Origin of the sequence: Acinetobacter sp. YH01011 (genome assembly GCF_013420785.1) — a bacterium.
GTDB lineage: Bacteria > Pseudomonadota > Gammaproteobacteria > Pseudomonadales > Moraxellaceae > Acinetobacter > Acinetobacter towneri.
The window spans coordinates 1-108,618 of the sequence record NZ_VOYG01000012.1; the positions used below are offsets into that span (position 1 = coordinate 1).

Sequence of the window (108,618 nt, forward strand, 5' to 3'; positions counted from 1 at the left end):
GTTCCATTTTAGAGATTTGTTTAAGATAAGATATAACTCATTGAGATGTGTCATAGTATTCGTCGTTAGAAAACAATTATTGTGACATTATTTCAATGAGTTATCTATTTTTGTCGTGTACAGAGAATATTTTTATAAATAATTTTTTTCTTTCAGCCATACCATTATTTCCACCGTTTATTCTCCTACTAACAGATTCAACAACTTTTAAATGATAGTTATCACTATAAGTGCCATTTAAATCTTTATATCCTTTGTGAATTAAACTATCAGCATTTTTAAATACATTAAAAGCCCAGACTGAGCTATCTACAGCATGAAATAAATCATCACAGAGTAATTCCGGATTATTAACCACGTCAATTCCAGAATAGCTTTTATATTTTTTATACGCACTTTTCCAAGTTAGCTGAATTAAGCCTCGCCCTTTGTATTTAGGGCCATCTCCTAAAGATGTGTTTCCTTCAGCCAAAATTTGTTTTCTTCTTCTACATGCTCGGCTTTTTTTTATATCACAAACAGATGGTGGAAAATTTGAAATATCATAATCCTTACCGCTCGCATACTCAATCAATGTATTAAAATGATCACACTCATGATAAATTTGTGCTAAAAAATGACATAACATTAATTTGTCTTTAAGATTATGCTTAATTAGGCTTTTGTTTAACTCTATAACAAATTTTTCAGGTGGAGTATTATGTGTCGATCGCCCTTTCATTACACGATGAGAAAATAGTTTATTAGAGCCATAAACAGCTTTAAAAAAACTTAATGAAACTATCTCCTCTAAATTATACTTGATACTTTTCTCAATACTCGGCCTACCCTCTGCCGTGATACCTTTAACAACCTCCACATCCAAACGCAATTCAACCGCATCTGCACGCATTCTTTTTGCACTATAAGTCACAGGGCTTAAAGCATCCCCATTCGGCTTTAATACTCTAAATTGCAAACGCTGCCCCACCATACTGAACAATGGAGTACTGCCATTTAAAATGGTAATTATCTGTTTTTTACCCGTATCCAACATCAACATTTCAATATCAGTTGGAGTTTCAATTAACTGCTCACCTGTTCTATCTTTTAGTTTTAATTCAGATCGGCTTTTGAAATTACTATATGGTTCATCGAGTTGTATTAAAATCGGCTGCTGTGAGCCATTTTTAGAATTTACCTCACATTTCACGACAAATTGATCATTTGAAGTTAACACCAAAATTTCAATATCACGCTGTGGTGATGACAATACCTCCACGATCCCATTTTCATTGGTATATCGTTCATAAGCATTTTTCCGCCCTCTAGGTCTTGATTGAATAGGAAAATTTGAAACCACTTTCCCAGCACAATCTACCACTTTAAAAGTAGTTGTAACAATTCTAGCTTTGGTTTCACCTAATTCTTTTTGTTTATATTCTTCAATTGTTTTAGGTAACTGAATTTTTATTGGATCTTGTGATGATGAACCAATAGATGTATGAATGACCTTAAAAACAGTAAAATCTTTTTGATTGGGTGGTTTTGCCAGTATTTCTACTGTTCTTTGTGGAGATGCCTGAAATACAAACTGCCCATGAAGATCAGTTTTCTGAAGATTTTCACGTTTTGAACCTTGGTATCTAGACATAACATTTAAGTTGATCACCCGACGCCCTGAACGATCATAAAATTTTGATGTAATTGTGACTAAATTACTCATTAGCCTAAATCCTCTTCTGCATAAACTTCATCTTCTTCTAATTCTGTTTCTTCTTCTATTTCAGCCCATAATTCATCAATATTATTATCTTGTACAGCCGACTGAGTTAAATAGACATAGGATGAATTAAACCCTAACGCAACGAATTCAGTTTTTTCTGACGTATAAAATCTTAATGAACTGACACTCTGATTTGCATCTTGTATATTTTTATTCGTGTTAATGAGCCTTCCATCTTGCTTTCCGACAACAAAAATCTCTTTCTCATCTTCAGTTGCAACATCCCACTGATAATCAATTTGATGACTATATTCAGTCTCAGCTTGAGGCAAACTGTATTGGACGCTTGCCACCCGTTCCCCACCCTCAAAACAATGCTGCCCCGCCTTACATTCAAATTTCCCACCTGTTGTATTCAACACACCTTTTGAATTTATTTTGATTTGTGAACCGCCTGCCGTTAGCACAATTTCTTTCGGACTGCTGATTTCAATGCGCCCCTCAGTTGAAATAATTTGAATCCCTTCCCGTGCAAAAAAATCTACACCATCATCTTGTGCCTGAATTTCGACTTTACCCTTGGCTGCAAAAGCACGTATACCTTGCTCCGCTGCAAATAAACTGATTTTATCGCGTGCATGGGTAATCACAGATTTTTGGGTAGAAACATTAATACTGCCTGCGGCACTTTGATGAATATGTTGATCTGCAGAAAGGTGTAAATCTTGCTGAGTTGAAACTGCAATTGAGTTGGGCGCACAAAGAATCATAACCGCCTGCTTAAAACTTGCCGCTTTAGTTTGATCTTCTAGTTCAATTTGATTTAAAAATTCTTTGAGATGCTCCAGTGTTTCCAAAGGATCTGTTTGCTGATTTTGTGCCAACTCACTTAAGCCTTTGCTTGCCGCTAAACTGGACTCCAATTGCCTTTTGGCAGGACTCGCATCTAAATGATACGCTTGTGCCTGTGCTTGTGGATGAGTTGAAAGCAGTAAGCCTGCACCTGCACGCACAGCTCCCCACCGATCAGTTCTTAATTCAAAGCCTTCGCCGCGCCCAATTGAATCCTCCTGCCGCATTGGATGGCTCAAATATCCTAAATTCAACTGACTCGCAGCATGACTACTCTGCAATTGCGCACTGAATTGTTTGGTGGTGTCATTGAAGCGAAGTTGGTTAAACCCTGCACCACGTATTTCTTGTGAACGAATCCCGCTCAAGTATTTGGTATCGGGTAGAGTTCCAACTGTATCGAATTGTGTCTGTTGTCGTTCTGCCTCATGTAAACGTCCAACCACAAAAGGACGATCAATATTGCCATCAAAGAAATCCACCACCACAATTTCACCAATACGTGGGTGAAATCTTGCACCATAACCCTCACCTGCCCACGGTGTGAGTACATCCACCCACGCCGAATCGCTCTCATTGTCGTTGGCACCCGCACCACCATCATGCAAGTGGTCATCACTTCGGGTAAATAAAAACCGAACTTTAATACGCCCCCACGCATCTACATGCACGGTTTCATCCTCAGGTCCAACCACTTTAGCGCGCTGTGGATAAGCCACGGGACGATGCAGTAATGGATTAAACTCTGGAACGAGCGCAATATGTCGTCGAATCAAATTCAATTGACAAAATTGTTGAGGATCACCCTCCAACGGTAACTGAAATGTCCACTGACTTTGTTGCAGCAGACTCAAAAAATGCTGTTGTAATTCAGGTGCTAAATTGTTTTGGTTATAAAACTGTTTGGACAGTATTAAAAACTCTCGTTCAGTTTGGGGATGTTGATCAATTTCAGCATGCCCGTGTAATTCAAACCAATACCCCACTTGCGCATCACGTAAATTACTTTGCGCGGAAAAATATTTTGCCTGCAAATCATAATACTGAGCCAATTGTTGTCCCAATTGTTCTAATTGTTCGGTACTTGCAGCTGTCACCTGATCTTGCCCAGTTAAGTCTTGCATCCACGCAGGACTCACGCACCACGCCTGTTCTAAACTTAAAGCTTCACTATTTTGTGTGCTACTTTGTAAGGGCGATGTGAACTGTACTGAATTTTGGTCCTGTGCCAAAAGATCGGGTTGCCAGCGTTGTAACTGTACTTCAGTGGGTTGCAGGTTACGCTGTGCCATCCAAGTGTAAATGCTATCCCGCTGCTCGATTGCACTTGTACGCTGAAATGCCACTCGTCTACGTTTTAAGGGCTGATAATGACTATTCTGCTCAATCAGTCTTAATTTTTGTGTATCCATAGGCGTTAAAAAATGCTCAACCCAAGGTTGTTTTTCATCCACCAACCAATTGATGCCTTCGCTACGCCACAAACGGGTTAAAAACTCATAATCGCTTTCGTTGGATTGTATGATGAGAGGTCGAACTGCATAACGCTGACTGAGACCACTTAAATCTAAACTTAAACTTGCAGCAAATAATGCACTGCGGTCTTGCCATTCTTTAAACAGAATTTCACTCACCTCCACCACAGTTTTATTCATAAATACCCGACTGTTGCGGCGTTTATGCCACAAAGCCGTTGCATCCTGAATCTGCAATTTATAGAGACTGAGCGTGCCATCACTTTGCCCTTGCGCTGCTGCAGTAATAATGCCGCTATGTCGAAATAATTCGCCTTGATCGGTGAGTTGATCTACAGCCACCCGACTGCCAATAAATTGTTTCAACGGCAAATTTGCATGCGGTGAGAGGCATAAGACATCCATCTGCAAACCTTGGTTGATGGCATGCTGACCATAAACGCACTGCAAAAAAACCTGATGATTTAAGGCTGAATTAGAAAACTGGATATGAATTGTGCGGTGTTGAGGGCTTAAGCCAAATTTTTCTAATACAGCAAAGAGTGAACTTTGCATTGTTATTATCGTTGCTATTTTTATAGTGGCGCTATTCTAATCAGCAACTTGGCAATTATCTAGAGCGTAAAATGGATAAAGCGATAAACGGAATTTGCAGTTAAGACCATCTCCATCGCCAATTTTGATAATCCTCAATCCCTCTATTGATGAAAAATCAACAAACATGACACATTGCGTTACTCTGCAGTCAAGACAATCTTCAATCGCTATGCTACAACTGAGTTATGCCGTCAAAAAAGGAGAGGTGAAGAAATTTATTGTTTTTTATCAAAACCTTTTTTTATTTTTATTTCGTCATCTCAGCTTTCTACATAAAAGGGTCATCATTAAGCTTTAGCATAATAAAAGCATGCAAATGCCTTACATATATAACTGCTATTCGGGAGCGAACATGAATAACAGCCAAAATTATGTCAAACAAATTAAAAATGCTAAACGTGGAGGATATACGCCTACCATCGCCAAAGACATCAACAAACATAAGATTCAAAAAGCCATTCGCCTAATTGAACAATGGAGAACGCTCGCAAATGAACTCAAACCACAAATGCAACTTGATATGGCCTTTACCTTAGAAGAATGTGCACAGGATTTAGATCGCATCTTAAGAAATAAATAATCGCTTTTCACACTTCATTTCAAGTTATTTTCTTCAATGAGCCCACCCGCTGGGCTCATTTCATACAAAACCTTCTATGTGATTTCCTCGTTTGTAACGCGCCAAAATACTGTGTACAAAATCTTCAAAAACTCTATGCCCTGCATTAAACGGTTACTTTTTGGCTTGCGCACACGTAAAAATTCTGTAAAATTCTCTACACAACGCCGGCATAGCTCAGTTGGTAGAGCAACTGACTTGTAATCAGTAGGTCCACAGTTCGAATCCGTGTGCCGGCACCATATTAAACCTCATAAGTTTTTAATTTATGAGGTTTTTTGTTTCTATAAACGTATATTTTTATCTTCCTCATGCTGCTCGAATCTCCAATTTATTTAGGGCTTCGATGTATCTGCAAAACTTCAATTGCAATACAAGATTGTGACTTTTCACTTGTTAAATGTATTTTATGATTTAGAATGCTGTACACATATTTCAGATCGTATTTTTATATTGATGGTCTATTTTGTTGATGTTTCATCCATATAAACTGACATTTAAAAATATTTTTGTGAATTAAAATAAAAATTTAAAATTATAAGTCTTAGAAAATTGAGTATTAAAACAATGCTTCTCTAAAATTTTCCAGTTTAAGGAAGACCTCATGGCTCAAAGCTTTGCAACGCATCATTCCATGACCAATCATGGTGGAATCATCCTTGCCAACCAAATGCGTGTTTCTCAAATGGGAAATTTATTTTTAGTGGCGGGTGATGGACATTTCTGCCCTCAGTGCCAACGTTGGTCCACGATTATAAAAAGTCACGATCATATTCTTTTTGATGATAAAGCCGTGGCTTATGTCGGAGATCAATTGACGTGTGGCGCAAAAATTTTACCGAAGCAGTTTCATGTGGTGGGTAGGATTTAAAGCTAAGCATGGACAACTAAACACCGAAAAATCCCATCATCTAACAGCTCATTACAATAGATTAAGCTTTTTCCGCACTCACCTGCACATATTTAATCCAGCCATCTGCATAGAGCTTGGCACATAAACGTGCTGTCATGGCAATTTTAAACCAGTCTGCATCTCGCGTTTGAATTTGATGCTTGAGATGCTGATACACATAATCAGCAAAACCCGCCAAAACCTGTGCCGACAAATCTTCCACCTGAATCTGTTTAAATTCAAACTGTGCCAAGACCGCTCGAAGCTGACTTTCGGACATTAGATCTTTAAAATTGACATCGGCAGATTTTAATAAGGCACGATATTGCAGCTGTTTGAATGCATGCGTTGGCGCTTGTTCTGCCCAAATTAAATAATGAAAGCCCAAACGTCCGTTTGAATTCAAAACTGCATTGACCTGACTTAAAAATGAATTCAAATGACTGTGATATGCCGCATCAATACAGAACACCACATCAAAACGTGGTTGTGGAAAAAGTGCTTTTAAATTTAAAAATGAAGCAGCGTGAATTTTAATATTTGAATTTAAATGTTCTCGAATCGACTGCACATGATGATCTTGTAGCTCAACAGCTTCAAGTCGTTGTATTTGATAGTGTTCCAACCAATATTTAAGACTGGCACCTTGCCCACAGCCTAAATCCAGTACAACATCTTTTGAATTTAAATGCACTGCTGCGGCCAAATGCGCTGCTAAATTTTGACATGCAGCGGGATAATCAGATCCCACTGCATCTGACCAATAACCTAAATTGCTCCACGGCAGTGCGGAAGTATCTCCCAAATATGCCGCTTGAATGGCATATTTATGTTTTGGAAAATGCTGTCGTATCGCCTGTTGCCATTTCATACTGACTCAGTCTAATTCAAAAAAGAGGGGCTGTTGATAATTCATCTATGTTTGCGACAACGCATATTTTTTAGCTGATATAAGGCATGAGGCAGGAAATTTAGTCATTCTAAATGACTGACTCATAACGCAATAGCAGCAAAAAATATGCTTGTCCTGAAAGGCTGTGGCTAAAACTTTCTCAGATTGCGTTATGAAACTTGGCAATAGTCTCGCTATTCCCTGCGTTTCATGCCTGATCTGCTCAGTTTTAGCCTACAGCACAAACCATTTATGAAATATCAACAGACCCTAAACTTAATAACCTAATTGCGGCGCAACCTCAACTTGTGGTTTTAAATCAATAAACGGTAATGGTGCACCAAAAATTTCTGCAATATGCATAGCGGAAGTCACTGCAGATTCTAAAATTGGTAAACCATCGCACGACCATGAACCGCAGAAGAACACTTTACGATTGTCTTGGTGATGGCGCTGCTGCAACTCTTTGTTTAATGCCACTGTCTTTGAATCCACCACAGCGCGGGTTAAAGTTACCGTTGAAATGATCTTTTTCGGATCAATTGGTGTAACTGGACGCCATGTTTGGAACACTGGCGATTTACCGACCAAAGTTGGTTCGATCGAGTTAAGCCATACCGTAAATTGCTGACGAGTAAATTTACGATCCATCATATAACTTAAAACAGACCAATCTTTACGTTTTGGCGGCATCACCGTTTGATCAGTGTGAATCACCAAATCACCCTGCTCGAATTTGAACTGTTTAAGCAATTCAATATCTTCTGCAAATTGTTGATTGTCCAAGAAGTCTTGGACTTTAGTGGTTGGCGTTGCAATCACCACACGGTCAAATGTTTGCGACTGACCCTCAGAATTTTCAACAATTACACCATCTTCTTGTTGATGAACACGAGTAATCGCTGCACCACTTTGAATATTAATACCTTCAATCAACTTATCAACCAATGCAGGCGTGCCACCTTGTAAACGCAATAATGCATCACCATCAGTCAATTGGCGTAAAAATACCAACAATGGTTTTGCTGGCCATTCACCAATGGTTTTAGGGTCACAAGTACAAATGGTGTAAAGCACTGGCATCACTGCACCATGCCAAAACACTTCTTCAATTTCGTTACGGTTGATAAATTCCGCAAGGGTAATGTCTTGGTTTTTAGATTTGAAAAATTTAGCGATGGCTGTTTTTAACTGCAACATGCCTTTTACCAAACGCCAGCCGTATTGTTGTATGCCTTTACGGTTGTTAATGATTGGGAAATTACCAATACGGGTACGGCTTGTGGTCAGCCAAGTTTCGGTACGATCTTCAAATAACCAACTGCACGCCATATAAGTACGCACAGGATAAGTTTTAATGCCTAAATGTGTGGCCAAGCTGAGGGTGTTTTTCCACAAATGTGGGTTCATGACCCGTAACGGCGCATCAATTAAACCATCCTCAAATTCGATGCTATGACTGTCCATTCCACGACCAGGCAGCGCCTCAAAAATTGTAATGTTATGCCCTGCATCTTTAAGAATTCTTGCGGTAGCCAGTCCAGCCATACCACTACCGATCACTGCGATATCCAAACCGATCATCCATCTTTTTACATACTTTATGAAATTATGAACCATGCCTAAGGAAAATGAGCTATTAAAAACTACCAGATTGTGTACTTTTCACAGAGAAACAACACAAAGTACATTGGCAATATGATTACATTTTCTAACAATCAGCAGCTGCTTAAATAAGCCTTAGAATTTATTCGTATTATTTCTTTAATTCCATAAATAGTGTTCTAAACCATATAGATAAATTAACCATTTTTATAATTTTCGTTTTACAAATAAATCTCTAAACGCTATGATACCAAGCACAAAAATGATAACTACATCACATATAATTATCATAAGGAATATGATCAATCCGCTAAAACTAGAAATTTGACAGCGCCAGAACAACAAAAGCCTCGGTCGGGACATCGACATGAGGCTTTTTTCTTGGCTAAGATTTTTTAAAGCTTAACCCGCTTGATGTTGAATCGGAATTTCACCAAACTTGCCTTGATTAAAATCTTCAAAAGCTTGAATGATTTCCTGCTTGGTATTCATGACAAATGGACCATAGCCTTGAATAGGTTCATTTAATGGCTTGCCTGTCAGCACTAAAAATTGCGTATCTTGCAGTGCTTCAAGCTGAATTAACGCTTCGCCATCTTGAGCAAATAACACCACTGAGTGATCTTGCACAAGTTGACTGCCATTGACCCGCACTTCACCTGCCAACACCACCAATAAAGTATTGTGATCTACCGGCACATGCAGCGCTTGGGTCTGTGCAGCTTTCAATTGTCCATCCCAAACATTGACAGGGCTAAAGGTGCTGGCAGGCCCAGATTGCTCTGCGTACTGACCTGCAATAATGCGTAAATGCCCCGCCTGATTTTCAAACTCAATTTTCGGAATATTTTGAGATTCAATGGCTTGATAACGTGGCGATGTCATTTTGTCTGCGGCAGGCAAATTCACCCAAAGCTGCACCATTTCAAACAATCCGCCTTGTGCTGCATAGTCTTTGGAGTGAAATTCCTCATGCACCACACCCGCACCTGCTGTCATCCACTGCACATCGCCTGTTTTGATGGTGCCACCACCACCTGCCGAATCTTTATGCGTCACTTCGCCCCGATAGGCAAGCGTCACCGTTTCAAAACCGCGATGTGGATGCGAACCAACACCATGTTGTGCGGTAGTCGCATCAAAATGATACGGCGCTGCATAATCCAAGAGTAAAAATGGACTGATCGCCTGCCCTAAACGGTCATAAGAAAATAGATTTTTGACTGGAAAACCATCGCCCACCCAATGCATGTTTTGGTTGCGATATAAACCGATTATTTTTTTCATGTGTTACACCTATTGCTAGGAGAATAGATGTTTTGATCTTAATCGCTCATCGCACCACAACCTAGTGCAAATTTAGCATACAGCATTGCAAGAATGGAATAATCTTGCTGAAACTTATACATGGTTAAACAAATCATGAGCATAAAAAATCCAGAAGCGAGGTTCTGGATTTTTAAAATTGAGTGCGATGATTCGATTAGATTTTACCCACCAAATCAATAGATGGTGCTAGGGTTGCATCGCCTTCTTTCCACTTGGCAGGGCAAACTTCGCTAGGGTGTGCATGCACATATTGCGCTGCTTTTACTTTACGCAACAACTCTTGCGCGTCACGACCAATACCGCCTGCATTGATTTCTACAATTTGGATTTTACCTTCAGGGTCAATCACGAAAGTACCACGATCTGCCAAACCTTCTGCTTCAATCAGCACCTCAAAGTTTTTAGACAATGTCCAAGTTGGGTCGCCAATCATTGGATATTGAATCTTTTTAATTTCTTCTGAGGTGTCGTGCCATGCTTTATGGGTAAAGTGTGTGTCTGTAGATACTGAGTAAATTTCCACACCCATTTTTTGGAATTCAGCATATTGATCGGCTAAATCGGCAAGTTCAGTTGGGCAAACAAAGGTGAAATCTGCAGGGTAGAAAAACACCACTGACCATTTACCAATAAAGTCTTGCTCAGATACGTCAATAAATTGACCATTGTGGTAAGCGGTTGCGTTAAATGCTTTGACTTGGGTATTGATTAAACTCATGGATGACTCCTCAATTCGTTTCGGGGATTGCTTATCTTGTGTAGCTAGAATACGAAAATCGAAAGAATCGGTAAAACAGTGTTTTTTTATAAAAATAATCGGATTTATGAATTATAAATCCTATCATAGTTTGAAATTTAATCGAGAAAATAGATATTTGCTAAATATCTGCATAAAAAACCCTTTGTCGAAACAAAGGGTTTGGATGATGATTTTCCATTTTGAATCAAATGGCTATCTCTAGTATGTCTCAAAACGGCAAATCATCATCTAAATCTGCAGGTGCGGTTGCAGGCGCAGCTTGTGGCTTCGGTGCAAAACCACTTGGGTTATTGTTGGCATAGCCACCACCCTGATTTTGGTTAAAACCGCCTTGATTTTGATTCGCATAACCTGTGGCTGGAGCTTGGTTCTGATTGCCATAACCGCCTTGGTTATTGTTAAAACGTGGTTGAGCAAAGCCACCATCTTGCTGGTCAGATTGTCCACGGTTAGCAGAGTCGAGCATTTGCATTTGATCGCCACGAATTTCAGTGGTGTAACGCTCTTGACCATTTTGGTCTGTCCACTGACGCGTACGCAATGAACCTTCAATATATACTTTAGAACCTTTGCGTAAATATTGCTGTGCAATCTCGCCTAAACGGTTATGTAAAACAATGCGATGCCACTCTGTTTGCTCTTTACGCTCACCTGTGTTTTTGTCTGTCCAGACATCACTGGTTGCGATAGAAAATTGAGTGAGAGAACCACCATTTGGGAAAGTTTTTGTTTCAGGATCACGACCTAAAGTACCCACTAAAATGACTTTATTTACACCACGCATTAGACGTTTTCTTCCTATTTGTTTCTATTATTTACTTTATAAGAGTTATGCTTAAATGGCTACCTCTTTCCCAAACAAGTGCGTTAATTGTTGTCGCGCAGCATCATCAATTTGCTGTTTATCCACTTTCACATAAGCCACTTGCTGATCAGACATCACCACGACCTCTTCAATACCACGAATTGCCAAAAGTTGAGAAGTCCATTCATCTGTTTCTCGGTTCTCAGGCAAACGCAACACCAAAGACGAAAGATAGCGCGGCTGCGCCAATCCAAAACTAACGAATAGCCAAATTATAGCAATCGCGGTCAAAATACTCCAACCCATTGCGGTGTGGTTGAGCATCAATAATTGTCCGCCAATCATCCCACCAAAGAATGCACCCAAAAACTGACTGCTGGCATTTACACCCATCGCGGTGGCTTTAGATTGAATTGGTGCAGCCTTTGACAACCACGAAGGTAATAAGGCTTCCATAACGTTAAAGGCAATAAAGAATAAACCCAAACCCAATAAAAGGATGTATTTCGATTCAAACCCGAAAATCAGCACCAACAGCCCTAAAATAATACCTGCAATCGCGGTCAGGAAAATGCCACGCATTTTGCGATATTTTTCTGCCAAAACAATGCTTGGAAATGCCACGAACAGACTGACCAACAACAATGGCAAATACACCCAACCATGATGCTGCAAAGGAATATCGGCAAATTGGATTAATTGCGAAGGCACATAAATAAACATGGCAGTCAGCAATAAATGTAGGGTAAATACCGATACATGCAGACGGTTTAAATCGCCCATTTTCAGGACTTGCTTTAACTGAGTGATATAGCCTTGCTGAAAATTACGATGATGACGCGTGACTTTAGGCACCAATAACAACATGAGAATCGCTGCTAGTCCCATCACTGTGGTGACCCAAAATAACCCTGAAATACCAACCCAGCCCGTAAGCCATGGCCCTAAACTAAAGGCCACCACAAAGGACATACCGATACTCATCCCCATCACCGCCATGGCTTTCATGCGGTTTTCTTCGCGGGTCACATCGGCCAGTAATGCCATCACCACGGCAGATACTGCGCCACCACCTGCAATGGCACGACCAATAATCACGCCATAAATGGTGTCAGACATGGCTGCAATTGCACCACCCAAAGCAAACAGTAATAACCCAAAAACCACCAATGGCTTACGGCTATAACGGTCTGCAATTAAGCTAAACGGAATTTGTAAAATGGCTTGGGTGAGTCCATAAACACCAACGGCAAGACCAATCAGTGCAGGAGTTGAGTATTGATATGACTGCCCTGCTACTGAAAATACAGGAATAATCATGAACAGACCCAACATGCGCAATGCAAAAATACTGCTTAAAGCAAAGGTCGAGCGGCGTTCTAAGGCATTCATCATATCAATCGACTAAAACTAAATAATTTTGAATTTGCAGATATCCTACAACATTCAGCTTAAGGATGCTGATTTTTCCCGATGTTTATTCAACAGACCCTACTTTTTCAATAAAAAAGGGCGCAACGTTGTGCACCCAAATTTATATTTTATACAGTCTTCATCACCGTATTGCTCTGTGATTTCGCGGCAATACAGCAACGGGCATCACCATAGCATTAACCCGCTTTTGCCTGACGTTTTTTAAATTGAATAGATGCAATCACCGCCCAAACAATAAAGGCAACACCAATTAAACCTGTCACCACTTCTGGCACATGCAAGCCTGTACCGCTGGCAATCATAATAAAGGCCAACGCACCAATCGCATAGTGCGCACCGTGTTCAAGGTAAATATAGGCATCCAACGTGCCTTTTTCGACTAAATAAATCGTCATCGAACGCACGAAAATTGCACCAATCGCCAAGCCTAACATGATGATCACCACATCAGAGGTGATTGCAAATGCACCAATGACACCATCAAAACTGAACGAGGCATCTAGCACTTCCAGATATAAAAAGCCCCCAATACCCGCTTTCACCACGCCTGTCGGTACGCCATTTTCGTCATGACGGACAGCATTGCCCTGTTCATCGACCTCTGGTTCACCGCCCAACATGTGACTCAGCACTTGTACGCCAATATAAATCACGATGCCCCAAATACCCGCCATCGTCACCACAAGGCGCTTATCTTCCACCACATTGGCCGCCATGATTAACAAAGTCACTAAGGCCAAAAATACCGACATGGCAGGCACGCTTGCCAGATTGCTCAAACGACGCTCAAACCATCTAAACCAGTGCGTGTCTTTTTCATCATCCAAGAAAAAGTTTAGGAAAACCATCAACAAGAATGCGCCACCAAAAGCAGCAATTTCAGGGTGATGTGCCATCAGTTTAGCCGAATATTGCTTCGGATCATTCAATGCCAGTTGCACCACTTCCATCATGCCCATATCGGCAGTGACCGCCACAATGACCACAGGGAAAATTAAACGCATACCAAAAACTGCAATGATAATCCCCACGGTTAAAAACAGCATTTTCCAGAAATGATCCCAACCGCGCAGCACTGACGCATTCACCACCGCGTTATCAAACGACAACGACACTTCCATAATCGCCAAAATTGCGGTAATGGTTAGTGCGGTAAGCATGGTTTGCACACCTGCTTCTGGGCCATGGGTATAGCCCCAGTATGCAGATAGCGCAAGACACACAATCGAAAATACGATTGAGAAACCAAAATGTTTCATCATGAGAAACGACCTATCACTATATTTTGATCTGAACTTTTCATCTGCCGAATCTGTACCATCAACGCAAAGTACAGTTTTGATTAAGCTTTAACAGATACAAAAATTCTGAAAATTGAATTGCCCGAATTTTAAATCGGACAAAAACTGAGAATGTAAAATTTTATGCTGCAATTATGACGCTTTTTCCTCAACTTCGGCAAAATTCTTCGTATGATTTTTGGTTTCCCGATCAGATACCGTGAAAACCGTGTTTTTCATTCCCAAACTGCTATAGTGAAATGCAACGACATATTAGGAATTTAGGATGCGCTTTTCTCAAGACGCTTGGCAACGTAACCTTGCCCTTTATCACAATACGCTCGCTTTACCATTTAATCAGGAGTTGGCACAAGGCACCTTAAGTAAAGCTGCTTTTGCACATTATGTGATTCAAGATTCACATTACTTAATTGCCTACGGGCGTGCACTGGCAGTCTGTGCGGCTAAAGCTTTTGATGCAGATGATATTATTCAGTTCGCAGATGCCGCCAAAATCGCAATTGTGGTGGAACGTACCTTACATGACAGCTTTATGCAGGAGTTTGATATTTCCAAACAGGAATTTGAAAGTACTCCACTGACCCTTGCCTGTCATCACTACACTTCTTATTTAGTCGCAACCGCATGGTCAGAAAGCTATCCTGTGGTATTGGCATCACTACTGCCATGTTTCTGGATTTATGCCGAAGTTGGTAAAGATATCGTCAATAATTCTGCACCGAATAATCCGTATCAGGCATGGGTCGATACCTATTCGGGCGAGGAATTCCACACCGCAGTCAATAATGTGATTCAAACCATAGACCGTGTTGCTGCGCGCTGTGATGCCGATACCCTTGAAAAAATGCACCACGCCTACACCAAAGCTGCAGAATTGGAATGGTTATTCTGGGATAGCGCCTATCATCAACGTCAGTGGCCGGGTTTAGATCAAGCTTAACGGCCGCCCTCACGCACCGTATGGGGATCACTCCATACAGTGCGACAAGCCATGACCGATAAAGCATAAAAAATAACACTTGAACAATTTTCATGCGCTATCATATATAGGTTTTTCATTTGCAAAATATCGAGAAGTTTTTATGAGCCAAAGTCATATCCGTATTCGAGGTGCACGTACCCATAACCTAAAAAACGTGAACCTTGATATTCCACGCGATAAATTTGTGGTAATTACGGGTTTATCTGGTTCAGGAAAATCTTCACTGGCGTTTGATACCCTTTATGCCGAAGGACAGCGTCGTTATGTCGAATCGCTTTCTGCATACGCACGCCAGTTTTTATCGCAAATGGAAAAACCTGAAGTCGACTCGATTGAAGGTCTAAGTCCCGCAATTGCTATTGAACAGAAATCGACCAGCCATAACCCGCGTTCAACCGTGGGTACCATTACCGAAATTTACGACTATTTGCGTTTACTGTATGCACGTGTCGGCACACCTTACTGTCCTGAACATGATTTACCAATGGTGGCGCAAACTGTTTCAGAAATGGTCGATGCTGTAAAAGCACTGGAAGAAGGCACTGCCTTAATGCTACTCGCGCCTGTGATTCGTGAGCGTAAAGGCGAATATGTGCATCTGTTTGAACAGCTACAAAGTCAGGGTTTTGTACGCGCCCGAGTTGATGGCGAAGTCATGGACATTGACCCACCACCAGAACTCGATAAAAAGAAAAAACATACCATTGAAGTGGTGGTAGACCGTTTTAAAGTCCGAGATGATTTGGGCAACCGTATTGCCGAAAGCTTTGAAACTGCACTGCGTTTAGGTGGCGATTTAGCCATTTTATCGTGGATGAATGCGGAACAACCTGATCGTATTTTTTCGGCCAAGCACTCTTGCCCGCAATGTGACCGTGCCGTGGCAGAACTTGAACCGCGCCTGTTCTCATTTAACAACCCTTTTGGCGCTTGTCCAACTTGTGATGGTTTGGGGACACGTAGCCATTTCAGTGCGGAAAAATTGATTCCAAACCCTGAACTGTCGATTAGTCAGGGCGCAATTCGCGGCTGGGACAGACAGCGTCCGTATTATTACAGCATGCTGGAAAAAGTCGCGGCACATTATGAACTCTCACTCGATACGGCATGGAATCAGCTGGACAGCGTGACACAAAAGAAATTCCTGTATGGCACAGGTAAAGACAAAATTGACCTGAGCTATACTGATGAACGTGGACGCCACCATAAACGTGTGATTGCGTTTGAAGGCGTGTTACCGCATTTAGAACGTCGTTACCGTGAAACCGAAAGTAATTATGTACGTGATGATTTGGCGCAGTATTTATCTAATGCTGCCTGTGATGCCTGCGGTGGTTCACGTTTAAATGAAATCTCTCGTAATGTCCGCGTGAAAGACAAAACCATTGCTCAAATTACCCAAATGTCGATTGGCGATGCCGAAGACTACTATCAAGGCTTAAATCTTGAAGGGGCCAAAGGTGAAGTCGCAGATAAAATCTTTAAAGAAATTCGTGAACGTCTGCACTTTTTAGTGTCGGTGGGTTTGAATTATTTAAGTCTGTCACGCTCCGCCGAAACTCTTTCAGGCGGTGAAGCACAACGTATCCGCTTGGCATCTCAAATTGGTGCGGGGCTTATGGGCGTGATGTATGTGCTAGATGAACCTTCAATTGGCTTGCACCAGCGTGACAATGATCGCCTGTTGGAAACCCTGATTCGTTTACGTGACTTGGGTAACACGGTGTTAGTGGTAGAACACGATGAAGATGCGATTCGCGCTGCCGACCATATTATTGATATTGGCCCAGGTGCAGGTGTGCATGGTGGACATATTATTGCCGAAGGCACCTATGCAGAACTGGCCGAACATGCAGACTCCCTAACAGGGCAGTATTTATCGGGCAAATTAAAAATTGAAGTGCCGAAAACGCGCACCCAACCGCCACATCCCGAACAACAAATTAAACTCATGGGCGCAGCAGGACATAACCTGAAAAAAGTGGATCTCACTTTGCCTTTAGGGGTAATGACTTGTGTCACAGGCGTGTCGGGTTCAGGAAAATCCACCCTAATTAACCGTACTTTGTTGCCTTTGGCTGCAACACAATTAAATGGCGCAACTACATTAACCGCAGAAAAATTCGACTCGATTGATGGTTTGCAATATTTAGATAAAGTGGTGGATATTGACCAAAGCCCGATTGGGCGAACGCCACGCTCGAACCCCGCGACCTATACAGGCTTGTTCACTCCAATTCGTGAGCTGTTTGCGCAAACCCCTGAAGCTAAAGCACGTGGCTATGCAGCAGGACGCTTCTCCTTTAACGTTAAAGGTGGACGCTGCGAAGCTTGTGAGGGTGATGGCATGATTAAAGTTGCCATGCACTTCTTGCCAGATATGTACGTGCCTTGCGATGCCTGTCATGGTAAACGCTATAACCGCGAAACTTTGGAAGTCAGTTATAAAGGTCGCAATATTTCTGATGTTTTGGAAATGACCGTTGAAGATGCCATGCATTTCTTTGATGCCATTCCTGTGATTCATCGTCGGTTGGAAACGTTAAATCAGGTTGGCTTGGGTTATATCCACCTTGGTCAATCAGCTACAACTTTATCTGGCGGTGAAGCACAGCGCGTAAAACTGGCGCGTGAACTGGCCAAACGAGATACAGGCAAAACCCTGTATGTACTGGATGAACCGACCACTGGTTTGCACTTCCATGACATTGCCAAATTGCTCGACATCCTGCATGAGCTACGCAACAAGGGTAATACCATTGTGGTGATTGAACACAACCTAGATGTGATTAAAACTGCAGACTGGATTGTCGATTTAGGCCCTGAAGGTGGTGCAGGCGGTGGACAAATCATTGCCGAAGGCACACCTGAAACTGTCGCAAAATCTAAAATTTCACATACCGCAAAATTCTTAAAACCGATGTTAAAAGGCTAAAATAGATTATTTCAGTTTTTAAGCCCATTCAAGTTTAAATACAGATTCAGCACAAACTTGTGCTGAATCTTTCACTCTAGGCTTTTTATCACTTCGGAAATGCTCGTGGATCAATTACTGTGACTTAGTCACCAGCAACGGCATTGCGCCCACGTGCTTTGGCTCTAAATAAGTGTTTATCGGCTTTTTCCAACAATCTGCTCCATGACGCAGCACCCACCGCCACGCCAGCACTGACCGACACTTGAATATAATCATTCAGTTCTGGAATAAAAATTTCTTGATTCACAATATGGCAGCGCAATTTATCTGCCAAATACAGCGCCTCAGTAAATTCTATTTGCTCAATCAAAACCAAAAACTCATCGCCACCATAACGCACCACCAAGTCTGAGGCACGGACATGCGCTTTGAGAGTATCGGCAATACATTTTAAAGCTTGGTCACCTACCACATGCCCGAAGGTATCGTTAATGTGTTTGAATTTATCCACATCCATAATAATCAGACCAGTTTTGCTCAATTTTTCAGGTCGATGTTCTAAATATTTGATGTATTCCTCAAGCGCCAAACGGTTGGAAACACCAGTTAAGGCATCGGTATTGGCAATATTACGCAGCTGAAATTCTAAAATATCGCGTTGCTCTAGGCGTTGTTTTAGTTTTTGAATAGCCTCAAAGAGCGTTACCTTGTCTGGATTTTGCGTACCTTGAGCTTCATCTTCATAAGCTGCCAAACGTAAAATTTGACTGCGCGCCTGAATTAAGGGAATAAAGACCTTCGAACGCGCATAGACCATAGTGAAAATCGCAGCCAATAACGAAATAATTGACACCACTAGCGTTAAAATAAAAGTACGCTGAGCCTGATGATAATCTTTGTGTGCAACCTGCAAACTGTGCGCTAATATAAATGACTGCAAACTGACCACAGTGTTGAATTTATCCACAATTTTTTGGGTGAGTTCAGTACCTGTCAATGAATAAGGTTGTCCATGAATACTTTGCTGAATCAATTGATTAACGATAGGAATTCCCTCATCCAAAAACTCCTTTTTTAATTGATTATGCAAAATATTATATTCAGGAATTTTATGTGCTTCAGGCAAAATGGTATGGATTAAATCCCACAAATAATAAGCTTGGCGTTGGGTTTGCAAAGAGCTCGCCAAATTGGTTTCAGGAATTTTTTCAGCAAACGTTACCGCGGCAATAATATTGGATGCCACCCTTCCCGCTTGATCACGCAAATCTGAAAGAACAAAAATCACACTATAATAGGTCGATACCGATGAGTCTTTTGCCACTGAATCGAGCATGACGTGTTTCAGCACATGCTGAGAACTGTCCCATGCCGCAAACATTTTTTGAATCGCATGATCCATCTGTTGAGAGCTACGCAAATGCTGTGGAGTTGCTGCATATTCATCGACCGCCTGACGCCCTTGTTCTAAAGCAGTCTTTAACTGATGCGATAAATGATGCGCATGGATAATAAAACCTTCTTTTCTTAAAATATTGATGGTCTGTTCTACTTGTTGATCCACGCCAGCACGGTACGCTTTCAATTCTTGTAAATTTTGCTGAAATTCAGCTGCTGAACTCGACATGACTTTGTTTGCAGGTGCTCGTTCACGCGAAATACTATTGGTCAGTTCAGCCACTTTGCCTAATACGGAAATTTCAATTAAAGCACGTTTTGTTTTTTGATAACTCTGATAACTATTCACCATCAGAGGAACGCAAATAAAAAGCAATGACACGATAATAATGATCATCGAGATCAACAGTCGCTGACTGATATGCTCTGTGCGCAATTTCATCATCATGCTAAGTTTCACCTACGTCATTATAACTGTGCAAAATCGTGGACTTGATCACTTAATCGGCGACTATATTACATGAGCAATCTTTAAATTACTTACAAAAAAGATAATTAATTCACTTATATTTTAAAGCCGTCTAACTAAGTCATCTCATTCAAGAAAACTTCTAAAAGCATGCCCTGTGCCGATTTTCTTAAAACAACAAATACAAAAAAATAATGTTTCAGCATGCAGAAAATATTTTACAGATGCAACATTTGGGTGCATAATGCACCTCATTAGGGCGAGTTTAGTTTTTCCTCAGCAGTAAACTAAATTTACCCGCAAATTTTGGCGAAAAATCCCAGTTTTTGAAAGAAAACTGGGATTTTTTTATGGGTTTTGATCATATCACACCCTCAAACTGCACCATATCGGTGCAATTTTCGCAAAACCATTTGCGTTTTCACATGCAAAAAAAAACCCAACCTTGGGGAAAGTTGGGCAGATAAAAAGCAAACAATTATGGAGAATCAGATCGCACTACTGGATGAACCAAGCTTAGGATTTGATGGTTAAATTATGAGATAAGTCACATAATTTACAAACCCGACTTAAGTAGTAGGACTTCATGGTGGAATTATGAAATAAATCACAGTTTATGTAAAGCCTAGTCAACCAGTCTGATTTATTTTTATACAAATATTAAAATTTAATGTGACTAAACTCACATTAATTCAAATATTCCACTCAAATTCAGTCTAAACAAGCCTTCTTTATTGCTTGTTTTTTACCCAAATATCATGATTTCACCCTAAAACAGGTGAATTTTTCCGTTATTCTTCACATTCCAAGAATTATTATTAAAGATAATTTCAATAAAAATGATCGATTAATCCAATTAATGCTTTGCTTATTATTTCTACTTTTGTTGCAAAAACGAACATATCGACTTGTTATCCATACAGTTTTTAGGTTGACAGCAAAAATTTTATTTGAATATTTTTTAAACAACAAAGTCAATTGGACTTAATTCTTAAATAAAGTCCTTTTAGTTCATTGACTTAATAATTTGTTACACTAAAATGATCAATGTTTCATCCATTTTTAACAAAACTGGTAACTATCATGAAAAAACTCGGTTTAGCCACTGCATTATTATTAGCCATGACCGGTGCTCAAGCGTACCAATTCGAAGTTCAAGGTCAATCTGAATACATCGACAATACAGTAAATGATAAGAATTTCACTGGTGCTGTTCAAGGTACTTACTACTTCAAAAATGTTGATGCGACTAAAGGTCCATTGGCTGAAGCTGCGTTCTTAAACCAAGCGTCTAACTTCTCTTTAGCATACAACTATGGTGAATACGATGTAGATGCTGACGAAGCAGATTTCGTATCTCATGTTTATGGTGCTAAAGCTGAAGCGTATATTCCAACTCAATTGGTTCCTGTTTATGCAAGTGCAGCATATAGCCACACCATCACAGATGGTAAAGGCGGTCAAGATAATGACAATGGCGACCGTTATGCCTTAGAACTTGGTGCAGTAGTAGCGCCTAACTTCTTAGTTGCTGTAGGTTATACAAGCGTTGCAGACCAAACTTCTTATGATGCTTTCAACATCCTTTCTAATGGTGTTGCTAAAGCAGCACTTGAGTCAGGCACAATCAATCAAGATCAAGATGCAATCACTGCACGTACAAAATACGTAGGTGCAATTGACGGCACCAATATGGCTGTTGGTTTTGAAGCAGGTCTAGTTTACGGTGAAAGCACTGCTTATAACTTAAAAACTGATCTTTATTTAACACCAGCACTTAGCGTTGGTGCGTCATACATGGAGTCAAGCTACAACGATTCTCCAAATAAAGCTTGGGGCGCGAACGTAAACTACTTCATCACTCCTGCGGTTTCAGTAGGTGCAAGCTATGTAAATGCAAACTTCGAAGCAGCTAAAGCAGCAGAAGAAGACGCTGATGTACTTGACACTCAAACTGTTGGTGTAAACGCTAAATTCCGTTTCTAATTTCACATTAGATACCGAAGTTAAAAAAGACGCTCATCTGAGCGTCTTTTTTTATGCCTGAAATATGTCATGAAAAATTTGCACGCTGTTTTACTCAGCCGAATCATCATGGTGATGATGTGGTAAGTGGCGAATGTACTGCAATGCGATTAAACGTGACACGATCAATGCCAAATACATCACGCCACAGAACATTTGCAACATGGCAATCACCCGTGCTTCTGGGCTGATCGGTATAAGATCAGATAAGCCTGTCGCAGACTGCAAACTAAAACTTAAAAATAGTAAATCTAGCCAACTTTGCAAACCTACAGCATTTGGGTTCTGAAAACTTTGCGGAATCAGAATCTGGCAAATGCTATATAAAAAGGCAAAACCCCAAGCGATTAAGGTAAACACCGCTGCAGCAGCAAACAGCTCATCTTTAGTTAAATAACGATCATGGAACATATAACGCAATAAGCCATAGGCTGCACTAAAATAGGCTGCAGCTTCACAAGCATGACTCATCACCAGAATAAGAGGATGCCGCACACCTAGTAAAATAAAGAATGAAAAGAACAAAGCCGCATAAACAAAACTGAGCCCCAAAACACTCAACATTGGCGCTTGTCGAATCACTTTAGCAATGAGCAGCAACACCAATACCCCCACCATCCACGTGATGACTTTATAGGGCATGTTGTGATGTGCAAAAAGTGAGAGCAGCAAAATCAAAAACTGCAAAAACAACAGCCATGCCGAAGGCAAGACCCGAAACTTTTTCCAGATATTGTCTAATATGTGCATATATCTGCTGCCTATTCTTTTTATATTGCATCCAACATAGCAGCTTATTTACGCATGCAATGCTATCTCTCTGTATCAAAATTGCATATCACAATAACCGTATCCATAAATGCTCAAGATATTGATCGGTATGCTTGCCAAGCCAAAACATACAGGCATAAAAAAGTCCCATGACTGGGACTTTTTTGAGGTGTTTCAGACCTTAGTGGTCAGATGCACCAGAGATACCAATACCAGTTTGTGAGCGTACGAACTGTGCATCAAATGCTTTACGTTCAGCTTGTGCTTGCGCAGAGTTGTCAGTGATAGAGAACAACCAGCAGCAGAAGAATGAAAGTGGCATTGCAAAGATCGCAGGACCGTTAAATGGGTTGATTGGTGTGTCAGAAATTTGAAGCGTATCTACCCAAACTGCTTTAGACAATACAATCAAGGTTACTGCTGAAGCTAAGCCTGCTACACCACCAATCACTGCACCGCGAGTCGTTAAGCCTCTCCAGAACATAGACAATACAAGTACTGGGAAGTTTGCACATGCTGCTACAGAGAATGCTAAACCTACCATGAACGCAACGTTTTGTTTCTCGAAAAGAATACCCAAGATCATTGCGAAGATTGCTAAGCCTAAAGTTGCAATTTTAGACATGCGAAGTTCAGATTCAGGTGTCGTTTGACCTTTCTTGAATACGTTAGCATACAAGTCGTGAGAGATTGCTGAAGCGCCAGACAATGTCAAACCAGCAACTACCGCAAGAATTGTTGCGAATGCTACTGCTGAAATGAAGCCCATGAACAAGTCACCGCCAACCGCATCAGCCAAGTGCACCGCAGCCATGTTGTTACCACCAACAAGTTCTAACTTGCCAGTAACTGCCATTTTCGCAACATCAAGGAATTGTGGGTTGTTTGATACATAAAGGATCGCACCAAAACCAATGATGAAGGTTAATAGGTAGAAGTAACCAATGAAACCGGTTGCTACAACTACTGATTTACGTGCTTCTTTCGCGTCTTTTACTGTGAAGAAACGCATCAAGATGTGTGGTAAACCTGCAGTACCGAACATTAACGCAAGACCAAGTGAGATTGCATCAATTGGGTTAGATGCTAATTTACCAGGACCCATAATGTTTGCAGCATCTGCCAAGCTCAAGTCATGTACTTTAGAGAAAACTTGGATCGATTGCTCAAACATGTTAGTGAAGCTGAAGCCCACACCTTTCATTACCATGAAGGCCATGAAAGTTGCACCTGAAAGTAACATCACCGCTTTGATGATCTGTACCCAAGTTGTTGCCAACATACCACCGAACATTACGTAAGCCATCATGAGTAGACCCACGATCACTACAGCAAGGTTGTAGTTCAAACCGAAGAGAAGTTTGATTAACTGACCCGCACCTACCATTTGTGCAATCAGGTAGAATGCAACTACGACAAGCGAACTGAATGCTGCAAGGGTACGTACTGGCTTTTCAGATAAACGGAACGAGACCACGTCAGAAAGGTTATATTTCCCTAAGTTACGTAAACGTTCAGCAATCAAGAACAATACGATTGGCCAGCCCACCATGAAGCCCAGTGAGTATAGCAAGCCGTCAAAGCCTGACATAAACACCATTGCGGAAATACCCAGGAACGACGCTGCTGACATATAGTCACCTGCAATCGCGAGACCATTTTGGAAACCTGAAATACCACCACCTGCGGTATAGAAGTCCTTAGTGCTTGTGGTTTGCTTCGCTGCCCATTTAGTAATGAACAAAGTTGCGCCCACGAAAATCAAGAACATAATAATTGCAGGCCAGTTGGTTGGCTGCTGTTCTGCTGCACCTAAATCTGGTCCTGCAAATGCCATACCTGACATTAATACAGTAGACGCAGCCAGTGCTTTCAATGAATTCCATTTCATCTTAGTGCGTTCCTTTCTCATGTGTAATTGCTTCAACTTCACGCATCGCTTCTTCGTTCAATTGGTCAAGTTTGCCATTCGCAATTGATGAATAAACAGCACACAAAATGAAAGATAAAACGATAATGCTCAGACCTAATGGAATACCCCAAGTCGTCACACCGCCAGAAATTGAACTCAATAAGAATTCTTTGTTATAGCCCACTAAAAGCATGAAACCTACGTACACAAACAACATGATTGCTGTTAATGTCCAACTTAGGTTACTTTTTCTGCGAACCATTTCTTTGAATTTTGGGTTTTGTAGAATGCGTTCTACTTGTACCTCATCCATAACCTGCTCCTTCAAGCGCCCTGCCTTAGGCGCAAATTTTTAATTCGAATTATTTCGAACTTAAAATTAACAATGTTGGAGCCGATTTGCAATTTAGACTTTGGTCGCTAAAAAAATGATCAACCTCAGCGCAAAGGCAATGGAATAGGCTATCATAGCCCTATTGTCGATACTTTTAAGGCATCATGAACAGCTGGCTCATTATGGGGGTTTTAGCCCTCTATATCGCATTACTTTTTATCTGTGCTTTCTATGGGGAAAAACACGCCAGTCGTTTAAGCACGCGTGGGCGCATGCTCATGTTCAGCTTAACTTTAGGGGTGTACTGTTCATCATGGACTTTTTATGGTGCAACGGGCGCAGCCGTTCGTGAAGGGATCATTTTTTTACCCATTTATTTAGGGCCATTGCTGTTTGTCGCTGTTGGTTATGATATTTGGCGACGTTTAGGTCGAGTGCGACAACACCACGCCATTTCATCGATTGCTGACTTTGTTGCTGCACGTTACGGTAAAAGCGGGCCATTGGCATCACTGGTCACAATTTTGGCGGTGATTGCAATTATTCCCTATTTGGCTTTGCAATTACGCGCAATTGCGCTGAGTGCCGCAGTGATTTTGGATCAAAGCACCAATGTTGAAAGTACCACCAATGCGGTGTTATTCCTGACAGGTTTATTGGCTATTTTGGCGATGCTGTTTGGTACCCGACAAATTGCCAATACGGAGCAGCACGGCGGTTTAATGCTGGCAGTGGCCTTTGAATCGTTTGTGAAACTGTTTGCATTACTCGCAGTAGCATTCTTTTTTGTTTTTGAAGCACCCGGCAATATTCATCAAATTGCCAATGATGTTTCAATTACCTTCCATGAAGTACAGCTGTTTGGTGTGCCTGAAACCTTTTGGGTGCAAACCTTATTGGCGGCATTAGCGATTATTTGTTTGCCGCGTCAGTTTCACGTTGCTGTGGTCGAACTGCGCGATGAAAAACATATTCGGGGTGCGCGTCGCTGGTTTGCCGTTTATCTGATTTTAACCACCATCGCGATTGTTCCAATTGCCAGTTGGGCTTTGCACGCAGCTCCGCAATATTTAGCCATCCCAGATGTAGCGGTTTTGTCTTTGCCACTCAGTTATAACCAAGACTGGTTGACGCTGTTGGCGTTCTTGGGAGGATTCTCCGCCTCAACAGGTATGCTATTGGTATCTTCAGTAGCACTGTCGATCATGCTGAGTAATGACCTGATCATGCCTGCCTTGTGGCGCATGGGCATTTTCTCACGCCATGACAAGCGCTTGCCTTTGGTACTGAAATTCACCCGACGCATTTGTATTTTAGCGGTAATGCTACTCGGCTTCCTGTTCTTCAACTTCTTTAACGATATTGATCAACTTTCTGTGTTTGGCTTGTTGGCCTTTAGTGCAGTGGCGCAGTTCTCCCCTGCCCTGATTGGTGGTTTGTATTGGCGCGGTGGCAGTAAACAGGGCGTTTATGCAGGTTTAATTGTTGGTTTTGCGATGTGGGCCTATACCCTGCTGCTTCCGACCATTTTACGCAGCCTGCCAAGTCAGTTCAGCGACTTTACCCGTGAGTTTTTACTGCTTGGGCCTTTGGGCATCAACTGGTTACGCCCTGAAGCCTTGCTTGGCTTTGAATCTTTTGCCCCGCTCACACATGGGGTGGTTTGGGCGCTCGGTTTAAATATTTTGTTATATGTTTGGGTGTCACGTATTTTCCGCCCAAGTGTGGCAGAACAGATTCAGGCCGAAAGTTTCTTTTATTATGAAACCAAGCCTTTGCCAACTCAGAACATGAGCAACGAGGTCAGCTATTCACATCAGGATGTAGCGCGTTTAAAAGTAGGCGATTTAATCACACTGGCAAAACGCATTACAGGCGAATCTCCAACCCGACAAGCCTTTGAGCAGTTTAGTCAGCAAAATAATGTGGTGCTGAATGAAAATGCCAATGCCAACGGCATGTGGTGGCGTTTTACCGAACAATATTTGGCAGGCACCATTGGTGCAGCATCTGCGCGTACTTTGCTCACCACTGCCATGGTCAATAACGGACTCGCTTTAGGGCAAGTTGCGAATATTCTTGACCAAGCCTCACAATGGCAACGCTTTAACCAAAACCTAATCATGACCATGATTGACCACATGACCCAAGGCGTGAGTGTGGTAGATGAAAATATGTGTTTGGTAGCATGGAATAATCAATATCTCAAACTATTTGATTATCCTAAAGATATTGTCTATGTCGGGTGCCCAATTGCCGATTTGATTCGCTATAACGCAGAACGTGGTGAATGTGGTCCGGGCTCAATTGAAGAACACGTGCGTAAACGTATTCACTGGATGAAAATGGGCAGTGCACACGAGTTTGAACGCATCCGTAAAGATGGTCGTGTAATTCAAATGCGTGGTAATCCAATTGAAGGCGGTGGTTTCGTGACCACCTTTGCCGATATTACCGCTTTCCGTGAAAACGAAGCCGTACTTGAAGCACGGGTACAAGATCGCACACAACAATTGGCCGATGCTTTGGCAGAACAGCAATTGGCACGTGAACAAGCCGACAAAGCCAATATGTCCAAAAGCCGCTTTATTGCCGCTGCCAGTCATGACTTATTACAGCCAATGCATGCAGCGCGCTTATTCAGTACGGCTTTAGAGCAAAGTATTCAGTCCGATGAAGACCGTAAAACCCTGCAACAACTGGATCGTGCCCTGCATGGTGCAGAAAGTATGCTCTCGGCCTTGTTGGATATTGCCCGTTTGGAAGGCGGTACGATTCAGCCGAAACGTCAGGCTTATCCACTGCATGACTTACTCAGCGATTTAAGCCTGCAATTTAAATCCATTGCGGCACAACGTGACATTGAATTCCGTGTGCATGACGTACAGTTCTGGATTGATACCGACCCACAATGGATTCGTCGTATTATTCAAAACTTTGTCAGCAATGCGCTGCGCTATACCGCCAAAGGGCGTGTAGTCGTGGGCGTATTGCGTTCCGCAGAACATCCACAACATATTCGAATTGGGGTGTGGGATACCGGTCCGGGTATTGCCGAAGAACAGCGTATTAAACTGTTTCAGGAGTTTGAGCGTTGCGGACATACGTCGCCTTGGGGTGAGCAAGGTCTAGGTCTTGGGTTAGCGATTGTGCAGCGTATGACCAGTTTGCTGAACTACCCTGTGCATGTCTATTCGGAATTGGGCAAAGGCTCGTGCTTTATGATTGAAGTACCGATTGTCGAAGCTCCAAAAGTAGTGGCTGCACCTGTGCAAGTGGTGCCGTTGAAAACCAAAGCCTATAAAATTTTGTGTTTAGACAATGATGAAACCATTTTGGAAGGCATGGCGACCCTGCTGAGTAAATGGGGCTATCACGTATTTAAAGCCACCGAACCTGAACAAGCAATTGAGTTGATTCAACGTGAGCACATTCAAGTTTGGTTGGTCGATCAGCACTTAAATGACGATAAAATCGGTTTAGATTTTATTCTGGAACATCGTCAAGCCGATGTACCTGTGGCGTTAATTACTGCTGACTCTGATCCAGAACTACCGCAACGCTTAAAAGAACTCAACATCGTCTTGCTGAAAAAACCATTAAAACCAGCATCGCTACGTTCTTGGTTATCGGGTCTGAAAATTTCGGGGACTTGATTCACATACCTAACTTTGGCTAATTTGGGGCGCTCATCCCACAGAGATAAAGCTGAGATGAACGCACCGACCTTGTTACATTTTCTGGTTTGGTTACATTTGTTAGTCTGATGACCAAGCTTCACTTTACATAGCGAAATATGGCTACAATGAAAATCCAACACATTTGCTGTCAATATTGACAGCGATTGACCTGATGCAGCACACCAATTGACCAAACTTTTCAAAAACACTGCCTTTTGATGCGCTACAATTCACATTAAATATCATGGTCAGATTCGCTATGGCAAAGTCTGACAAGATCGTAAGCAAATACACCCAAACTTGCTTACAATTTCTTTAATTGCCGAGTTTGTAAAGGCTTTTCTGAGCACATTGCAATACATTAGACTTTAGTCTTATACATCTATTGACTATCTGCGCGCATAACTAAGTACAAGAAATGATCAGCGCATTCATCTTCAAGCCACATCCAAACAAATTTCCTGCCCTATTAAGCGTTGATCGACCTGTTTCCACGTTTTAGGAAGAATCTCATGAATACCGTGAACCATGAACAGCAGCTCGCAGAACAAACACAGCAGCTACAGCGTCAATATGGCGTAAATGCGCTATTGCCCGAAATTCACTGGGATCGTCTGTTTCAAAACAGCAAACTCAAAGCTCCTCATCTACAAGCGCTGAATACCCTGTATCAAACCGCAGTACCCTTAGCCCTACAAGTCTTTGAAGAACTCAATTTTGATGTGTTTCGCCCTGCGGCGTATCAACCACAAGGTTTAGGTCTGTTCAACAAACTTTCAGCACAGGAGGAGCAATTACTGGATGTTTTGGAACAAGAAGCGCAAGGCTTAGATCAAAGCACCCGCCAGCATATTTGGAGTATGTTATTACGTGGTGGTGCGGTACTGGTGTTTAAAGCATGGTTAGGCAAAGTCAAAACAGATGAGGCACAACTCGATACAGCTCAATTTGATGAATTGTCCGATTTGCTGTTCATTAAAACCTCACCTTTTGAGCTGGCAGAACGCTTAAAAGTCGATGCGCATGCACCCACTGAACATATTTTTCTACTGTATGGCAATGACGTGTATTTAGACCGTTTTAACAGTCTTGAAACGGCAGCCTTATTTGTCGATTTAGGCGTGTACGATGCTGCGTTTATAAGCCTGAGAGATGACCACGTTGCAAAATACCTGATTGGACAAGGCTATGTCAGTGAGCAGCAAATTGATGAATTGCAATGTGCCTTAAATCCTTTGAATTGTGCCGATTTAAATCCAAAACAGAACTATATTGCTTAGTGTGAGTTGAAGACTTAAATTCCAAGTAATCACATCACAAACCCCATCCTATTCCAAATAAAAACAAGGCGTGCAATAGCACGCCTTGTGGCTTATTTCATTAACAATACACGAATGAATTTTGCTTAAAACGTCACACGTTTATAATCACGATATTCAGGCTTCCAGAAATTAGCCTCAATTGCCTCTCGTAATGCCTCATCACTCATGACAGCTGCAACGCCTGCATCCATTGCTGCTTTTGCGACTCTAAATGCAATAAATTTAGACACCTGCTGAATTTCATTTAAATCAGGCAATAAATCTGCATTTGGATCCTGCAACAATGGTGAGCAGTCCGCCAGCGCATTACTGGATGCAATTAACATACTGTCTGTCACACGTGTTGCCCCTGCAGCGATTACCCCTAAGCCAATACCTGGGAAAATATACGAGTTATTGCATTGGGAAATATTATAAAGTTTGCCCTGATAGTTCACTGGCTCAAATGGGCTACCTGTTGCAATTAAGGCCTTGCCTTCAGTCCACTCCAAAATATCGGCAGGAAATGCTTCAACTTGTGAGGTTGGGTTTGACAATGGCAACACAATTGGACGCTCGCAATTGGCAGCCAAGGTTTTAATCACCTCTTCAGTAAATAAACCCGGTTGCCCCGAAACCCCAATCAATACCGTTGGCTTGGCGTTTTGAATGACGTCCAACAGAGAAATCACACCTTCAGGATTGCCCCAATGTGCAACACGGTCAGGACTTTGTGCCAATTTACGTTGGAAATCGAGCAAGTTTGGCTGATTGCTGGTGAATAAGCCAAAACGATCCACCATATACACACGAGCACGTGCTTCAGCATCGCTTAAGCCTTCCACCACCATTTGCGCCACAATTTGCTCGGCAATACCACAACCTGCCGAACCTGCGCCCAAGAAGGCAATGGTTTGATCTTTCAGTTGTTTGCCTGCAGCCCGTGATGCTGCAATTAAGCTGCCCACAGAAACGGCTGCCGTGCCTTGAATATCATCATTAAAACAGCAAATCTGATCACGATATTTATTCAGCAAGGGCATGGCATTTTTCTGAGCAAAATCTTCAAACTGAATCAATGCCTTTGGCCAACGGCGTTTCACCGCATCAATCACCTGATCGACAAATTGATAGTATTCCTCACCACTAATACGTGGCTGATTCCAGCCCATATAGATCGGATCATTCAGTAATTGTGGGTTATTGGTGCCTACATCTAAGGTAATGGGTAAGGTATAGGCAGGACTAATACCGCCACATGCTGTATATAAAGACAGTTTTCCAATTGGAATACCCATGCCGCCAATGCCCTGATCACCCAAGCCTAAAATACGCTCACCATCGGTAATCACAATGACTTTGACATTCTTTTTATTGATGTTTTGTACAATATCATCAATATGGGCACGGTCTGGATAGGAAATAAAAATACCCCGATGACGGCGGTAAATATCGGAAAAACGCTGACATGCCTCGCCTACAGTTGGGGTGTAAATAATAGGCATCATTTCACTCAAATGCTGTTCAATCAGGTGATAAAACAGGGTTTCATTGGTGTCCTGAATGTTGCGCAAATAAATATGCTTGTTGATGGCATCGCTAAAAGCAGAATATTGCTGATACGAACGCTGGCTTTGTTCTTCAATATTTTCAATTGCATGTGGAATTAAGCCATGCAAGTTAAAACGGGTGCGTTCTTCTTCTGAAAATGCAGAACCTTTATTTAATAAAGGCAATTCTAAAAGGCCGTTGCCCGCATAGGGAATATATAAAGGACGTTTCTGCTGCAAATTTGCGGTTGTCATTGTTCATCTCATTCTAATCGGTTGCTGATGGCGCATGGATTGAGATGCACCATCTGACATCTGACTAGCTTAGCCCCTTTTGCAGCAAAGGGGGCATTTAGAAGTTTGATAGCCAAATCTGAATGATTTTTATTTCTGATAACCGTATATTTTTGAGTGCTACGCTCTTTGAATCAACCTAAACAGAGAACAATACAATCACGATTATTTCGGTGGCTGTAAAGCTGACATATCTACAATCAGGCTGGTGAACTTACGCACCATCGGCAAAACAAACAGCACCACTGGAAAAGCAAAGGCCCAAGAAATCATCCAGTTATTGAACCAGAGTGCAAAAAAACCATCAATCCAGCCTAAATTACGAATCATATTGATAAAGGAAATAATGCCACTCATCAAACATGATAAAAAGAAAGGCATTACCACCGTGGCCCATTTCATGGGTAATTTGGGTACATTGCCAAAAATCATTGCACGTTGTTTCATGCTCTAGCCTTTTCGCCTCACTGAATGCCGCATACTATGCCATGAATTGCTTGCTTAAAGGATGATTTTTCAGGCAATTTGTTCATGCTTAGCTACAATCTCTGAAATTCGATAAAGCATACAATTGCACTCCCCTAAAGCCCCTGAAATTTGCTATATTTAGCGTTTTTCTGCACATCTATTTTTCGACTAAATATGAATACGGCAATACAAGCAGCGCTCGATCATGCAGTGCAATCCCTTCAAGCTGAAGGTGTACTCCCATCTGACTGGAACAATACGAGTAATTTAACCCGTACCAAAGACCGCAGCCACGGTGATTTCGCATCAAATATTGCCATGATTGCCTCTAAAGCCGCAGGCATGAAGCCACGCGATTTAGCCGAAAAAATTCTTGCTGCTCTGCCTGAAGTTGCAGACATCAGCAAAGCAGAGATTGCAGGCCCTGGTTTTATTAACTTCTTTTTAAATGCCGACCAGCGTTTTAGTGTTTTAGATCAAATTCAAGCACAAAAACAACAATTTGGACGCAGCCAAATCAATGCAGAAAAACGCATTCAGGTCGAGTTCGTTTCTGCTAACCCAACCTCAAGCCTACACGTGGGTCATGGTCGTGGTGCTGCTTATGGTATGACAGTTGCCAATTTACTTGAAGCCACAGGTGCTAAAGTTGACCGTGAATACTATGTCAATGATGCTGGCCGTCAAATGGATATTTTGGCGACTTCAACTTACTTGCGTTATTTGGAACTGGCAGGTCAAACGCTGGTGTTCCCCAAAAATGCGTATCAGGGTGACTACGTTAAAGACATCGCACAAAGCATTTTAAAACAGGATGGTGAACGCCATGTACGCCCTGTTGCAGATGTATATAACAATGTGCCTGAAGATGTGCAATATGCGGCAGAACTCGATGCCGATGGCAACAAAGTGGTCTTGTCGGGCGACAAAGAAAAACACATTGATGGTTTGATTTTCAATTCACAAACGCTCTTGGGTGATGATTACCGCGTGTTCCATCAGGCTGCGCTGAATGCTATTTTGGCCGACATTAAAGATGACTTGGGCGAGTTTGGTGTCACCTTTAACCAATGGTTTAGCGAAGCGTCATTGACTGAAAAAATTGATGAAGCTCTGCAAACACTAGATCAACGTGGTTATCTATACGAACAAGACGGCAATATCTGGTTTAAATCGACCGCATTTGGCGATGAAAAAGACCGTGTGGTGAAACGCCGCAATGGTCAAACCACTTACTTTGCTTCAGACATTGCTTATCACCTGAATAAATTACAACGTGGCTACACAGACCTAATTGATATTTGGGGTTCAGATCACCACGGTTATATTTCACGTGTGAAAGCGGCCATTGATGCACTAGGCTACGACTCGAAAAAATTAACGGTACTGTTAGTGCAGTTCGTGAGCTTATGGCGTGGTGGTGAAATGGTACAAATGTCATCCCGTTCAGGTCAGTACGTAACCTTGCGTGATTTGCGTAAAGAAGTCGGCAACGATGCTGCGCGTTTCTATTATGTCATGCGCAAATCTGAACAGCACATTGACTTTGACCTAGATTTGGCCGTTTCACAAAGTAAAGACAATGCAGTCTACTATATTCAATATGCACATGCACGTATTTGTCGTATGCTCGAAAAAGCTGCTGCTACGCAATTGAATTTTAATGCGACAACTGCACGTCAGTTTGCCGCTAAACTTGAGCTAGATGCTGAAACTGAAATTTTAGCCAAACTGGCTGCGTATCCTGAAATTTTAGTACGTGCTGCCAACAGCCACGAACCGCATCAGGTAGGTAACTATTTGAAAGAATTAGCAGCATTGTTCCACGGTTGGTACAATGAGCATAAAGTTCTGAATGATGATGCAGCCTTGACTCAAGCACGCTTATTGCTTTCAGTAAACGTACAACAAGTCTTGCGTAATGGTTTAGAATTATTAGGTGTCTCTGCACCAGAAACAATGTAAAAGCCAAATAAAAGCATAACAAGAGGAAGTCCACGTGTTTGGAAAAACGCAACGCGGTGTATCTGAACGACCGAATAAGCCCAAAAAACCACTAATTCCAACGTGGTTAGGCACACTCGTGGTGATTTTAATCGTGTTGTGTTTTGCTGTAGCCTTAATGCTATGGAAACCGTGGGCACCTGTACAGCCTAAAGGGCAAATCAATTCTGAGCATTATCAGGAAGATACCAACAAAGACTATCGTTTTTATGATTTGCTGCCACAGCAACAGGTTACCCCAATTCCTGAGCAAGCGGTGCCTGAAACACAGCAACAGAATACCGTAGTCATTGTTGAAGCGCCTGCTGCTGTAGAGGCGCCAGCGGCCAGCGAAGCCAATGTTGGTCTGACAGAAATGCCTGCCCCTGTGGTACAAGCCAGCTATATTCTACAAGTGCGTAGCTATACCGACCCAGATGCTGCAGATGCACGTCGTGCCGAAATTATTTTGAATGGTTTATCGGCAGATGTAGTGAAAAGTGTAGAAGGTGGTGAAACTTGGTATCGGGTGATTTCAGGCCCTTATGATTCAGCCGATGCTGCAGTGATTGCTCAGCAAACTTTGCAGCATAGTGGAATTGATTCAATTGTCGTGAAACGCTAAGCCTCATTGTTATCAATCGACCAAAATCAATTAAAAAAAGATGCCTCGGCATCTTTTTTTAGGTCTATAGAACGATGTACTCACAAAAATCATCGCTAGATTTGCATTAACTGCTGCTCACGTTCGCGTGCACGCTGAAATGCAGGACGCTGTTCCACGCGTGCCAAATAAGCCGCAATCTGTGGATAATGATGCCCGGTACGGCTTTGCAATGCTTGGAGCGGGAAACCCATTTGAATATCGGCAAAAGAAAAATCCCCTGCAAAATAATCATGTTTGCCCAAATAATCTTCTAAATAAGCAATATGATCTTTTAAACGAGGCTGAATAAACCCTGCTTTAACACCTGCAGTAATTTTTTGTGCCATTGGTCGAACTAACCATGGCACATGCTGCGGCACATTGGTCATCACCAATTGCATCACTAACAATGGCATTAGCGAGCCTTCGGCATAATGCATCCAGTATTGATATGCTTGCTGTGCTGAAGCCTGCTGCGGTTTAAACTGCCTTTGCGTATCATAATGCTGCTGCAAGTACTCCAAAATGACTGCAGATTCTGCAATGGTCTGCTCTGCATCCGTCAAAATTGGTGCTTTACCCAATGGGTGAATCAGCTTCAATTGATTGGGCGCACTTAAATTGGGCTGACGGTGGTAAAACTTGATTTCATAGTCCAAACCCAGCTCTTCGAGCGCCCACAAAATGCGGAAAGAGCGGGATTGATCAAGGTGGTGTAAAGTAATCATAAACGTCCTATTTTGTTTTTATTACATCTGTTTTAAGTGATTGTTATATCTTCTGTTTCACGCAACATTATAAAAAGGCATGTCCTGCATGCCTTTTTATAAGAGACGGATTCAACTCTAGGTTTAACCCAATTCAGTACGAATTTCCACACTGCGTAACAAGGTTTTCGTCACAGGTGTTTTTTGACAGATATTCAGTACTTTTTGCTGTAATTCTGCATCTAACGCTGCTTCAGTTTGCACACGGCGTTCAATCCACTCCTGCCCTTCCTGATTGGTAAAGAAGTCCGCCTCGACCTGAATTTTGCCAAAATCCAAACCCTTATGCTGTGCATACATACGCAAGGTAATCATGGTGCAAGCGACCAAACTGCTACATAACAGATCATAAGGTGCAGGACCTGCATCTTGACCACCTAACTTTTCAGGCTCATCTACCTTCCATTGGTGCTGACCACTTTGGATCTGACCTTGCCATGCCGTGTCTAAACTGCGTACCTGTGCTGTGCCAATCTTGGCCATAAGATGCTCCCTATAGATTGATATTCCATCATTTATTTTGATGCACGCATTTTTGCGGGGAAAGTCGGCGCTTCTAAACGTGGTCCATCGTAGTCTGGTATTGTGCCAAAACGAGGATCATGATTGACCCATTGCTCACGTGCAATGCTGAGTTCCTCTTGGGTACGACCGACGAGATTCCACCACAACAAAATTGGCGACTCAAAAGGTAAACCGCCCAATAGCAACAGACGCGCACCCGCATGTAAATCTAGCTGAATTTCGGTTAAGCCCGGTTCAAGCACCAGCATATTTTCATCGTTTAATTCATGCCCATGCACAGTGGCTGTGCCTTCCAGCATCATCAAACCATATTCAAATTTAGGATTCAGCGGCAAACGGGTTGTCGTGCTGGTTTCACTATAAATATCTACCCCTAGCAACTCACTATGTACTAATACTGGTGAAGTGGTATTTAAAAATTCACCAACTAAGATGGTAAATTCCACTCCATCTAGCAAAACCACAGGCAAGTCAGGGTAATGATCAAAACGTGGCGCCATATTGCGCTGATCATCAGGTAAAGCAATCCACAGTTGCGCTGTATGCATGTGTGTTTCGGTGTCGGGAGCAACTTCGGTATGTGAAATACCATAACCCGCGGTCATTAAATTAACCTGTTTGGGACGAATCAATTGCTTAGTACCCAAACTGTCGGTATGCATAATGCTGCCTTCAATCATCCAGGTGAATGTTTGCAAACCAATATGTGGATGCGGCCCGACATCTAAGCCTTCACCTTGTGGAAAATTAACAGGACCTGCGTGATCTAGAAAACACCATGCCCCAATCATGCGTTTATGCCGACTCGGTAAAGCACGTTTAATTAAAGTTCCCTGCCCAATTTCAGCACTACGCAGTGGAAATTCCTGTATAAATTGCTTGACGTACTTATCACAATCGTCTGAATTGGAAAGCTCGGTATAATTGCTGTTGCTCATCCTATACCTCTTATATTTCTGTAAATTCCTTGACTATTAAATATAGTAAATCACTAACGAAGAGCAAGATGAAATTTGTTGTTCTGATTTTTATGGTTCAAACTTGAACTACACCTTAAAATATATGGCATAATTTTGACCAAAATTTAAAAAAAATAGAGAAAATACCCAAATTTAGGGAGGTTATTTTTTCTGCATTTTGTGCATAATCCTCACTATAAGTTGTCAATTTGAGTAAATATCGCTATGTCTGTAAAAGCTCGAATGGGGGAACAGACCCGTTCGAAGATTTTAAGCAATCAGGAAGCCTCAGAAAAACTTTTAAAAACAACTGAGTGTGATCTTGAAAACCGACAAGCAATTGAAAAAGCATTGCAGCACCCTGCTGCGCAACTCCCGCCGCAATTTGAAACACATTTTTATCAACACCAGAATTTACATCAGCGTCGTTATTTACGCCAAGTCAATTACATTGGGCAAATGACGTTCCTGCTGTATTTCTTTATCGATTATTTCATCATTCCAGATGTCACTACACTCTCGGCCACACTCCGTCTCAGTGCTGTTGTATTGGCGCTGATTGGCAATTATTTCTGCTTTAAATTGATCAAAGATATTCGCCTGCTAGATTTAATTTTACCGGTCAGCGCCACACTGTGCTGCGGTGTCTGGTTTTATATTTTGTCGCAATCACACAGTCCGTGGGTCGGCTATTATCTTTACGCTTCAGTTATTTTTGTGGTGATGGCTAATCTGTGTATTCAGGTACGTTTCCGACCTGCTCTGTATAACTCATTGCTCATGAGTGTGCTGATTTTTTTAAGTGCCATCTCCTTAACAACCCTACAAGATGCACTCATTTTTATGGTGGTCTATATCCCCATGTGGCTACTCAGTTTGTATATTAGCTGGAGCAATACCCTCAATGCACGCCACCACTTTTTGCGCAGTTTGCTGGATGACTGGAATTTCCATACCCTACAAGCCTTAGCCCATACCGATGAACTGACGCAACTGAATAACCGTCGGCAATTTGTGCACATGGCGGAACATAAAATTCACGAATGGCCTAAATCGAATTCGATCTGTTTATTGATGTTGGATGTAGATTTCTTTAAACAAATTAATGATACCTATGGGCATGATATTGGAGATCGGGTGTTGCAAAATATTGCTGAAATTGCCCGTAAAGAAATGCGTCGTAAAGATATTTTGGCACGCTTTGGTGGCGAAGAATTTATTGCCCTTCTCAGCGAAACCAGTTTAGATGAAGCACTGATGATTTCAGAGCGTTTAAGACAAAAAATTGCACAGCATCAAATGTGTATAGGAAATAAGTGCTTTAATTTTACCGTGTCGATTGGTGTATCGAGTTTAAAACCGCAACAAACTGACTTACAGCTGTTGATTAAAGAAGCCGACCTCGCACTTTACCAAGCCAAACAAAGCGGACGTAACTGCGTGATCAGTTATGATGTGGGGATCTCTGAGCCACCCGAACCGATTTTAAAAAAAGAAGTTAAATCTTGGATGATCTAAAGATATAAAAAAATGAGCACATTACGTGCTCATTTTTTGGGTTTTTGGCTAGAGTATGTTTAAAAAACCCTAGCTGCCGCAAGCATCTTGCACCCATTTTAAAAGCCGTGCTTTAAAATGGGCTCATGTCGTAAAACTGGCAAGCAGCAGTGCTGCTTGAAACCCCTAGCTGCCGCGCGCATAGCGCTTGGCGTAATTCAGGCACGAAGCAGTGCTTCGTGAAATCCCTGAATTACTCCCATTCAATGGTTGCAGGTGGTTTAGATGATACGTCATAAACCACACGTGAAACCTCTGCAATTTCATTCATGATGCGCGTTGAAATACGGTCAACCAAATCATACGGCAAGTGTGCGAAACGTGCAGTCATAAAGTCCACTGTTTCTACGGCACGTAGTGCGATTACCCATGCATAACGACGGCCATCACCTACGACACCAACTGATTTTACAGGTTGGAATACTGCAAATGCTTGAGCTGTTTTGTCATACCAGCCACTTGCACGTAATTCCTGCATGAAAATATCATCAGCTAGACGTAAAATGTCTGCATATTCTTTTTTCACTTCACCCAAAATACGCACACCCAAACCTGGACCTGGGAATGGATGGCGGTAAATCATGCTGTGTGGCAAGCCTAAAGTGGTGCCAAGTTTACGAACTTCATCTTTAAACAAGTCACGTAATGGTTCAACCAATTCAAAAGCTAAATCTTCTGGTAAACCACCCACGTTGTGGTGTGATTTAATCACATGCGCTTTGCCTTGTTTGCTGGCTGCAGATTCAATCACGTCTGGGTAAATCGTACCTTGTGCCAAGAATTTCACGCCATCCAGCTTACGTGCTTCTTCGGCAAAAACTTCAATAAATTCACGACCAATGATTTTACGTTTTTTCTCTGGATCAACTTCGCCAGCCAATGCACCCAAGAAACGCTGTTCAGCGTCGGCACGAATCACGCGAATCCCCATGTTTTCTGCAAACATTTGCATCACTTGATCGCCTTCGTTCAAGCGCAACAAACCATTGTCTACAAATACACACGTTAATTGATCGCCAATGGCTTTATGCAACAATGCCGCAACCACAGAAGAATCCACACCGCCCGACAAACCAAGCAATACTTTTTCATCGCCAATTTGCTGACGTAATTGCTCTACGCGCAGGTCGATGATGTGTTCTGGTGTCCATAAACCGCGACATCCACAAATTTGATGGACGAAGTTAGACAATAACTCTGCACCTTTTGCAGTGTGTGTCACTTCTGGGTGGAACTGAATCCCATAGAAACGGCGAGTTTCATCAGAAATCATCGCCACAGGGCAGCTTGGTGTGCTAGCCGTAATTTGGAAGCCTTCTGGAATGCGTGCCACTTTATCGCCATGGCTCATCCAAACGTGCAATTGGTTTTCACGGTCTTGCAAGTTACCAATCAGTTTGTCACGTACCAAAATATCGACTTCGGCATAACCGAATTCATGTACTGAACCCGCTTCAACTTTACCGCCCAGTTGTTCTGACATGGTTTGTAAACCATAGCAGATACCCAGTACAGGTACGCCTAAGTTAAATACAATTTCAGGTGCGCGTGGACTACCCGCTTGGTGAACACTTTCAGGTCCACCCGATAAGATAATACCGTTTGGATTAAATGCACGAATGTCTTCTTCCGACATATCGTAGGCATACATTTCAGAATATACGCCCGCTTCACGAACACGACGTGCGATCAGCTGGCTATATTGCGAACCGAAATCCAGAATCAGGATACGATCTTCAGTAATTTGAGTATTGGTAGTCATGACAAACAACTATAGAAAGGCAAACGAATTAAGCGCGCTATTCTAGCATTTTTCCACGCCTTGCGCACACTATTCAGACAATCCTAAAAATGGCTATTTTTCTTCGTGATATTGCAGTGACCACATACTCTAAGTTTTAAAAGACTATGCATTTTCTATGGCATAAAAAAAGCAACCTTCTTGAAGATTGCTTAAATTGTTGAGCTGATGTGGAAATCAATGACTTACTTTTTTGCTTCCAAAAGATGGTCTAGACTTATTTTGCCTGCACCGTAAAGCATGATGTAGAAGAAACCGCCAGCCAAACCAATATTTTTCATAAAATTCAGCGCATCTTCTGGTGCAGCATGGAATAAAAATGCAGTTAAAAGACTAAAAACACCTAAACCCAAACCCACGACACGTGCTTGTAAACCGAATAGAATTGCCAAACCACCACCAAGTTCTAGCAAAATCACCAAAGGTAGCAATGAACCTGAAACACCCATAGCTTGCATATAGCCCACTGTTGCATCATAGCCTGCAATTTTTCCCCAACCAGATACAATAAATAAATACGCTAAAAAAGCACGTGCAAACAAACTTACAATGGCTTGCACACTTGCTTTTTCGACCACACTTTTTAACACAACATTTGGATTAAACATCAGATCACCTATATTTTTGATTCATTCTTGAAGACAAATACATCTTAGTTTTTTCAAAATTCAGGATAAATACGCATTTAAAAGACATGTTGTTGCATCTATGCAACGAAAAAGAACCGATGTGGCTGGTCTAGCATCCCTAAAATCACTGTGAAAATTATTTACCTTTTCATACTGACTTTCCGCCTGTGGACTGCTAGGATTTGAGCACACTTTCGCTTGTTTTTTCCCATGGAACTGATTGATTTTATCTTACACGTCGATGAACATTTGCTCGAATTCATCACCCAATATGGGGTATGGATTTACGCTATTTTATTCCTGATTATTTTTGTAGAAACGGGCTTGGTGGTCATGCCGTTTTTACCTGGCGATAGTTTACTGTTCGCGGCAGGCGCATTGGCTGCATCGACAGGAGTGATGGATCCGTGGATTTTGGGTATTTTATTGTTTACTGCTGCGGTACTCGGTGACACCCTGAATTACCACATTGGTAAATATATTGGTCCACGGGTTTTTGAGCTGGAATCACGTTTTATCAATAAAAAACATTTGATCGAAACCCAGAAGTTTTTTGAGCGACACGGCGGAAAAACCATTATTTTTGCGCGTTTTGTGCCTTTTGCGCGTACCTTTGCGCCCTTTGTGGCGGGTGCAGGCAGCATGAATTATAAATACTTCCTAACCTATAACGTAATTGGCGCTTTTTGCTGGATCGCGTCGTTTATTACACTCGGTTATTTGTTTGGCAATATGCCAATTGTGAAAGACAATTTCACCCATTTAATTTTCGGCATTATTATTTTAAGTGTCTTGCCTGGAGTGATTGGTTTTATTCGCCAAAAACTCAAGAAAAAACCTGCTTAAGTTGTGTAATTCTTTGGGCATGCCTGTTACAGCGCTGCCCTCATACATTCAAAACAGGTGAGATGATTGCTCAACTCACCAAAAGTCTCTAAATCTTTAGAAAAAACGTGCCACCACAGGCAGCATACACACCACCAACAGCAAAGCCGAGCCTTTATATAACAGATCTGCCGTCACTTTATTGGTTTCTCGCGCCAAAACTGCTCGCCCAAAAGACATCCAAAATAACGCTGTTGGCAATAAAATCAGACCAAATAAGACATAGACCATAGCAAAGTTGGTCGGGTTATCCCACGTTTCTGTAGGAAAAATACCTGCAGCAAATAACAAGGCTTTTGGGTTTTTAAAAGTCGAAAAAAATAATTGTGCAGGGCGAATGGCAGAGTGTTTTTGACAATGTTGCTCTAAATGTGACTGCTTCCATAAATGAAAAGCCATCCAAAACACATAGCCTGCGCTTAAAACATGCAGAATATCAATCAAATAAGGCCAAATTGGCGCACTCAAATGAATGAATAACGCCCACAGACTAATGGCATACATATAACCAAAAAACTCTGCGGGAATCAGCAGACTGGTTTTGGCAATGCCTTGTTGGTGGGCTGAGCTTGCCAATAGCGCATTGGTCGGGCCAGGAATCATCAAGACCGCAATCATTGCTAGGACAAAGAGCCAACTTTCAATCATAAACACCAGAGCATGCAAATCAAAAATAGGAGCACACCTTATATGAAAGCCATTGAAAATGACAAGTTTTTCTATCTGGCAGGACTGACCCAAGGGTATAAATAGAACAGAAAATAAAATTAAGTTTTTGTTTTTAAAATATTAGATTGAAATCAATCTTGAATTATCTTGCTACATTTTTTAAGCAATGGTGCTGCAAAAATGACAGCACCACGGACGAAATATTCGTAAACCCTAAAATTTAAGATGTTGCGGGTTTGAGTTTGACAATAATCGGGCAAGCTTTAAATTTTGCTGCTTGCACAATGGCTTCTTGCTCACCTAAAAGACGTGCCAATTCTGTTCTTTTGGTATTGGATGACTGTCCCATATTGACAGAAACACTCGGTGCAACGCCCCAACCGCCACGGCTGCCCCAACCACCGCCTAAACCGATACCCACACCAACACCTGTACGTTTCGGCGCTTCGACACCGCTTTCAATATATTGCTGAATACGGTTATATTCGCTTTGTAATTGTTGGCAATTCAAAGCCTGATAATGTGTAGGCGACACATAGCTAGGTTTCACTGTGGTCGCACAAGCCCCTAGCAATAAACTACTTGCCGCGACAAGACCAATTGCAAATGTTTTCATGTCTACCTCTGTATCACGCTTGCTCAATTTCATTGAACAACGATTGATAGGCCTGCGTCAATTTATGATCTGTTGCCAAATGAATTAATGGCAAATTTTTATGATGTGATTCTTTCATCAACACCGAAGGCGGCAACATGCTATTCAAAACAGGTAAACCTTCATCTTTAAGTTGCTGCACCACTTCACGCGGTAACTTGGCCTGTGCTTGATATTGATTCACCACAATGCCTTCAATTTGCAAGTTTGCATTGTGGTCATCCTGAGTTTCCAACACATTTTCAATCAAACTTTGCAAAGCACGTTTAGAAAAGACATCGCAGTCAAATGGAATGAGCACCCGATCTGCAGCAATTAATGCCGACAAGGTAAAGAAGTTAAATGCAGGCGGGGTATCAATAAACACGCGGTCATATTGATCGGACAATTGTTGCAAGGCATCGCGCAGTTTGTAAATTTTATGTTTCGATTCAAGTGCGTGTGCCAAACCGCCCAATTGCGGACTCGCAGGGATTACATCCAAATTTTTAAATGGCGATTGATGCACATAGGCTTCTAAACCTTTGCTGCGGTTTTTTAAAATTGAGCCTAAAGCATTGCCTAATAAGCCTTTGGATTGATTTGCACCCAACACTTCTTCAAAGTAATTTTCGATGTTGGGTTCAAGCGCAGGCTTGTCGGCAGAATAAGTGGCATCATCACCCAATAAATATTGGCTGGAGTTGGCTTGCGGGTCGAGGTCAATCACCAATGTTTTTAAACCCTGATGCGCACTGATTGCAGCCAAATTGACGGTAATACTGGATTTTCCAACACCACCTTTCTGATTAAACACCACACGTGTGCGCATTGCCGCCCCTCTTTTCAATTTTTGTTGTGACATCATTTCAGTTTAACTGAGCTGTAAATATTCTTGCCGAATTATGTCTAACAATTCGCCAGTGCTCAAATATGTAGCCAATCTTTTGCCGATATTTACATATATTCAATGCCCGTGAGTTTGCAGCCACGAGCAACATCTACAATAAGACCTGCTGACTTAGCCGAAGCTTGGCTTTAACATCACCAAACCTAAAATGGCAAAAAATGCGACTAAAGCTAAGCCCCAACCGACACGGCGTTGAATCAACAAAATACTGTCATCTTTTTTATACGCTTTAATCAAAGAAGAAAGCATCACAAAAAATAAAATAATTTTGGCATAAAACCATGTTTCGACTTGAAAGTCTTTTAAAAACAAAGCAATGACACCTGTCACTACAATCAACGTCAGTGCTGAATGTTGCAATGCCACAAAGACTGTCCACGCTTTAGGATTAGGCGAGTTATTTTGTGTGCCCTTAAACAAAGTCATGGCACGTACAAACAGCACCAAAAATAATAAAGCCGCTGCAGCAACGTGAATGGTATTCAGCATTCCTAAATTTTCCACTTATTTCAATCCATTACGATGTTTTTGGTGCGTGGGCGCATTCTGGACTGCTGGTGTCTTGTCCCTGCCATTCAGATGCAACAAAGGCATGAATTGCCAATGCATGAATTTTACTTGGGGCGAGTAAGTCACCCACAGCAGCATAAATTTTTTGATGACGTTGTACGGCGCGTAGCCCCTGAAAATCTTCACTCACCATCACCACTTTAAAATGCGACTCTTTACCCGGGAAATAACCGCCATGTCCTGCAGATTCGTTCACCACCTCTAAATGGCTTGGATTGAAAACGGCTAAGCGTTGTAGCAACTGTTGTTCTAAGCTCATGCTTGTATTTCCCCGAATGGTTTTAAAAGCTCTCTGAAGTATAACGTGTTCTGTGTGATTCGCAGCATCTTGCCGTGAGGATTCTTCGATTTACGATTCGCACCACTTTTCGTTATGAAATTTAGGCTGATGACTGCTGTTTTTTCTAAAAATGTTGTTTATTTATTCAGTCAGTACAACGATATGCAAAAAATGATTGACCCTATTTTTGCATCATGTATTATACACCGCATGCGGGAATAGCTCAGTTGGTAGAGCACAACCTTGCCAAGGTTGGGGTCGCGAGTTCGAGTCTCGTTTCCCGCTCCAGATTCTAAAAGCCTCAGTTGAATGACTGGGGCTTTTTTATTGTTGTTTTATTCAATATTTTACTTCATAAGAAATTTTTATACTTAAAAAAGTAAGTTTACAAAAGTGCTCTTTCAAAACTGTGAACAAAAAACCGTGTAGATGATGCTCCAGAGTATCAATCATACAAGATAAAAAAAACTCCAAAACAAAAGATAGTATTAGCTACTACTAAGTGGCTTATATTAAACAAGATCAGCTTGCCTAGATCCTAAATATTGATGCCGCGCCGCCTGTTAATAATTTCTGTCATTGCTTCTTAATAAAAAAGCAACTAATATGCTTCTTACACCACCAAAAAGCAATAAATATGTCTACACTAAATAAGTCTTTACTACAGCAAGTCAAAAAAAGACGAACCCTATTGGGTTTAAAGCAAGTTGATATGCAATCACGTACAGGCATTTCAAGACAGCAGTACCAAAAACTGGAAAGTCAAGGCAATCCTCGATTAGATACCTTAGAAATTATTGCGGCAGGACTAAATGCTCAACTGATGCTCATCCCAGATGATAAGGTTCATTTGATTAGACAATTATTGAATGATGAAATTAAAGTCACTATTGAAGATCAAGATGACTTAATGTCTAACCCATGGAAAGGTCTTCTCGGAGGAGAGGAACCATGAATACTGTTGCAGTCCTGAAATTAACATTACATCACGTTGTCGTTGGATACTTGGCAGGATTTCAGAGCGGAAAAAATATTCTGGTTTTCACAGATTCTTTTCACTTGGATCAGCAACGTCCGACCTTGAGCTTGCTTACTTCCCCTTTATATCCTCAAGCGGATAAGATTTTAGAAAAGACCTATGTTACACATCAGCGCTTACACCCCTTGCTATCAAATCTGCTACCAGAAGGTGCATTACGCGAACTCATAGCACAAAGCCTCAAAATACATATAGACAATGAATTTCAGTTATTGGCAGCTTTAGGTCATGACTTACCTGGGGCACTGATTGCAACCCCAGTAGATCCAGAAGAAATCCCAGATGGAATAAAATTTAAGCTTCAGATCTCGAATCCAGATCAGATATTAAAACAAGAGATTCGGACAAATAATAAGTTTTCCTTGGCTGGCGTCCAAATGAAGTTTTCCATGAAAGCCAAAGATGGGCGTTTTACATTAGCACAGGCAACGGAATCCAGCCTACTCGGTGATTGGATTGTCAAAACTCCTTCTACCAGACATGCTTTTGTTCCGCTGAATGAATACTCTATGATGATCCTTGCCAAAATGGTCGGAATAGATATCCCAGAGATTCGTTTGGTAGATATGGCACTCTTACAAGACCTTCCACCATTAAATCTACCCCAAGAGCAATATGCTTTTGCAATTAAGAGATTCGATAGGCAGAGTACTGCTAATACTACAGAGCTTATTCATATTGAAGATTTTGCTCAGATCTTTGGTTCATATCCACACCAGAAATACAGCACCACAAATTATGAGCAGATCGGTAAGATCATTTATCACTATTCAGATAACAAAATTTTTGATATTCAGCAATTTGCCAGCCGTTTACTCGTCAATATTTTACTCGCCAATGGAGATGCACACTTAAAGAACTGGAGTATGATTTATCACGATAAAACAACGCCAAGATTATCCCCTGCATACGATATATTGATGACAAGTGTATATATTGAAAATGAGCGTCATTTCGCCTTAAATCTTGCCAAAAATAAAGATTGGTATTTAGCTGAGATGAAACACTTTGAAGAATGGGCTGAAAAAGTCGGTGTTCCATGGCGTGTTATTGAAAAACAACTTCACGCGATCATGGACAAAGCACGGTCAGTATGGCCAGTGCTATTACTAGACTTACCTATGATTCCTGCTCATAAAGAAAAATTAAGAGAACATTGGAAAAAATTGCATCCAGACTTTCAGATACTTACAGATGATTAGGGTAATCTGAAACCAAACTAAAATTTCTCAAACAAGTTCATCACGTCATTTTCCGTCAGTTTCGCTTCGCCTTCATGATCTGTGCTTAGAATAGAGTGTGCCAGTTCTGCTTTATTTTGCTGTAAGGCAAGAATTTTTTCTTCTATGCTTTTATTAGTAATCAGCTTATAGACAAATACCGGCTTGTCCTGTCCAATCCGCCATGCACGATCTGAAGCTTGATCTTCAGCAGCAGGGTTCCACCATGGATCATAGTGAATGACCGTATCTGCGGCAGTTAGATTCAAACCGACCCCTCCTGCTTTCAGACTGATTAAAAATACCGGCACTTGTCCAGACTGAAACGCTGTAATGACTTCATCTCGCTTTTTGGTCTTTCCAGTCAGCTTCACATAGCCAATTTCTGCGTGATGGAACTGTTGTTCAATCAGTTCCAACATTGAGGTAAACTGAGAGAAGATAAGAATTTTTCGCCCCTCTTCCACCATTGGAACGACCATATCCATCAACTGTTCAAGTTTGGCAGAATGCGCCTGCCCAATTTTCACTGAATCCAGCTTTAGTAAGCTAGGATGGCAGCACACCTGACGTAGCTTCAGTAAGGCATCTAAAATTTGAATTTGACTACGTTTAAAGCCTTTTTCTGCCACAATTTTCTGAATGCTTGCCTGCATCGTGGCACGAACAGCCTCATATAACTTGGATTGCTGGTCATTCATATCAATATTGACTTCAATCGTGGTTTTTTCTGGCAACTCTTTGGCTACGTCAGTTTTCAAGCGACGTAAAATGAAGGGCTTAATCCGGTTGACCAACTTTTGTCTTAACTGCTCATCACCGCGCTTTTCAATCGGATGACGGTACTTTTTATTAAAAATTTCTTGTGAATATAAAAATCCTGGCATCAGGAAATAAAATAGTGCCCACAGCTCACCCAAATGATTTTCCATAGGTGTACCAGTTAGACATAGACGATGTCGCGCTGTTAATTGCCGTACTACCTGTGCAGCTTTGGCGCGCGGATTTTTGATATTCTGCGCCTCATCCAAAATGAGTTGATGATATTCATATTGCTTTAGTTGCTCTTCATCTCTCGCCAGAAGCGGATAGGTGGTTAACACAATATCATAGTGCGGAATCTGCTCAAAATACTGATGGCGGTCGGGCCCCTGTAGCAGCAATACCTTGAGCTCTGGGGTAAATTTCTCCGCTTCTTTGAACCAGTTATGCATCAGCGATGTGGGTGCAACAATTAAGGCGGGACTATCCTGCAAATATCCAGCCTGCTTTTCCATGAGTAAATGGGCTAAAGTTTGTGCTGTTTTCCCCAAGCCCATATCATCTGCCAGAATCCCGCCATGCTGGGTTTCCCTTAAAAACTGTAACCAGCCTAAGCCCTGCTGCTGGTATAGACGCAACTCCCCCTGAAAACCTTGTGGTGTCGGCAGTTGTTGCTGATAGCCTTGTTTGAATTTATGTACAAATTTCTGCAGGCGATCACTGACCTGCCATGTCATCCCAAGATTATGCTGCAATTCTAATAATTGACTCGCATCATAGCGATCAATACTGCGCTCTTCTTGCTGTAAAATGCTCTGCAGATGCAATAATACCGGCTTAATATCCCTAGCGGATAGCGCCAAATCAGGTTGATCAACTGCAGTTTTCACGGTGAAAATTTGACTGTCATGCAGATGAATAAAAGTCCGCGGATCAAGTAAATCAGGATTTACTCGCACCAAAGCTACGAGCGCATCAAGTAAATTATAAGAATTGCCTGCACTGTCTTGAACCGTCGCCCCGATATTGAACCAGTCCTGCTGGCCTTCAGATTCAGTGATAGAAATATTTAAATTTTCAACATATTGCAGGTTAAAGGGGCTGTTTTCCAGATGCTCTATCTGCCAGCCCATCAACTCAATTTGATTGATGGGCATCAGCTGTTTGATCCAGTCTCCATAGAAAGCAAAAACCATAGAATCGAGACGTTGTTTATCCAGTTTTAATTGCTGGTCATAACTAAGATCTTTCACCCACTTCAGTGATTCGACCAATAGCTGTAAACGCTGGATTGACTGTTGTTCCTGAACTAAGTCCCGAAGCTGTCGCACCATTTTGTCATGCTGCTCACCAATGAAACTGTCACCTGATGTACCTGCTTTAATTCGCCCGCCTGCATAGGAGAATTCAATTTCAGCACAAACAGATTCTTCCCATTTCCAATCAAATTTATCTAAAACACCGAAGCGTAAAATTGGCTGGGGACTACCCTCAAGGACATCAATATGCTGAATAGACTCGGGCTGAGGCAGATTTTTCACGTCTGAATATTGATGAGTCAGTTTCTCAAACTCTGGCAAGAGCATAGATGGAAGATCAGGCATCTGTAAAAAATGGTACAGAAGATTTGCCGTATATTCACCATATAACTGGCCCACCGTGTTCTGTTGAATATCCACATAACACGGTGGCTGGCTAGCGAGAATTTGGATATGTGGATTTGATTTTAAATCGAGTCGAATATCGCCATTGACCAATTCAATGTTTAAATGCTCCGTCTGTTTGTTGACACCTTGTTCCCAGATCAATTCGATGTGATAGCCTTGTTCTGACCATTGAAGTGCAGCATAGCTCTTTTTTTGCCAGTACACATCGCCACTTTGAATAAAAGATTTAAAGTGCTCCAATGAAATTCCGGAGATATCAAGATTGCTTTGATAAAAACGCTCGTCGCTGTTTATTTTGGCGTAATAATAAATCTGGTTAAATAATTGTCGTTTTTATTCAGGTAAAGTCAGATGCTTTCTGGTGATATTTTCATATTGGGTATAATAACTTTCCCCTGCAATTGAGCCGTTTTTATTGCGTCTGGCCTTCTGAACATCAACTGTCAATTTCTTTAAGCTGACAGACTGATCTAACAGGTAAATTAAATAATTGTTTGTTTTGACAGATTGCTCTGGTTCAGTCTGTTGTAAATACCGTTTAAAATCATTCAACCAGCGCTGTGCCTGATCATCCCCCCGTAGGCGTTTTGCGATTCCCTGCGGGGATTGAGAGTCAGCATAACGCTGCTGAAATTCCTGGCGATATTCCTGAAAGAATAACCGCGCTAAAGCAGCAGCATGTTTACAGTTATATCCAACCGGACAAGTGCAGTCGTCATCGATTAAACGGTCTTTTTGGGGATTATAGGTAATTGCAGTATCGTAATAATCTGTCCCTTCAATTTGGGCATACATCGTAACCCCGTCTTTTTCCTCAAAGAACTCAATCGTTTCCCTATCAATGCGTTTAGCATAGCTAAGACTGCGCTGAAGAGTTGCTGTACTAAAGCGAGATAGAAAATTGATCAATGAGGACATAATTACCAGACACTAAAAATGTTTATACAATTATAACGGACAAAGGTGTCAATTCAGAATAGTAGCCGAACGGCCCAACCTGAGCATAACTTGGATTCACTCAAAAGGAATATTGTAAATAAAGACTACTTTTTGCATAAACATTCAAAGCCAAACCTCTCTAAGCCATTCAAATTTAAGTGAAAACTTAGGAATTTAGTTTACCTAATTCTGTCAATCTATTCAGCACTGCTACACGTCAAAATATATTACAAAGACTTGCTAATCAATGAATCTTTGTCATCACTGCTAATATCGCTATTGCAAGCCCAAGCTTCACCTTATTCCAGACCCAAACCTCAATATGTCTACATCATCACAGCATGCATTTCCCACACATATTGACTGCGCATCAATTGCTTTAATTGTTTAAGGTCTTGATATTTTTCCAGTATCTCTTGCGCTCGAGCTAATTTTTGTTGAACATGTCGATAGTCTTGCTCATATTTTCGATACAAATCCTGCACTTTAATTTTACGGTTAGAATATAAAAACTGACTCCAATTAAAAGAGTAAATAATGTCATCTACTTGCATTTGCAAAGTTTCTAACTGTTCTTCTAAAAGCAGGTTATACGCTTTTAATTGTTGATTGGCGAAAGACAAATTATGCTGCTGACCCAACTGAATTTGCAAATTTAACAATGTCAATAAATCATTGGCTTCATAAGCCTGATTGGCTTGCTGCATCAATACGGTTTTTTCTTGTTTTTTCTGCTCATCTTGCTCACGATCTGGGTGAATCCACGCTGTAATTTTTAAGTAAATCGCTTTAATGGACTGATTTGCTAGTTTCTTGGCTTCTTCACGCTGTTGCTGTTTTTTTGCTGCTTTGGCTTTTTCACGGGCAATTTGCTGTTCGGCAAAAGCTTTTTGCGCACTACTCAACTGACTTAAAAAATCCAGCTCCTCTTGTTCTTGCATTTTTTGTTCAAATTTTTTTATAAAGTCATCTAAATCTAATGGATCATGCTGAAAATCAAAAAAATCTAGATCTAGGCCATATTCTTCACAAAGAAAATGCTTCAAACTTTCTAGCTTGAGCTGTGCCAAGCGCTCTTGTTCAGACTCATCATGTTCAAAACTATTTTGTTCACATTGTTCAACATTTTCGTCTTCTGACTCTGTTGCTGTTTTAGCTTCAGATCTTAAATCCACATCATCTGTGTCTAGCAATTCAATATGATGCCCATAACTGTTCAGCAATTCTGTTAAAAACTGAACTTGTTCGGTAGACATCTGCTGCGAATCCAAAAGTTGTAAACTGAGTTGCTCAATTTTTTGATCCAGCTTAGTTTGCTGGGCTGCCGTCACTTTTTGTTGTTTTTGCTGAAGCAATTGTTGAATTTGCTGAAATATAACTTCACGCAATTGCGCATAAGTCGGTAAAATTTCACGGCTGGCACGTGCCTGAATATCGGCTTGTGCGGTCTGCCATTCATTCAAACGTAGCTGTTCCTGCTCAATTTTTTGGCATAATTTCTGAAATTTTTTCTGTGGCGCAGAAAGTTTCTGCACTGGCTCTAAAGTACTTTTCTGTAATTCCATCTTCAATCATATCGAACACATAAGTCTGAGCCGTATTTTAACCAACTTCTTACTCATTAAAAACGCCTTTGCCCATCACCACATCTTTTCTCATCCATAGTCTTTGACCTGAAACATCTTCAAGCAATTGATCTTCCATTCTATACAGCACATTACACACAGTTCGATTATCATAGGCAGCAATACGATTTTTCCAAATATTTAGGACAATACATGAGCACATTAACCTGTTTTAAAGCCTATGACATTCGCGGAAAATTGGGCACAGAACTCAATGAAGAGATTGCCTATAAAATTGGTCGTGCTTACGGACAAATTTACCAACCCAAAACCGTTGCGATTGGCTGCGATATTCGCCTTAGCAGCGAAGGCTTAAAGCAAGCCACCATTCGTGGTTTAAATGATGCAGGGGTCAATGTGCTAGATTTGGGCATGACAGGCACAGAAGAAGTCTATTTCGCAGCCTTTCATTTAGACGTGCAAGGGGGCATTGAAGTAACTGCCAGCCATAATCCCATGGACTACAACGGCATGAAACTGGTACGTGAAAATGCACGTCCGATTAGTGCCGATACCGGCCTAAAAGATATTCAGGGTTTGGCAGAATCGGGCGAATTTACCCCAGTTGAGCACAAAGGCAGCACTCAAAGCTACAATATTTTGCCTGAATTTATCGAACATTTAATGACTTATATCGAGCCTAGCAAAATTCGCCCAATGAAACTGGTCATGAATGCAGGCAATGGCGCTGCAGGACATGTGGTCGATGCTATTGAGCAAAAATTCAAAGCTCTGAATATCCCTGTTGAATTGGTCAAAATTCACAATGATGCCGATGGTACTTTCCCCAATGGTATCCCAAACCCAATTTTAGTGGAAAACCGTGATAGCACCCGCAATGCCGTATTAGAGCATCAAGCCGACATGGGCATTGCGTGGGATGGTGACTTTGACCGCTGTTTCTTATTCGATGAAAAAGGCCAGTTTATTGAAGGCTATTATATTGTCGGCTTATTGGCACAGGCGTTTTTGCTCAAACAAGCAGGCGAAAAAATTGTGCATGACCCGCGCTTGGTCTGGAATACCTTCGATGTGGTCGCACAATATCAAGGTGAAGCGATTCAATCTAAATCTGGGCATGCCTTTATTAAAGATGTGATGCGTGAGCACAATGCCGTTTACGGCGGTGAAATGAGCGCACACCACTATTTCCGTGATTTCGCCTATTGTGACAGCGGCATGATTCCATGGCTATTGACGGTTTCGGTATTGTCTGAAACAGGACAATCGCTATCAAATCTAGTCGAAGAAATGATTGCCAAATTCCCATGTTCGGGGGAAATTAACTTTAAAGTGGCCGATACTCAAGCCACCATCCAAAAAATCTTTGAGCATTATGCTAGCCTAAATCCAGCGATTGACCAAACCGATGGTGTGAGTCTTGACTTTGGTACATGGCGTTTGAATGTGCGTGCGTCAAATACCGAACCTTTATTGCGCTTAAATATTGAAAGCCGTCGTGATCAAAACCCATGCCCAATGCAGGACTATGTGGATGAGTTGACACAATTGATTCAAGCTTAATCTGAAAAATCAAAGTAATAAAAAATGGGAGTTAGTTTTGACTCCCATTTTTATGCTCTAAACCTCGTGGCTAAGTGTATAGCTAGAATCACTCATCTTGACGATAACCATTCGGATTCTGCTTTTGCCAGTTCCAGCTATCAGTCAACATATCTTCTAGGCCATATTGTGGTGTCCAGCCCAGTTCTTGCACGGCGCGGCTATTATCTGCAAAAGAGGTCGCAACATCGCCTTCACGACGTGGTGCAAACTCAAATGGAATCTGCACACCATTGACCTGTTCAAAAGTATTCTTCACTTGCAGCACCGAAATTCCATTACCCGTACCAATATTCCAAGCACGGCAACCCTGGGCAGTCAAACGGTTATTCAAGGCACATAAATGCGCGTTGGCCAAATCGACCACATGAATATAATCGCGCACACCAGTACCATCTGGTGTGGCATAATCCTGCCCAAAAATTGACAGTTTTTCACGACGTCCCACCGCCACTTGGGTGACATAAGGCATTAAATTATTTGGAATACCTTGTGGGTCTTCGCCAATGCAGCCACTTTTGTGCGCCCCCACAGGGTTAAAATAACGCAATAACGCAATTGACCAACGTGCATCGGCAAGGACTGCTTTTTGTAAAAGCTGTTCTACAATCAGTTTGGTATAGCCATAGTTATTGCTTGGCATACCCGTTGGCATCTCTTCATTCAACGGTGAAATATTGGCTTCATCATATACTGTAGCCGATGAACTAAACACCAGTTTAAACACATGCGCGCGTTGCATCGCCTGAATCAGACTAATTGAACCCGCAATATTGTTATCAAAATAGCTCAGTGGAATTTGTTGGCTTTCTCCCACTGCTTTGAGTCCTGCGAAATGAATCACTGCATCAATTTGATGTTCCGCAAACAGGGCATCCAAAGCAGCGGCATCACGAATATCGCCCTGAATAAACTGCAAGGTTTTGCCAGTCAGTTGCTGCACCCGCGCCAATGACTCTGCCGAGCTATTAGATAAATTATCTAGCACCACCACGCTGTGCCCTGCATTCAGCAACTCAACACAGGTATGTGAACCGATATAGCCCGCACCGCCTGTGACTAAAATATTAGCCATCTATTTTTCCTAATAAAATTTTTAATAAACCTTGGGTCGATGCATCGAGTGCCGATAAATCCTGTTGCTGCCCATTTAAAATAGGCAAGAGCTGATTGGCAATTTCCTTGCCTTTTTCTACGCCCCATTGGTCAAAAGGATTGATATTCCACAGTACCGATTGTACAAAGACTTTGTGTTCATACAAAGCAATCAACATGCCCAAGCTATACGGATTGAGTTCTTGCAATAAAATACTGCTACTTGGCTGATTGCCACTGTACTGCTTATATGCCGCTAAGCCATCTAATTCCTGCTGATCTAAAGCCTGATTACCAAAGGCCAAAAGCCGCGACTGTGCCAAGCAGTTAGACAAGGCCAAATGATGCTGCTCTACTAAAGCCTCAGCATTTTCCGCATAGGTAAATTGATTGGCATTATAACGCTGCACAGGGGCAATAAAATCACAGCTGACCGCATGTGTCCCTTGATGCAACAATTGATAGAACGCATGCTGTGCATTCGGCCCGACCTCACCCCAAACAATCGGGCAAGTATCAACGCTCACCGCCTCGCCATTACGCTGAATCGACTTGCCATTGGATTCCATTTCTAATTGCTGTAAATACGAAGCGAAGTATTTTAAACGTCCATCATAAGGCAAGACCGCATGAGTCTGAATATTCAGGAAATTATTATTCCACACCCCCAGCAAACCCATCAGCACTGGGATGTTCTGATCAAATGCAGCATTTTGAAAATGCTGATCAACCGCATGTGCACCTGCTAAAAACCGCTGAAAACCCGCAACGCCAATGGTCAGGGCAATCGGTAAGCCAATACACGACCATAACGAATAGCGACCACCGACCCAATCCCAAAGCAAGAGCTGATTTTCAGGGCAAATGCCCCAAGCAGTCATTTTATCGGCTTTGGTGGATACCCCAATAAAGTGATGTTTCAGAATTTGCGCATGTGTACCCAAAGCCTTTTCTAGCCATTGTTTCACCGTTTGCGCATTGGATAAGGTATCAATAGTGCCAAAAGACTTGGACGAAATAATAAATAAAGTGGTTTCAGGACGCAGACGATGCAGCAATTCAGATAACTGGCTGCCATCCATGGTGGACACAAAATGTACATTCAGTGGTTTTTCTGTCGCCACTTTAAAATCAGATAAGGCTTGAGTCACCATCAACGGGCCTAAATCTGAGCCACCCACACCAATATTGACCACATCCTGAATCACTTCACCCGTGGCACCACGGTATTGGCCTGCATGGATTTTTTCCACCAAGGCATACATACGCTCAAGCTGGGTATGGACTTGCTCAGTCAATGCAGCGGTCTGTTCGGAAGCGCTTGCTGCTGGGCTAGTCGCAGGCAAACGCAAGGCCCAATGCATCGCATCGCGCTGTTCGGTATAGTTGATTTTCTCTGAGCCAGTTGCTGTTGAAAATAAACGTCCAATCCACTCAGCAAGCTGACTCTGCTGTGCAAACTGAACCAGGGTCTGCAACACCTTGGCATCAATCCGATGCTTGCTATAGTCAAACAGCACACTGTCCAAAGCCACCGAGAAATGCTGAAAACGCTGCGGATCTTGAGCAAACAGCTGATTTAAATGCAGCTGCTGAAACTGATGCTGCAATTGTTTTAACTGCGACAAGGCATTGTCATTTGGGGAAATCGAGCTTTGCGTCTGTGGCATTGTGCTACGAATCATTAGCGACCGACTCCCATATAAGCAAAACCTTGTGCCTTCACAAATTCAGGATCATAAATATTGCGACCATCCAAAATCAGTGGATGCTGCATCTGCTGCAACAAAGTCGGATAATCCAAACTCCAATATTGTTTCCACGCGGTCAGCACACATAATGCCGATGCACCTTCGACGGCTTGATATTGGTCTGTACATAAAATCAGATCATCGCGCTGACCATACTGTGCCACAATTTCAGGCAAGGCTTGTGGGTCGTGCAATTTGACCGTCACACCCTGCGCCCACAACGCAGGCAACATCACATGAATGGGAGAATGTTGCACCCGTGCGGTATTTTCTTTAAAGGCTGCGCCCCAAATAGCCACAGTTTTGCCGTTTAAATCGCCCTGATAATAATTCCAAAGCTTTCTAAACAAGAGTTCTTTTTGTTGTTCGTTAATGTCCCAGACCTGCGCCAACAGCTGACTTTTCACCCCTGTGGTGGATACGGTACTGGCCAGAGTCTGAATATCATGACTAAAGTTTTCACCACCAAACCCCGCACCAGGATACATATATGATGTGCCAATACGGCTATCTGCCGCCATACCCTGCCGTACATGCTCAATATCAATCCCGAGTTTTTCTGCCACCACTGCCAAGTCATTGATATAACTGATACGAGTCGCCAACATGCCGGAAATACTCAGTTTGGTAAATTCTGCATCCAACACGGGCATAAACATATATTGCTGTGCACGTGGAAATAAAGGGCGAAGTAATTCTTTGAGTTTGACTTGCGCACGTTCATTTTCACAACCCACCGTGAGTTGCTGTGCGCGGGTCATACTTTGAATGGCATTGCCCTCTTGAATCATGTCGGGCAAATAAATCCAGTCATCTTGTGGCAAGATTTTTTGCAGGCGCTGTGTGCCATTTAAGCCCAAAGTCGAGGCATTGATCATCAGTTTAGGGTGAATGATCGGACGTTGTTGCAACTGCCGCAAAACAGTTAAGGCGTGTGCTTCTTCAGTCGGGTTCAAACTGAGTAGATAGACATCCACATCTAAAGGCAATGCAGCAAAATCACAATAGTGTAAAAAGCCTTTGCTGCATTGTTGTTGTAATAACAGACTTAAGGCTTGGTCTTGAAAGCTGAGATGTTGCTGTTCGAGCGGATGAGCTGCATCCTGAAAGATATCGCACCAATAGACTTGATGCCCACATTCTGCCAAGAGTGCAGACATCACGCCTGCATAGAGGGTTTTTCCAAAGACTGCGACTTTCAAAATGTGGTTCCTGTGTATTGGTTGATGCTGTTTATTTCATGGGGTTACTCTCTTGATTCAAGAGAGATTAGGAAAGATTTTTACATTTCATCCTTTCCTACTGTTCCTCCCTTTTTAAAGGGAGGCTAGGAGAGATTTTCAACATTGAAAGTTTTCACCATATTTGGCTCTCCTTTTTTTAATCCCCCTCAATCCCCCTTTGAAAATGGGGAAGTTCACACTAGCAAAGGCTTTATAATGGATGTTCCACCATGAGCAAGAATTTAAGCACTGCTTTAAATTTTCGCACATAAAATCAATTTTATAATGAGCACCCCTCTCTTTTTTAAAGAGAGGTTGGGAGAGATTTTCAACATTGGAAGTTTTCACCATATTTGGCTCTCCTTTTTTTAATCCCCCTCAATCCCCCTTTTTCAAAGGGGGAAGTTCGCACTAGCAAAAGCTTTATAATGGATGTTCCTCCCTGAGCCAGAGTTTAAGCACTGCTTTAAATTCTTGCGTAAGAAGGGAGGCTAGGAGAGATTTTCTAATCTTTCCTCCCTCAACCCATCCTTAAGATTCAATCTTTAACTCTTGAATCAAGGCTTTAAAATCATCGCCTAATTTTGGATGATCGAGTCCATAATGCAACACCGCTTTTAAGTAACCCAACTTGCTGCCACAGTCAAAAGTCTGACCTTGCATACGGTAAGCTTCCACCACACTGTTTTGTTGCAACATGGCAATGGCATCGGTCAATTGAATTTCATTACCTGCCCCTTTAGGGGTGTTTTCAAGCAAATTCATAATTTCTGCAGGCAAGACATAACGCCCCACCACCGATAAATTAGAAGGTGCCGTGCCTACTGCGGGTTTTTCGACAATGCCCTGCATCACTGTACTTTCACCTTCAGCAGGTGCTGCAGCTACATCGACAATACCGTATTGATCGACCAGATGATCTGGCACTGCTTCGACCATAATCTGTGCGGCATGGCTTTGCTCAAAACGCTGAATCATGCGTGCCAAGTCATTTTGTGCAGCATCATCTTTAACCAATACATCGGGTAACAGCACTGCAAAGGCGTCATTGCCCACTACAGATTTAGCACATAAAACCGCATGCCCTAAGCCTAAAGGTTGTGGCTGACGCACACTCACGACACTGACATGTGCAGGTAAAATTTCGGTAATCTCTTTGAGCAAATCCAGTTTTTGTTTTTGGGCTAAAGTGGTTTCTAACTCAAAGTTACGGTCAAAGTAGTTTTCAATTGAGGCTTTAGAGGAATGGGTCACCAAAATAATTTGCTCAATCCCTGCAGCAACCGCCTCGCGCACTACATATTCAATCGCAGGACGATCGACCACAGTCACCATTTCTTTAGGGATAGATTTACTGGCAGGTAAAAAGCGCGTGCCTAAACCAGCAACGGGTAAAATGGCTTTTTTAATCATCTTAGATACCTAATTTCACACAAATTTTTTAGTTAAATTTTACTCATCAACAAGTTGGACTTACTTCAACTTAGTTTTTGAAATTTAGTTCACCTTAATTTCTGTCCCACGGACATAACCATCCACATAGTGTTCAAGCTGTGCTAAAGCCCAGTCGATATCACTTTGAATTGCGGTTAAGTCATGCATACGCTCAAACACCATCAGCAATTCATCCAACGGATACATTTTTTCATAAGAACGCAAAATCCGACTGTGCTGGGTCACTTCGGTATTATCGGCATCAATCAACAATTCTTCGTAAAGTTTTTCGCCAGGACGTAAGCCTGAATATTGAATTTCAATATCTCCTTCCTGACTGCCTGTTTCCCGTACTTTTAACCCACTCAGTGCAATCATTTGACGTGCCAAGTCCTGAATGCGTACAGGTTCCCCCATATCCAGCAGGAATACGTCGCCCCCCTGACCTAAAGCACCCGCCTGAATCACCAATTGCGAGGCTTCTGGAATGGTCATAAAGTAACGGGTGACTTCCGGATGAGTCACGGTAATAGGCCCACCTTTGGCAATTTGCTGTTTAAACAACGGCACCACCGAACCCGATGAACCCAAGACATTCCCAAAGCGGACAATGCTAATTTGGGTCTGATCTTGCGCTTCTGCCATCGCCTGACAATACAACTCTGCCATACGTTTAGACGCCCCCATGACATTGGTGGGACGCACGGCTTTATCGGTAGAAATGAGTACAAATGTTTCCACACCTGTTTTGACCGCTGCATTTAAGCTAAATGCCGTACCAATCGCATTATTTTTCAAACCTGCCAATGGGTTACATTCCACCAAGGGCACATGTTTGTAGGCAGCGGCATGGTACACAGTTTGAATCGCATACTGTTCCATCACCCGTTCCAGTTTGGCCTGATCCAACACTGAACCTAAAATTGGGATAATCGTGACATCACTATTTAAACGTAATTCTTTGTCAATGCTATACAACGCAAATTCAGTCAGTTCATAAATCACCAAAGCTTTGGGTTTATTTTTGACAATTTGGCGACACAGTTCAGAACCAATGGAACCACCCGCGCCTGTGACCAAAACTATTTTCTCTTGAATATTTTTAGCCAACAGTTCGGGTACTGGCGGCACAGGGTCACGCCCGAGCAAGTCAATAATATCGACTTCCTGAATATCCGATACGCGAATTTCACCATCGACCAGTTTAGTCAGTCCTGGAATTTCGGTAATTTTAATATGTGCAGGTTCTAAGAATTTGACAATCTCGCTTTTACGCATCCGCCCGACAGAAGGCAGTGCAATCAAAATTTCATCAATATGCTTTTTCGGCATGACTTTTAATGCTCTTTCTGCATCATAGACTTTCAAACGGCCCAACTGTTGCCCACTGAGTGATGGATCATCATCAATAAATAATACGGGTAAGTGTTCATCGGAATTGTATAATGCCGCTGCAATTTGCTGTCCTGCGTTGCCCGCGCCATAAATCGCGACACGTTTTTTTTGTACATCGGCCTGTAAATAAGAACGCACGATAAAGCGAATAAAACCACGGCTAAACCAAACCCATGCGAACATGAGAAATCCGAACATGAGCGGAATAGAGGTGGGGATAAAGGCATCGGTAAAATAAGCCAGCGCATACAACCCTGCCACAGTCAAAGCAGTGCCCAACCCCAATTTGACCATAAACAGTTCGCTGTAGGTGCGCACAATAAAGCGATATACCCCAAAAATAAACAGCGATACAACGGCAATCACACTTGCCCATACCGAACCAAAAGCCAAGTTAGGCACCACTTCTGCGCCTAAATCAAACTGGCGGATGGCATAACAAAGCCACAGCAAGACAGGAAATACACAAAAGTCCAGCACCATTAAAAATGCGAGTTTGACTAAGCGGGGGGATTCTACAGCAGGTTCGATAATGGATTTCACGGAATGAGGCTTCTCAATTTTTTACTGAGGATGGTTTGGATGAGATATCTTAAAACAACCCTCAGTTCACACTATTTTTATCAGAGTAAGATATATGACTTTTCAATATTTTACTCTATTTTCGATTTAAAGATTAGATGACTCTATCGCACTGCAAAAGCCGAATGATGTAAAGCTGCACCAACAAACCTAATGCAGCCCTTTGCGCCCTATCGCAAGATGAAGATCACCACTTGAGGGCTGCATCACAAGTACGGCTTAGCTTGCCATCTGTTGTATCACCTGCTGAATTGCCGCAATGGTTTTTGTGATACTGTCATCGCTTAAGTTTGGATGAACCAAGAACATTAAACTGGTTTCGCCCAATTGCTGTGCATTTGATAAACGCTGTGCAGGTCGCCATGCGGTGCCATCAAAGGCGTGTTCTAAATACACTTCTGAACATGAACCACTAAAACAAGGTACATTCAGGGCATTAATTTCCTGCATGATACGATCACGTGACCAATCTGTAGGTAACTGTTCGCTATTGACCTGCACATAGCACTTGTAGTTGGCATGTACATAGTCACTGTCTGGGTAATGCACAGTAAAAAATGGACTGTCCTGAAACGCTGCCAAAATGCGCTGTGCATGCTCGGTACGTTTTTGTGTCCATTCAGGCATGCGCTGTAATTGAATACGTCCAATCACTGCTTGCATTTCCATCATGCGCCAGTTGGTGCCAAAAGAGTCGTGTAACCAGCGGAACCCTGGTGGATGTTGTTTGTGATAAATGCTGTCGTAATTTTTACCGTGGTCTTTGTACGACCACATTTTTTTCCATAGTTGTTCATCGTTGGTGGTAACCATACCGCCTTCGCCACCTGTGGTCATAATTTTGTCCTGACAGAAAGACCACGCACCAATATGTCCAATTGAACCTGCAGATTTGCCTTTGTACATCGCACCATGTGCTTGTGCACAGTCTTCAATCACATACAGACCCCTTTCTTTTGCCAATTGCATAATCGGGTCCATATCACACATCCACCCTGCCAAATGCACACAAATAATGGCTTTGGTATTTGGAGTCAGTACCGCTTCAATGGTACGGGCAGAAATGTTTTGTGAATCGAGTTCTACATCTGCAAAAATTGGGTTTGCACCTGCTGTCACAATGGAGCTTGCCGAAGCTAAAAAGGTGCGTGAAGTGACAATTACGTCATCACCCGCGCCAATATTCAAGGCTTTTAGTGCAACATCCAAAGCGACAGTACCGTTGGCAAGTGCCACGGCATATTGGGTTTGCGCAAATTGGGCAAATTCTTTTTCAAATTCACGGCACTCTTGCCCTGTCCAATAATTGACTTTATTTGAAAGTAATACTTGAGATACAGCATTCGCTTCTTCTTGGGTAAAACTTGGCCATGGTTCAAATACAGTATTTAACATGATGTGTCCTGAATTTTTAAAATTGAAAAGCTTATTTTTTCTCTAGAATTCGTGCCGGATTACCGATCACCGTGACGCCCGGTGGTACGCTTTTGGTGACTACTGCGCCCATACCGACAACTGCACCTTTACCAATAATCAATGGTCGATCTGGTGTACCCTGTTTTATTATCGCACCTGTTCCAATATAAACATGGTCTTCAATATGGATATTGCCATTACATTTTACCCCTGGGGCAAATGTAACATAGTCACCAATTACACAGTCATGCGCGACATAACTAAAATAATTAGCATGAAAATACTTACCAATTTGAATATTTGAGGTAAAGTGAACGTGGTTGCATAAAACAGCACCCTCACCTATCTTTACCTCATCCATCATAATCATTGTATCTGCATAAACAGACCAAGCTTTAATTCCTACCAAATCGAGCTTTAAGACAAGTTTTTCTCTAATTCTACTATTGGCTATTGCTATAGCAACATATTTATCTTGAGCAGGTAATTTTTTAAATTCCTCAAAGCTATATACTTTATGACCATTAATTAAGGTGTTATTTTCACCATCATCAATAAATACAAGTTCATAATCTTGTGCATCTAGATGACTCAATTGTTTTCTAGCTAAAGGCATAACACCACGGCCAAAGCCACTGGCCCCATAAATAGCATACAATATTTTATTACTGCTCATTTTTGTTTCCAGTAAAACGAGTCATAGTTACCTCTTCAGATTGATTAATACCTTCTTTAATCAAAACTTTTTTTACTGTTTGAAACATAATTTTAAAATCAAGCCAAGTGGAACGGTTTTCGACATACCATGTATCAAGCTTAAATTTTTCTTCCCAACTAATAGAGTTTCTTCCATTTACCTGAGCATAACCGGTCATGCCTGGACGTACATTATGACGCTTCGCTTGCTCTTCATTATATAATGGCAAATAATCCATGAGTAATGGTCTGGGTCCAACAATACTCATATCACCTTTAATTACATTCCAAAGCTCTGGCATTTCATCTAGGCTTGTTGCACGCAGCATTTTTCCAAATTTTGGCAAACGTTGTTCGTTGGGTAATAAATTACCCTGAGCATCTCGCTCATCCGTCATAGTACGAAACTTGATCATTTCAAAGGGCTTGCCATGTAAGCCTGGACGTACTTGACGAAACAATACAGGAGAACCTAAATTTTTTTTCACCTTATGTGCGACATAAAAATAAAGCGGTGACAGTAAAATTAGGGCTATAGAAGCGATGATAATATCGAGGATACGTTTCAACATAATCAAATTAATTCCTCAATTAACTGTAAAATAGCTTTATAAGACTCCGGACGGTAAAAACTTTCTTTATAAATCAATCTATTCACTTCAGACATTCTTTGTAGTTGATCTTTGTTAATACTCAAAACTAACCTAGCAAGCTCCTCATAATCTCCTGCAAGATAATTAATCCCCCCTCCTCTAGATAATAGCTCCATAACTTCTTTATTTGTCTGAGAACTAAATATAGGCTTATTACAATAAAAATAATCTGAAAGTTTATTAGTAATAGACTGTTGAGCACTATCTTTAATAGCATTTAAAGCAATATCTGAGCTTTTGACTACTTCTATTGCGTCTGAATACTTTAAACTACCTAAAAATTTAACATAACCACCTAGTTGTTGATTAAGTTTTTTTAAGTAATCCTCTTTAGGGCCGGTTCCTACAATAATAAACTCAGCATCATCTCTGCAAATTGCAGCAGCTCTAATTATAGTTTCTAGATCATAGCTTTCACCTAAAGTTCCCAAATACACAGCTCTTACTTTATCATTATTATTTTGATAGTTGATGAGTGGTACACCATTAGCGCCAATATAAACTGCTTTTGCAAGGTCTTCCGGTAAATGATTTACGTTTGCTCTATTTAAATAAGTCTTTGAAACTGCAATCAAAGCATCGGCATACGAATAAGTTCTATTAGCATAGTAACTTACAGGCTTTAAAAGATAACTGCCTAGCGTAGACGATAAAATAGGAATTGCTCCAGTAATTGCTTCAGGCCATACATCCTGCACATCAATAATAAATTTAAAATTATATTTATTCTTTAACTGTCCTAATATATAGTTTGTTTTAATCAAGGGATAGGCCGAATAAACTAAATCATATTGAAAAATATTTTTATCTAAAAAATTTACAAAATTCTTACAAAAGATATAATGACTGTTAATTCTTTTTAAATCTATATTTTTTGAATATCCAGGTTCATCAATAAGCACTACCTTTACACCTTCTATTACAGGGTTGAAATTACGAACCGTTTTAGACTTATGGTGAAATAAACTCGTAACTAAAGTAACATCGTATTTTTTCTTTAAAATATTAACTAAAAATATAAATCGGTTTGATCCTGATTCACTAGGGAAGGAAAGATAAGGGGCGACAACAAGTATTTTAAATTTTCTCATAAATTCTTACCTTATTAATTTGTAAATTAAAGAGTTAAATACAAAGATAACTAGCAGATAAATAACCGCTACATTCAAACTTCCTCTAGCAATAAATATTATACAATAAGTAAAAGTTGGAATCATCAACCAATAAAAAATCAAACCTTTTTTCTTAGATATTTCCTCCAACCATAGCAAGAAAACAACTATTAAAGAAAATAATACTGAGGATAAATACATTCCATTAGCATAAATAGTTCCGTAGAGAGTAGGGTGCATCGTTGGATTTTGCACATAACTATTCCCCCCATAATATGCAATATACATAGTATTAGCAAAATCTTTAGGCTTAAGTCCTAAATCAAAAATGTCCCAAAAAAATAGAATTCTTAGATATGTGTGAAAATCACCGAAATTAAAATAATTCTCCAGATAATCATAATCTCTTATAAAACTAAAGTACACATTCCTTAACGATAACTCACTATTCCCATATTTAATTTGTTCAAAAATATTATTAATCATTACATTAAAATCTATAACATTCCCACTCTCTAGACTTCCCAGAAATCTAATCTGCTGTAGTATAAAAAATAAAAATACAAACACTAAAATAATGAATGAAGAAAAAAATATTTTTCTTTTCCAAACTAAAAAGTAAATAACAAAGCTAAGAACTATAGGTACCAAATAGCCCCGACTACGTATTAAAAGAACAAAAAGAATACCTATTAAAATTAAAATTAAAAATTTATATCTATTATTACTTTTCCAGTTTAGAAAAAGCACACCTGCACTAGCCACATATAAATAAGTAGCTAAAAGAAAAAATATATTATTCCCTCCCTCTAAATGCCTACTCCCCCAAGAGTATGCAAATATATTACCATCAGTTGACTTTAAAACTGCCAAAATCAACAAAAAAAAAGAAACTACAAATAAACCCTCATAAAATTTAAAAAAATTTTTTCTTAAATTTAAATCTAAGTCATCAATTCTTTCAGCCTCATTATAACAAGCCTTATAAAATATTAAGCTAAAAACTAGTAAATTCAAATTTACAAAAAATGTAAAGAAATTTGCCTCATCTATAATCCCTTTTGAAAAAAAAGCTGTATTAAAAAATACATCAAAAAAAACAGGGAAATAATAAAGAAAAGTTAAACCTAATGGCAACAAAACCATAGTACTTTTTTTATTAAAAAATAAGTAAATTAAAGCAAGGTTAAAAAAAAGTCCCAATAAATATAAAAAGATACTAATCATATTTTAACTATGTCCTGAAAATCTTTATAAAATACCTTCCAAGAATATACTAATGGTTTTCTACAATTATCAAACTCAATAGGAAGATTTGAAAAACTTTTAATTTCTGAACCATCTCCTTCCAATATAATTTTAGAATGATAATTTATAGTCGACTCTATCATACTTGGATTGTCTCCGATAATAAGCGGTGTACCTAAAGCCATAGCTTGATAAAGTCTATTTGCATCACAATATATTTGATTTAATGAGTTTTTCTTATAACATATTACTGTAAATTCACATTTTTTTAGCACTCTATTAATTTGTTTAAATGATAAGTAACCTCCTAATTTAAGTTGTTTATGATTAGGATCAATTCCATTAGTTTCTAAATAATTTTTATTAATTTTACCAGCGTGATAAATATAATAACCTTTACCAATTAGTGCCTTAATTATAACTGCTCCATTTCTGTCTTCTTGTAAACAATTTTGTAGATAAACAAATTTTTTGTTATTTATCCAATTTTCAGACTCTTCATTAAGATATTCTTCTTCATTCCCATCTATAACATCAGGATAATTACTAATAACATAAGAGTTACCATGCTTAAAGTTTAATAGATTTTCCAGATAATCTTTTCTACTTTGATTACAATGAATAACAATATCAGCTTTTCTATAAGCTAATTTAAAAAAACTCAATAAAAGCTTATTTTTTAAAAACCAAGTGGGAGGGAGCTCATGGTGATCCCAAATAATTTTAGAATTAGGATCTATTAATTTTATTAATAGAATTAAGCCAAACATAATTGGATCACAAATCCAGTATTTATTAATTTTCTTTTTTTTGGGTATTATATAAAAAAGACTTTTTATATAAAAATCAAAAACACCTAAAATACGAATAAAAATATTTCTTGGTGCTGCACCACCAAAAATACTTATTTCTTTCATAGGCTTATTTAACTCTTCCTCCGTCATATCACAGTCTTTAGCAACAAGAACATTAACATTTGCACCACATTCTGTAAGGGATCTTATCTCTTTTAAGACTCTTTGATCATTTCTCAAATTTTGAGTTTTTAAAATCATTAAAAAATTACTCATACTTCAAACCTACGTATTAATGAAATAACCATATAATAATGATACAAATACATAAAAAAGTTAAATATAGAATATAAAGCTAAACTAACAAAAAACTTATTGTTAAAGTCCAATAAAATGGGTAAAAATATAGATAGTAAAATCAATATCAACCTTATAATATCCCATTTCAATTGCTTTCTCTCTCCTCCAGTTAAAACTAATAACTGTGAAAAAGGAGAAAATGCAGTTTGCCCAACTAGAAATGGGAGTAAAACAAAAACAAAAACAAAAATACCAGACCAATTGTCTCCAAAAATAATAGATTCATATTTTTTTAAAATTAAACCTAAAATTAAAAATAAAATTGCTCCCCCCAAAAAGAATACCAAACTTATTTTATGTATTTTTTTTATTAATTCATTTTTATCTGTTTTTATAATTTTATTAAAATCACCTAGTAAAGCAATAGAAATTGACTGCGCAAATATAGTTACAGGAGCGCTTAGTAGTTTTTGTACAAAGAAAAACTTACCTACTAGAATAGGATCATAAAATTTTAAAACGACAATAGGATACAAATTCAATCCTAATGTATTTAAAAAGCTAGCAGAAACGACATACTTAATATAATTAAGTCGAGTTATAATCATTTTTTTTGCTTCAACAAAACTAACTATATAATACTTTTTTTTAGATAAAAATATTAAGCCTAAAATTCGCCCCAGTACCTCACCTAAAAACAACCCTCCCTTCATCCAATATAATAAAAGTTGAAAAACCACTGAAAATAGGCTCCTCCCCATCCTAACTATATTTACTAGTTTTAATTTATTTTCTCTTACATTTAGTATATTTATTGTATTAAACATATTAAATGTAGTTGCAGCTAGCACTATCAATATAGACCAAATTATATTTCCTACAGACCCCTTACCCCCTATCAAAGATAAAGTGAAAAATGTAATAACAGTTAAAGGTAAAAACATAATAATTGCTACAGTATTAATTACCGGCAACACCTTCTCTATATCATCTTCTTTAGGCAGTAAAGTTTCCAGCTTTAATGTTACAAAAGCGACCAAAATTGCTGATAGCGAAAAATATAAACCAAATAAAGAAAACTCTTCTGGACTATATAGCCTCGACAATAAAGGAACACTAGCAGCTGTAATTAACTGTGCTAGTATTACTCCCCCACCAAACTTGATAGCTTTTTCTAAGAAATTCATAAAAATTAATCTTAAGAAACTATACCCTTAGTATCAATTATGAGTTTTCCATTAAATATAAGTTCTTGTTTAAACTCTTTATGATCTACTAAAATTAGATGGATATCAGCTCTTTCCTTTTCTTCCAAGTGAATAAGTTGAACATTAGTAGGCATACCTTCAGGTAATTTATCAATATTTGGCTCTACTGCTAAAATATTTAGCCCTTGCTCTGCCAGTTTTTTTGTAATATTCAATGCAGGACTTTCACGTAAGTCATCAATATCTGGTTTAAATGCCAAACCATAACAAGCTACAGTTACATCTTTAATGGTTTTTTCAGGGTTGGCCTGCAAAAACTCTGCAATCTTAATTTTAACCTGATCTATCACCCACTCAGGTTTTGCATCATTGACTTCACGTGCAGTACGAATTAAACGAGCTTGCTCTGGCGTTTTAGACACAATAAACCATGGATCAACCGCAATACAGTGCCCGCCTACTCCAGGACCTGGCTGTAAAATATTGACTCGTGGGTGACGATTCGCAAGTTGAATCAACTCCCATACATTAATATCTAATTTGTCACAAATAATAGAAAGCTCATTGGCAAATGCAATATTTACATCACGGAATGAATTTTCTGTTAATTTGCACATTTCTGCCGTGCGTGCATTGGTTTCAATGCAATCGCCTTTTACAAAAACTTTGTACAAATCAATTGCCGCTTGCGAACAACGAGGTGTCATTCCCCCCACAATACGGTCATTACTAATCAACTCTTGCAGCACTTTTCCTGGCAACACACGCTCTGGGCAGTGAGCAATTAAAATATCGGCTTGCTCGCCAGCTTGTTGCGGGAAACTTAAATCTGGACGTGCTTCACTTAACCATGCTGCCATTTGCTCAGTTGCACCTACTGGCGAGGTAGACTCTAAAATAACTAAATTTCCTTTCACCAAATGTGGAGCAAGCGCTTTCGCCGCAGACTCAATATATTTTAAGTCTGGTTCATGGTTATCTTTAAAAGGGGTCGGTACAGCTACAATATAAGCATCTGCAGCAACAGGACTTAATTGTGCAGAAAGCTTTTGTTGTCCAACAACATCACGCACTAAAGCATCTAAATCTGGTTCTACAATATGAACCTTCCCCTGATTAATTAAATCTACCGCGTGCGGATTAACATCTACACCTGTAACTTTTACACCATGGGCAGCAAAAGTTGCTGCTGTTGGTAAACCGATATAACCTAAACCAATGACACAAATATGCTTAAACTGTTGCATTCTTTTTAACCTTCTTTATTACTTTAAAGCTTCAATAATCTGTTTACAGGCTGTTCCATCCCCATACGGGTTATGTGCTGCTGCCATTGTTTCATATAATTCAGTATTTTCTAGCAGCTCAACCACAGACTGTTGAATCAAAGCTGCATCTGTTCCCACCAGTTTTACTGTACCCGCCTCTACCGCTTCTGGTCGCTCGGTGGTATCTCGCATAACCAATACCGGCTTGCCCAAAGAAGGCGCTTCTTCCTGAATACCGCCAGAGTCGGTTAAAATCAAATAACTGCGGTTCATTAAATACACAAAAGGTAAGTAGTCTTGCGGTGCTATTAAATAAATATTAGAAATACCCGATAGCAATTCATTCACAGGCTTTTGTACATTTGGGTTTAAGTGTACAGGGTATACAATTTGCACATCAGGGTACTGTTTTGCAATATTTGCCAATGCTGTACAAATATTTAAAAAGCCTTGACCAAAGTTTTCTCGGCGGTGACCTGTCACCAAAATTAATTTTTTTGTAGAATCTAAAAAGTTAAATTGCTGCTCAAACTGAGCAATAACCGCCCGATCTGTTTCAACCTTTTCTTTTACAGTAAGCAAAGCATCAATAACCGTATTGCCTGTAATGGTAATATTTTTCGGGTCTATATTTTCTTTAATTAAATTATTATAAGAAGATTGCGTCGGCGCAAAATGATAAGTGGTTAACGCACCAGTAAGTTTACGATTTGCTTCTTCAGGCCAAGGTGAATAAATATCGCCAGTACGCAAACCTGCTTCTACATGACCAACCGCAATTTTATGGTAGTAAGCAGCTAAAGAGGCGGCAAAAGTTGTGGCCGTATCGCCATGCACCAACACAACATCTGGTGTCCACTCAGCAAAAACCTGCTCTAAACCTTTAAGTACGCCAGAAGTAATATCAGACAAGGTCTGTCCTGGTTTCATCAAGTTTAAGTCATAATCTGGTGTTAAGTTAAAAAGTTCCAGCACCTGATCCAACATTTGCCTATGCTGACCTGTTACACACACTTTAGTTTCAAAACCGCCTTCTTGTTGTTTTAATTGTAATGCCAATGGCGCCATTTTAATTGCTTCTGGTCGTGTACCGAAGACCAACAATACTTTCTTTTTCACAATACTACCTTATAACCGAATTGAACTATCTTGTTTATTTAATGCATATTTTAAATCATAGAGTACGTGCTTAGCTTTACCCAAAGCATGTATTTCTGCCGCTGTCATTTGTTTAAACTGATCATGAGCAACTGCTAAAATAACCGCGTCATATTCATTATTCTGCAATGCACTGATTGGAGCCAAACCATATTCATGCTCCACTTCTTTTGGGTCCACCCACGGGTCATAAATATCTAAATCCAGCTCATACTCTTTTAAAGCCTGAACCATATCAATAATTTTAGTATTACGAATATCTGGACAGTTTTCTTTAAAACTTAAGCCCATCACTAAAATTTTTGAACCCACCACTTGTATACGCTGCTTCACCATCTCTTTAATCAATTGCGTTGCAACATATTCACCCATACGGTCATTTAAACGACGTGCTGCTAAAATAATTTCTGGATGCAAGCCTAAAGACTGTGCTTTATGGGTTAAATAATACGGGTCTACCCCAATACAGTGCCCACCGACTAAACCTGGACGGAAAGGTAAAAAATTCCACTTGGTTCCCGCAGCCTGTAAAACCGCTTCAGTATCTATACCCAACTTATTAAAAATAACAGCCAATTCATTAATTAAAGCAATATTCACATCACGCTGGGTATTTTCAATGACCTTAGCTGCTTCAGCCACTTTTATACTCGGTGCTTTATGTGTACCTGCAGTCACAATCAGTTGATAGACTGCATCGACAAAGTCTGCAACTTCTGGGGTAGAACCCGATGTTACTTTTAAAATATTGGTCACACGGTGCAGCTTATCGCCTGGGTTAATCCGTTCTGGACTATAGCCTGCAAAAAAATCCTGATTAAATTTTAAGCCTGAGACTTGTTCCAAAACTGGAATACAAGCTTCTTCTGTAGCACCTGGGTATACCGTAGACTCATACACCACTACATCGCCTTTTTTGAGTACTTTTCCAATACTAGTAGACGCTTTAATAAGTGGGGTTAAATCAGGTTGTTTAAATTCATCAATTGGCGTTGGAACAGTCACAATAAAAAAATTGCAGCTATTCAAATCATCTAAATTAGCGGAATAAGTCAGTTGTGTTGCTTGTTTAAGTTCTTCTGGAGACACTTCTAAAGTGTGATCTTGCCCACTTTGTAATTCTTGTATGCGTTTTTGCTGAATATCAAAACCCACAACAGGCAGCTGCTTGCCAAATTCAACCGCTAGGGGTAAACCGACATAGCCTAAACCAATAATGGCAATTTTTAGGTCTGAGAGCTGTAGCATTTGAGCGCCTTTAAATTTATATCTGTATTTTATGAAGAATGGATCTTTCGGCAGGGATACTAGCAGAAATTCATGAAATTTCTATTGTGATTTGTGCTCAAATTACTTGAAATAGATCACAGTGTATAGTTTTTGTGAATATTCAACTTTTAGAATTTAGATTAAACCCACAATTTGCGGATTTCATCATTTCCTTTGCTAAAGATTTGACAGAATATGCAAATTGATTACAAATTGCTATGTACCTATTTGACAAGTTCGGTAAAATGGCAGCAATTGATTTAAAAGATTTTAAAAATTAATAATGGAATCTCGCGTGCGACACTTTCAACTGGCTGTTTTATTGGCATGTGGCATTGCCACGACGGGGTGCGCTGTCACCTCTGGCTTACAAACTTATGACTTACCAAATGAAGGGGTCTATACCACCGACTTGGGCACAGCGGTCAATGTGATTAAACTCACCCAAGACTCAATGCTTGCGGTGCAGCCTGCGGTTCACAATATTCAACAAGACTATGCACATTTATTTCATACACCACAGCGTCAATACAGCTTAAGTTCAGGTGATATTCTCTCTATTTATTTATGGGCATATCCTGAAATTACCCCGCCAACCAATACCATTAGTAACGAAAAAGCCGTTGAGTCAAATGGTTATCAAATTGACTCACAGGGTTATATTCAATTTCCTATTATCGGGCGTTATAAAGCCGCAGGTAAATCTTTAGCACAAGTGAATCGCGAGTTGCGCGGACAGTTAGCGCGTTATTTAAAAACGCCAGACGTGATTGTGCGAGTGTTGTCTTACCAAGGGCAGCGCTACTCGGTACAAGGCAATGTTATGAAAGGTGGGCAGTTCTATTTAAATGATCAACCGATCAGTGTGTATACAGCTTTAGGTATGGCAGGCGGGGTCAATGCTCAACAAGGTGACAATGCCTCAATGACTTTAGTCCGTCAAGGGCGTACTTATCAACTCAATACCGTAGAGCTGGAAAAAGCGGGGCTGTCATTGCACAACTTACTCATTCAGCCGAATGACACCTTATATGTCAATAACCGTGAAAACCAAAAAATTTATGTAATGGGTGAATCGGGTAAAAATCAATCGCTCCCTATGCGTGATCAAGGCATGAGCTTAAGCGATGTATTGGGTGAAAGCCTCGGCTTAAACCCACTGTCTGCCAGCCGCAGTAAAATTTATGTGGTCCGTAGCCAGCCGAATGCAGCACATACCGAAGTCTATCACATGGATTTATCCAGCATTGCCGATTTTGGCCTCGCCAATCAGTTTAAAATGCGCAGCAATGATATTGTCTATGTCGATGCTTCAGGTTTGGCCCGCTGGCAACGTGTGGTTAACCAAATTATTCCATTCTCAAATGCTTTATATAACCTAGATCGTTTGGGGAACTAATGAAAATTAATCACATTTTGGTGGTGTGTATTGGCAATATTTGTCGTAGCCCCATGGCAGAATACTTTTTAAAACAGCAGTACCCACACTTACAGATTGAATCTGCAGGTATTTCGGGTTTGGTAGGCCATGCAGCCGATGACAAAGCCCGTTTATGTATGCAACGTCACGGCATCGACATGAGTCCACATGTAGCAAAAAAACTCAATGCAGAGCTGATTAAAAAAGCCGATTTAATTTTGGTCATGAGCCAAAATCAGCAAAAGCATGTGGAACAAACTTGGCCCTTTGCCAAAGGCAAAACCTTTAGATTGGGACACTGGCAAAGTAAAAACGTGGCCGACCCCTATCAGCACGATCAGGCCGTATTTGATGAAACCTGTGCGTTAATTCAAGCCTGCATTACCGACTGGAAAAAATATATCTAGTTTCTTGATATTCAGCTTTTTTTAAAATTCTACTTTTTTGATATTTAAACTATGAGCCAAACCGCCAACACCGAAGACACCATTGATTTAAAGGAATTATTTTTTTCCTTAATCGCACAATGGAAAATGATTACTCTTTGCGTTCTACTCAGTATCGTCTGCGCTTTACTGTATTTAAGAACCACACCAGACACCTATGCAGTAGATGCTTTGGTACAGGTCGAAGACAGCAAAGGGGCCTCTGCAGCGTTATTGGGTGATCTGTCCAATATGATTGATCAGAAATCGCCTGCACAAGCTGAAATTGAAATTTTAAAATCACGTTTGGTGTTGGGCAGCGTGATTGATCATCTGAATTTAAATATTCGTGTTTCGGGTACAGAAGACAGTTTCTGGAATCGTTTAATTGCCAAGCATGAATATGACAGTGAATATTCATCTCAGTCAGTGCTATTTAAAGACAATCAAAAAAGTTTTGATATCCGCCAGTTCGATATTCCGCAATATTTTCAAGATAAAAACTTAATTTTAAAATTTGCACAAGGCAAATACAGCCTAACAGATGAAGTAACAGAACAGGTGGTTTTTTCTGCACCTTTAAACCAAGTCAGTCAATTACAGTCTGAATTTGGGCTGTGGAAAGTCGCTATTTTTAGTCAAGACAGCTTTAACGCTGCCTATAACATCCAAAAACAAAGCTTACCTGCTGCCATGAAAAGCTTAACCGCTGACTATTCTGTGGCAGAAAGAGGTAAGTTAACAGGTGTGTTGGGGCTGAATTACCAAGGGTCAGACAAACAACACATTACCCAAGTACTAAATGCCATTTTAGCGGCGTATAGCCAACAAAATATTGAGCGTCGTAGTGCAGAAACGGCACAGACCTTAAAGTTTTTGGAAGACCAACTCCCAGAACTGAAACAACAATTAGATGTGGCAGAACGTGAATTTAACCGTTTCCGCCAACAGTTTAATACGGTCGATGTCACCAAAGAATCTGAGTTGTACTTAACCCAAAGTATTACTTTGGAAACCCAAAAAGCGCAGTTAGAGCAACAAGTGGCTGAAGCTGCTGCCAAATACACCAATGAGCACCCTGTCATGCAGCAAATGAATGCGCAATTGGGTGCGATTAACAAACGAATTGCTGAATTAGACGGCACACTTAAACGCTTACCTGAACTACAACGCCAATATTTACAACTGTTCCGTGAAGTTGAGGTGAAACAACAACTGTATACAGGCTTGCTTAACTCTTACCAACAACTACGTATTGCTAAAGCAGGTGAAATTGGTAATGTGCGTATTGTCGATACTGCGGTAGAGCCGATTGAGCCAATTAAACCAAAGAAATTACAAATTCTGATTTTGTCCGTTTTCTTGGGTGGTTTTCTGGGCACATTATTGGCCTTACTGCGTAATATGTTGCGCTCAGGTATTAAAGATTCGAATCAAATTGAAAATGAACTGGATTTACCTGTTTATGCCACTGTGCCACGTTCACCTGTGCAAGAAAGCCGTATTAAAATTCTGAAAAAGAAAAAGAATATTCCTATTCTTGCGGTTAAAAATAGTGATGATATTGCGATTGAAAGCCTGCGCAGCATGCGTACTGCTATTCACTTTGCTTTAAGCAGTGCCAAAAACAATATCATTATGATTTCTGGCCCTGCACCAGAATTGGGTAAATCGTTTATTTCAACTAACCTAGCCACCATTTTGGCGCAAAGTGATAAGCGCGTATTATTGATTGATGCCGATTTACGTCGCGGTTATATGCACAAATACTTTAATTACGACCCTAAGCCTGGCTTAACCGAATACCTGAATGGTCAACAAGAGTTAGGCAGTGTTGTGCGCAATACTGAAGTTGAAAATTTAAGCTTCATCAGCCGTGGTAAAAGTCCTGCCAATCCGTCAGAGTTGTTAAGTACGCAAAAATTTGCAGACATGCTCACGCACTTGTCTAGTCAGTTTGACCATATTCTGATTGATACCCCACCAGTCCTTGCGGTAACCGATGGGATTATTATTTCACAATATGCAGGTGTGAATTTGGTTGTGGCACGTTATGGCAAAACTCAAATGAAAGAGCTTGAACTGACTGTTAACCGCTTTGAACAGGCTGGCGTGAAAGTCAACGGCTTTATTTTGAATGATATTCAACGTGAAGCGGGTGGTTATGGCTATGGTTATAACTATGCTTATGCCTATAAAGCCAATAAGGATGAGGATTGATTTATTAAATCTGCACGTTTTGCCGGCGCTAGGCTTTCCCCTTAGTCAAAGGTGAGCTATATATAGCAAAAGCCACCAACGTTAAAATCCCTCCTAACCTCCCTTTCTTACGCAAGAGTTTAAAGCTGTGCTTAAACTCTTGCTCAGGGAGGAACTCCATTACAAAGTTCCACTTGTGCTTCTCCCCCTTTGTCAAAGATGAGCTATATGCTCGTGCTAACCTCCCCCTTTATCAAAGGGGGATTGAAGGGGATTAAAAAAATCTAAAAAGATGAGCTATGTATGTCACAAGAAAGCTAATTAAAAATAAACCACTTTTTAAAACAAAGAATAAAAAACCATGCAACCCTATAACAAAAATTTAAAATATAACGCACGACAGTTAAGAAACAATATGACCGAAGCAGAACAAAAACTCTGGTTACGACTGCGTCAAAAACAACTCTTGGGCTTACAGTTTTACCGGCAAAAGCCTATTCTGAATTTTATTGTAGATTTTTACTGTCCTGCGGCAAGTTTAATTATTGAATGCGATGGCAGCCAACATTTGAACGAAAAAGGCTTAAAGTATGATTTATTACGTGATCAGGCTTTAACACAGTTAAATTTAACGGTGTTAAGATTTAACAATTTACAAATTTTGCATGAACTCGATGCAGTCGTCCAAACGATTGAAAATGTGATTTTAAGTCAACACGCTGATAATCCCTCCTAGCCTCCCTTTAAAAAGGGTGGGAGCATTTATTACAAAGCCCTTACTAGTGCTAGCCTCCACCGTTTACAGAAGAACTTTCTTCTGAAATTTACAACAATACTCAACAATTCACATTGCAAAAATCCACTCAAAAACCTATCTTGGTTACAGTTTATAAACGCTGAGAATATATAAGAATGTTTCCACCCAAAGCGCTGTTGGCGACACTGGCATTAAGCTCATCCTTAACCTTTGCCCAAGGCATTGTCTTAAATGACCAAAACTTACGTACCGATTTAAACTGGCTAAATCAGCAAGGCGTCATTCAAATTAGTACGTCAACTTGGCCTATGAGTGGTGATGAAATTCAACGTGCACTTTCTCAAGCCAATGTCAGCAACAACAATCAACAAAAAGTCATAGATGCAGTGGTGGCACATTTAAATGCCAATAACCAACTACTCAAAGCCTCGCTTTTTGCAGAAACAGATCAAAAGAATATTCCACAAGCCTTTGGCGACCAACAAAAAGCGCAATATCAAGCAGGCTTGGAACTCAATGCAGGCAATCAACACTGGGATGCTAAAATTAGGGTCAATGCAGAAAAAGACCCACAAATTGATAACGATCAAGATGTCAATGTTGAAGGTTCCTATATTGCAGCCAAGCTTTGGAATCAATGGCTCATTGCTGGGCAAATTCCAACCTACTGGGGGCCTGCACATGACGGCAGTTTAATTCGTGGCGATGCTAGCCGCCCAGTTTACGGCGTAACTATGCAACGTGCTGAACAACAAGCTTTCAGCAACAAATGGTTGTCATGGATTGGTCCATGGCAATATCAAGCCTTTGCAGGTCAGTTGCATGATTATGATGCTGTACCCGATGCCAAATTGATTGGTTTACGTGTCACTACACAACCGCTACCTTATTTGGAATTGGGGGCTTCACGTGCCTTTCAATGGGGGGGTGAAGGTCGACCTGAAAGCTTGAACTCACTTTGGGATGCTTTTGTTGGCAATAAAGACAATGGTGGTACTGGCAAACCTGACCCCTCTAACCAAATTGCAGGCTTTGATGCGCGTTTGAACCTACAGCCCTTGCTACAAGTGCCAATGGGCGTCTATGCACAATACGCAGGTGAAGATGAAGCTGGTGGCTTACCCGCTAAAAAAATGTATTTGGCTGGGGTAGATTATTCTTCTAGCTATAAAAATATGCCATTCCAACTCTATACTGAATGGGCTGATACCCGTACCAACGGTAAAGCATTAGGCGTTACTTATAACCACACCAATTATACCGATGGTTTCTATCAACATGGCTATCCTTTAGCACATGCTATGGGTGGTGATGGACAAATGATTTCACTCGGTGGTGATATGCGTCTAGATCGCCTAAACCGCGTGAATGCACGTATGCTGTTTGCCAAATTTGATCAGGCGGCTAATCGACGAGCGAGAGGCGAAACCAATAAAGCTTTCCCAGAAAAAGATCATTTAAAAGCTTTGGATTTGACTTGGACACACTATTTACGTCCAGATATTCCACTTAAACTGAATGGCTGGATTAGCGATTCAGATGTCCATGGCAATGATGGTGGTGCATCGATTGGCATTGAATTTCCTTTAGAAAAAGGGCTGTTTTCTTATTAAGTCTATAAGCTAGACCGAAAATACATCATGGATGAGATCGACACCGATTTCATCCATTTTATTTTGCATCATGCTCTAAAGCCCACACAGGCTAAACTTAACGTAAAATTTCAGGCAATCCCTTATAATTACGGTTTTTACCCAATTCAATTTTCATCTTTTGCAGCATTTGATACGGTTGTTGCTGCACAAACATATTCACAAAGCTTAAAGGAATGGCACCTTCAGGGTTGGCATAGCCATAGGTACTGACCTTTACTTTCTGATTGCCCAATTTCTGAAAGGTCCAGTCGCCTTCGTAATCTTGAATACGCACATAATCTGGGTTCAAGGGATAGCCCCCCTCAATGGCTTTATTTTGAATACTGATAATACCTTGTGCATCTTTACTCATTTTACCTTTGACCACTAAATCACGATCTTTTAGCGGAAAAGGAAAATCCAGCACCATATACAGCAAGAACTCACCTTTTTGGTCATCACGTGACAGGACTTTGACACTGCCCACATAAGGCACCCATTTCACGGCATGATCGACATCTAAAATTAAAGCAGCAGCTTTTTCTAAAGGTACATTGAAGGTGGTTTCGGCCTTATACAAAAACACAGGGCTAGACTGCTGTTGAAAGGTCCAGACTTTAATATTGTTTTTATGTATGCTCAGTTTGGCATGTTCAATATTTTGTGCAGAGGCCGCACAAATACAGGTGCTTAACCCAAGCATCAGCAGAGATTTTTTCATTTTATTTTGCATCTTATTTGGGTCTATTGACAATTCGTCTATGTTTGCGACAACGCATATTTTTTAGCTGATATAAGGCATGAGGCAGGAAATTTAGTTATTCTAAACGACTGACTCATAACGCAATAGCAGCAAAAAATATGCTTGTCCTGAAAGGCTGTGGCTAAAACTTTCTCAGATTGCGTTATGAAACTTGGCAATAGTCTCGCTATTCCCTGCGTTTCATGCCTGATCTGCTCAGTTTTAGCCTACAGCGCAAGCCATTTATGAAATGTCAACAGACCCTAGTTTTAGATCGGGTCTGATGCGTCATCATCCATGACATCAGACCCTAGTTTTAGCGGCAGATTGAAAATTGTTCAAGTCATTTTTATCTATTTCAGATTCCTGCGCAGTTTTTAAACCTGAATATCGTTAAATCCAAGGACATCTTTCATATCGTATTTACGCGCTTCGCGTCCCACTACCCACGCTGCAGCACGCACGGCACCTGCAGCAAAGTTCATACGGTTGGTGGCTTTGTGGGTAATTTCCACACGCTCGCCATCGGCAATAAACATTGCGGTATGTTCACCGACAATATCGCCACCACGAATAGTTTGGAAACCAATACTTTTACGCTCACGTGGCCCTGTGTGTCCTTCGCGGCAGTAAACAGCATCGTGTTTTAAATCACGACCTAAGGTTGCTGCAATGGCCTCGCCCATCATCAATGCCGTGCCTGATGGTGCATCGACTTTATGACGATGATGCGCTTCAATCACTTCAATATCTACACTATCCCCAAAGACTTTGGCTGCCAATTCCAGCAGTTTAATAGATACGTTTACCCCAACTGAATAGTTGGCGGCATATACCACAGGCGTCTGTTGAGCCGATTCTTCTAAGAGTGCTTTTTGTTCATCATTCATGCCTGTGGTGCCAATCACAATCGCTACGCCTGCTTCACGACAAAGCTTTAAGTGCTGTGCAGTGGCGGCTGGTGCGGTAAAGTCGATCACGACATCGCAGTCAGCTAATACTTGCTCTAGGCTACCCACCACTTTCACGCCCAGTGTACCTACACCTGCCAACTCTCCTGCATCTGCACCCAATAAACTGCTTTCTGGACGCTCTACTGCGGCAGCCAATTGGTAGCCTGCTTCTTGAACGGCTTGAATTAAGATGCGTCCCATGCGGCCGCCTGCGCCTAATACACCAATGCGTGGAGTTGCTGACATAGCATATTCCTAAAATAGATTCTAAATTGTGCTTACTATAGCAAAACTCGCTGCCTAGACTAAGTTTGTCTGCCAAGTTTCTGGGTTTATTTTTATCGGAAAGCAACTGTGACAGTATGCTAAAGATCACTTTAAATGCCACTGGCAAACTTTTATCAAAGCGATGCTAAAAATTTATCTGAAAATGCTCATTTTTTATTTTTATTTCACAAATTTGCAAACTTGTATGCGCAGACTAGCCTGCACGAATGAAAACAACTGCACAAATTAAAGGGGATTTACATGCATTCGAAGAACATGGTATTGGCATTATTGTTAGGCATCAGCACAGCATCCGTATTTGCAGAGCCTGCACTTCAAGAAGGGGATACGCTAGAAAGCCTGTCCAAAGTCCGTATTAGCGTGACACTACAAGAACCGCTTGCTGTTGAAGTTGATACACCTGAACTTGAAGAAACAGCAGCAGAACATGGGGTTGTTGCAACCGTTCAACCACAAACTACCGTTGAAACAGCAACGACTGAAATGGTGGATGTTTTAGAGATTGATGTACCTGAAGTCGAATAAGAGTACAGCAGATACAACAAAGGCGATCTTCAAGATCGCCTTTATTTTTGAGTTTAGATCAGGTCGTGCTTTGACATACCTAACCTAGGTTTCCTTAATCAAATAAACGATCAAAGAAAGACTTTTTCTTTGGTGATGACTGACTGCCCTCACCTTCCATCGTCGTCTGCAACTCTTTTAACAATTCACGCTGACGTGCCGTTAAATTCACAGGTGTTTCCACCACAATACGGCAGAGTAAATCGCCCTGCATACTGCTACGCACAGGTTTTACCCCTTTACCACGCAAACGGAACAATTTACCCGTTTGTGTTCCCTCAGGTACTTTCAGGCTCACGCGACCATCTAGAGTCGGAATTTCAATTTCCTTACCTAAAGCAGCATCGGCAATGCTGACAGGTACATCCATATATAGGTCGGCACCATCACGCTGGAAGATTTCGTGCTCACGCACCACCACTTCTACGTATAAATCTCCCGATTGACCATCACGAATGGCTTCACCTTTACCTGTTAAGCGTACGCGGTCGCCATTGTCCACGCCTGCAGGAATAGTGACTTCCAAGGTTTGCTGACGGTCAGCAACACCCGAACCATGACATTTTTTACATGGGTTCTTGATAATTTTGCCCTGACCACGACAGGTACTACAAGTTTGCTGTACCGAGAAGAACCCTTGTTGCATGCGTACTTGACCCGCACCATGACAGGTTGGACAAGTTTCAACATCATTTGGATTTTCTGAGCCTTTACCATCACAAGCTTCACATGGCGCAGGTGCTGTAAAGGTGATGGTTTTCTTAACGCCTTTGACTGCTTCTTCAAGCGTCAATTCCATCACATAGCGTAAGTCTGAACCACGGCGTTGACGTTGCTGGCCACGCCCCCCCCCACCAAAGGCTCCACCGAAAATATCCCCAAACTGGCTGAAAATATCTTCCGCACTGAAACCACCGAAGCCGCCAGCACCACCGCCCATACCACCTTCAAAGGCTTGATGGCCCATACGGTCGTACATGCTGCGTTTTTCGCTGTCTGACAGAACTTCATACGCTTCTGAAGCTTCTTTAAACTTCTCTTCAGCTTCAGGATTGTCCGGGTTACGGTCTGGATGATATTTCATCGCCAACTTACGGTAGGCTTTTTTAATTTCATCATCACTAGCGGTTTTAGAGACGCCCAAAACCTCATAATAATCACGTTTAGCCATGTCTGGCGATGCTCCTCACGGAATTCTATTTAAAACTTAACTGAAGTCTGAAATTGGGGTCAAACTGAGTTTTACAAGGGAAAGCTGTTAAAAATTTTAGCTGAAGTGCTTTAGATGAAGTTCAAGCCATTAGAACACAGCTTTATTTTTCAAAAATTTGGATAGCCCTTTAATCCAAGCATTGATTAAAAATAAGAAGGCAATCACGGCAAAGACCACACCTGCTACGGTGCAGGCTTTGACCCATAAAAAGGCATCCCAAGGAAAGAAGGCCAATGGAATAAACCACAATGCAGCAAACAATGCCAATACACTGTAAATCACCACATTACGCATGATCCATAAAGCCTGTGCCTGTAACCAGACTTCAGTGCTATCGACCACAATCACTTTTCGTGCATACCAATACGCCAATGCACCACTCACCACAGTAAATAAAGCAAAAAACATAAACACGTAAGAGATCGCGACAGACCGGCGAAACTTTACCAAGTTATCTTGCTTCATAATGTGATTTAACCCCATCTGTGCCATGCTTTATTTTTTAATCTGGCGCATGCTGTAACGTATGCAAAGGCTGAAAAATATAAGGTGCTACTATATTGAAATTTTCCAAGTTTCGCACCCGTTATTATGTCACTTTTACAGATTATGTGGATTTTTTTTCACTTTAAACCACTGTGCATATAATGCAGGTAAAAAGAACAGGGTTAATAGGGTCGCGACAATTAATCCGCCCATAATCGCCACAGCCATCGGGCCAAAGAAAATACTGCGAGAAAGTGGAATCATGGCCAAAACAGCCGCCAAAGCGGTCAGTACAATTGGACGACAACGGCGCACCGTAGCGTTAATAATCGCGTCCCACTGCGATTCCCCAGCCCGAATATCCTGCTCAATCTGATCAATTAAAATCAAAGAGTTGCGCATGATCATGCCCGATAAGGCAATGGTGCCGAGCATCGCCACAAAACCAAAGGGTTTGTTAAACAGCAACAGGAACAATACCACGCCAATAATGCCGAGCGGTGCAGTTAAAAACACGATGAATGCACGGGACATGCTACGCAGCTGAATCATCAACAAAGTCATCACCACGGCAAGGAAAAATGGCATGCCTGCATTGACTGACTTTTGCCCACGTGCCGATTCTTCAACCGTGCCACCCACTTCAATTAAATAGCCACTTGGCAACTTTTCACGCAGGGCCGCCATCGGTTCAGACAGTTCTGCCACCACCGTTGCAGGTTGCAAATTGCTACGAATATCACCACGTACGGTAATGGTCGGCAAGCGGTTACGATGCCAAATTAAACCCTCTTCAAAACGGTATTCAATCTGTGCAATTTGCGCCAACGGCACCGATGTTCCACGTGAAGTCGGTATGGCCAAGCTGCTTAAAGATGCGACATCTAGGCGCTCAGTTTGATCGCCACGTAAACGAATTTCAATCAGTTCACGTTTTTCACGATACTGATTGATTGCTGCGCCACTGATAGAGCTATTTAGGAAGTTAGCCAAATCCAGACTCGACACTCCCATTTGACGGGCACGGTCTTGATCAATCTGCAATTGAATGACTTTGCTCGGCTCACCCCAATCTAAATGCACATTGGTGCTGTTTGGGTTGGCACTGATGGTGGCTGCGACTTGCTGCGCCCATTGTCGTACTTGTGCCAAGTCTTCGCCTGACACGCGAAATTGCAATGGATAACCTACAGGCGGACCATTTTCCAATAACGACACGCGAGTACGCACCTCTGGCAATAACAAGCGAATTTGCTCTGATAAATTACGACGAATTTCATTGCGGTCTTCTAAGGACGATGCCAACACCACAAATTGGGCAAAACTGGCTTGCGGCAATTGCTGATCTAAGGGCAAATAGAAACGCGGTGAGCCTGTGCCGACATAGGCCACATAATTGTCGATACCTTGTTGTTGCGCCAAGAACTTTTCAACTTTTTTAACGGCTGCTTCTGTGGCTGTTAAAGACGCACCTTCTTCAAGTTTTAAATCGACTAAAATTTCTGCCCGATTGGAAGGTGGGAAAAATTGCTGTGGTACCAATTTAAACATCGCAATTGACAGTACAAATATGCCAACTGTGATTGCAATGACGGTTTTTCGATAGCGCACACAGGTATTGACCCAATCTCGAAACACTTGATAAAAGCGGGTTTGATATGGGTCGTGTAATTCACCTGCGTGCTGTAGCACAGGCTGCGGTTCAGCTTGTTTGCGTACACGCGCCCAAAGACGTTGATACCACGGCGCTCGCTGTGCATGGCGCTGAAAATCTGGCAATAATTTATCGCCCAGATAGGGTACAAACAGCACGGCAGCAAACCATGACACCACCAAAGCAATGGTCACCACTTGGAAAATTGAACGGGTATATTCCCCTGTACTTGAGGCTGCCGTGGCAATGGGTAAAAAACCTGCTGCGGTAATCAATGTCCCAGTCAGCATAGGGAAAGCAGTCGTTCGCCACGCATGACCTGCGGCTTGCAAGCGGCTATAGCCCTGCTCCATCTTAATTGCCATCATTTCAATGGCGATAATGGCATCATCCACCAACAATCCGAGGGCTAGAATAAGCGCACCGAGTGAAATCTTATGCAGCCCGACATCAAACAAATGCATACCTGCAAAAGTCATCGCCAAGACCAGTGGAATGGAAAATGCCACCACCAAACCTGTGCGAAAACCCAGTGAAAAGAAGCTGACCAAGAGCACGATAATCACCGCCTCAGCCAATACTTTCATAAATTCATTGACGCTGTGTTTTACCGCAACAGGTTGATCAGAAACCTTTTGCAGTTGCATGCCCAAAGGCAAAGTTTTTTGCAAACGGGCAAATTCTGTTTCCAGATTTTCACCCAAAGCCAGAATATCACCGCCTTTACGCATCGACACCGCAATGCCAATGCCATTTTCGCCCATAAAGCGCATACGCGGTTGAGCAGGTTCGCTAAACCCACGATAGACCTCGGCAACATCGCCCAGTTGAATGGTGGTGCCATTCACCAACAGCGGCATTTGTTTCAACTCATCGACACTGTGCAACGCACCGCTGACACGCACCTGAATACGGTCTGAATGGGTTTCAAAAAAACCTGCGCTTGCCATGCTGTTTTGTTGTTGTAAGGCTTGCTGAATCGCGGTAACAGGAATACCAAGTTGTGCGGCTTTGGTGTTAGATAACTCAATCCAAATTTTTTGATCTTGCAAACCGACCAAATTAACTTTGGCAACATCTTTGACTCGCTGTAATTGTAGCTGCAAACGGTCGGCATATTCTTTGAGGGTGGCGTAGTCATAGTCTGCGCCTGTCAGCACATAAATATTGCCAAAAGTGTCGCCAAATTCATCATTAAAAAATGGGCCTTGTACCCCTTGCGGCAATTCATGACGAATATCATTGACCTTTTTACGCACCTTGTACCAAACATCTGGAATTTGGCTAGAACGCATGGAATCTTTGGCAATAAAAGTCACCATGGACTCACCCGGACGCGAATAAGCCATGATGCGTTCATAGTCGCCCGTGCTCATCAATTCTTTTTCGATGCGGTCGGTGACTTGTAACGAGACCTCTTTGGCGCTCGCTCCCGGCCAATAGGTTTGAATCACCATCACTTTAAAAGTAAACGGTGGATCTTCACTTTGTGCCAGTTTGGAATAGGAAAAAATCCCGACAATGCCCAACAGCAGCATCAAGTAGACCACTAGACCTTTATTTTTCAGCGCCCATTCGGATAAGTTAAAATTCATATTTTAACGCTCCGTCTGTGTGGCCGCAGAAGCTGCCTGAGCTGTTGGATTGACTGCCTGTACAGCTTGATTGTCACGGTTAATCGGGCGAATTTTTTGTCGATCACGCAGTAAATGCACCCCACCCATCACCACATAATCTTGCGGCTGTAAGCCACTCAGTACAGGCACGCTGTCACGTCCATAAGCGCCCAATGTAACAGGAATTTGACGCACGGTTGAGTCTGGCTGTAAGACCAAAACAAAAGCTTGTTGCCCTGTTGCCGACACGCTAGATAAAGGCACATATAAACCCTGATTGGCTTGGCGAGTCAGAAATACCCGCGCACTTTGCCCCAATTGAATCTGTGCATTGCCTTCACGTAAAGCCACTTTGACTTTAAAAGTACGCGACTGATCTGCCGCAGGGGAAATTTCTCGAACCGTACCTGCAAAACGGGTATCGGGTTGTGACCATAAACTTACCGTTGCCTCTTGCCCGACTCGAATTTCACCCACCGCTTGTTCAGGCACGCCAATCACGACTTCACGCTCCCCATCAATCGCCAATTGATAAGCGACCTGCCCTGCCGCTAAAACCTGCCCAACTTCAATATTGCGTTCAGTAATCACACCATTTTTTGTGGCCCGTAACTGGTTATAGTCGGTTTGATTACTGCTGACTGCATAATTGGACTGTGCCTGTTTCAACTGTGCCATAGCATGTTGATATTGGTTTTTGACTGCATCATATTGCGAGCGACTGACGGCATTCATGGGTAATAATTGCTGAAAACGCTGTAACTCATCACTGGCAATTTTTGCAGCAGATTGCGCACTTTCCAGTTGCGCACGCGCGGCATTGAGCTGTAATGCGGCATCTTGCACATCCAGTTTTGCTAAGACTTGCCCAACTTTGACCTGATCTCCCACATCGACAAAACGCTGTGTAACTTGCCCTGCAACCCGAAATGCCAAAGCCGTTTGCTGACGTGCTTGCACCTCGCCTGCATAGCTTTTTTGCTCAAGATGTAAACTGCTAGGCTGGGTTACCATTACCAAAGGGACTTCCTGTTCAACCTCGGTTTTTTGCTTGCTGCATCCAATTAGGGTGATACAGCACAGCAGCATCAGGCTACCAATGAGATTCTGAGTCGTTTTCATCTAGCGTGCTCTTATTTAAACGTTTTTTTTAGGGCAGAATACGGTAGGGTTTGCTGACACTTCGTCTATGTTTGCGACAGCGCATATTTTTAGCTGATATAAGGCATGAGGCAGGAAACTTAGTCATTCTAAGTAACTGACTCATAACGTAATAGCAGTAAAAAATATGCTTGTTCCAAAGGACTGTGGCTAAAACTTTCTCAGATTGCGTTATGAAACTTGGTAATAGTCTCGCTATTCCCTTCGTTTCATGCCTGATCTGCTCAGTTTTAGCCTACAGCGCAAGCCATTTATGAAGTGCGTGCAAACCCCTATATTAAATTGATTATTTTTTAATTAATATACCACTGGGTACATTAATTAAAACTGAAGCGTCATTTTCCAGTTGTACTGATGCAAATTAGGATGAGCGTGTGCAGATTCATGTCGGACGACCAAAAGATTTAGAAAAACGCCAACGCATTTTAATGTCGGCAAAACACTTGTTTTTAAAGTTGGGCTTTCATGGTTCTAGTATGAATCAGATTGCACGTGAAGCAGGCGTGACCAAATTAACGGTGTATAACCACTTTCAAGACAAAGCCACGTTATTTTCCTGTGCCATTGAAGAAACCTGTGAAAGTCTGCTCAAAGCACAACCTTTGGACTTGACTGCACATCGCAATTTTAAGCAGGCCTTATACCAAGCCTGTGAACTGTCCTTGAACTTAGTCAATATGCCTGAAGCGATTAAATTAGAGCACTTGCTGATGGAACTGGCCTCGGAGCAAAATCCGTTGGCATTGCAGTTTTACAATGCCTCACATGCCAAACTTCGCGCGATGTGGGAAAGCTTCTTTCGTCAAGCAGTAGAATTGCAGTTTATTCAGGCCGATGAACCAAAAACGCAAACTGAATTGATCGTTTCCTTACTGCATGGTTTACGTCACCATGAAGTTTTACTCGGTGTACGTGCCGTGCCCGATGCTGCACAATCTCAAAAGATTATTGAAGATGCGATTGGTATTTTTATGCTGCGTTATGGCTGAACAAGCTAATTTCGCAACCTCCTCTTGCTTGATTTACAAATTCAAATCACGCAGTTTTAAGAAAATAAATAAACTCAACACTAATCACCATTCGATACGCAGGAATGTCATCTACAACCTGCATGGTATTCGTTTTATTACTGTTTCTGCGAAATAATGAATAAGAGATAAACTGTAAGCAGGTTTTGTGGATGACAATGGTTTTGCCTACTTTTCCCGAAAGAAAAGTAGGTCGAACCGAAGGTTAACCCAGCTATTTTTGTAACTTAGCAAAATGCCGCTCCCCTCATCACTACATAATTGGCAGCAACTATGCGTAAAAATACTCTCAATACGCATGAGAATGCACTTGGGACTCTAGCACATTGATTATCCCAGAACCCATTACAAAAAAGGTTTATCTAAATTGGGGTTTCTTTTACCAAATAGCATTCCTCTCCACCCTGTATTTCTCTCCTAAATACTGCTGTTTGGCACTATAACTTCAGATGCGCAAAATCCATGCAACTTTTGTAGATAGCCCGCTTGGATTGTATCTAAATCGGGGTATAGTCTTAACAGAGTAGAAAAACACAGAACATGGAGAACAACGAATGATTCAACAAATTGATGCTCCTCTACGCGATGACGTACGCTTACTTGGCAACTTATTGGGTGAAACCCTCAAGTTACACGCAGGACAAGATTTGTTTAATCAGGTCGAACAAATTCGTGCTTTATCTAAAGGCGCGCGCGATGGACAAGCCGAAGCTGAAAAACAACTCGAACAACTGTTTTTAAGTCTGGAAGATGACGAAATCTTACCGCTCACCCGTGCCTTTACCCACTTTTTGAATTTTGCCAACATCGCTGAGCAATATCATGTGGTGCGGAGCCGTCGCCAAAGCGAATTTGATGAAAATGGCGTTTCTCCAAACCCGCTAGATCACTTATTTATCAAGTTTAAAGACAACCAAATTTCTGCAGAAACACTCTTTCAACAAGTCTGCGAGCTAAAAATTGAGTTGGTTTTAACTGCGCATCCGACTGAAGTCAGCCGTCGTACCCTCATTCAAAAATATGACGATATTAATGACTGCTTGTTTAAAATGGATCAGCAAAAACTGACACCACGTGAACGTCAGGCAGTTTTGGCAGATTTAAAACAGCTGATCAGCTCGGCTTGGCAAACCGATGAAATTCGCCAACATCGCCCAACCCCTGTCGATGAAGCCAAATGGGGCTTTACCACCATCGAACAAACCTTGTGGAATGCGGTGCCTAAATTCATGCGTGAGTTAGACAGCATTGTGCAGGAACATTGTGGGCAAAGCCTGCCGCTGAGTGTTGCGCCTGTGCGTTTCGCCTCTTGGATGGGCGGTGACCGCGATGGTAACCCGAATGTCACTCATAAAGTTACTCAAGAAGTGCTGTGGCTGTCACGCTGGAAAGCAGCAGAACTGTATTTACGTGATATTGAAAACCTGCGTTGGGAACTTTCCATTCAGCAATGCAGCCCAGAATTGGCAGATGCTTTGGGACATTTCCATGCCGAGCCGTACCGTGAATATTTACGCGACACCCGCGAACGCCTAAAAGCCACCCGCGACTGGTTAGCAGCGAAACTGCAAGGCAAAGATGCAGATGACAGTTTGGTCATCAAAAGCAAAGACGAACTGTTACAGCCTTTATTGCTGTGTTATCGCTCGCTGACGGCTTGCCAATTATCAGACATTGCGAACGGCAAATTGTTGGATTTAATTCATCGTGTGAATTGTTTCGGCATTGAATTACTAAAACTGGATATTCGCCAAGAATCGGGACGTCATCGTCAAGCCATTTCTGCCATTACCGAATATTTAGGTTTGGGCAATTTTGAAACTTGGACTGAACAAGCGCGTCAGAACTTCTTGCTTCAAGAGCTACAAAGTAAACGTCCGTTATTGCCAAAATTCATGCAAGAACCTGCACAAAGCCTGATTCAACATCCCGATGTGCAAGAAGTGTTTGCCACCATGCGCACTTTGGCTGCACAGCCGCAGGAAAGTTTGGGCGCTTATATTATTTCCATGGCGGAATATCCAAGTGATGTATTGGCAGTGTTATTGCTGCAAAAAGAAGCGGGCATTCAGCATCCTTTGCGTGTGGTGCCGCTGTTTGAAACCCTGAAAGACTTGGATGGGGCTGCCCAAACCATGAATACCCTATTTAATATGCATTGGTACAAACAGCATATTCAGGGCAAACATGAGGTGATGATTGGCTACTCAGACTCCGCCAAAGATGCAGGGTTCATGTCTGCCAACTGGGCGCAGTACCGCGCGCAGGAAGAACTGACTGCGGTAGCGCAGCAACATGCTGTGCAGCTGACTTTATTCCATGGTCGCGGTGGTTCCATCAGCCGTGGCGGTGCACCAACACAACAAGCATTGTTCTCACAACCACCAGGTTCTATTTCAGGTGCAATCCGCGTCACCGAACAAGGTGAAATGATTCGTTTTAAATTTGGAATTGAAGGGGTTGCCTTACAAAATCTGGAAGTCTACACCGCTGCAACCTTAGAAGCGACGCTGATGCCACCACCTGTGCCGAAAGCAGAATGGCGCGAGCTGATGGATAACATGACCGAACTTTCGGTGCAGGTCTATCGCCAAACCGTGCGTGAAAATCCACATTTTGTGAAATATTTACGCACCGTTACGCCAGAGCTGGAATTGCAGATGTTGCCACTCGGTTCACGTCCTGCGAAGCGTAAAGTGAGCGGTGGAATTGAATCCTTACGTGCCATTCCGTGGGTATTTGCATGGACACAAATCCGTTTAATGCTGCCTGCTTGGTTAGGGACAGGCGCAGCAATTAACCAAACGCTCGATCAGGGACAAAAAGCCACTTTGGATGAAATGCTCAGCGATTGGCCGTATTTCCAGACTTTGATTGATATGCTAGAAATGGTGCTATCTAAAGCCGACAGTAATATTGCCCTGTACTACGAATCTAACCTGACCGATGACGAAGACTTAAAACAACTCGGTGAGCAACTCCGTCAACGTCTGCGTGATGCTGTGACGACTTTACTGACCCTTAAAGGTGAATCGCAATTGCTCAGCAGCAATGATGTGCTAGATCAATCGATGCGGGTGCGTAAACCTTATTTATTGCCACTGCATTTGCTACAGGCAGAATTGATGAAACGTCGTCGTTTGTATTTGGCAGAACAGCATGCCGAACATACCCCTGTCGATCATGCCCTCATGGTGAGTATTGCAGGGATTGCAGCAGGCTTACGCAATACAGGTTAAGACCTAACGAATAGCACAACAAGCAGAGTCATGCTCTGCTTGTGGCTCATTCACTCACTTAAACATGATTTGGGACGGATGACTACATATTAGGCTAAGTAGAAAAAATCATAAAAAAACATGATAACTGGCATTTTTTATGATTTCTGTCTCAACTTATTTGAATTATGCTTAGATTAGACAATAAATAAGAGTTTGGACTTGCCTATGCCAGAAAGCTCTACAATGACGACTTTATTAAAGCTAAAAATTTTTTATTTTTTCAAGGGTATAAAAATCTCCTCAGTTTAAATAACATCCAAAAATCACGTGTCGTCAGTGGCTTGGTTTTTTTCTTTCATTTACTCTTTTTAGTGGTACTTTGGCTCAGTCAAAGCCAACCCCTGTTTACCCCATACATGCTGCCATGGGTATTGGGTTGTTTAATATTGTATTTGCTGATTGCCTTGGTCTTTATATGTCATCAGCTATCGTATTCCTGAAAATCAGACCACACTCTATTATTTTCCAATTCTGTGTTTAGGCTTTTATAGCAGCTCACTCATGAGTATTGGCTATTTTCTGGGTCAAATGACGGTACTCACAGGCGTATTTACCATTGGCTCCATTTTTACAGGCTTATTGTTGTTTAAACGCAGCATTATCTTTTGGGGCACCATTCCCTGCTTGGTGGTATTTTACGGTGGTTCTTTGCTGACCTTGCGCAATATTATCCCCTATGCGCCCGTTTTTCAGCCCTATACGTTTACCAGTGCGGAATTCCAAAATTTCATGCTCATCAATAACTTGATTGGCAGCACCATCATTGGTGTTCTGTTGGCCATTTTATTTAATACTTTTTTGGGACGCTGGATGATTCGTGAAGAACATCAGCAACAACTAATTCTGCTTGATCCACTCACCCAAACTCTCAACCGACGCGGTTTAAGCATAAAATTCAACCAACTGGTGAATCAAAAACAATTGGCGGGGCAAAACAAAGAACACATCTGCCTTGCCCTGCTCGATTTAGACTGGTTTAAGCAAGTAAATGATCGCTATGGACACGATGGCGGTGATCAGGTTCTCAAGCAAATCCCCAAAATTTTGCAAAAAAATCTGCGCAGTGAAGATATTATCGGACGTTTTGGTGGCGAAGAATTTATGATTATTTTCTCCAATACCTCACCGCAAATTGCCCAAAATGTACTGGAACGCTGCAGAATTGCCATTGAACAACATCGTATTGCCTATGCAGAACATGAGATTCAAATTACCGCAAGTTTTGGTTTAAGTGCCTTATATGTTTATCATGCAGATCAACATGAATTAATTCAGCGTACTGATGCTGCGCTGTATAAAGCCAAGCAAAGTGGACGTAATAATGTGCAGCAAGATATTGAATCATGAATATTAATTTTGTATAAAATACAAACAAAAATCGCAGGTCATACAATTTTTTTTAAACTGCGACTATCACTAAGTGACTGCAATACATTCTTTAAATTTATAAATAAAATTACTTATTTATATTAAATGTAAATTTTATCAAATAGTAAAATTTAATCCTAAAAATAAGCAGCTGATCTGTTTTCTGGCAAAATTTTTAAAAAATTTAGGCAATACAAGAGTATGATGTGCTCAATTTAGCTTTTGAGTGCTTACTTTATGTCCAATTGGTTTCCCAAATGGCGCCCTTATGAAGGCAGCATTGATGCACGTCCTGTAGGTACCAATGAGTATCTACCGCCTGCACAAACCGTTGTATTGGGGATACAACACGCATTTGCCATGTTTGGTGCCACTGTACTTGCACCTTTTTTAATGGGCTTTGATCCGAACCTTGCCATTTTAATGTCAGGGATTTGTACCATTCTGTTCTTTTTCATGACAGGTGGGCGTGTTCCAAGTTATTTAGGCTCAAGCTTTGCCTTTATTGGGGTGGTGATTGCTGCCACAGGCTATGCAGGCGCAGCAGGCGGTTTAAATGCCAATATTGGGGTTGCGGCAGGCGGGATTATTGCCTGCGGTATTTTATATGCCCTGATTGGCTTTTTGGTGATGGCTACTGGCACCCGCTGGATTGAAAAATTAATGCCACCTGTGGTGACAGGTGCGGTGGTGATGATCATTGGTTTAAACCTTGCTCCTGTCACGGTCAAAGCGGTTGCAGGCAATCCATTTAATATGTGGATGGCCTTGGTGACTGTGCTATGTATGGGCATGATTGCCGTATTTACCAAAGGTTTACTGCAACGCCTCTTGCTCCTGATTGGCTTGCTCATATCGTATCTGATCTATTTTGTAGTCACCAATGTCATGGGTTGGGGGACGCCAATTAACTTCGCACCGATTCAGCAAGCCGCTTGGTTTGGCGTACCAGACTTTCATGCGCCTGTATTTGATGTGAATGCCATGCTGATTATTGCCCCAATTGCCTTCATTTTGGTGGCAGAGAACTTGGGACACATTAAAGCAGTAGGTGCCATGACTGGTGAAAACCTCGATCCACACATTGGTAAAGCCTTTGTAGCCGATGGTGTTGCCACAACCCTTGCAGGTGGTGTCGGTGCACCGGGTATGACTACCTATGGTGAAAACATTGGGGTGATGGCTGTTACCCGCGTGTATTCCACGATTATTTTTGTGGTGGCGGGGGTCTTTGCTATTTTCCTTGGCTTATCACCAAAATTTGGGGCAATCATCCATACCATTCCTACCGCCATTTTAACGGGCGCTTCGATTGTGGTATTTGGTTTGATTACCATTGCTGGCGCGAAAATCTGGATTGAAAACAAAGTCGATTTTTCTAAAAACAAAAATCTGATGGTGGCTGCCGTGACCATTATTTTAGGAACGGGTGACTTTGCGTTGCAATTGGGCAGCTTTAACTTGGGCGGGATTGGGACAGCAACTTTTGCAGCCTTGTTCCTGAACTGGTTCTTTAGTTTGCGTGATCCCTCTTAATCAGAACTTGCGGTCATTTGCTTGAACCTAAGCAAATGCCGAAACAATGCAAAAAGACCGAACAACAGTGATTGTTCGGTCTTTTTTACCTCAAACGGTCTGTCTAGAATGAACCGTTTTTAAGAGATAATGCTTTTACTTGGCTTATTTCTGTTTTTTAAGCTCTTGCTTAAGTTGCTTCAATTTGCCTTTATGTTTTGAAATCTTTTTCAAACGTGCTTTGATTTGTTGCTTCAAAGATTTAACTTGCTTAGCCATGGTATTACTCCTTAGTAAGGCTATTCGTTGCCATTGTGTTGTTTCACAAAACTACGAATAAATTTTCTTAATTCACGAGCAGCACTAGTATCAAGTTCTTCACATAAACGAATAAATTCATCACGTTCAGTACTATTAATACGAATTAAAAGTTGTCCATCTTTCTTGCCTGTCTTTATTTTTTTGATTTGCTCGTTCATTGCTGATCTCTCCAAAATAAAGACTGCTTTGCAAAAGATGTATATACAATATATATACTTTTTAAAATAAAGCAAACTTACAATGTTAAAAAATGTAATAAAATCATATTCTTTTTTTTACCAATACTTTTTAAAAACCCAGCAAAGCCAAGACAGGCAAGGCTTTGCGCTTAAAACCACCTGCAGAAAAAATAAGCAAATTATTTTTAAAAATTATGCTTTGAATACCAAGATGGCATATAAATACGCGGTTTTACCGCAAAAACGCAAAGTTTGGGCTGCGTTTGAAGCATCGCCCAAACTTAGGGATAGATCAATTAAGGACGGAATTCTTTTAATTCACGCTGAATAAAATGCTGAATCATATCGTGATACAAACGCTCGACCATGTCAGGATCGACTGCATGTTGCACAGCCAAAGTACGGACTTTTTCAATCACTTCTTTCACGCGCTGCGGTGACTGTACATCTTCCACAGTCTGTTTATGGCGCATGGCCTGATCGACATAAAACTGACGCGATGCAATCAGTTCAATTAAAGCCACATCAATTTGGTCTATTTTGTCACGTGCTTGTTGTAATGAGTTTACTTTTTCATTGTTCATGGGCTTGGGCTACACTTTCAGTTTCGGTTTCGTTTTCACTCTTATACTTTTCTTCTAACACATTACTGAAAATACTTTCAATCATCCACACCCGATATAAGCTGTTAAACACGTAGCTTTGCCCATCTATGCGCAATTCCAACACAGGAAAATCGGGCTGAGATTTCATTTCACACAGCATATCGTTTTCTTTGAGCAACTCGGTCACATCGGCTGTGGTCAGTTGATCTAACTCCAGTTCACGCTGCATACGCTCAAAATGCGCTTTAAAGGATAAATCCTGTCCCCTCGTCCATACCGCCTGCAAAATGCGATACATGGCATCCACACGCTGTTCTTCAGGCGCACTGTAATACAGTTGTGCCATTTGATAAGTCGCCTGCTCAGTCGGGCGGCAAAACGGCGTAAACGCAACATCAGTACGTTTAGATAAACGTGTTGCCAAACTCCAGTCAAACCAGTCGCGTCCATGATAAGACAAGGGATACACATTCAAATGGATATTGTAATAGGCAGCTAATTCTTCTTTAATATACGCCAATAACAACCAAGAAATCGGGTCTTCCAGTGCAATATACAAATCCAGTTCAGGGTCGAGTGCCTGAATTTCATTGAGTTCTTCGGCATCACTAATTAAATGTTCTCGCCATTCAATGTGATTGATCAAGAAAATAGGATTATCGGTGAGTAATTTTTGTTGTTTTAAACGGCGTGTCAAACGCAATAAATCATCGACCGCATGATATTTACGTCCACCAAACTCAAAATAACTGGCCAATACAGGTGCATCATCAAAAACCCGTTCAGGAAAATCCTGAATTTGATGATGACGGCTGGACATGGCATATAAAGTGCGTAATTTACCCGACTGCTTTTGCCACAGCATGTGAAACACATCTTCGAGTAAATACAAGAAATCCTGACCACGTAACGGCGTATGCCGCAAAATAGCTTCTGCCTGCATTAAGGCCTCTGCAGTCGGTGGTTCAGGGCTATCGTGAAAACTAAAACGGTGTTGTTTGGCAAGAATTTGTGCATCTTGAATACAATAATTTTGCCATTCTGCAGCCGACATTTGATTCGGTGCATCGCCACTTTGCCGCGAAATCACCACGGTTAAAGGTTTTAATTCATCGGCCAGAATATCTTCTAATTGCGGCAACTGCTGTACCGCCAAATAGCTATATACATCATCTAGACGTAAATACACACTCAGTCCGTGTTCCGTGGGCAACACCGCTTGCCGAGATGGTTTTTGATAAAACCAACTCGATCTGATCGGATCGAACCAACGGCGTAACAGTGACATGAGATCAGCCTCTAAAAAGAAAATCCTTGTGGTTTGGGGACAAGCCACATGCAAATCATGTGCGCTCGTCCTTCAATAGTACACAAGGATTTATATCAATTCATATAAAAATGATCAATTAGACCTCTAAATTCAGATCAGTCACTGCACCTTTTTCTGCACCCGATGCCAATTTAGCAAATTTCGCCAATGCACCATGGGTATAGTTTGGCTTTGGTTTGACCCATGCCGCTTTACGTGCTGCCATTTCCTCTTCCGACACATGCCAAGTCATTTCACGGGTTTCGGCATTAATCGAAATTTTATCGCCATTTTTCACCAGACCAATTGGCCCGCCTTCATACGCTTCTGGGGTCACATGCCCAATCACAAAACCGTGACTGCCACCCGAAAAACGTCCATCGGTAATTAACGCGACTGAATTACCCAAACCTTTGCCAATAATTGCAGAAGTTGGTTTCAGCATTTCTGGCATACCCGGGCCACCTTTAGGGCCTTCACCACGAATCACCACCACTTCACCTTCTTGCACTTCACCATCTAAAATGCCGCGCATCGCGCCAATTTCACCTTCAAAAACGCGTGCAGGGCCTTCAAAATACAAGCCTTCTTTGCCTGTAATTTTTGCCACTGCGCCCGTAGGCGATAAGTTGCCTTTTAAAACCACCAAGTGCGAATCTTTTTTGATTGGTGCATCAAACGGTAAAATAATTTGCTGACCTTCAGGATAATCGGCAACATCGGCCAAGTTTTCTGCCAAAGTTTTACCTGTAACCGTTAAGCAAGAACCATCAAGCATGCCTGCATCTAGCATGCGTTTCATCAACGGTTGAATGCCGCCAATGGCAATCAGCTCCGACATTAAATACTTGCCCGATGGACGTACATCGGCCACCACTGGGGTTTCCTGACCAATACGCACGAAATCATCCAGTGTGAGTTCAACCCCTGCAGAATGTGCCATGGCAATCAAATGCAACACACCATTGGTCGATCCACCCAAAGCAATCAATACTTTAATGGCATTTTCAAAGGCAGATTTGGTCATAATGTCACGTGGTTTAATATCCAGACGTAACAGATTCATGACCGCTTCGCCTGCGCGTTGGCAGTCATCCATTTTATCTTGAGAAACAGCTTCTTGTGCTGAAGACCCCGGCAAACTCATGCCCAATGCTTCAATGGCCGATGCCATAGAGTTGGCGGTGTACATGCCACCACAAGAGCCTGCACCTGGCAAAGCCACTTCTTCAATTTGTTTGACCTGAATTTCGTTAATTTCACCTTTGGCATGCTGACCCACGGCTTCAAACACCGAAATAATATCGGTATGTCCTGCACCCGGTTTAATAGTGCCGCCATAAACAAACAAGCCCGGACGGTTTAAACGCGCCAGTCCCATAATGCAGCCCGGCATGTTTTTATCGCAGCCACCAATTGCAATCACACCATCATAGGCCTGACAGCCCACCACAGCTTCAATTGAGTCGGCAATAATTTCACGTGAAACCAATGAATATTTCATGCCTTCGGTGCCGTTTGAAATACCATCTGAAATGGTGATGGTATTGAAAATAATGCCTTTACCACCCGCCTGATTCACGCCTGTTTCTGCTTCGCGCGCTAAGCCATCAATATGCATATTACATGGTGTGACATTGGCCCAAGTCGATGCAATGCCAATAAATGGACGAGTAAAATCTTCATCCTTAAAACCCACCGCACGCATCATGGAGCGTGCAGGTGCATTTTCAATGCCTTCATAGACTTCGGCTGAATGTTCGCGGATATTCTGTTTACTCATGGCTGATTCCTTAGCAAGATGGGTGAAATGACGTGCTCATCATGACGATTTATTTTATTTTTCATTGTATCGAAAGCGGGCAGGATGTAAACGAAAATGCCTGTCTAATTTCATTGCTCAAATTTGCTGCGATACTGACATTGCTCATTGGCAGGCTCATAAAAAAGCACCCCAATTTTGGAGTGCTTTTTTGTGGCAGCTTAAATTGCTAAGTACTGCTTAGATTTCACGTACCGCACCTTTTGCCGCACTAGTAGTGTGCATAGCATAGGCTTTCAACGCTTTAGAAATTTTACGTGGACGTTCTTCTGCAGGATGCCAGCCTTTAGCTTCTTGCGCTTCACGACGTGCCGCCATGGTTGCGTCATCTACCGCCAAGTGAATGCTGCGGTTTGGAATATCAATTTCGATACGGTCACCATCTTCAACCAGACCAATCGCGCCACCTTCAGCCGCTTCTGGAGAAACGTGACCAATTGAAAGACCTGAAGAACCGCCCGAGAAACGACCATCAGTCAGTAATGCACATTCTTTACCTAAACCTTTCGATTTCAAATAGCTGGTTGGATAGAGCATTTCTTGCATACCTGGGCCACCACGTGGGCCTTCGTAGCGAATCACCACCACATCACCCGCTGTGATTTTACCGCCCAAAATCGCGTCTACAGCAGCATCCTGACTTTCAAAAACACGTGCTATGCCGTTAAATTTCAAAATGGAATCATCTACCCCTGCAGTTTTGACAATACAGCCATCCAAAGCAATGTTGCCGTAAAGTACCGCCAAACCACCATCTTTAGAGAAAGCGTGTTCTGCATTACGAATCACACCATTGTCACGGTCACCATCTAAACGTGAATAGTAACGGTCTTGTGAGAATGCTGTTTGGGTGGCTACGCCGCCCGGTGCAGAACGGAAGAACTGGTAAACGTCTTCATTTTCGGTACGGATGATGTCCCATTTATCCAAAGCATCTTTTAAAGTCGCTTCGTGAACTGTGCCTACTGAAGTGTCCAATAAACCTGCGCGATCCAGCTCACCTAAAATAGACATAATACCGCCCGCCCGGTGTACATCTTCCATGTGAACATCTTGTTTTGCAGGCGCTACTTTACATAGTACAGGCACTTTACGTGATAAACGGTCAATGTCATCCATGGTGAAATCCACACCTGCCTCATTGGCAGCCGCCAACAAGTGCAGTACGGTGTTGGTTGAACCGCCCATGGCAATGTCCAACGTCATAGCATTTTCATAAGATGCTTTGGTTGCAATTGAACGTGGCAATACGCTGTAATCGTCTTGTTCATAATGGCGTTTGGCCAATTCCACAATCAACTGACCTGCTTTATCAAACAGTTTTTTACGGTTGGCGTGAGTTGCTACAATTGAACCGTTGCCCGGTAAAGATAAACCTAGAGCTTCTGTTAAGCAGTTCATTGAGTTTGCAGTGAACATCCCTGAGCATGAACCACAAGTTGGACATGCAGAACGCTCATATTCAGCAACTTCTTCATCCGTATAGTTGTCATCTGCCGCCACAATCATCGCGTCAATCAAGTCAATCGCGTGTTCATTGCCACGAATTTTGACTTTACCTGCTTCCATTGGGCCGCCAGACACAAACACCACTGGAATGTTCAGGCGCATGGCAGCCATCAGCATCCCTGGTGTGATTTTGTCACAGTTGGATATACACACCATTGCATCGGCGCAGTGTGCGCTGACCATGTATTCTACCGAGTCGGCAATCAAGTCACGCGATGGCAATGAATACAACATGCCGTCATGACCCATGGCAATCCCGTCATCTACAGCAATGGTGTTAAATTCTTTGGCAACACCACCTGCCGCCTGAATTTGCTCTGCCACCATTTGACCGAGGTCTTTTAAATGCACATGGCCAGGTACAAATTGGGTAAATGAGTTGACCACCGCAATAATCGGCTTACCGAAATCTTCGTCTTTCATACCCGTTGCACGCCATAAGCCGCGTGCACCCGCCATATTTCTTCCGTGTGTCGATGTTTTTGAACGATAGTCAGGCATTATAAAGTTCCAACTTGGTTGTGCTGAAATGAATCTGAAATTCATTCTGGCGAAATAATACTGTTTGCAAGATCTGTATCACTGCAAAATAGTTTAAGAGTCTTTCTATTTTACTACAGCTTGAGGTAGTAAGGCTGCTGCTTTACCAACTTTATGATGGATAAAAAGTGACGAGAACCCACAGCACCTTGTTGATCATACTGAATGCAATACAAAACTTTCATGAATAATTTTTAAATTTTGCATTACTAATTTTTATCATAATAATTTATAGCACAGCGACAAGGTGGATTTGTTACAACCCGTTCCGACCTTTGAGCCGCAATTTGTTATAATTGCCGCGTCATCTAAAACTATGGGTTGATTTCCATTGAAAATCGTTTTTGCAGGTACGCCTGAATTTGCTGCAAGCGCTTTGGCAGCACTCCTGAACACCGAACATGAGATTGTCGCGGTTTACACCCAGCCTGACCGTAAAGCAGGACGCGGACAAAAACTCACAGCATCTGCGGTGAAGCAATTGGCACTACAACACGATCTTCCTGTCTATCAACCTTTGCATTTTAAATCATCTACTGAAGAAGGTCTGGCGGCCCAACAAGAATTGGCTGCATTGAATGCCGATGTGATGGTGGTTGCGGCCTATGGTTTAATCTTGCCGCAAGTGGTTTTAGATACTCCTAAATATGGCTGCTTGAATATTCACGGTTCGTTATTGCCACGTTGGCGTGGTGCAGCGCCGATTCAGCGCGCGATTGCCACAGGTGATACCGAAACAGGCATTACCATTATGAAAATGGCTGCAGGCTTAGATACGGGCGATATGATGTATAAAACCCTATGCCCAATTACTGCCACAGACACCTCTGCCACTTTACATGACAAACTGGCGCAGCAAGGTGCCAAAGCAATTGTTGAAGTACTGGCTTCAGAACAAAAATTGCAAGACTATTTAGCCGCGCGTGAAGTGCAAGATGAAGCCTTGACGGTCTATGCACACAAATTGACCAAAGCCGAAGCACAAATTGACTGGTCACAAACTGCAGCCGAAATTGACCGTAATATCCGTGCCTTTAACCCGTGGCCGGTGGCGTTTATCCCTTTAGATGAAACACAAAACTTGCGCGTTTGGGGTTCAGCATTATCGGATGAATCTGCACAAGGCAAAGCTGCAGGCACAATTTTAAAACTGGACAAACAAGGCGTACACGTCGCTTGTGGCGATCAACAAGCGGTATGCTTAAGCTCGTTGCAATGGCCAGGCGCTAAACCGCTGAATCCTGTGCAAATCATTCAAACTCAAAAACTTCAAACAGGACAAGTTCTCGCATGAGCCATTCTGAATCAGGCAACTCACATTTGAACTTGCGTGCCCAAGTCATCCGTACGCTATTGGCTGTACAACAAGGGCAATCATTGGCGAGCGTTTTACCTGCACATTTAAGTAAAGTCGCAGAACGTGACCGCGCCTTGTTTCATGAACTGGTTTTGGGCACTTTGCGTCAATGGTATGCCCTAAAAAGCATTACTTTGCCGCTGTTGGTGAAACCACTCAACAATGAAACTGTTGAAACCTGTTTATATGTCGGCTTATATCAAGTGCTTTGTACTCGTGTAGCCAGTCATGCCGCAATTTCTGAAACCGTAACTGCAGCCAAACAATTGGGCTATCAAGCACTCAGCGGTGTGGTGAATGCAATTCTGCGTCGTGTTTCACGTGAAACATCGGAATTTCAAAAGGCTTTGGCGCAGGCACATGGTTTGCCAAGTTGGTTGTATAAACGTCTGAAAAAAGATTGGCCTGAACAACAAGAACAACTGACGCAAACTTTAAAGCAAACCGCGCCTCTGACTTTAAGAGTCAATACACGCCAAATCAGCCGTGATGACTATTTAGAAATTTTGCAGGAACAAGAGATTGCTGCAGAAGCTTGCACCGTGTCTGAAGTCGGTATTGTGATGCTGCAAAATGTGCACATTCCAGACTTGCCTGGTTTTGATGAAGGCGTATTTTCCGTACAGGACGAACATGCCCAACTGTGTGCAACGCTCTTGCCAAATTTAGATGGCAAAGTGGTAGTCGATGCCTGCGCAGCACCCGGTGGTAAAACAGCGCATCTGCTTGAAAAATTTCAGCCTAAAAAATTGATTGCCATAGATCAGGATACCAAACGTCTGTTACGTGTCAGCGAAAATCTAGAACGTCTGCAACTGAATCAAGAAGCGCAAGTTGAAATTTTGGCTGCCGATGCAACCACATGGAATGCTAGTGAAGCAGTGGACTGTATTGTATTGGATGCACCGTGTTCTGCAATTGGAGTCTTGCGTCGCCATCCAGATATTCGTTTGCTGCGTCAATCTAGCGATATTAAGCAAACGGTGGCATTACAGCAACAGATTTTGCAGCAGATGTGGCAGCAACTCAAAGTTGGTGGCACCTTGCTTTACATTACCTGCTCGGTTTTAAAAGCCGAAAATGAACAGCAAATGCAGCAATTCTTTGCCGAACATCAAAATGCCAAAGAAGTCAAAATTGATGCAGATTGGGGCATTCCACAACTGTATGGACGCCAATTATTGCCGCAACAAGGACGCGGGGATGGTTTTTATTATTGTCGTATTGAAAAAATCGCCTAAGCTATTTCTGTTTTAACGATTCTTCTCATTTAATAGCCTTTCCAAAAAAATAACCCTTGAATCAATCAAGGGTTATTTTAGTTAGCCAGTGCAATGCTTTACAGCATCGCACCCGTTTCAGCAAAATGCTTAGTCTTCGAGTTCATCTGGGTTTTTGATCAGGTGAATCATCGCCAAAACCAAACCACCCCAAAGTACCACTGTTGAAATAATCAACATCACCAATGCAGATGTATTCATCTTATTTCTCCGCTGCGTCGTGATCTTTTAAGCGGCTAAGCAATACCGCGCCAATAATAAAGAGCACCACGGTACCACCACCCACGGTGAGTAAAATGTGTAATGGATAACCACCATAGCCTTCTGCAAAAATAGATTTCAGGGTTAAGCCTAAAGCCACGAGCAATGAAAGCGGAGTCACGATGGTTAATAGGAAATTCCAGCCCCAACCCAATTTAATGCTTGAGTATTGGTTAACGTGTTGCTGCAATTCTTTGAGCAATGGACGACGGAACCAAGTCACCAAAATGATCGACAATAAACCACCACCAACAATACCAATGTTGTTGGCAAAGTAGTCAATGATGTCGACAAAAGTGATCGCGCTGTGGGTAGAGAATAAAATGGTTGAAACAATAGCTGAACCACCCGCAATGATGGTTACTGCACGCTTACGCGACCAACCCAGTTTGTCTTGGAACGCAGCAATGGGCACTTGCAGAATACTCACCATTGAGGTCACCCCTGCAACCGTCAATGAAGCGAAGAATAAGAAACCAAATAAATCGCCACCTGCACCCAAGCTTGAAATGATTTTCGGGAATGCAATAAAGGCTAAACCAATACCACCAGAAACCACTTCATCTACCGATGAACCTGCGCTGTACGCCATGAAACCAAGCGCAGCAAAAATACCAATACCCGCTAAAATTTCAAAAGATGAGTTTGCAAGTGCAACCACCAAGCCTGAACCAGTCAAGTTGGTTTTACGTTTTAGGTAAGATGAGTAGGTCAACATAATCCCGAAACCCACTGAAAGTGAGAAGAAGATATGACCAAAGGCAGCTAACCATACTTTATAGTTCGCCATCGCTTCCCAGTTAGGCGTAAAGAAAGCATTTAAGCCATCGACTGCACCCGGTAAACGTAAAGCTTGAACCACAAGAATAGAGAACAAAATCAGCAAAAGTGGTATAAAGATTTTATTTGACAGCTCAACCCCTTTTTTCACCCCGCCGTATAAAATGAACATCACCACCGTCCATACGATGACTAGACCAATAAATAAGGTTGGTACAAAACCAAAGGCTAAGCCTTCACCATTTTGTAAGTAGCTTGTGAAAAAGAATTTTTCAGTGTCTGTTCCCCATTGCTGACCAATGGAATAGAACATATAACTGCCTGCCCAAGACAATACGCTGGCATAGTAAATACCAATCAGCAAAGTCACCATCACCTGCCACCAGCCCAATGCTTCACTGTTCATGAGCTTTTTATAAGCGGTTGGTGGTGCTTTACGGTATTTATGCCCAACTGCATAGTCCAAAAACAGCAATGGCAAACCTGCGGCAAAGATCGCAATTAAATAAGGGATTAAAAATGCGCCGCCGCCATTTTCATAGGCAACATAAGGGAAACGCCAAATATTGCCCAACCCGACCGCAGAACCAATGGCTGCGATAATAAAGCCTGATCGCGCGGACCAACTCTCACGAGAATCTGTCATAGAACACCTAAACTTCAGGTTATTTTTTGCTGCTTGTTTTTTAATTCTGACCTTTTATATAAATAACTTGCTTTTTCATTAGCTTAAATTTACTTTATATAACGGTACTTTAGCGCACGCAAAAAATATCCTGCAAAAAATGAAAATCTGGGTGTTTGCTTTAGAGTCACACCTTTTGAGCATCAAATTCTAAAGGTCAAACAGCGAAATATTCGGAAAATCTTGCTTAAAGTCTTTGCCCAATATTGCGCTTTTGTATGGCTTAACAATACTCATTTTTGAACAATTTTTCTGTAAATTCTGCTTAGAAAGATGCTTTTTGTATGCATTTTTTTAATCAAACGTTCAAATTCCACTCCATTTTGACTTGATTTTTTGGTTATAAGTCATATAACTATTTGGAATGTAATGTTGGTGCTATTTGAGTTGTTTTACTTTTCATCTATTATAGCAGCGCTGTAGCTTATTATTCACCAAACCACAGCGCTGTAATCAATCATCTCAAAATTCAGAGTTAACTCATCCTTTCTCTTTATTTATAACGATGCATCATTAGATCAGATACTTAACGCTTAATTACCAATAAACGCTCTTCCTGCATATCCCGAATAGCAGATTGAATCCCTTCTCGCCCTAAACCCGAATCTTTCACGCCACCATAAGGCATATTGTCCACACGGAACGATGGAATATCATTAATAATCACCCCACCAACTTGTAACTGATCCCATGCATACAGCATTTTTTCCAAGCTTTGTGTATAAATACCCGCCTGTAAACCAAAACGGCTTTGGTTAATACGTGTAATTCCTTGTTCAAAAGATGAATATTTTTCCAAAATGGCAACAGGGCCAAAAACTTCATCTTTATAAACCTCCAAGTTTGGATCGACCTGTTCCAATAAAGTCGGCTCAAACATCACACCTTTCAGCTCGCCACCTGCCAATATTTTTGCGCCTTTTTTCACTGCTTTATCAATCCACTTTTGCAAGCGCTGTGCTTCAGCTTCCTTAATCATTGGCCCGACCAAAGTACTGTCTAAATCAGGATCTGCTGCTTTAATTTTCTTGAGCTGGCTCACGAGTTTCTTTTTCAGTTCGGCATACACGTCGGCATGCACCAAAATACGTTGCACACTAATACACACCTGCCCAGCATGATTATACGCTCCACCAAGTAAGCGATGAATCAATGCATCATTCAGGTCAGTATCGGGTTCAATCATCACCGCTGCATTGCCGCCCAACTCTAGTGTTACTTTTTTGCGTCCTGCGCGGGCTTTCATATCCCAACCCACCACATCTGAACCCGTAAAACTGAGCAGTTTAAAGCGGTCATCCGTGACTAAAACATCGGCTTGCTCACGCTCACAAGGCAATACCGAAAACGCACCTTTAGGTAAATCTGTTTCTGCCAACACTTCTGCAATTTTCAATGCTGAAATAGGCGTGGCACTGGCAGGTTTTAATACAAAAGGACAACCTGCGGCAATCGCGGGTGCAATTTTATGTGCAGTTAAATTCAACGGAAAATTAAAAGGACTAATCAAAGATACTGCACCAATGGGTACATGCTTAACCATTCCTTGATAATTCACAGCAGCAGCCGTCACCGCCAACGGTAAAATACGCCCTTCATCTAGTTGTGACACCGCATCTGCCGCAATTTGAAAGGTATTAATTAAACGTTCAACTTCTGCCATCGCGGCCAAACGTGGTTTTCCACCTTCGGCAATTAAAATTTCGACCAATTCTTCACGCATGTTTTGAAAACGCTGCACACAATGCAACAGAATTTTTTGTTTTTGAAAGGGCTGTAACTTTGCCATTTCGGCTTCTGCTTTTACGGCTGCACGAATGGCTTTTTCAATACTTTTCGCATCGGCAAGTGCGACACGCGCATATAAATTTTGAGAATATTTATGCTGAACGGCTAACCATTGCCCTGTTTCTACGGCTTTATTGGCAAGATAGAGCGGGTAATCGACAGGTGGATGGGTATTTTGCATACTGAAATCCTCTATTTTTGGCGCGAATTAGGCTATATTTTTACAAGAATTTTGATTCAAGAAAATGTATGATGCGCTAAGTTGGACAATATTTCACATGATTTTTTGTCACGAGAACATCACAACACTAAACCATTCATCCCAAATGATGATGAAAAATACTAGGGTTTATATGCTTACATTACAACGTTTTGCTTTAGCATGCAGCTTAATTGGTTGTTCAGCGGTTCATGCCGATATTATTGGGGTAAAAGCCAGTGTAGATTATTGGAAATATAGCGCAGACTGGAATCAGGCTCAGTTATCACCAAACTTAGATGACGATTTTGCCTTACCCTTTACTCTGGCAGTAGAACATCCTGTTCCTTTTTTACCCAATGCCAAAATTAAGCATGCCAATTTGCAGGCCGAAAGCGAGCAAAGCGCTGCTGGTGTAAAAATCAATCAGCTGGATTTAGATTACTCAGACTTCATTTTATATTATGAAATTTTAGATAACATTGTTGCAGCAGATGTTGGATTTGGCGCCAAAGTACTTGAAGGTGACTTAAGATCTAATTTGTTTTCAACACAAGACGTCAGTGAAACTTTAGCTATGTTATATGCAGAGGCAGCAGTTAAATTACCGTTTACGGGTTTAAGTGCCAAAGCTGAAGCAAATTACGCCAAAAATAGCGACAATGAAGTTCGTGATGCTCAGGCAGAAATTAAATATAACTTTGTCGATACCGTTTTGGTCGATGTGGGTTTAAAAGCGGGCTATCGCATTTTAGATATTAAGCTCAATCAAGATTCCAATCAGGAAACTCAATTAGAGTTTAAAGGCCCATATTTAGGCTTAGAAGCACATTTCTAAATATTTGATATTTAAATAAATTTAAAACCCTTAAATTATGTTTAAGGGTTTTTTTATTCATTCTACTTTTCTTTTTTACATAAAAAAACACCCTCAACGCTAGTTGAGGGTGTTCGAATAATGAGCTGGCGATGACTTACTCTCACATGGGTAACCCCACACTACCATCAGCGCGAAGAGGTTTCACTTCTGAGTTCGGGAAGGGATCAGGTGGTTCACTCTTGCTATGGTCGCCAGCACAA

At 41.5% G+C, this 108,618-nt stretch carries 82 protein-coding genes, 2 tRNA genes, 1 rRNA gene and 2 pseudogenes; 30 read left to right on the forward strand and 57 right to left on the reverse strand.

Annotated elements, in window-relative coordinates; genetic code table 11:
- Positions 1 to 100: 100 nt before the first annotated feature.
- Both FTT78_RS09370 and FTT78_RS09375 read right to left on the reverse strand, forming a co-directional pair.
- Entirely contained in the window at positions 101 to 1,705 is a 1,605-nt protein-coding gene (locus tag FTT78_RS09370; protein WP_180044098.1) for a glycoside hydrolase family 19 protein, read from the reverse strand.
- Entirely contained in the window at positions 1,705 to 4,587 is a 2,883-nt protein-coding gene (locus FTT78_RS09375) for a type VI secretion system Vgr family protein (RefSeq protein ID WP_180044100.1), read from the reverse strand. Before FTT78_RS09375 ends, FTT78_RS09370 begins: the two co-directional genes overlap by 1 nt.
- Positions 4,588 to 4,981: 394 nt before the next feature.
- Here FTT78_RS09375 and FTT78_RS09380 point away from each other — a divergent pair, with 394 nt between their 5' ends.
- The 3 genes and pseudogenes from FTT78_RS09380 to FTT78_RS09390 all read left to right on the forward strand — a co-directional run.
- Positions 4,982 to 5,209, forward strand: a complete 228-nt coding sequence (locus FTT78_RS09380; protein ID WP_004970172.1) for a hypothetical protein — start codon at positions 4,982 to 4,984, stop codon at positions 5,207 to 5,209.
- Between the two features lie 205 nt (positions 5,210 to 5,414).
- Positions 5,415 to 5,490: transfer RNA gene (locus FTT78_RS09385), tRNA-Thr, on the forward strand.
- A gap of 362 nt (positions 5,491 to 5,852) precedes the next feature.
- Positions 5,853 to 6,110: pseudogene (locus FTT78_RS09390) on the forward strand (PAAR domain-containing protein); the annotation flags it as partial.
- Positions 6,111 to 6,180: 70 nt separating this feature from the next.
- Here the strand turns inward: FTT78_RS09390 and FTT78_RS09395 are convergent.
- From FTT78_RS09395 to FTT78_RS09425, 7 genes are all read right to left on the reverse strand, one after another.
- Positions 6,181 to 7,011, reverse strand: a complete 831-nt coding sequence (locus FTT78_RS09395) for a cyclopropane-fatty-acyl-phospholipid synthase family protein (protein WP_180044102.1) — start codon at positions 7,009 to 7,011, stop codon at positions 6,181 to 6,183.
- Between the two features lie 297 nt (positions 7,012 to 7,308).
- On the reverse strand, positions 7,309 to 8,616 hold the full coding sequence (locus FTT78_RS09400; RefSeq protein WP_004970183.1) for an FAD-dependent oxidoreductase: 1,308 nt from the start codon (positions 8,614 to 8,616) through the stop codon (positions 7,309 to 7,311).
- Between the two features lie 423 nt (positions 8,617 to 9,039).
- On the reverse strand, positions 9,040 to 9,924 hold the full coding sequence (locus FTT78_RS09405; protein ID WP_154321175.1) for a pirin family protein: 885 nt from the start codon (positions 9,922 to 9,924) through the stop codon (positions 9,040 to 9,042).
- A 196-nt stretch (positions 9,925 to 10,120) separates the two neighbouring features.
- Positions 10,121 to 10,684 (reverse strand): alkyl hydroperoxide reductase subunit C, encoded by a 564-nt coding sequence (ahpC, locus tag FTT78_RS09410; protein WP_004970191.1) that lies wholly within the window; start codon positions 10,682 to 10,684, stop codon positions 10,121 to 10,123.
- A gap of 250 nt (positions 10,685 to 10,934) precedes the next feature.
- On the reverse strand, positions 10,935 to 11,510 hold the full coding sequence (gene ssb / locus FTT78_RS09415; protein WP_096902231.1) for a single-stranded DNA-binding protein: 576 nt from the start codon (positions 11,508 to 11,510) through the stop codon (positions 10,935 to 10,937).
- 51 nt (positions 11,511 to 11,561) lie between these two features.
- A complete protein-coding gene (locus FTT78_RS09420) occupies positions 11,562 to 12,926 on the reverse strand; it encodes an MFS transporter (RefSeq protein ID WP_104852874.1) in 1,365 nt (454 codons plus the stop codon).
- 215 nt (positions 12,927 to 13,141) lie between these two features.
- Positions 13,142 to 14,227 carry a DUF475 domain-containing protein gene (locus FTT78_RS09425; protein WP_004970195.1) on the reverse strand — a complete coding sequence of 362 codons (1,086 nt, stop codon included), beginning with the start codon at positions 14,225 to 14,227 and terminating at the stop codon, positions 13,142 to 13,144.
- 304 nt (positions 14,228 to 14,531) lie between these two features.
- Between FTT78_RS09425 and tenA the strand changes: the two genes are divergently transcribed.
- Both tenA and uvrA read left to right on the forward strand, forming a co-directional pair.
- Positions 14,532 to 15,206, forward strand: a complete 675-nt coding sequence (gene tenA / locus FTT78_RS09430) for a thiaminase II (protein ID WP_180044104.1) — start codon at positions 14,532 to 14,534, stop codon at positions 15,204 to 15,206.
- A gap of 142 nt (positions 15,207 to 15,348) precedes the next feature.
- A complete protein-coding gene (uvrA, locus tag FTT78_RS09435; protein WP_180044106.1) occupies positions 15,349 to 18,183 on the forward strand; it encodes an excinuclease ABC subunit UvrA in 2,835 nt (944 codons plus the stop codon).
- Between the two features lie 124 nt (positions 18,184 to 18,307).
- Here uvrA and FTT78_RS09440 read toward each other — a convergent pair whose 3' ends face one another.
- On the reverse strand, positions 18,308 to 20,008 hold the full coding sequence (locus FTT78_RS09440; protein WP_179990628.1) for a GGDEF domain-containing protein: 1,701 nt from the start codon (positions 20,006 to 20,008) through the stop codon (positions 18,308 to 18,310).
- 1,071 nt (positions 20,009 to 21,079) lie between these two features.
- On the opposite strand from FTT78_RS09440, the gene omp33-36 reads away from it, so the two are divergent.
- Positions 21,080 to 22,018, forward strand: coding sequence for a porin Omp33-36 (gene omp33-36 / locus FTT78_RS09445; protein WP_257221834.1), 939 nt, complete (start codon positions 21,080 to 21,082; stop codon positions 22,016 to 22,018).
- Between the two features lie 90 nt (positions 22,019 to 22,108).
- Here omp33-36 and FTT78_RS09450 read toward each other — a convergent pair whose 3' ends face one another.
- The 3 genes from FTT78_RS09450 to FTT78_RS09460 form a co-directional block, all read right to left on the reverse strand.
- A complete protein-coding gene (locus tag FTT78_RS09450; RefSeq protein ID WP_180044108.1) occupies positions 22,109 to 22,807 on the reverse strand; it encodes an ion channel in 699 nt (232 codons plus the stop codon).
- A 202-nt stretch (positions 22,808 to 23,009) separates the two neighbouring features.
- Complete coding sequence (locus FTT78_RS09455) at positions 23,010 to 24,719, reverse strand: cation acetate symporter (protein WP_179996437.1); 1,710 nt, start codon at positions 24,717 to 24,719, stop codon at positions 23,010 to 23,012.
- A gap of 1 nt (position 24,720) precedes the next feature.
- Positions 24,721 to 25,053 (reverse strand): DUF485 domain-containing protein, encoded by a 333-nt coding sequence (locus FTT78_RS09460; protein WP_167845675.1) that lies wholly within the window; start codon positions 25,051 to 25,053, stop codon positions 24,721 to 24,723.
- A 185-nt stretch (positions 25,054 to 25,238) separates the two neighbouring features.
- Between FTT78_RS09460 and FTT78_RS09465 the strand changes: the two genes are divergently transcribed.
- The gene (locus tag FTT78_RS09465; RefSeq protein WP_180044111.1) at positions 25,239 to 28,730 is read left to right on the forward strand and encodes a PAS domain-containing hybrid sensor histidine kinase/response regulator; all 3,492 of its coding nucleotides are present in this window, start codon (positions 25,239 to 25,241) and stop codon (positions 28,728 to 28,730) included.
- Between the two features lie 536 nt (positions 28,731 to 29,266).
- Positions 29,267 to 30,034 (forward strand): hypothetical protein, encoded by a 768-nt coding sequence (locus FTT78_RS09470; RefSeq protein WP_096902222.1) that lies wholly within the window; start codon positions 29,267 to 29,269, stop codon positions 30,032 to 30,034.
- Positions 30,035 to 30,159: 125 nt separating this feature from the next.
- Here FTT78_RS09470 and FTT78_RS09475 read toward each other — a convergent pair whose 3' ends face one another.
- Together FTT78_RS09475 and FTT78_RS09480 are read right to left on the reverse strand one after the other, a co-directional pair.
- Positions 30,160 to 31,860 (reverse strand): NAD-dependent malic enzyme, encoded by a 1,701-nt coding sequence (locus FTT78_RS09475; protein ID WP_004970216.1) that lies wholly within the window; start codon positions 31,858 to 31,860, stop codon positions 30,160 to 30,162.
- Positions 31,861 to 32,064: 204 nt separating this feature from the next.
- Entirely contained in the window at positions 32,065 to 32,346 is a 282-nt protein-coding gene (locus FTT78_RS09480; RefSeq protein ID WP_180044113.1) for a DUF2798 domain-containing protein, read from the reverse strand.
- 195 nt (positions 32,347 to 32,541) lie between these two features.
- On the opposite strand from FTT78_RS09480, the gene argS reads away from it, so the two are divergent.
- Both argS and FTT78_RS09490 read left to right on the forward strand, forming a co-directional pair.
- Positions 32,542 to 34,332, forward strand: a complete 1,791-nt coding sequence (gene argS / locus FTT78_RS09485; protein ID WP_104852866.1) for an arginine--tRNA ligase — start codon at positions 32,542 to 32,544, stop codon at positions 34,330 to 34,332.
- Between the two features lie 34 nt (positions 34,333 to 34,366).
- Positions 34,367 to 34,975, forward strand: coding sequence for an SPOR domain-containing protein (locus tag FTT78_RS09490; protein ID WP_004970222.1), 609 nt, complete (start codon positions 34,367 to 34,369; stop codon positions 34,973 to 34,975).
- Positions 34,976 to 35,070: 95 nt separating this feature from the next.
- Here the strand turns inward: FTT78_RS09490 and FTT78_RS09495 are convergent, their stop codons facing one another.
- The 3 genes from FTT78_RS09495 to FTT78_RS09505 form a co-directional block, all read right to left on the reverse strand.
- Positions 35,071 to 35,724, reverse strand: a complete 654-nt coding sequence (locus FTT78_RS09495) for a glutathione S-transferase family protein (RefSeq protein ID WP_180044115.1) — start codon at positions 35,722 to 35,724, stop codon at positions 35,071 to 35,073.
- 123 nt (positions 35,725 to 35,847) lie between these two features.
- Positions 35,848 to 36,246: an OsmC family protein gene (locus tag FTT78_RS09500; RefSeq protein WP_004970227.1), complete on the reverse strand. Its 399-nt coding sequence runs from the start codon at positions 36,244 to 36,246 to the stop codon at positions 35,848 to 35,850.
- Between the two features lie 32 nt (positions 36,247 to 36,278).
- Positions 36,279 to 37,226 (reverse strand): pirin family protein, encoded by a 948-nt coding sequence (locus tag FTT78_RS09505; protein ID WP_004970229.1) that lies wholly within the window; start codon positions 37,224 to 37,226, stop codon positions 36,279 to 36,281.
- 246 nt (positions 37,227 to 37,472) lie between these two features.
- Here FTT78_RS09505 and FTT78_RS09510 point away from each other — a divergent pair, with 246 nt between their 5' ends.
- Entirely contained in the window at positions 37,473 to 38,765 is a 1,293-nt protein-coding gene (locus tag FTT78_RS09510) for a GGDEF domain-containing protein (RefSeq protein ID WP_180044117.1), read from the forward strand.
- A 232-nt stretch (positions 38,766 to 38,997) separates the two neighbouring features.
- On the opposite strand, the gene guaA is transcribed toward FTT78_RS09510, so the two are convergent.
- A complete protein-coding gene (guaA, locus tag FTT78_RS09515) occupies positions 38,998 to 40,566 on the reverse strand; it encodes a glutamine-hydrolyzing GMP synthase (RefSeq protein WP_096902212.1) in 1,569 nt (522 codons plus the stop codon).
- Between the two features lie 224 nt (positions 40,567 to 40,790).
- The gene (locus FTT78_RS09520; RefSeq protein ID WP_004970234.1) at positions 40,791 to 41,213 is read right to left on the reverse strand and encodes a DoxX family protein; all 423 of its coding nucleotides are present in this window, start codon (positions 41,211 to 41,213) and stop codon (positions 40,791 to 40,793) included.
- A 231-nt stretch (positions 41,214 to 41,444) separates the two neighbouring features.
- Between FTT78_RS09520 and FTT78_RS09525 the strand changes: the two genes are divergently transcribed.
- Entirely contained in the window at positions 41,445 to 42,080 is a 636-nt protein-coding gene (locus tag FTT78_RS09525; RefSeq protein WP_004970236.1) for a DedA family protein, read from the forward strand.
- 96 nt (positions 42,081 to 42,176) lie between these two features.
- Here the strand turns inward: FTT78_RS09525 and FTT78_RS09530 are convergent, their stop codons facing one another.
- The 5 genes from FTT78_RS09530 to FTT78_RS09550 form a co-directional block, all read right to left on the reverse strand.
- Positions 42,177 to 42,767, reverse strand: a complete 591-nt coding sequence (locus FTT78_RS09530; RefSeq protein ID WP_004970239.1) for a LysE family translocator — start codon at positions 42,765 to 42,767, stop codon at positions 42,177 to 42,179.
- Between the two features lie 241 nt (positions 42,768 to 43,008).
- Positions 43,009 to 43,404 carry a hypothetical protein gene (locus FTT78_RS09535; protein WP_131261282.1) on the reverse strand — a complete coding sequence of 132 codons (396 nt, stop codon included), beginning with the start codon at positions 43,402 to 43,404 and terminating at the stop codon, positions 43,009 to 43,011.
- Between the two features lie 13 nt (positions 43,405 to 43,417).
- Complete coding sequence (locus FTT78_RS09540) at positions 43,418 to 44,254, reverse strand: ParA family protein (protein WP_070155018.1); 837 nt, start codon at positions 44,252 to 44,254, stop codon at positions 43,418 to 43,420.
- 189 nt (positions 44,255 to 44,443) lie between these two features.
- A complete protein-coding gene (locus FTT78_RS09545; RefSeq protein WP_180044119.1) occupies positions 44,444 to 44,836 on the reverse strand; it encodes a SirB2 family protein in 393 nt (130 codons plus the stop codon).
- 13 nt (positions 44,837 to 44,849) lie between these two features.
- The gene (locus FTT78_RS09550; RefSeq protein ID WP_096902208.1) at positions 44,850 to 45,161 is read right to left on the reverse strand and encodes a BolA family transcriptional regulator; all 312 of its coding nucleotides are present in this window, start codon (positions 45,159 to 45,161) and stop codon (positions 44,850 to 44,852) included.
- A 233-nt stretch (positions 45,162 to 45,394) separates the two neighbouring features.
- On the opposite strand from FTT78_RS09550, the gene FTT78_RS09555 reads away from it, so the two are divergent.
- The 3 genes from FTT78_RS09555 (at position 45,395) to FTT78_RS09565 (ending at position 47,423) form a co-directional block, all read left to right on the forward strand.
- Positions 45,395 to 45,470: transfer RNA gene (locus tag FTT78_RS09555), tRNA-Gly, on the forward strand.
- A gap of 349 nt (positions 45,471 to 45,819) precedes the next feature.
- The gene (locus tag FTT78_RS09560; protein ID WP_004883943.1) at positions 45,820 to 46,137 is read left to right on the forward strand and encodes a helix-turn-helix domain-containing protein; all 318 of its coding nucleotides are present in this window, start codon (positions 45,820 to 45,822) and stop codon (positions 46,135 to 46,137) included.
- A complete protein-coding gene (locus FTT78_RS09565) occupies positions 46,134 to 47,423 on the forward strand; it encodes a type II toxin-antitoxin system HipA family toxin (protein WP_180044121.1) in 1,290 nt (429 codons plus the stop codon). The genes FTT78_RS09560 and FTT78_RS09565 overlap by 4 nt, the downstream gene beginning before the upstream one ends.
- A 17-nt stretch (positions 47,424 to 47,440) precedes the next feature.
- On the opposite strand, the pseudogene FTT78_RS09570 reads toward FTT78_RS09565, so the two are convergent.
- Both FTT78_RS09570 and FTT78_RS09575 read right to left on the reverse strand, forming a co-directional pair.
- Positions 47,441 to 50,788, reverse strand: a pseudogene (locus FTT78_RS09570) (SNF2-related protein).
- Positions 50,789 to 51,135: 347 nt separating this feature from the next.
- Complete coding sequence (locus tag FTT78_RS09575) at positions 51,136 to 52,374, reverse strand: hypothetical protein (RefSeq protein ID WP_180044123.1); 1,239 nt, start codon at positions 52,372 to 52,374, stop codon at positions 51,136 to 51,138.
- A gap of 213 nt (positions 52,375 to 52,587) precedes the next feature.
- On the opposite strand from FTT78_RS09575, the gene FTT78_RS09580 reads away from it, so the two are divergent.
- A complete protein-coding gene (locus tag FTT78_RS09580; RefSeq protein WP_180044125.1) occupies positions 52,588 to 53,958 on the forward strand; it encodes a phosphomannomutase CpsG in 1,371 nt (456 codons plus the stop codon).
- An 88-nt stretch (positions 53,959 to 54,046) separates the two neighbouring features.
- On the opposite strand, the gene galE is transcribed toward FTT78_RS09580, so the two are convergent.
- From galE to tviB, 15 genes are all read right to left on the reverse strand, one after another.
- Positions 54,047 to 55,072 (reverse strand): UDP-glucose 4-epimerase GalE, encoded by a 1,026-nt coding sequence (gene galE, locus FTT78_RS09585; protein WP_180044127.1) that lies wholly within the window; start codon positions 55,070 to 55,072, stop codon positions 54,047 to 54,049.
- Entirely contained in the window at positions 55,065 to 56,777 is a 1,713-nt protein-coding gene (gene pgi, locus FTT78_RS09590; protein ID WP_373686460.1) for a glucose-6-phosphate isomerase, read from the reverse strand. Before pgi ends, galE begins: the two co-directional genes overlap by 8 nt.
- Positions 56,777 to 58,045: a nucleotide sugar dehydrogenase gene (locus tag FTT78_RS09595; RefSeq protein ID WP_180044129.1), complete on the reverse strand. Its 1,269-nt coding sequence runs from the start codon at positions 58,043 to 58,045 to the stop codon at positions 56,777 to 56,779. The genes pgi and FTT78_RS09595 overlap by 1 nt, the downstream gene beginning before the upstream one ends.
- A 552-nt stretch (positions 58,046 to 58,597) precedes the next feature.
- Positions 58,598 to 59,479 carry a UTP--glucose-1-phosphate uridylyltransferase GalU gene (galU, locus tag FTT78_RS09600; protein ID WP_180044131.1) on the reverse strand — a complete coding sequence of 294 codons (882 nt, stop codon included), beginning with the start codon at positions 59,477 to 59,479 and terminating at the stop codon, positions 58,598 to 58,600.
- Between the two features lie 84 nt (positions 59,480 to 59,563).
- The gene (locus FTT78_RS09605; protein ID WP_180044133.1) at positions 59,564 to 61,438 is read right to left on the reverse strand and encodes a nucleoside-diphosphate sugar epimerase/dehydratase; all 1,875 of its coding nucleotides are present in this window, start codon (positions 61,436 to 61,438) and stop codon (positions 59,564 to 59,566) included.
- A 258-nt stretch (positions 61,439 to 61,696) separates the two neighbouring features.
- Positions 61,697 to 62,872, reverse strand: a complete 1,176-nt coding sequence (locus FTT78_RS09610) for a DegT/DnrJ/EryC1/StrS aminotransferase family protein (RefSeq protein ID WP_180044135.1) — start codon at positions 62,870 to 62,872, stop codon at positions 61,697 to 61,699.
- 31 nt (positions 62,873 to 62,903) lie between these two features.
- A complete protein-coding gene (locus FTT78_RS09615; RefSeq protein ID WP_180044137.1) occupies positions 62,904 to 63,569 on the reverse strand; it encodes an acetyltransferase in 666 nt (221 codons plus the stop codon).
- A complete protein-coding gene (locus tag FTT78_RS09620) occupies positions 63,559 to 64,161 on the reverse strand; it encodes a sugar transferase (RefSeq protein WP_180044139.1) in 603 nt (200 codons plus the stop codon). The genes FTT78_RS09615 and FTT78_RS09620 overlap by 11 nt, the downstream gene beginning before the upstream one ends.
- Positions 64,162 to 64,163: 2 nt before the next feature.
- Positions 64,164 to 65,333: a glycosyltransferase gene (locus tag FTT78_RS09625; protein ID WP_180044141.1), complete on the reverse strand. Its 1,170-nt coding sequence runs from the start codon at positions 65,331 to 65,333 to the stop codon at positions 64,164 to 64,166.
- Positions 65,334 to 65,339: 6 nt separating this feature from the next.
- Positions 65,340 to 66,581 carry an O-antigen polymerase gene (locus FTT78_RS09630; protein WP_180044143.1) on the reverse strand — a complete coding sequence of 414 codons (1,242 nt, stop codon included), beginning with the start codon at positions 66,579 to 66,581 and terminating at the stop codon, positions 65,340 to 65,342.
- Positions 66,578 to 67,672, reverse strand: coding sequence for a glycosyl transferase family 1 (locus tag FTT78_RS09635; RefSeq protein WP_180044144.1), 1,095 nt, complete (start codon positions 67,670 to 67,672; stop codon positions 66,578 to 66,580). Before FTT78_RS09635 ends, FTT78_RS09630 begins: the two co-directional genes overlap by 4 nt.
- A complete protein-coding gene (locus tag FTT78_RS09640; RefSeq protein ID WP_180044146.1) occupies positions 67,669 to 68,883 on the reverse strand; it encodes a lipopolysaccharide biosynthesis protein in 1,215 nt (404 codons plus the stop codon). Before FTT78_RS09640 ends, FTT78_RS09635 begins: the two co-directional genes overlap by 4 nt.
- A gap of 11 nt (positions 68,884 to 68,894) precedes the next feature.
- Positions 68,895 to 70,151, reverse strand: coding sequence for a UDP-N-acetyl-D-mannosamine dehydrogenase (gene wecC, locus FTT78_RS09645; protein WP_180044148.1), 1,257 nt, complete (start codon positions 70,149 to 70,151; stop codon positions 68,895 to 68,897).
- Between the two features lie 18 nt (positions 70,152 to 70,169).
- Entirely contained in the window at positions 70,170 to 71,291 is a 1,122-nt protein-coding gene (wecB, locus tag FTT78_RS09650; protein WP_180044150.1) for a non-hydrolyzing UDP-N-acetylglucosamine 2-epimerase, read from the reverse strand.
- 9 nt (positions 71,292 to 71,300) lie between these two features.
- Positions 71,301 to 72,578 carry a Vi polysaccharide biosynthesis UDP-N-acetylglucosamine C-6 dehydrogenase TviB gene (tviB, locus tag FTT78_RS09655; protein WP_180044152.1) on the reverse strand — a complete coding sequence of 426 codons (1,278 nt, stop codon included), beginning with the start codon at positions 72,576 to 72,578 and terminating at the stop codon, positions 71,301 to 71,303.
- A gap of 316 nt (positions 72,579 to 72,894) precedes the next feature.
- On the opposite strand from tviB, the gene FTT78_RS09660 reads away from it, so the two are divergent.
- The 5 genes from FTT78_RS09660 to FTT78_RS09680 all read left to right on the forward strand — a co-directional run bounded on the left by FTT78_RS09660 (position 72,895) and on the right by FTT78_RS09680 (position 79,013).
- On the forward strand, positions 72,895 to 73,998 hold the full coding sequence (locus tag FTT78_RS09660) for a polysaccharide biosynthesis/export family protein (protein WP_180044154.1): 1,104 nt from the start codon (positions 72,895 to 72,897) through the stop codon (positions 73,996 to 73,998).
- Positions 73,998 to 74,426, forward strand: a complete 429-nt coding sequence (locus tag FTT78_RS09665) for a low molecular weight protein-tyrosine-phosphatase (protein ID WP_180044156.1) — start codon at positions 73,998 to 74,000, stop codon at positions 74,424 to 74,426. Before FTT78_RS09660 ends, FTT78_RS09665 begins: the two co-directional genes overlap by 1 nt.
- A gap of 51 nt (positions 74,427 to 74,477) precedes the next feature.
- Positions 74,478 to 76,664, forward strand: coding sequence for a polysaccharide biosynthesis tyrosine autokinase (locus FTT78_RS09670; RefSeq protein WP_180044158.1), 2,187 nt, complete (start codon positions 74,478 to 74,480; stop codon positions 76,662 to 76,664).
- A gap of 340 nt (positions 76,665 to 77,004) precedes the next feature.
- Complete coding sequence (locus FTT78_RS09675; protein ID WP_136143550.1) at positions 77,005 to 77,379, forward strand: endonuclease domain-containing protein; 375 nt, start codon at positions 77,005 to 77,007, stop codon at positions 77,377 to 77,379.
- Positions 77,380 to 77,555: 176 nt separating this feature from the next.
- Positions 77,556 to 79,013 (forward strand): capsule assembly Wzi family protein, encoded by a 1,458-nt coding sequence (locus FTT78_RS09680; RefSeq protein WP_180044161.1) that lies wholly within the window; start codon positions 77,556 to 77,558, stop codon positions 79,011 to 79,013.
- 97 nt (positions 79,014 to 79,110) lie between these two features.
- Here FTT78_RS09680 and FTT78_RS09685 read toward each other — a convergent pair whose 3' ends face one another.
- Together FTT78_RS09685 and dapB are read right to left on the reverse strand one after the other, a co-directional pair.
- On the reverse strand, positions 79,111 to 79,755 hold the full coding sequence (locus FTT78_RS09685; RefSeq protein ID WP_180044163.1) for an START domain-containing protein: 645 nt from the start codon (positions 79,753 to 79,755) through the stop codon (positions 79,111 to 79,113).
- Between the two features lie 398 nt (positions 79,756 to 80,153).
- On the reverse strand, positions 80,154 to 80,975 hold the full coding sequence (gene dapB / locus FTT78_RS09690) for a 4-hydroxy-tetrahydrodipicolinate reductase (protein ID WP_070154911.1): 822 nt from the start codon (positions 80,973 to 80,975) through the stop codon (positions 80,154 to 80,156).
- A 282-nt stretch (positions 80,976 to 81,257) separates the two neighbouring features.
- Here dapB and FTT78_RS09695 point away from each other — a divergent pair, with 282 nt between their 5' ends.
- Positions 81,258 to 81,542, forward strand: coding sequence for a hypothetical protein (locus FTT78_RS09695; protein ID WP_180044165.1), 285 nt, complete (start codon positions 81,258 to 81,260; stop codon positions 81,540 to 81,542).
- A 94-nt stretch (positions 81,543 to 81,636) separates the two neighbouring features.
- Here FTT78_RS09695 and dnaJ read toward each other — a convergent pair whose 3' ends face one another.
- From dnaJ to FTT78_RS09715, 4 genes are all read right to left on the reverse strand, one after another.
- Positions 81,637 to 82,752, reverse strand: coding sequence for a molecular chaperone DnaJ (gene dnaJ / locus FTT78_RS09700; protein WP_180044167.1), 1,116 nt, complete (start codon positions 82,750 to 82,752; stop codon positions 81,637 to 81,639).
- Between the two features lie 129 nt (positions 82,753 to 82,881).
- Entirely contained in the window at positions 82,882 to 83,259 is a 378-nt protein-coding gene (locus tag FTT78_RS09705; RefSeq protein ID WP_026438412.1) for a hypothetical protein, read from the reverse strand.
- Between the two features lie 135 nt (positions 83,260 to 83,394).
- A complete protein-coding gene (locus FTT78_RS09710) occupies positions 83,395 to 86,529 on the reverse strand; it encodes an efflux RND transporter permease subunit (RefSeq protein ID WP_180044170.1) in 3,135 nt (1,044 codons plus the stop codon).
- 3 nt (positions 86,530 to 86,532) lie between these two features.
- Positions 86,533 to 87,672, reverse strand: a complete 1,140-nt coding sequence (locus tag FTT78_RS09715; RefSeq protein WP_180044172.1) for an efflux RND transporter periplasmic adaptor subunit — start codon at positions 87,670 to 87,672, stop codon at positions 86,533 to 86,535.
- A 413-nt stretch (positions 87,673 to 88,085) separates the two neighbouring features.
- On the opposite strand from FTT78_RS09715, the gene FTT78_RS09720 reads away from it, so the two are divergent.
- The 4 genes from FTT78_RS09720 (at position 88,086) to FTT78_RS09735 (ending at position 94,924) form a co-directional block, all read left to right on the forward strand.
- Positions 88,086 to 88,700 (forward strand): TetR/AcrR family transcriptional regulator, encoded by a 615-nt coding sequence (locus FTT78_RS09720; protein ID WP_179988876.1) that lies wholly within the window; start codon positions 88,086 to 88,088, stop codon positions 88,698 to 88,700.
- 593 nt (positions 88,701 to 89,293) lie between these two features.
- Positions 89,294 to 91,978, forward strand: coding sequence for a phosphoenolpyruvate carboxylase (gene ppc, locus FTT78_RS09725; RefSeq protein ID WP_180044174.1), 2,685 nt, complete (start codon positions 89,294 to 89,296; stop codon positions 91,976 to 91,978).
- A 441-nt stretch (positions 91,979 to 92,419) separates the two neighbouring features.
- Complete coding sequence (locus tag FTT78_RS09730) at positions 92,420 to 93,367, forward strand: GGDEF domain-containing protein (RefSeq protein WP_167845633.1); 948 nt, start codon at positions 92,420 to 92,422, stop codon at positions 93,365 to 93,367.
- A 258-nt stretch (positions 93,368 to 93,625) separates the two neighbouring features.
- Positions 93,626 to 94,924, forward strand: coding sequence for a solute carrier family 23 protein (locus FTT78_RS09735; protein ID WP_004970352.1), 1,299 nt, complete (start codon positions 93,626 to 93,628; stop codon positions 94,922 to 94,924).
- A 278-nt stretch (positions 94,925 to 95,202) separates the two neighbouring features.
- Here FTT78_RS09735 and FTT78_RS09740 read toward each other — a convergent pair whose 3' ends face one another.
- Positions 95,203 to 95,382: a hypothetical protein gene (locus FTT78_RS09740; RefSeq protein ID WP_004970356.1), complete on the reverse strand. Its 180-nt coding sequence runs from the start codon at positions 95,380 to 95,382 to the stop codon at positions 95,203 to 95,205.
- Positions 95,383 to 95,464: 82 nt separating this feature from the next.
- Here FTT78_RS09740 and FTT78_RS09745 point away from each other — a divergent pair, with 82 nt between their 5' ends.
- Complete coding sequence (locus tag FTT78_RS09745; protein ID WP_136143458.1) at positions 95,465 to 95,734, forward strand: hypothetical protein; 270 nt, start codon at positions 95,465 to 95,467, stop codon at positions 95,732 to 95,734.
- Here FTT78_RS09745 and FTT78_RS09750 read toward each other — a convergent pair.
- The 4 genes from FTT78_RS09750 to ilvD (FTT78_RS09765) form a co-directional block, all read right to left on the reverse strand.
- Entirely contained in the window at positions 95,700 to 95,987 is a 288-nt protein-coding gene (locus FTT78_RS09750) for a chorismate mutase (protein WP_004970358.1), read from the reverse strand. The two genes, FTT78_RS09745 and FTT78_RS09750, sit on opposite strands and share 35 nt — an antisense overlap.
- Positions 95,977 to 97,296, reverse strand: coding sequence for a hypothetical protein (locus FTT78_RS09755; protein WP_179990365.1), 1,320 nt, complete (start codon positions 97,294 to 97,296; stop codon positions 95,977 to 95,979). The genes FTT78_RS09750 and FTT78_RS09755 overlap by 11 nt, the downstream gene beginning before the upstream one ends.
- Positions 97,297 to 97,414: 118 nt before the next feature.
- Positions 97,415 to 99,100 (reverse strand): dihydroxy-acid dehydratase, encoded by a 1,686-nt coding sequence (gene ilvD, locus FTT78_RS09760; RefSeq protein ID WP_004970362.1) that lies wholly within the window; start codon positions 99,098 to 99,100, stop codon positions 97,415 to 97,417.
- Positions 99,101 to 99,319: 219 nt separating this feature from the next.
- Positions 99,320 to 101,149 (reverse strand): dihydroxy-acid dehydratase, encoded by a 1,830-nt coding sequence (gene ilvD, locus FTT78_RS09765; RefSeq protein ID WP_180044176.1) that lies wholly within the window; start codon positions 101,147 to 101,149, stop codon positions 99,320 to 99,322.
- Positions 101,150 to 101,519: 370 nt separating this feature from the next.
- Here ilvD (FTT78_RS09765) and fmt point away from each other — a divergent pair, with 370 nt between their 5' ends.
- Positions 101,520 to 102,482: a methionyl-tRNA formyltransferase gene (fmt, locus tag FTT78_RS09770; protein ID WP_178319006.1), complete on the forward strand. Its 963-nt coding sequence runs from the start codon at positions 101,520 to 101,522 to the stop codon at positions 102,480 to 102,482.
- Complete coding sequence (gene rsmB / locus FTT78_RS09775; RefSeq protein ID WP_180044178.1) at positions 102,479 to 103,786, forward strand: 16S rRNA (cytosine(967)-C(5))-methyltransferase RsmB; 1,308 nt, start codon at positions 102,479 to 102,481, stop codon at positions 103,784 to 103,786. The genes fmt and rsmB overlap by 4 nt, the downstream gene beginning before the upstream one ends.
- 129 nt (positions 103,787 to 103,915) lie before the next feature.
- Here rsmB and FTT78_RS09780 read toward each other — a convergent pair whose 3' ends face one another.
- The 3 genes from FTT78_RS09780 to FTT78_RS09790 all read right to left on the reverse strand — a co-directional run bounded on the left by FTT78_RS09780 (position 103,916) and on the right by FTT78_RS09790 (position 107,520).
- Complete coding sequence (locus FTT78_RS09780; protein ID WP_004970370.1) at positions 103,916 to 104,026, reverse strand: methionine/alanine import family NSS transporter small subunit; 111 nt, start codon at positions 104,024 to 104,026, stop codon at positions 103,916 to 103,918.
- Between the two features lies 1 nt (position 104,027).
- Positions 104,028 to 105,512: a sodium-dependent transporter gene (locus FTT78_RS09785; protein ID WP_104852799.1), complete on the reverse strand. Its 1,485-nt coding sequence runs from the start codon at positions 105,510 to 105,512 to the stop codon at positions 104,028 to 104,030.
- A gap of 565 nt (positions 105,513 to 106,077) precedes the next feature.
- Positions 106,078 to 107,520 carry an aldehyde dehydrogenase family protein gene (locus FTT78_RS09790; RefSeq protein ID WP_180044180.1) on the reverse strand — a complete coding sequence of 481 codons (1,443 nt, stop codon included), beginning with the start codon at positions 107,518 to 107,520 and terminating at the stop codon, positions 106,078 to 106,080.
- Positions 107,521 to 107,692: 172 nt separating this feature from the next.
- Between FTT78_RS09790 and FTT78_RS09795 the strand changes: the two genes are divergently transcribed.
- A complete protein-coding gene (locus FTT78_RS09795) occupies positions 107,693 to 108,376 on the forward strand; it encodes a TIGR04219 family outer membrane beta-barrel protein (protein WP_154321225.1) in 684 nt (227 codons plus the stop codon).
- A gap of 123 nt (positions 108,377 to 108,499) precedes the next feature.
- On the opposite strand, the gene rrf is transcribed toward FTT78_RS09795, so the two are convergent.
- Positions 108,500 to 108,614 (reverse strand): 5S ribosomal RNA (gene rrf / locus FTT78_RS09800).
- Positions 108,615 to 108,618 lie beyond the last annotated feature (4 nt).

Excerpts from the sequence above, each read along its gene's own strand:
- FTT78_RS09370 (WP_180044098.1), bottom strand. The coding sequence starts at position 1,705 with ATGAGTAATTTAGTCACAATTACATCAAAATTTTATGATCGTTCAGGG.
- FTT78_RS09375 (WP_180044100.1), bottom strand. The coding sequence starts at position 4,587 with ATGCAAAGTTCACTCTTTGCTGTATTAGAAAAATTTGGCTTAAGCCCT.
- FTT78_RS09380 (WP_004970172.1), top strand. The coding sequence starts at position 4,982 with ATGAATAACAGCCAAAATTATGTCAAACAAATTAAAAATGCTAAACGT.
- FTT78_RS09395 (WP_180044102.1), bottom strand. The coding sequence starts at position 7,011 with ATGAAATGGCAACAGGCGATACGACAGCATTTTCCAAAACATAAATAT.
- FTT78_RS09400 (WP_004970183.1), bottom strand. The coding sequence starts at position 8,616 with ATGATCGGTTTGGATATCGCAGTGATCGGTAGTGGTATGGCTGGACTG.
- FTT78_RS09405 (WP_154321175.1), bottom strand. The coding sequence starts at position 9,924 with ATGAAAAAAATAATCGGTTTATATCGCAACCAAAACATGCATTGGGTG.
- ahpC (WP_004970191.1), bottom strand. The coding sequence starts at position 10,684 with ATGAGTTTAATCAATACCCAAGTCAAAGCATTTAACGCAACCGCTTAC.
- ssb (WP_096902231.1), bottom strand. The coding sequence starts at position 11,510 with ATGCGTGGTGTAAATAAAGTCATTTTAGTGGGTACTTTAGGTCGTGAT.
- FTT78_RS09420 (WP_104852874.1), bottom strand. The coding sequence starts at position 12,926 with ATGATGAATGCCTTAGAACGCCGCTCGACCTTTGCTTTAAGCAGTATT.
- FTT78_RS09425 (WP_004970195.1), bottom strand. The coding sequence starts at position 14,227 with ATGATGAAACATTTTGGTTTCTCAATCGTATTTTCGATTGTGTGTCTT.
- tenA (WP_180044104.1), top strand. The coding sequence starts at position 14,532 with ATGCGCTTTTCTCAAGACGCTTGGCAACGTAACCTTGCCCTTTATCAC.
- uvrA (WP_180044106.1), top strand. The coding sequence starts at position 15,349 with ATGAGCCAAAGTCATATCCGTATTCGAGGTGCACGTACCCATAACCTA.
- FTT78_RS09440 (WP_179990628.1), bottom strand. The coding sequence starts at position 20,008 with ATGATGAAATTGCGCACAGAGCATATCAGTCAGCGACTGTTGATCTCG.
- omp33-36 (WP_257221834.1), top strand. The coding sequence starts at position 21,080 with ATGTTTCATCCATTTTTAACAAAACTGGTAACTATCATGAAAAAACTC.
- FTT78_RS09450 (WP_180044108.1), bottom strand. The coding sequence starts at position 22,807 with ATGCACATATTAGACAATATCTGGAAAAAGTTTCGGGTCTTGCCTTCG.
- FTT78_RS09455 (WP_179996437.1), bottom strand. The coding sequence starts at position 24,719 with ATGAAATGGAATTCATTGAAAGCACTGGCTGCGTCTACTGTATTAATG.
- FTT78_RS09460 (WP_167845675.1), bottom strand. The coding sequence starts at position 25,053 with ATGGATGAGGTACAAGTAGAACGCATTCTACAAAACCCAAAATTCAAA.
- FTT78_RS09465 (WP_180044111.1), top strand. The coding sequence starts at position 25,239 with ATGAACAGCTGGCTCATTATGGGGGTTTTAGCCCTCTATATCGCATTA.
- FTT78_RS09470 (WP_096902222.1), top strand. The coding sequence starts at position 29,267 with ATGAATACCGTGAACCATGAACAGCAGCTCGCAGAACAAACACAGCAG.
- FTT78_RS09475 (WP_004970216.1), bottom strand. The coding sequence starts at position 31,860 with ATGACAACCGCAAATTTGCAGCAGAAACGTCCTTTATATATTCCCTAT.
- FTT78_RS09480 (WP_180044113.1), bottom strand. The coding sequence starts at position 32,346 with ATGAAACAACGTGCAATGATTTTTGGCAATGTACCCAAATTACCCATG.
- argS (WP_104852866.1), top strand. The coding sequence starts at position 32,542 with ATGAATACGGCAATACAAGCAGCGCTCGATCATGCAGTGCAATCCCTT.
- FTT78_RS09495 (WP_180044115.1), bottom strand. The coding sequence starts at position 35,724 with ATGATTACTTTACACCACCTTGATCAATCCCGCTCTTTCCGCATTTTG.
- FTT78_RS09500 (WP_004970227.1), bottom strand. The coding sequence starts at position 36,246 with ATGGCCAAGATTGGCACAGCACAGGTACGCAGTTTAGACACGGCATGG.
- FTT78_RS09505 (WP_004970229.1), bottom strand. The coding sequence starts at position 37,226 with ATGAGCAACAGCAATTATACCGAGCTTTCCAATTCAGACGATTGTGAT.
- FTT78_RS09510 (WP_180044117.1), top strand. The coding sequence starts at position 37,473 with ATGTCTGTAAAAGCTCGAATGGGGGAACAGACCCGTTCGAAGATTTTA.
- guaA (WP_096902212.1), bottom strand. The coding sequence starts at position 40,566 with ATGACTACCAATACTCAAATTACTGAAGATCGTATCCTGATTCTGGAT.
- FTT78_RS09520 (WP_004970234.1), bottom strand. The coding sequence starts at position 41,213 with ATGTTTAATCCAAATGTTGTGTTAAAAAGTGTGGTCGAAAAAGCAAGT.
- FTT78_RS09525 (WP_004970236.1), top strand. The coding sequence starts at position 41,445 with ATGGAACTGATTGATTTTATCTTACACGTCGATGAACATTTGCTCGAA.
- FTT78_RS09530 (WP_004970239.1), bottom strand. The coding sequence starts at position 42,767 with ATGATTGAAAGTTGGCTCTTTGTCCTAGCAATGATTGCGGTCTTGATG.
- FTT78_RS09535 (WP_131261282.1), bottom strand. The coding sequence starts at position 43,404 with ATGAAAACATTTGCAATTGGTCTTGTCGCGGCAAGTAGTTTATTGCTA.
- FTT78_RS09540 (WP_070155018.1), bottom strand. The coding sequence starts at position 44,254 with ATGCGCACACGTGTGGTGTTTAATCAGAAAGGTGGTGTTGGAAAATCC.
- FTT78_RS09550 (WP_096902208.1), bottom strand. The coding sequence starts at position 45,161 with ATGAGCTTAGAACAACAGTTGCTACAACGCTTAGCCGTTTTCAATCCA.
- FTT78_RS09560 (WP_004883943.1), top strand. The coding sequence starts at position 45,820 with ATGTCTACACTAAATAAGTCTTTACTACAGCAAGTCAAAAAAAGACGA.
- FTT78_RS09565 (WP_180044121.1), top strand. The coding sequence starts at position 46,134 with ATGAATACTGTTGCAGTCCTGAAATTAACATTACATCACGTTGTCGTT.
- FTT78_RS09575 (WP_180044123.1), bottom strand. The coding sequence starts at position 52,374 with ATGGAATTACAGAAAAGTACTTTAGAGCCAGTGCAGAAACTTTCTGCG.
- FTT78_RS09580 (WP_180044125.1), top strand. The coding sequence starts at position 52,588 with ATGAGCACATTAACCTGTTTTAAAGCCTATGACATTCGCGGAAAATTG.
- galE (WP_180044127.1), bottom strand. The coding sequence starts at position 55,072 with ATGGCTAATATTTTAGTCACAGGCGGTGCGGGCTATATCGGTTCACAT.
- pgi (WP_373686460.1), bottom strand. The coding sequence starts at position 56,777 with ATGATTCGTAGCACAATGCCACAGACGCAAAGCTCGATTTCCCCAAAT.
- galU (WP_180044131.1), bottom strand. The coding sequence starts at position 59,479 with ATGATTAAAAAAGCCATTTTACCCGTTGCTGGTTTAGGCACGCGCTTT.
- FTT78_RS09610 (WP_180044135.1), bottom strand. The coding sequence starts at position 62,872 with ATGTTAAATACTGTATTTGAACCATGGCCAAGTTTTACCCAAGAAGAA.
- FTT78_RS09615 (WP_180044137.1), bottom strand. The coding sequence starts at position 63,569 with ATGAGCAGTAATAAAATATTGTATGCTATTTATGGGGCCAGTGGCTTT.
- FTT78_RS09620 (WP_180044139.1), bottom strand. The coding sequence starts at position 64,161 with ATGTTGAAACGTATCCTCGATATTATCATCGCTTCTATAGCCCTAATT.
- FTT78_RS09625 (WP_180044141.1), bottom strand. The coding sequence starts at position 65,333 with ATGAGAAAATTTAAAATACTTGTTGTCGCCCCTTATCTTTCCTTCCCT.
- FTT78_RS09630 (WP_180044143.1), bottom strand. The coding sequence starts at position 66,581 with ATGATTAGTATCTTTTTATATTTATTGGGACTTTTTTTTAACCTTGCT.
- FTT78_RS09635 (WP_180044144.1), bottom strand. The coding sequence starts at position 67,672 with ATGAGTAATTTTTTAATGATTTTAAAAACTCAAAATTTGAGAAATGAT.
- FTT78_RS09640 (WP_180044146.1), bottom strand. The coding sequence starts at position 68,883 with ATGAATTTCTTAGAAAAAGCTATCAAGTTTGGTGGGGGAGTAATACTA.
- wecC (WP_180044148.1), bottom strand. The coding sequence starts at position 70,151 with ATGCAACAGTTTAAGCATATTTGTGTCATTGGTTTAGGTTATATCGGT.
- tviB (WP_180044152.1), bottom strand. The coding sequence starts at position 72,578 with ATGCTACAGCTCTCAGACCTAAAAATTGCCATTATTGGTTTAGGCTAT.
- FTT78_RS09665 (WP_180044156.1), top strand. The coding sequence starts at position 73,998 with ATGAAAATTAATCACATTTTGGTGGTGTGTATTGGCAATATTTGTCGT.
- FTT78_RS09670 (WP_180044158.1), top strand. The coding sequence starts at position 74,478 with ATGAGCCAAACCGCCAACACCGAAGACACCATTGATTTAAAGGAATTA.
- FTT78_RS09675 (WP_136143550.1), top strand. The coding sequence starts at position 77,005 with ATGCAACCCTATAACAAAAATTTAAAATATAACGCACGACAGTTAAGA.
- FTT78_RS09680 (WP_180044161.1), top strand. The coding sequence starts at position 77,556 with ATGTTTCCACCCAAAGCGCTGTTGGCGACACTGGCATTAAGCTCATCC.
- FTT78_RS09685 (WP_180044163.1), bottom strand. The coding sequence starts at position 79,755 with ATGAAAAAATCTCTGCTGATGCTTGGGTTAAGCACCTGTATTTGTGCG.
- dapB (WP_070154911.1), bottom strand. The coding sequence starts at position 80,975 with ATGTCAGCAACTCCACGCATTGGTGTATTAGGCGCAGGCGGCCGCATG.
- FTT78_RS09695 (WP_180044165.1), top strand. The coding sequence starts at position 81,258 with ATGCATTCGAAGAACATGGTATTGGCATTATTGTTAGGCATCAGCACA.
- dnaJ (WP_180044167.1), bottom strand. The coding sequence starts at position 82,752 with ATGGCTAAACGTGATTATTATGAGGTTTTGGGCGTCTCTAAAACCGCT.
- FTT78_RS09705 (WP_026438412.1), bottom strand. The coding sequence starts at position 83,259 with ATGAAGCAAGATAACTTGGTAAAGTTTCGCCGGTCTGTCGCGATCTCT.
- FTT78_RS09710 (WP_180044170.1), bottom strand. The coding sequence starts at position 86,529 with ATGAATTTTAACTTATCCGAATGGGCGCTGAAAAATAAAGGTCTAGTG.
- FTT78_RS09715 (WP_180044172.1), bottom strand. The coding sequence starts at position 87,672 with ATGAAAACGACTCAGAATCTCATTGGTAGCCTGATGCTGCTGTGCTGT.
- ppc (WP_180044174.1), top strand. The coding sequence starts at position 89,294 with ATGATTCAACAAATTGATGCTCCTCTACGCGATGACGTACGCTTACTT.
- FTT78_RS09735 (WP_004970352.1), top strand. The coding sequence starts at position 93,626 with ATGTCCAATTGGTTTCCCAAATGGCGCCCTTATGAAGGCAGCATTGAT.
- FTT78_RS09740 (WP_004970356.1), bottom strand. The coding sequence starts at position 95,382 with ATGAACGAGCAAATCAAAAAAATAAAGACAGGCAAGAAAGATGGACAA.
- FTT78_RS09745 (WP_136143458.1), top strand. The coding sequence starts at position 95,465 with ATGTTAAAAAATGTAATAAAATCATATTCTTTTTTTTACCAATACTTT.
- FTT78_RS09750 (WP_004970358.1), bottom strand. The coding sequence starts at position 95,987 with ATGAACAATGAAAAAGTAAACTCATTACAACAAGCACGTGACAAAATA.
- FTT78_RS09755 (WP_179990365.1), bottom strand. The coding sequence starts at position 97,296 with ATGTCACTGTTACGCCGTTGGTTCGATCCGATCAGATCGAGTTGGTTT.
- ilvD (WP_004970362.1), bottom strand. The coding sequence starts at position 99,100 with ATGAGTAAACAGAATATCCGCGAACATTCAGCCGAAGTCTATGAAGGC.
- ilvD (WP_180044176.1), bottom strand. The coding sequence starts at position 101,149 with ATGCCTGACTATCGTTCAAAAACATCGACACACGGAAGAAATATGGCG.
- rsmB (WP_180044178.1), top strand. The coding sequence starts at position 102,479 with ATGAGCCATTCTGAATCAGGCAACTCACATTTGAACTTGCGTGCCCAA.
- FTT78_RS09780 (WP_004970370.1), bottom strand. The coding sequence starts at position 104,026 with ATGAATACATCTGCATTGGTGATGTTGATTATTTCAACAGTGGTACTT.
- FTT78_RS09785 (WP_104852799.1), bottom strand. The coding sequence starts at position 105,512 with ATGACAGATTCTCGTGAGAGTTGGTCCGCGCGATCAGGCTTTATTATC.
- FTT78_RS09790 (WP_180044180.1), bottom strand. The coding sequence starts at position 107,520 with ATGCAAAATACCCATCCACCTGTCGATTACCCGCTCTATCTTGCCAAT.
- FTT78_RS09795 (WP_154321225.1), top strand. The coding sequence starts at position 107,693 with ATGCTTACATTACAACGTTTTGCTTTAGCATGCAGCTTAATTGGTTGT.